This window comes from Kosakonia sp. 1610 (genome assembly GCF_050435845.1).
Taxonomy (GTDB): Bacteria; Pseudomonadota; Gammaproteobacteria; order Enterobacterales; family Enterobacteriaceae; genus Kosakonia; species Kosakonia cowanii.
This window is the reverse complement of record NZ_JBNDKZ010000009.1, coordinates 1-114,731: the sequence shown is the minus strand read 5'-3', so window position 1 is coordinate 114,731 and position 114,731 is coordinate 1. Positions and strand designations below refer to the sequence as shown.

Below are 114,731 nucleotides of genomic sequence, written 5' to 3'. Positions count from 1 at the left end.
AGTGGCCATTCGCCAGGATCGTGCCGGTTCACCGAAAAGCGTGGCCGCAGTCGGTCATGAAGCGAAGCAGATGCTTGGCCGTACGCCGGGCAATATCGCTGCAATCCGCCCGATGAAAGATGGCGTAATCGCGGACTTCTTCGTGACCGAAAAGATGCTGCAGCACTTTATCAAACAGGTACACAGCAACAGCTTTATGCGCCCAAGCCCGCGCGTACTGGTCTGTGTGCCGGTTGGCGCAACGCAGGTTGAGCGCCGCGCGATTCGTGAATCCGCGCAGGGCGCTGGCGCCCGTGAAGTCTTCCTGATTGAAGAGCCGATGGCCGCCGCGATTGGCGCGGGTCTGCCGGTTTCCGAAGCGACCGGTTCTATGGTCGTCGATATCGGTGGTGGTACCACCGAAGTCGCCGTTATCTCCTTAAACGGCGTGGTTTACTCCTCCTCTGTCCGCATCGGCGGCGACCGCTTCGACGAAGCGATCATTAATTATGTGCGCCGCAACTACGGCTCGCTGATTGGTGAAGCCACCGCAGAACGTATCAAACACGAAATCGGCTCTGCCTACCCGGGCGATGAAGTGCGCGAAATCGAAGTGCGCGGTCGTAACCTGGCAGAAGGTGTACCGCGCGGTTTCACCCTGAACTCCAACGAGATCCTTGAAGCCCTGCAGGAGCCGCTGACCGGCATCGTTAGCGCTGTCATGGTCGCGCTGGAGCAGTGCCCGCCGGAGCTGGCATCCGATATCTCCGAGCGCGGTATGGTTCTGACCGGCGGCGGCGCGCTGCTGCGCAACCTCGACCGTCTGCTGATGGAAGAGACGGGTATTCCTGTGGTAGTGGCAGAAGATCCCCTGACTTGCGTAGCGCGTGGCGGCGGCAAGGCGCTGGAAATGATCGATATGCACGGCGGCGACTTGTTCAGCGAAGAGTAATCCGCGTCAGATACGGGGCCTCGCGCTCCGTATCTGTCTGGCCTGAGAATACGCAAAGCCTATGAAGCCAATTTTTAGCCGTGGCCCGTCACTGCAGATTCGCCTGTTCCTGGCGGTTTTGGTGGCGCTTGGAGTCATCATTGCCGACAGCCGCCTCGGTACGTTCAGCCAGATCCGGACGTACATGGATACGGCCGTCAGCCCTTTCTATTTTATTTCCAATGGTCCCCGCGAATTATTAGACAGCGTGTCGCAAACGCTGGCCTCGCGCGATCAGCTCGAACTTGAAAACCGGGCGCTGCGCCAGGAGCTGCTGCTGAAAAACAGCGAGCTGCTGATGTTAGGGCAGTACAAGCAGGAGAACGCGCGTCTGCGCGAACTGCTCGGCTCGCCGCTGCGTCAGGATGAGCAGAAAATGGTCACCCAGGTGATCTCAACGGTTAACGATCCCTACAGCGATCAGGTGGTTATCGATAAAGGCAGCGTCAACGGCGTTTACGAAGGCCAGCCGGTGATCAGCGATAAAGGCGTTGTCGGCCAGGTTATCGCGGTTGCGAAAATGACCAGCCGCGTGCTGCTGATTTGCGATGCGACTCATGCGCTACCGATCCAGGTGCTGCGTAACGATATCCGCGTCATTGCCGCCGGTAACGGCTGTACTGACGATCTGCAACTGGAGCATCTGCCGGCGAATACCGACATTCGCGTGGGTGATGTGCTGGTGACTTCCGGTCTCGGCGGGCGTTTCCCGGAAGGCTACCCGGTTGCGGTGGTCTCCTCGGTGAAACTCGATACCCAGCGTGCGTATACGGTGATTCAGGCGCGTCCAACCGCCGGTCTGCAACGTTTACGTTACCTGCTGCTGCTCTGGGGCTCCGATCGCAACGGCGCTAACCCGCGCACGCCGGAAGATGTTCACCGCGTCGCGAACGAGCGTCTGCTGCAGATGATGCCGCAGGTGCTGCCTTCTCCGGACACCATGGGGCCGCCTGCACCGATGCCTGCGCCGGCGACCGGCTTAACCCAGCCGATGCCGCAACAATCGTCGGGAGGGCAGTAGTGGCAAGTTATCGTAGCCAGGGGCGCTGGGTCATCTGGCTCTCGTTTTTCATTGCGCTATTGCTTCAAATCATGCCCTGGCCGGATGACATCATCGTCTACCGGCCAAACTGGGTGCTGCTGATTCTGCTCTACTGGATCCTCGCCTTGCCGCACCGCGTAAATGTCGGTACGGGTTTCGCGATGGGTGCCATACTGGATCTCATTAGCGGATCCACCCTTGGCGTACGGGCGCTCTCCCTGAGCATCGTCGCCTATCTGGTCGCACTGAAATTTCAGTTATTCCGTAATCTGGCGCTCTGGCAACAGGCGCTGGTGGTAATGTTATTGTCGCTGGCAACAGAAGTGGTCGTCTTCTGGGCCGAATTTTTGGTGATCAACGTCTCGTTCAAACCAGAAATTTTCTGGAGCAGCCTGGTCAATGGCGTGCTCTGGCCGTGGATCTTCCTGCTTATGCGTAAGATCCGTCAGCAGTTTGCGGTGCAATAAAGGTTGATATGACAGCTATCTGGCTTGCTTCTGGTTCTCCCCGCCGTCAGGAATTACTGACGCAGCTTGGGGTGTCGTTTGAGCGTATTGTTCCGGGTATTGAGGAGCAGCGGCAGGCCGGCGAGAGCGCCAGGCAGTACGTGGCGCGGCTGGCGCGGGAAAAAGCGCAGGCGGGCGTGGCGATGGCATCGCGCGATCTGCCGGTGCTGGGCGCCGACACTATTGTCATATTAAATGGGGAAGTGCTTGAAAAACCGCAGGACTCCTCGCATGCTGCCACTATGCTGCGTCAACTCTCCGGGCAGACTCACCAGGTGATGACCGCCGTCGCTATTGCGGACCGTGAGCAGGTGCTGGAGTGTCTGGTGGAAACCGAAGTGACCTTCAGAGCGTTATCAGAAAAGGATATTGCCGACTATGTGGCGAGCGGGGAACCGCTGGATAAAGCCGGTGCGTATGGTATTCAGGGGCTGGGCGGTTGCTTTGTCAGGAAAATTAACGGGAGCTATCACGCTGTCGTTGGCTTGCCGCTGGTGGAAACCTTTGAATTGCTGAGCAATTTCAACGCAGTGCGTGAAGGAAGAGATAATCATGACGGCTGAATTACTGGTCAACGTTACACCATCGGAAACGCGTGTTGCCTATATTGACGGCGGCATTCTGCAGGAAATTCATATCGAGCGCGAAGCACGGCGCGGGATAGTAGGCAATATCTACAAAGGTCGGGTCAGCCGGGTGCTACCGGGTATGCAGGCGGCTTTTGTAGATATTGGTCTGGAAAAGGCGGCGTTTCTACACGCCTCCGACATTATGCCGCACACTGAATGCGTTGCCGGTGAAGAGCAGAAGAACTTTACCGTACGCGATATCTCCGAGCTGGTGCGCCAGGGTCAGGACCTGATGGTGCAGGTGGTGAAAGATCCCCTCGGCACCAAAGGCGCGCGTCTGACTACCGACATCACTTTACCCTCCCGTTACCTGGTCTTTATGCCGGGCGCCGCGCACGTTGGCGTCTCTCAGCGTATTGAGAGCGAAGCCGAGCGCGATCGCCTGAAGAAGGTGGTGGCGAGCTACTGCGATGAGCAGGGCGGGTTTATCATTCGCACCGCGGCGGAAGGGGTTTGCGAAGAGGATCTCGCCTCTGACGCGGCCTACCTGAAGCGCGTCTGGACGAAGGTAATGGAGCGCAAAAAGCGCCAGCAGACGCGTTATAAGCTCTACGGCGAGCTGGCGTTAGCCCAGCGCGTCCTGCGCGATTTCGCCGATGCCCATCTCGATCGCATCCGCGTTGACTCGCGCCTCACCTTTGAAGCGCTGCTGGAGTTTACCGCGGAGTACATCCCGGAGATGACCAGCAAGCTTGAGCACTACAGCGGCCGCCAGCCAATCTTCGATCTCTTTGATGTCGAGAACGAAATCCAGCGCGCGCTGGAGCGCAAAGTGGAGCTGAAATCGGGCGGCTACCTGATTATCGATCAAACCGAAGCGATGACCACCGTCGACATCAACACCGGCGCGTTTGTTGGCCATCGCAATCTCGACGACACCATCTTCAATACCAACATTGAAGCCACCCAGGCGATCGCCCGCCAGCTGCGGCTGCGCAATCTCGGCGGCATTATCATTATCGACTTTATCGATATGAATAATGAGGATCACCGCCGCCGCGTGCTGCACTCGCTGGAGCAGGCGCTGAGCAAAGATCGGGTGAAAACCAGCATCAACGGTTTCTCCCAGCTTGGCCTGGTGGAGATGACCCGCAAACGCACCCGCGAAAGCGTTGAACATGTGCTGTGCAATGAGTGTCCGACCTGTCACGGGCGCGGCACGGTAAAGACGGTCGAAACGGTGTGCTATGAAATCATGCGCGAAATCGTGCGCGTGCATCACGCCTACGACTCCGATCGCTTCCTGGTCTACGCCTCTCCGGCCGTGGCGGAAGCGCTGAAGAGCGAAGAGTCCCATGCGCTGGCGGAGGTGGAGATCTTCGTCGGTAAGCAGGTCAAAGTACAAATCGAGCCGCTCTATAATCAGGAGCAGTTTGACGTAGTCATGATGTAATTCGCGGCCATGCTGCGACACAAGCGGGTCTGATAGGTTTGACAAGGAGAGAGGCGTGAGGCGACTGCCGGGGATATTACTGCTTACAGGCGCGACGCTGATCGTTATCGCGGCGCTGCTGGTAAGCGGGCTGCGCCTTGTGTTACCGCACCTTAATGAGTGGCGTGAGCCAATTCTGGCGCGCATCTCTGCACAAACCGGGCTTCCGCTTAAGGCCAGCGAGTTTCAGGCGCGCTGGCAAACCTTCGGCCCGGAGCTGGAGGTTCGCGATATTCAGGCCACGCTGAAAGATGGCGGCAGCGTTGAGGTAAAGCGCGTTACCCTGGCGCTCGACGTCTGGCAGAGCCTGCTGCACCTGCGCTGGCAGTTTCGCGATCTCACCTTTTACCAACTCGCGGTTAACAGCAATACCCCACTTGAGAGCAGCGAAGAGGACAACACCCTCGGCAAAGATCGCATCAGCGATCTCTTTCTGCGCCAGTTCGATCACTTCGATCTGCGCGACAGCCGCGTCAGCTTTTTAACTCCCTCTGGTCAACGCGCCGAACTGGCGATCCCGCAGCTCACCTGGCTTAACGGCGACGATCGCCACCGTGCCGAAGGGCAGGTGAGCCTCACCAGCCTCACCGGGCAGCATGGCGTGATGCAGGTGCGTATGGATCTGCGTGATGACAATGGCCTGCTGAATAACGGCCGCGTCTGGCTACAAGCCGATGATATCGACGTCAAACCGTGGCTCAGCCAGTGGATGCAGGATAAGGTCGCGCTGACCTCCGCCCGCTTTAGCCTCGAAGGGTGGATGACGCTCAACAAGGGCGAAATTGAAAGCGGCGATGTGTGGCTGAAAAAAGGCGGTGCCAGCTGGCTGGGGAATAACACCACCCATCGCCTGACCGTCGACAACCTGACCACCCATATCAGCCGTCAGAAAGCGGGCTGGCAGTTTGACGTACCGGTCACGCGCATTGCGATTGATGATAAACCCTGGCCGCAGGGCGCGCTCAGCTTTGCCTGGGTCCCGGCGCAGGAAGCGAAAGAGGCGAGCGATGAGCTACGCGTTCGTGCCACCAACCTTGAACTGAATAGCCTCGACGGGCTGATGCCGATTGCGCAGAAGATCTCCCCGGCGATGTATGACATCTGGAACACCCTGCAACCGGCGGGCAAGCTTGCGCGGCTGGCGGTCGATATCCCGTTAAAAACGCCGGAAAAGAGCCGCTTCCAGGCGCGCTGGCAGGATCTCAGCTGGCATCAATGGAAGCTGCTGCCTGGTATGGAGCACTTCGCCGGCACGCTTGAGGGGAGCGTTGAAAACGGGCGCCTAACCGCCGATATCTCACAGGCGAAGATGCCGTATGAAACGGTGTTCCGTGCGCCGCTGGAGATTGAAAAAGGGCTGGCCACGCTCAACTGGCAGAAGAACGAGCAGGGCTTCCAGCTGGACGGGCGCAATATTGATGTGCAGGCCACCGGGCTGCACGCGCGCGGGGATTTTCGTTATCTGCAACCGGAAGGCAAAGCGCCGTGGCTCAGCATTCTGGCCGGAATTAACGTCTCCGACGCCGGGCAGGCGTGGCGTTACTTCCCGGAAAACCTGATGGGCAAAGCGCTGGTGGACTATCTCAGCGGCGCAATTAAAGGCGGACAGACGGAAAACGCCACGCTGGTCTTCGCCGGTGACCCGAGCCTCTTCCCCTATAAGCATAATGAAGGGCAGTTTGAAGTACTGGTGCCCCTGCGCAATGCCACCTTTGCCTTCCAGCCGGACTGGCCCGCGCTGCAAAACCTCGATATTAGCCTCGACTTCCTCAATGACGGTTTATGGATGAAGAGCGACAAAGTGATGCTCGGCGGCGTGACCGCCAGCAAGCTGGCCGCTGCGATCCCGGATTACATCAAAGAGAAGCTGATCATTGATGCCGATATCAACGGGCCGGGCAAAGAGGTCGGCCCCTATTTTAAACAGACGCCGCTGAATGACTCGCTCGGCAGCGCGTTAGATGAGCTGCAAATTGACGGTGATGTGAGCGCTCGCTTACATCTCGATATTCCGCTGGACGGCGAGATGACGCTGGCCAAAGGCGAAGTCGCGCTGAAGAACAATTCGCTGTTTATCAAGCCCATCAGCAGCACGCTGAAAAACCTCAATGGCAAATTCAGCTTTGTGAATGGCAACCTGAAGAGCGAGCCGCTGACCGCTACCTGGTTTAACCAACCGCTGAATGTCGATTTCACCACCACTGAGGGCGCTAAAGCCTACGAGGTGGCGGTGAATCTCAACGGCAACTGGCAACCATCGCGTACCGGTGTGCTGCCGGAGCAGCTTAACGATGCGCTGCGCGGAAACGTGACGTGGAAAGGGGATGTTGGCGTGACGCTCCCTTACCACGGCGAAGCGAGCTATAAAGTTAACCTGGCAGGCGATCTCGGCAATATCGCCAGCACTTTACCGCCGCCGCTTGAAAAGCGGGCAGGCCATGCGCTGCCGGTGAAGGTGAAAGTGGATGGTAACCTGCACAGCTTTGCGCTGACCGGTAACGCAGGCGCGGATAATCACTTCAACAGCCGCTGGCTGCTCGGCAGCAAGCTGGCCCTTGATCGCGGCATCTGGACCTCGGAGAGTAAAACCACACCGCCGCTGCCGGAGCAGAGCGGGCTGGAGCTTAATCTGCCACCGCTGGATGGCGCGCAGTGGCTGGCGCTGTTTAATCAGGGCGCGGCAAGCCATGTCAGCAGCAGCGCTTCACTGCCGTCGCGCATCACGCTGCGCACGCCCGCCCTGACGCTCGGCGGGCAGCAGTGGAATAATATGAGCATCGTCTCGCAGCCGCAGTTTGCTGGCACCACTATTGACGCGCAGGGCCGCGAGCTTAATGCGACGCTGAAGATCAATAAAAACGCGCCGTGGCAGGCCGATATTCGTTATCTCTACTACAACCCGGCGAGCGCCGCGAAGACGAAAGATATCACTTCGCCAACCACGCTTTTCAGCGAGCAGCAGCGCATTGATTTCAGCGGCTGGCCCGATCTGCAACTGCGCTGTAAAGAGTGCTGGCTGTGGGGGCAGAAATATGGCCGTATCGAGGGCGATTTCGCCATTAAAGGCGATACGCTGACGCTGGCAAATGGGCTGGTCGATAGCGGTGTCGCGCGCCTGACCGCCGACGGCGAGTGGGTCAACCGCGCGGGCGGCGAGCGCACGTCCATTAAGGGCATTTTGCGCGGCGATAAGCTCGATTCGGCGATGAGCTTCTTCGGGGTGCCGACGCCGGTGCGCGATGCGCCGTTCAACGTCAATTACGATCTGCACTGGCGCAGCGCGCCGTGGCAGCCGCAGGAAGCATCGCTCAACGGCATTCTGCGCACGCGCCTCGGCAAAGGCAAAATCGATGATATCAGCACCGGTCATGCCGGGCAGATCCTGCGCCTGTTCAGCGTCGATTCGCTGCTGCGCAAGCTGCGCTTTGATTTCAGCGACACCTTCAGTAACGAGGGCTTCTGGTTTGACTCCATTCGCAGCACGGCGTGGATCAAAGATGGCGTCCTGCACACCGATGACACGCTGGTCGACGGGCTGGAAGCGGATATCGCGATGAAAGGCTCGGTGGATCTGGTGCGTCGCCAGCTTGATGTTGAAGCGGTGGTGGCACCAGAAATTTCCGCGACCGTTGGCGTGGCGGCGGCGTTTGCCGTCAACCCGATTGTTGGCGCGGCGGTGTTCGCGGCCAGTAAAGTGCTGGGTCCGCTGTGGAATAAAGTCTCCATTTTGCGCTACCGCATTACCGGTCCGGTAGACCAGCCGCAGATCAACGAAGTGATGCGCCAGCCGCGCACCGACAAAAAGCAATGATTTGACGGCATCAGCGAATTGCCTCAAGCTCCTTGTATCGCACTTTTTTATTGCCCGATGTGGCGGCAACGACGAGAAAACATGATGAGTCTTAATCTGGTGAGTGAACAACTGCTGGCAGCGAATGGCCTGAATCATCAGGATGTGTTTGCCATTCTCGGTCAACTGACCGCGCGTCGTCTTGACTACGGCGACCTCTATTTCCAGTCGAGCTATCACGAATCCTGGGTTTTAGAAGACCGCATCATCAAAGATGGTTCGTACAATATTGACCAGGGCGTGGGCGTGCGCGCCATCAGCGGCGAGAAAACCGGTTTTGCTTACGCAGACCAGATCAGCCTGCTGGCGTTAGAGCAGAGCGCGCAGGCCGCGCGCACCATCGTCCGCGAAGAGGGCGACGGTAAAGTCAAAACTCTCGGCGCGGTCGAGCATCAGAGCCTCTATACCAGCATCGATCCGCTGCAAAGCATGAGCCGCGAAGAGAAGCTCGATATCCTGCGTCGCGTCGATAAAGCGGCACGCGCTGCCGATAAGCGAGTGCAGGAAGTGACCGCCAGCCTGACCGGCGTCTATGAACTGATTCTGGTGGCGGCGACGGACGGCACGCTGGCGGCCGATGTGCGCCCGCTGGTACGTCTCTCTGTCAGCGTACAGGTTGAAGATGACGGTAAACGCGAGCGCGGTGCCAGCGGTGGCGGCGGTCGTTTCGGTTACGAGTGGTTCCTGCAAGAGGTGGATGGTGAAGTTCGTGCCGACGCCTGGGCGCACGAGGCGGTGCGTATGGCGCTGGTCAATCTCTCTGCCGTCGCTGCGCCTGCGGGCACGCTGCCGGTGGTGCTGGGCGCAGGCTGGCCGGGCGTGCTGCTGCACGAAGCGGTCGGTCACGGCCTTGAAGGGGATTTCAACCGTCGCGGCACTTCCGTATTCAGCGGCCAGATGGGGCAGCTGGTTGCCTCCGAGCTTTGCACCGTGGTCGATGACGGCACCATCGCCGATCGCCGTGGTTCAGTTGCCATTGACGATGAAGGGACGCCGGGTCAGTACAATACGCTGATCGAAAACGGCGTGCTGAAAGGCTATATGCAGGACAAGATGAACGCGCGCCTGATGGGCGTGAAGCCGACCGGTAACGGCCGTCGAGAGTCTTATGCCCATCTGCCGATGCCGCGTATGACCAACACCTATATGCTGGCGGGCAAATCGACGCCGCAAGAGATTATCGAATCCGTGGAGTTCGGCATTTATGCGCCGAACTTCGGCGGCGGCCAGGTGGATATCACCTCCGGCAAGTTCGTCTTCTCCACCTCCGAGGCGTACCTGATCGAAAAAGGCAAAGTGACCAAAGCGGTGAAAGGCGCGACCCTGATTGGCTCCGGCATCGAAGCGATGCAGCAGATCTCCATGGTGGGTAACGATCTGAAGCTCGATAACGGCGTTGGCGTCTGCGGCAAAGAGGGGCAGAGCCTGCCGGTTGGCGTGGGTCAACCGACGCTGAAGGTCGACAATCTGACCGTCGGCGGCACGGCCTAATCCTTACCGTTCACCCTCTTTGCGCAAAGAGGGTGAATGCTTTCACACCCTGCGCCCCTGCATGCTCTGGTAGACCTTCGCCACCTCGATAAAGTAATCCGTCAAATAGTTAATGCAGACCTGCACTTTCAGCGGCAGCTTATCTTTCTGCGTGTAGAGCGCGTAAACCGGGCGCGGATCCGACTGGTAGCGCGGGAGCAGGATCTCAAGCTGGCCGCTGTTGATCTCCTCGATCACCCACATTAGCGGCACGTAGGCGATCCCCGCGCCGGCGGTTAGCCAGCGGGTTAAGGTCATCGGATCGTTGGTGACAAACCGCCCCTGCGGGATCAGGCGCGTAGCGATCCCTTCCGGGGCCACCAGTTCAAACTCGTTATCCGGGCGCACGCTGTACTCCAGCCACGAGTGGTTCACCATATCGGCCGGTTTTTCCGGCGTGCCGTAGTGGGCGAGATAGTTTTTGGCCGCGCAGACCACCATCGGCATGGTGCCGAGGCGGCGGGAGAAGAGGCTGGAATCCTGCAACGCGCCTACGCGGATCACCACGTCCAGCCCGTCGGCGATAAGATCCGGCGCGGGGATCCCCGTTACCAGATTCACCGACAGCCCCGGGTGCTCTTTCAGCATCTCGGCGGTCATTTTTGCCAGCACATTTTGCGCCATGGTTGAAGAGCTACCGATGCGCAGCGTGCCGATGGGCGTATTGTTAAAGGCGTAGAGCTGCTCGTGCACATCCTGCACCTCATGGAGCATTCTGCGACAGCCCTGATAGTAGATCTTTCCCGCTTCGGTCAGCCCAATGCTGCGCGTGCTGCGGTTCAGCAGCTTTACCTGCAGCTCATCCTCCAGCTTCGCCACGGTCTGGCTGATGGACGAAACGCTCATCTGCAACTGACGTGCAGCGGCGGTAAAGGAGCCCAGTTCCACCACTTTGGCGAACACCGACATGCGTTTTAAACGTTCCATTATTCACTCTGACTTAAAAGTGATTTAGATCACATAATATAGATAACAGCATAACAGTTACGCTAATATACTATCTATCCATAATATTCACGTCACTCTCGCCTGGCTCTCCTTGCCCTTTCCTGCGGTGGCGTACGAACGATTTATCACCTGCAAGCGTAAAAAAACCAAGGTCAACATGAGTCTGTTTCCCGTCATCGTGGTGTTCGGTTTGTCGTTCCCACCGATTTTTTTCGAGCTGATTTTGTCGCTGGCGATTTTCTGGCTGGTGCGTCGGATGCTGATCCCGACCGGGATCTACGATTTTGTCTGGCATCCTGCGCTGTTTAACACCGCGCTCTATTGCTGCCTGTTTTACCTGCTGTCGCGTTTATTTGTTTGAGGTAGAAGTGAAAACACTAACAAGAAATATCACCCGTACCGCGATCACCGTGGCGCTTGTTATCCTGGCGTTTATCGCCATTTTCCGCGCCTGGGTTTACTACACCGAATCTCCCTGGACGCGCGATGCGCGCTTCACCGCCGACGTGGTAGCCATCGCCCCGGATGTCACCGGGCTGGTCACCAGCGTCGATGTTCACGATAACCAGCTGGTCAAACAGGGCCAGGTGCTCTTCACCATCGACCAGCCGCGCTACCAAAAAGCGCTTGAGCAGGATGAAGCCGATGTCGCCTATTACCAGGCGCTGGTCAATGAGAAGCGACGCGAAGCCGGTCGCCGCAACCAGTTGGGTATTCAGGCGATGTCGCGCGAAGAGATTGATCAGGCGAATAACACCCTGCAAACCGAACTGCATCAGTTGGCGAAAGCGCAGGCGACGCGCGATCTGGCGAAGCTCGATCTGGAGCGCACTACGATTCGTGCGCCGGCCGATGGCTGGGTCACCAACCTTAACGTTTACGCCGGTGAGTTCATCACCCGCGGCTCTACCGCCGTGGCGCTGGTGAAACAGAACAGTTTCTATGTGCTGGCCTATATGGAAGAGACCAAGCTTGAGGGCGTACGCGCCGGTTATCGCGCTGAGATCACGCCGTTAGGCAGCAATCAGGTGCTGAAAGGCACCGTCGACAGCGTCGCCGCCGGGGTAACCAACTCCAGCAGCACTAATGACAGCAAAGGGATGGCGACCGTCGACTCCAACCTTGAATGGGTTCGCCTGGCGCAGCGCGTGCCGGTGCGCATCCGTCTGGATAAACAGCAGGGCAACCTGTGGCCGGCAGGCACCACCGCAACCGTCGTGGTCACCGGCAAAACCGATCGCGACGCCAGCCACGATTCGCTGTTTCGTAAAATCGCCCACCGTCTGCGTGAGCTGGGGTAATCGCTATGGGGCTGTTCTCTATCGCCAGCCAGCATCTGCGCTTTGCCTGCAAACTGGCCGGCGCGGTAGTGCTGGCGCTGTTTGTCGGCTTTCACTTCCAGCTTGAAACACCGCGCTGGGCGGTGCTGACCGCGGCGATTGTTGCCGCCGGTCCCGCTTTTGCGGCAGGCGGTGAGCCTTATTCCGGCGCGATCCGCTACCGGGGTATGTTGCGTATCGCCGGGACCTTTATCGGCTGTATTGCCGGGCTGACCATCATCATTATGCTGATCCGCACGCCGCTGCTGATGCTGCTGGTGAGTTGCATCTGGGCGGGCTTTTGTACCTGGGTCTCTTCGCTGATACGCGTTGAGAACTCCTACGCCTGGGGGCTGGCGGGCTATACGGCGCTGATCATTGTTATCACCATTGAGCCCAACCCGCTGCTGGCACCGCAATACGCCGTGGAGCGCTGTAGTGAGATCGTGGTGGGGATTCTGTGCGCGATTGTCGCCGATCTGCTCTTCTCGCCGCGCTCGGTGAAGCAGGTGATTGACCAGGAGCTCGATAGCCTGCTGGTGGCGCACTACCAGTTGATGCAACTCTGTATCAAGCATGGCGACAGCGAAGAGGTCGATGCCGCCTGGGCGGCGCTGGTTCGCCGCACCGCCGGGCTGGACGGTATGCGCAGCAACCTGAAGATCGAATCCTCGCGCTGGGGGCTGGCAAACCGCCGTCTGAAGGTAATCAACACCCTCTCGCTGACGCTGATTACCCAGGCGTGCGAGACCTACCTGATTCAGAACACGCGCCCGGATCTGATTACCGATACCTTTCGCGAGCTGTTCGACGAGCCGGTCGAAACGGTGCAGGACGTGCACCGGCAGTTAAAACGCATGCGCCGGGTGATTATCTGGACCGGCGAGCGCGACACGCCGGTGACGCTCTACAGCTGGGTCGGGGCGGCGACGCGCTACCTGCTGCTTAAGCGCGGCGTGATTGGCAATACCAAAATCAGCGCCATCGAAGAGGAGGTGCTGCGGGGCGAAGCGGTGGTGAAAGCGGAGTCCGCCGAGCGCCACCACGCAATGATTAACTTCTGGCGCACCACGCTCTCCTGCGCCCTCGGCACGCTCTTCTGGCTGTGGACCGGCTGGACCTCCGGCAGCGGGGCGATGGTGATGATTGCCGTTGTCACCTCGCTGGCGATGCGGCTACCCAATCCAATTATGGTGGCGAAAGATTTCGTCTACGGCATGCTGTGGGCGCTACCGATTGGCGCGCTCTACTTCCTGGTTATTCTGCCCGCCACCCAGCAAAGCATGCTGCTGCTCTGTATCAGCCTTGCGGTGCTGGCCTTCTTTATTGGCATCGAAGTGCAGAAACGGCGGCTGGGATCGATGGCGACGCTGGCAGGCACCATCAATATTCTGGTGCTGGATAACCCGATGACCTTCAAATTCAGCTTTTTCCTCGATAGTGCATTGGGGCAATTAGTGGGCGTGGTGCTGGCGATAACGGTGATCCTGCTGGTGCGCGATAACTCGCAGGCGCGCACCGGACGCGTGCTGCTTAACCAGTTTGTCTCGGCAGCGGTCTCGGCGATGACCACCAACACCGCCCGGCGTAAAGAGAACCACCTTCCGGCGCTCTATCAACAGCTCTTCCTGCTGCTGAATAAGTTTCCCGGCGACGTAGCGAAGTTTCGCCTCGCGTTAACGCTGATCATTGCCCACCAGCGGCTGCGCGATGCGCCGGTGCCGATCAATGACGATCTCTCGGCCTTCCACCGGCAGTTGCGCCGCACAGCCGCAGAGGTGATCGCCGCCGGATCCGATACCAAACGGCGTCGCTACTTTACCCAGTTGCTTGAAGAGCTGGCGGTCTATCAGCAGAAACTGCGCGAGTGGAATGCCTCGCCGCAGGTGACGGAGCCGGTCGAGCGGTTAACCGGCATGCTACATAAGTATCAACACGCGCTAACCAGCAATTAATGACAAAGCCGACGCCCTAAGCGTCGGTTTTTTTATGACTATACTTCACAGGAGAATCAACACACCGCAGATCAGGAGAACTCATGAGCACGCAGGCATTGCAGGAGAGTGCGCTTTTTCAGACCGGTTATCTGGTCGATGGCGTCTGGAAAACCCTGGAGACCACCTTTGAGGTTCTGAACCCGGCCAGCGGCGAGGTGATCGCGCGCGTGGCGAAAGCGGGGAAAAAAGAGACCGAAGAGGCGATTGCCGCCGCGGCGCGCGCCTTTCCCGCCTGGCGGGCAAAAACCGCCAAAGAGCGCTCAACCATTCTCTATCGCTGGTATGAGTTGATTATTGAGAACAAAAGCTGGCTGGGGCGTTTGATGACCAGCGAGCAGGGTAAGCCGTTGAAGGAGGCGGAGGGCGAAGTCGAGTACGCCGCCAGCTTTATTCAGTGGTTTGCCGAGCAGGCCAAACGCGCCAACGGCGAGATCATTCCGCCGGTGAAGCCAGGATCGCGCATTCTGGCGACCCGTGAACCTATCGGCGTGGTGGCGGCAATTACGCCGTGGAACTTCCCGATGGCGATGCTGACCCGCAAGCTTGGCCCGGCCTTAGCCGCAGGCTGCACCGGGGTGATCAAGCCCGCCAACAATACGCCGCTGAGCGCCTTTGCGCTGTTAACGCTGGCGAAAAAAGCGGGTGTCCCGGATGGCGTGCTGAACGCGGTCGCTGGCACAACCTCTGAGATCAGCGATGCCATTATGGCAAGCCCGGAGGTGCGCAAAATCTCCTTCACTGGCTCAACGGCAGTGGGCAAAACGCTGGTGCGCAATGCAGCCGAGACGATGAAAAAGGTCTCAATGGAGTTGGGCGGCAATGCGCCCTATATCGTCTTTGACGATGCGGATATTGATGCCGCAGTGCAGGGCGCGGTGGCGAACAAGTTCCGCAACGCAGGCCAGGTGTGCGTTAGCGTCAACCGCTTCTATATCCAGGAGGGTGTCTATGACGCGTTTACCCGCAAGCTGAGCGAGGCGGTTAACGCGCTGAAAGTGGGTAATGGCATGGATGAAGGTGTGGTCGTTGGCCCGCTGATTGAGTCATCCGCTGTCGATAAGGTGCGTGAGCATGTTGAAGATGCAGTAGCGAAAGGCGCGAAAGTGCTGACCGGCGGCGAACCGCACGCGCTGGGCGGTAACTTCTGGCAGCCGACGGTGCTCGGTGACTGTAGCGATGGCATGAAACTAGCGCAGGAAGAGACCTTCGGCCCGCTTGCCGCTTGCTTCCGCTTTACCAGCGAAGAGGAGGTGATCAAACGCGCCAATGCCACGCCGTTTGGGCTGGCAGCCTACTTCTATACGCAAAACCTGCAACGGGTATTCCGCGTTTCGCAGGCGCTGGAGAGCGGCATGATTGGCGTGAACGAGTGCGCGGTATCGACCGAAGTCGCGCCCTTTGGCGGCGTGAAGGAGTCGGGTTTAGGCCGCGAAGGCTCCGTGCTGGGATTAGACGAGTTTATGGAAGTGAAAACGCTACATTTAGGCGGCTTATAAACAGTGGAACGGCAGATGATGGAGAGCATGAAAACCTACACCTTCGATTTCAAAGAGATCGCCGATCAGCGCGCCTTCTACCGCGATTTTTGTCGCCAGTTCGCCCTTGAGGAGGAGAAGGTGCACGATCTCGATTCGCTGTGGGATACGGTAGTGGGGGAAACGCTACCGCTGCCGCTGGAGATTGCGTTTATCCATCTGCCGGAGAAGAAGCGCCGCCGTTTCGGGGCGCTAATCCTGCTGTTTGATGAAGCGGAAGAGGAGCTGGAGGGCGCGCTGCATTTTAATGTGCGCTAGCCGTGCTCTATTTTCAGAATATATAAATATCACGCTGTGCTAGAGTTAATTCGCGGCGGGCAAAACGCCTGTCGCGATAAATATAATAAGTAGGGGCTTATTACTATATTTTCAATGTAGAGCAATATTTTCTTCTATTACTAAACCAAAGGATGGTTAGTATGAAAAAGATATATTCGCTTGAAGTCACGCTATCACTCTGTTTATCTCTTTTTTTCCCTTCCTGCGCACTGCATGCGAAAGCGCGCATTGTTCAACGCTCCGTGGCGAATGCCGATATTCCTTATCAGACCTATCGTGATTTCGCGACCAATAAGGGGGCTTTTTATCCGGGAGCGCGGGATGTGCCCATTTATAATAAATATGGCCAGGCAGTTGGCCTGTTAAATCAGGCACCGATGCCCGATTTCAGCAGCGTAAATAATAGATCGGGTATCGCGACACTTATTCACCCGCAATATGCAACGACGGTGCATCATAATCCCACGTCATATCTCAGCACCCTGGAATTTGGTCATTACCCTTATGAACTTGCGGACAGAGAGAGTATCCGGCTAAAGGACTTTAGCGTTATTCGCTTAAATAAAGTGGTCACGGAGGTGGTGCCCGCCGCGATAGCCCCCTTAAACATGCCGCTCAAAACCCTGCATGACGAGGCGCGTTTTCGTCTCTTTTACCGCATGGGATCCGGCAGACAAAAAGTGAGCGATGCCTCGGGTAAGCGGAGCGATATTCAGGGGGCGTATCGTTTTCTCACTGGTGGGACCATCGGGCAGCCGCGGATTAACCGTTATCAACTGTTAGTAATCAACTCCGGCGATGTTTTTGACCCTAAAAACGGTCCGCTGGCGAGCCACGGCGCACTGGGCGATAGCGGCTCCCCGCTCTACGCCTGGGATAGCCTGAACAACCAGTGGATCGTGGTTGGCTCATTAAGCATGCTCTATCTGGGGCCTATTGAGCAGACCGCGTACACCTTTGTTGACCCACAATTTATTCAGCAGACAAGGGATAAATATGCCAGTGCGGCGATAGAAAACCGGCAACGCAATGCGCTGTTTATCTGGCGATACGATGCGGCAACCGGGGCGGGCACGTTAACGCAGGGGAGAAGCACTTATGCCATGCAGGGTAAGGGCCCAGAGGGTACCAGTAGCGGTAACGATCTGGTTTTTCGCGGCGCGAATGCTGTTTTGATGTTGCAGGATAGCGTCGATCAGGGCGCGGGAAGCTTAACCTTTTATGGCAACGCCAGCGTCTCGCCGATGGAGGCGCAGACGTGGATCGGCGGCGGCGTCAATGTCGCTGCCGGCGCAACGGTAAAATGGCTGGTGAACGGCACCGAAGGCGATAATTTGCATAAGGTGGGAAAAGGTACGCTGAGCGTTAACGCGCTGGGCATCAATCCTGGCGGATTGAATATCGGTGACGGAACCGTGGTACTCGCCCAGCGCCCCGATGCACAGGGCAGGGTGAAGGCATGCAGCCTGCTGCGCATCGTCAGCGGCAGGCCGTTAGTGGTACTTCGCGATGGTCAGCAGGTCGATCCCGATTCGATTACATGGGGCTTTCGCGGCGGCAGGCTGGACGTTAACGGCAATGCGCTCACCTTCCACCAGCTCAATGCCGAAGATTACGGAGCCGCGCTGATTAATCGTGCAGGAAAGCGGGCCGATATCCATCTACGTTATCAGCGCGCGATCGACTCCATCCCAGTCTACGAGTGGTCTTACTCGCGAACCGGGCAGGTCGGCGAGCTGTATGGGTACCGTAATTCCAATACCGGCACTAATGATTACTTCATTCTTAAAACGCCTGAGTATGACTGGTTCCCGGACAATCAGCACAGCAATGAACATTGGGAGTTTGTTGGTCACGATCATCAGCAGGCGATCCGCACCCGTTATGAGCGCCTTAAAGATGAGGACTACATGTATCACGGGCAGTTGCGGGGAAACCTTAACTTCACTAACCGTGTCGCACCCGGAACGCGGGGCGCGTTGATTCTCGATGGCGCGGTCGACATAGCCGGCGATTTTACACAGCAGTATGGCCGGCTGGTGTTTCAGGGCCATCCTGTTATCCACGCCTATAACACGCCGGAAATTGTTGAAAAACTGCGTTCGCTGCGGGATTTTTCACTGCGCAGCGAACCGGTCTCTTTTACGCAGCCGGACTGGGAGCGCCGCATCTTTCACGTCAATCGCTTAGTGCTCGATTATGCCTCGTTCGATCTGGCAAGAAATGCGTCACTGACCGGGAACATTGAGGCCAGAGGGTCGACTATCACGCTGGGTAGCGCTACGCCTTATATCGATATTAATGATGGCAATGGCATGGTGAACGTGCCGCGCCAGGGCAGTTCAACGGGGGCGCTTGATGAGGAACTTAGCCGCTTCTGGGGGCACATTAACCTCTCCGCGCACTCGACGCTCGCCATTCGGGAGAAATTTACCGGCACGGTTTACGGACAGGATAGCCAGGTCACGGTTTCGTCGCGGGATGCGACCCTGGACGGATTCAGCCAGTTCAGCCAAACCCCGCTCACCCTTCTGGAGAATGCGCGGCTGACCGCAACGGGCGGCTGGAGCAGTGACGCTACGGTGAGCGTTGGCCCTTCCGCCTCGCTACTGCTGGCGGCCAATCCTGTCGCGTCGGGGCGCGTGACGCCAACACTCTATGCGCTCAAGAGCAGTGCGACGTATGAACTTAATGATGAAAGCACGCTTAACGTCGCCCCCTTTGCCTCGCTATGGGGACATATTCACGCCGTGGGTGAAGCGTTCATCCGCTTTGGTGAGAGTGATGTGCCGCGTCTTGTTGAGGGCGTGACACCCGGGCAGAAGGGGAGCGTGGCCAGGCTCTTTGGTTTTCAGAGCAGCTGGATTGGTTCACTCTCTGCGCCGCGCGCACGTTTAAGCCTCAATGCGACGCGGTGGCAGCTACGCCGCGATTCCGGGGTCGGCAGGCTCTCGGTTTCGCGCTCGCTGGTGGGGCTTTCCGCTGGAAGGCATCGCTTTAACACCTTAGGAATTGGTGAGTTAGAGGCCAGCGATACGGGGTTTGCCCTGCGTACGGATCTGCAAAGCAGCGATAAAATCGTGATTAGCCAGCGTGCGGCTGGGGGAAACAACGTTCTGTTTCTGGATGTGCTTAAGCTCTCCCGACGCCTCCAGGGGCTGCATCTTCCGTTGATTACGGCCCCGCGCGGCACGCCTGCTTCGCTCTTTACGGCGGCAAAGGCGGTGAGGGGATTTAGCAAACTTGAGCCGATTATCAAACGGCAAGAGGATGCGCTAAACACACAGTGGGTTCTGACCGGTTTCCGGCAGACGCCCGATCCCGCCGCCGTTGCCAAAGCCAGACGCTTTTTTGCCATGAGTTATAAGCGGTTCATTACGGAAGTGAATAGCCTGAATAAACGCGCCATGCAGTTGCGGGAAAAAGGCGGGCGTGCGGGAGCGTGGGCATTCACGCAACGCCATAACGGCACCGGCAAAGGGGGCGTAAGCCATCACGACGCCATGACCTGGTCGGGTATCGACAGAAAAAGCGCCTTGCCCGGCGCCGATCTCTATTCTGGCATCTATATGAGTTACGCCACCCAGCAGTTAAGTGGCGAGAGCATGCAGGGGAGCAGCCGCGATTTCGGCGCAGGCTACTACGCCACGTTGCTGAGCAAGTCTGGTCTCTATCTCGATGCGGGTGTGAAATATGTCCACTCGTTCAATCACGACTGGCTGGCATTCAGCGGTCTTAACGCACGGGATTACCGCACCAACAGCTGGTTAGGCGGCGTTGAAGCGGGCTATCACTATCCGCTGACCCGGCATGCCTACATCGAGCCGCAGGCGCAGGTTGTGCTGGGCAAGCTCTCTGGCGCCACGTTTCACTGGCACGATCGTGGTCTCCCTCTCTCCCTGCATCGGCAGAGCGCGATCCCGTGGGTGGGGCGTACAGGGATCGTGGCGGGGGCGCACTTCTGCGATGATGATCGGGCGATTACGCTACGGGCAGGGTGGCATTATGAGACGGAACTGCGGGCGGATGGCGATATCATCCTTCATGACGATGCAGGCAATATGCGGGTTAAGGCCGAACGTGATGGGCGCATGCACTACCATGCCAGCATTGATGGGCAGGTGAGCGATAACCTCCACATGGAGCTTGATGTTGCGCACTCAAGGTTTGGCAACATGGATGCGGAGCAGGCTATCAACGCGCAGGTTCACTACTATTTCTGATAAAAAAAAGCCCCTGCCAGGGGAGGCAGGGGCAAGTCGTCGGACAGACGACGAGGGTTTATTTGTACAGTTCAGCCGTCACGTGGGTATGAGAACCGGTGCGAGCTTCAATAATGCGATAGCTGCTTGCGCCAGCCTGGTCGGCTTTCGCAGAGAGTTCCTGGCGGATATCCATCGGTACACCGGCAATCTGTGAAACAGAGACGGTGCCTACGGATTGCAGGTTGCTGGCCTGATCGCTGTTAACCAGCGTAGCGGCACTTGCGCCGAATGAGATCAGGGAAGCAAGGCCAAGGGATGCGATAATCAGATTGCATTTCATACTGTGTTCTCCTTAAGAGAGACTCAACGGCGAGAAGGGTTAAACGTCTTTTCTTATGCCTGGTGCCGTTGAGCGATTAATTCATAGGGTTTGGGGTAAAACTTATTTGTAGAGTTCTGCCGTCGCATGCCAGCGGTCACCGCTGTGCGCTTCAATGATGCGGTAGGAGGATGCACCCTGCTCTTCCGCTTTTTTGCTCAGCTGCGCGTTCATGTCCATCGGTGAAGAGGCGATGGCGCCGACGGAGACGGTACCCAGAGACTGGCGATCTTGCGCCTGGTCTGCATTGATCATGTCAGCGGCAAAGGCGCCGAATGAGAGTGCTGAGAGGATACCCATAGTTGCGATAGATGATTTGATATTCATAATGCTTACCTCGTCGTATTCTTTTCTTTGAATTTTTCCAGGGGCTCGTTTTGTGACCCCCATCACGAAATCAAGTATACACTAATCACGCGAATAATTAATACCAAGCTAATTATAACTACGCCGAATACATATAACGTACGGCGGTTTTTATAACCTGGCGGCATAAAAATTTTGCTTAAGGCGAAGAATTAGTTAACGAGGATTAATAAAATCAGCGAGATAGATTGCTTTGATTTTTTGTGCGGTGCTATCGGCTGCGGCAGGGTAATGAAAAGAAAAATCGCACTATTTGTTAAATGATATGGGGTGGAAAGTCGCCTGAAAGGGAAGAAATGCCGAACATTCCCCCTCAGCGGGAACCGAGGGGAATGCGCGATTAAAGCTCTTGTTCGAAGAGGACGAGGATCGCTTCGTAGAGATCTTTAACGGTAAAGCCGCGGGCTGGCGTAGTGAAGATGGTGTCGTCACCGGCGATGGTGCCGAGGATCCCTTCCGCTTTACCCAGCGAGTCGAGCAGGCGCGCGATCAGCTGTGCGGCACCCGGACTGGTGTGGATAACCACTACCGCGTCGTTGTAGTCGATGTCCAGCACCAGGTTCTTCAGCGGGCTGGAGGTCGTCGGCACGCCCATCTCAATCGGCAGGCAGTAAACCATTTCCATCTTCGCGTTACGCGTGCGCACCGCGCCGAACTTGGTCAACATGCGTGAGACTTTAGACTGGTTGATATTGTCGAAGCCCTCTTCTTGTAAGGCCTGGACAATTTCACCCTGGGAACTGAATTTCTCTTCTTTTAAAAGCGCTTTAAACGCTTTCACTAATTCTTCTTGTTTAGCCGAGCTTCGCATAAGTCACCCGTAATATGGCTGTGAAATCGACATTATTATGCATATTAATGAATTTTTATGCAAACATTCTGCAGATAAATATGCTGAAAAGTTATGGGGAAGGGCGCGGAGTTTAGCAAATTCTTTCGTTAAGGACATCAGCATGTGGCTTACGTCGCAAATAAGAGTAAAAAGTAAATTAAATGTTATAAATATGATGTTATTTTGGTGAATTCTACAGCTATATTATAAACTCGTTAAGTTAGTTGCTTAGCTTGCCGATCTGACGGTCATATTTAACCCTTTTATAAAATCGCTACAGTGGGCTGTGCCGCGTTATTTTGGCGCACTTATTGTCATAATTAGCAGGGTGAATTAAGGTCGCCGCAGCGGAGTAACAATATATTTAGCTAACCATAATAAGGAGTTTAGGATGAAAGTCGCAGTCCTCGGCGCGGCCGGCGGTATCGGCCAGGCGCTTGCCCTACTACTGAAAACACAACTGCCTTCAGGTTCAGAACTCTCCCTCTACGACATCGCACCTGTCACTCCCGGTGTCGCTGTAGATCTCAGCCATATCCCGACCGATGTAAACATCAAAGGCTTCTCCGGTGAAGATGCGACGCCAGCGCTGGAAGGTGCCGACGTGGTGCTGATCTCCGCAGGGGTTGCGCGTAAGCCGGGTATGGATCGCTCTGACCTGTTTAACGTGAATGCCGGTATCGTGAAGAACCTGGTGGCGCAGGTGGCAAAAACCGCGCCGAAAGCCTGTATCGGTATCATTACCAACCCGGTCAACACCACCGTCGCGATTGCGGCTGAAGTGCTGAAAAAAGCGGGTGTCTATGACAAGAACAAACTGTTTGGCGTGACCACGCTGGACATCATTCGCTCTAATACTTTTGTTGCTGAGCTGAAAGGTAAGAAACCTGCCGAGATCGAAGTGCCGGTGATTGGCGGGCACTCTGGCGTGACGATCCTGCCGCTGCTGTCGCAGATCCCGGGCGTGACCTTCAGCGAGCAGGAAGTTGCCGACCTGACCAAACGTATTCAGAACGCCGGCACCGAAGTGGTGGAAGCGAAGGCGGGTGGCGGTTCAGCAACCCTCTCCATGGGCCAGGCAGCTGCGCGCTTTGGTCTGTCGCTGGTTCGCGCCCTGCAGGGCGAGAGCGGCATCGTTGAGTGCGCCTATGTTGAAGGCGATGGCGAACATGCGCGTTTCTTCTCGCAGCCGCTGCTGCTGGGTAAAAACGGCGTAGAAGAGCGCAAGGCGATTGGCCAGCTCAGCGCGTTTGAGCAGCAGTCGCTGGAAGGCATGCTGGATACGCTGAAAAAAGATATCGAACTCGGTGTCGATTTCGTCAACCGCTAAGCGCGGCTGAAATGAGAAACCGGAGCCTGTGCTCCGGTTTTTTTATGGCCGTCAGTTGGTGGCCGGGTACTCCTGAATCGTAACGTGTAGCGTCAGCTTTTTGTCGTCGCGCATCACTTCAACCGGGATCTCTGAACCGGGGCGGATCTCTGCTACCTGGTCCATGGTTTCCAGCGCGGAGACCGCTGGCTTGCCGTTCACCGAGGTGATCACGTCATTGACCTGAATACCTGCCCGCGCCGCCGGGCCGTCTGGCGACACTTCATTAACCACAATTCCCTGAATCGGATCGATGCCGGTGCCCTGAGCGTGCAGCGGGGCAATCTCGCGTCCGCCGATACCGATATAACCGCGGATCACCCGCCCGTCACGGATAAGCTTGTCCATAATCTTGGTGGCCAGCTGGAAAGGAATGGCGAAACCAATCCCCTCCGGCGTCTCGCCGTCATTGCTCTTATCAAACGACAGGGTATTGATGCCCATTAACTCGCCCAGCGAGTTGACCAGCGCGCCGCCGGAGTTGCCGTGGTTGATGGATGCATCGGTCTGCAGGAAGTTTTGCCGCCCGCTGGGGTTGAGGCCGATACGCCCGGTGGCGCTGATAATCCCCTGGGTAATGGTCTGCCCGAGGTTATAGGGGTTGCCGATTGCCAGCACTACATCGCCAATATGCGGCGTGCGCTTGGCATTGATGGGGATGACCGGCAGCCCGGAGTTGGCGTTCACTTTCAGCACTGCCAGGTCCGTCAGGCTATCTGAGCCGACCAATAAAGCTTCAAAGACGCGTCCATCCTGCAGGGCGACGATAATCTGATCCGCATCGTTGATCACATGCTTGTTGGTGATGATATAGCCGCGCTGATCCATGATGACGCCGGAGCCGAGGGTGCGGATTTCGAGGCGATCGTGCGTGGAGCTGTTCAGGCTACGGTTATAGACGTTGACCACTGCGGGCGCGGCGCGGCGCACGGCCGGGTTATAGGACGCAGGTGTCTCATCGGCGCTGTCTAACTGATGCGTCGCGAGCGGGTTATTCTGACGTAGCGACGGCATGGCGGCGATGATCAGGCCACCGACGACAACACCGATTGCAATCGAACGTAAAAGCTTCACATACATGATGGGATAGTCGTTAAAAGAAGGACCGCAGCAGCATACCATGAGTTATCCGGACATCACACGCAGCGGTGATGCCCGGACGAGGAAAGGGTTAACGCAGCAGCAGATAGATGCTGTCGTTACCCCGCACAATGTGCAGCGCCATTATCGACGGCTTGGTCTCCAGCACTTTGCGCATCTCGGCGATGGACTGCACGCGCGTACGGTTAACGCCGATGATCACATCATCTTTATGCAGACCGGCCTGTGCCGCCGAGCTGCCTTTTTCAACCTCACCGACCCGAATGCCTTTGGTGCCATCCTTCAGCTGCCCGTCGCTCAACTCTGCGCCCTGCAATGCCGGGGAGATCAGCTCTGCGCTGGCGGAAGCGGAGGTGCTCTTATCCAGCGTCACTTCAACGTCGAGCGGTTTACCGTCTCGCAGCAGCCCAAGCTTCACTTTCGCGCCCGGTTCAGTGGTGGCGATGCGCGAGCGCAGTTCCGCGAAGCTGTTCAGGGCTTTACCGTTAAGGCTGACAATCACATCCCCGGATTTAATTCCCGCTTTCGCCGAGCCGGAGTTGGGCAGCACTTCGCTGACAAACGCCCCACGCTGCACATTCAGATTAAAGGCTTTGGCGATATCCGCGCTCATCTCCGTACCTTTAATGCCGAGCAGGCCGCGCTTAATCTCTCCAAACTGAATCAGCTGGTGAGAGAGGGTTTGCGCCATATTGCTGGGGATAGCAAAGCCGATGCCGACGCTGCCGCCGCCGGGAGCGAGGATGGCGGTGTTAATGCCGATCAGCTCGCCGTTAAGATTGAGCAGCGCGCCGCCGGAGTTACCGCGGTTAATCGAGGCATCGGTCTGGATAAAGTTCTCCAGCCCTTCGAGGTTAAGGCCGCTGCGACCGAGCGCCGAGACAATCCCGGACGTTGCGGTCTGCCCGAGGCCAAACGGGTTACCCACCGCGACGACAAAGTCACCGACGCGCAGCTTATCGGAGTCTGCAATGGCGATTTGCGTCAGGTTGCTGGGGTTTTGCAGCTGTAGCAGTGCGATGTCGCTCTGGTCATCGCCGCCGATCAGTTTGGCGTCGAATTCACGGCCATCATTAAGCTGCACGCTGATTTTTTGCGCCTGGTTGATGACGTGATTATTGGTCAGGACGTAGCCCTTTGCGGCATCAATAATCACTCCGGAGCCCAGCCCTTCAAACGGCTGCGGCTGTTGCGGCTGGTCAGGCGCTTCTTCACCGAAGAATTTTTTTAGCTCTTCCGGGACCTTATGGCCCTGGACTGCCGTGCCTTCAACCTGCACGCTGACCACGGCGGGAAGCACTTTTTCAAGAACCGGCGCAAGACTGGGTAACGCCCCCTGGCCAGGCACCTGTGACGGCATCGCCGCCGTTGCCAACGGTGCCGAGAGAGATAAGCCGACACTTAACGCGATTGCACTCAACAGCTGGGTTTGTTTCTTCATCGATGCTGGCTCTCAGTAACCTGAAGTGGAAGGAAAGATGCCCAAAACAGAGTGATGTTATTGAAATTTCAACCGGGTAACAATGCGAAGAATGACTAAATGATAGCTGGAATGGGGAAGTTGCGACGGGCGCGGGGGACGCGCCCGTATAAATAAGGAGAGTGAGAGGCCTTATTTGCGATTGGCGCGACTGCGCAGCAGACCCGATGCGCCTTCAGAGTAGTCACGCGGGATCTGTACCGGGGCCTGATCGTTGTTCGCTTCAGACTCTGACAGACGGTTGCGGAACGGATTCTCCTCCGCGGACATTTCCGGCAGCAGGCTGGAGGAGCTCTTCGCCATATGTTGATAGAGCTGACGATAGTCGTCCGCCATGTTGTCCAGAAGTTCAGCGCTGCGGGCAAAGTGGCTCACCAGCTCTTCGCGGTACTCTTCCAGATCTGCTTTGTTTTTTTCCAGTTCATACTGCAAGGCCTGCTGTTGACGCAATTTCCGGTTTCCGAAACGCATGCCCACGGCACCAATAATAATGCCGACAACTAACCCAATTAGCGCGTATTCCCAGGTCATGACTTCTCCCATTGTTGTTCGATTCCGTAGGGGGTGGGCTGCAAGCTTCTTGCCTGCGCCGGAGAGTGCCACTATAACCGCTAAAGGTGCAGAAGTGGAATCCTGACGCTGCATCGCGTAGTGTAGAGCGGCCTTTTTTTCGTCAACCCTGTGGGGGCGGATCGATTTTCAAGGAACAACAATAACACCATGCAAAGCCTTTCCCCGACATCGCGATATCTTACTGCCCTGAAAGAGGGTAGCCATCAGCCGGACGATGTGCAAAAAGAAGCTGTCACCCGGCTGGATACGATTTATCAACAGTTGATTGCCGAACAGGAGCCCGTCGCACAGCAAAGCGGAGGCCTGATGGCGAAATTCAGCAAGCTGCTGGGCAAACGCGACAGCGCATCGCGCGAACCGGTGCGCGGCCTCTATATGTGGGGCGGCGTCGGGCGAGGCAAAACCTGGCTGATGGATCTCTTCTATCACAGCCTGCCGGGCGAGCGTAAACAGCGTCTGCACTTTCACCGCTTTATGCTGCGTGTGCATGAAGAGTTAACCTCGCTGCAAGGGCAGAGCGATCCGCTGGAGATTGTCGCCGACCGTTTTAAGGCGCAAACCGACGTCCTCTGTTTTGACGAATTTTTCGTTTCCGATATCACCGATGCGATGCTGCTTGGCGGGCTGATGAAGGCGCTCTTCGCGCGCGGCATTACGCTGGTGGCGACCTCGAATATTCCGCCGGACGAGCTCTATCGCAACGGCTTACAGCGCGCCCGCTTTCTGCCCGCCATTGAGGCGATCAAGCAGTTTTGCGATGTAATGAATGTCGACGCCGGCATCGATTACCGCTTACGCACGCTGACGCAGGCGCATTTATGGCTGTCGCCGCTTAATGAACAGACAACCCAGCAGATGGATAAGCTGTGGCTGGCGCTGGCGGGCGCACCGCGCAGCCACGCGCCGGAGCTGGAGATTAACCACCGGCCGCTGGCGACGCTTGGCGTGGAGAATCAAACCTTAGCCGTCTCTTTCGCTACATTATGTGTTGATGCGCGCAGTCAGCATGATTACATCGCGCTGTCGCGCCTTTTCCACACCGTGATGCTGTTTGACGTACCGGTGATGACGACGCTGATGGAGAACGAGGCGCGCCGCTTTATTGCGCTGGTGGATGAATTTTATGAGCGCCACGTAAAGCTGGCGGTGAGCGCCGCCGCGCCGCTGCATGAGATTTACCAGGGCGAGCGGGTGAAGTTTGAGTTTCAGCGCTGTTTATCGCGCCTGCAGGAGATGCAGAGCGAGGAGTACCTGAAACGCGAGCATATGCCGTAATCCTTTTTTCATTGCCATCTGGCGCAGAAATCCAACAGCAAAAGACGAAAAGGGGTCGATCTTTGACCCCGACTTCTCTATAATCCTGCGACCCCACGTTACGGGAAAGTTTTTTTTCCCCAAAACTTTCTATGCGCCGGCATAGGCTATTCGAAGGGGTAGGTTTGCCGGACTTTGTCGTGTGAACCTCAACTGACAAACGTTTGGGTGTTCACCAACGTGAAACTAATTATTTGGGTAAGCTTTTAATGAAAACTTTTACAGCTAAACCAGAAACCGTAAAACGCGACTGGTATGTTGTTGACGCGACCGGTAAAACTCTGGGTCGTCTGGCTACCGAACTGGCTCGTCGCCTGCGCGGTAAGCACAAAGCGGAATACACTCCGCACGTTGATACTGGTGATTACATCATCGTTCTGAACGCTGAGAAAGTTGCTGTAACCGGCAACAAGCGTGAAGACAAAGTGTATTACCACCACACTGGCCACATCGGTGGTATCAAACAAGCGACCTTTGAAGAGATGATTGCCCGCCGTCCTGAGCGTGTGATTGAAATCGCGGTTAAAGGCATGCTGCCAAAAGGCCCGCTGGGTCGTGCTATGTACCGTAAACTGAAAGTTTACGCTGGCAACGAGCACAACCACGCGGCACAGCAACCGCAAGTTCTTGACATCTAATCGGGATTATAGGCAATGGCTGAAAATCAATACTACGGCACTGGTCGCCGCAAAAGCTCCGCCGCTCGCGTGTTTATCAAACCGGGCAACGGTAAAATCGTAATCAACCAGCGTTCGCTGGAACAGTACTTTGGTCGTGAAACTGCCCGCATGGTAGTTCGTCAGCCGCTGGAACTGGTCGACATGGTTGAGAAATTGGACCTGTACATCACCGTTAAAGGTGGTGGTATCTCCGGTCAGGCTGGTGCGATCCGTCACGGTATCACCCGCGCTCTGATGGAGTACGACGAGTCCCTGCGCGCTGAACTGCGTAAAGCTGGCTTCGTTACTCGTGACGCTCGTCAGGTTGAACGTAAGAAAGTCGGTCTGCGTAAAGCACGTCGTCGTCCGCAGTTCTCCAAACGTTAATTGTCCTCTGCTTCGGCAGAACGATTGGCGAAAAACCCGGTGCAAGCCGGGTTTTTTTATGGATAAAAATTGTGTTATCCACAGCAATCAATCGCTTATCTCCTCTTTTTCAGCATTTCCGGAATCCCCTCACCACAAAGCGCGCAAAATCTGGTAAACTATCATCCAATTTTCTGCCCAAATGGCTGGGATTGTTCGTTTTTTGTTTGTTTTTTGAACAAGAGAGACAGTGCGCGCGGGTAGCTAACTAACATCTGACCGGTCGATTAAGTCCGGTAGCAGTATTTCTGAATATACCTGGAGGTTTTCATGGCTGTCGCTGCCAACAAACGTTCGGTAATGACGCTGTTTTCTGGTCCTGTGGACATCTATAGTCATCAGGTCCGCATCGTGCTGGCCGAGAAGGGTGTCAGCTTTGAAATTGAGCACGTGGAAAAGGATAATCCTCCTCAGGATCTGATTGACCTCAACCCGAGTCAAAGCGTACCGACACTTGTAGATCGTGAACTCACCCTGTGGGAATCACGCATCATTATGGAATATCTGGACGAGCGTTTTCCGCACCCGCCATTAATGCCGGTTTATCCGGTGGCGCGCGGTGAAAGCCGTCTCTACATGCACCGCATCGAGAAAGACTGGTACTCGCTGATGAACGTCATCGAGAACAACAGCGGTGCGCAGGCCGATGCCGCCCGTAAACAGCTGCGTGAAGAGCTGCTGGCGATTGGCCCGCTGTTTACCCAGAAGCCTTACTTCCTGAATGACGAATTCAGCCTGGTTGACTGCTACCTTGCGCCGCTGCTGTGGCGTCTGCCGGTACTGGGCATCGAGCTGAGCGGCACAGGCGCGAAAGAGCTGAAAGGGTACATGACGCGCGTCTTCGAACGTGATTCTTTCCTTGCCTCTCTGACAGAAGCCGAGCGCGAAATGCGCCTTGGTCGGGGTTAATCATGGATTTGTCGCAACTGTCTCCACGCCGCCCGTATTTGCTGCGGGCCTTTTACGAATGGCTGCTGGATAACCAGCTGACGCCGCATCTGGTTGTTGATGTGACGTTGCCGGGCGTACGCGTGCCGATGGAGTATGCGCGTGACGGCCAGATCGTGTTAAACATCGCACCGCGTGCGGTGGGCAACCTGGAACTGGGCAACGACGAAGTGCGCTTCAACGCGCGTTTCGGCGGTGTGCCGCGCCAGGTGGAAGTGCCGATGGCTGCCGTACTGGCCGTTTATGCCCGTGAAAACGGTGCCGGCACAATGTTTGAGCCAGAAACCGCCTACGACGAAGAGCTCGTCAGTCTCAACGATGATGGTGAGATGCCCGAGCAGGAGAACGAGACGGTGATGTCGGTTATTGACGGTGATAAACCCGATCATGCAGTGGATCAGGATAACGATCCGGACGACGATCCGCCGCCGCGCGGTGGGCGTCCATCACTGCGTGTGGTGAAATAACCTGAGAAAAGCAGAACCCCGGTTCTGCTTTTTTATTGCCCGCAGAATATGAAAAAGGAGGCCGCAGCCTCCTTTTTTTATCGTCGTCGCAAGATCACACTTCGAGATAGTTGAGGATGCCGTCTGCGGCTTTACGCCCTTCGGCAATCGCTGTCACGACCAGGTCGGAACCGCGAACGATATCGCCACCGGCGAAGATTTTCGGGTTGCTGGTCTGGAACGCGTTATCGCTCCCTTCCGGGGCAATCACGCGGCCCTGCGAATCGAGCTCAACGCTGTGCTTCGCCAGCCACTCCATACTGTGCGGGCGGAAACCAAATGCCATTACCACCGCATCAGCCGGAACAACGTGCTCGGAGCCTGCAACGATCTCGGCGCGGCGACGGCCTTTCTCATCCGGTGCGCCCATTTCGGTGCGCGCCATCTTCACGCCGCTCACTTTACCGTTGGCATTCACTTCAATCCCCAGCGGCTGCACGTTGAACTGGAACTCAACGCCCTCTTCACGCGCGTTTTTCACTTCGCGACGTGAGCCAGGCATGTTCTCTTCGTCACGACGATAGGCGCAGATTACGTGAGTGGCCCCCTGGCGCACCGAGGTACGTACGCAGTCCATCGCGGTATCGCCCCCGCCCAGCACCACAACGCGTTTGCCTTCCATCGTGATATAGGGTTCTGACGGCGTTTCGCCATAGCCCATGATCTGCTTGGTATTGGCAATCAGGAACGGCAGCGCATCAAACACGCCCTGCGCATCTTCATTTTCGAGACCACCACGCATCGACTGATAGGTACCGACGCCGAGGAACACGGCATCGTACGCTTTCAGCAGATCGTCAATCTGCACATCGCGACCCACTTCGGTGTTGAGCTGGAACTCAATGCCCATGCCGGTGAAGATCTCACGGCGACGCGTCATCACCTCTTTTTCCAGCTTGAAGGCCGGAATGCCGAAGGTCAGCAGGCCGCCAATCTCCGGATGACGGTCATAGACCACCGCTTTCACGCCGTTGCGAGTCAGCACATCCGCGCACGCCAGACCAGCCGGACCCGCGCCGATAATCGCCACGCGTTTGTCGGTCTGCTTCACGCCGGTCAAATCGGGACGCCAGCCCATCTCGAAGGCTTTATCGTTGATATAGCGCTCGATATTGCCGATAGTCACCGCGCCAAACTCATCGTTCAGCGTACAGGAACCTTCACACAGGCGATCCTGCGGGCAGACGCGCCCGCACACTTCCGGCAGCGTGTTGGTCTGGTGCGACAGCTCGGCCGCCTCAAAAATACGCCCCTCATTTGCCAGCTTCAGCCAGTTCGGGATGTAGTTATGAACCGGGCACTTCCACTCGCAGTAGGGGTTGCCGCAGGCGAGACAGCGGTCAGCCTGCGCTTTCGCTTGCCCTTCCGAGAAGGGCTCGTAGATCTCGACAAAGGCAATCTTACGCAGCTTCAGCGGTTTCTTTGCCGGATCGACGCGCTGTAAGTCGATAAATTGGTAAACGTTCTGACTCATCTCAATTCCTTACTGCGCCTGCACGCGCAACTCTGCCGCGCTACGACTACGGTGACCCAACAGCGCTTTCACATCGCTGGACTTCGGCTTAACCAGGGCAAATTTGGCGGCAAAGGTCGGCCAGTTGGCCAGCATCTCTTCACCGCGCTGCGAGCCGGTGTGCTGCACATGCTCGGTAATCAACCCGCGCAGATGCTCTTCGTGGATCGCCAGATCGTCGACGCTCAGCACTTCCACCAGCTCCGGGTTCACGCGCTTGCGGAACTCGCCATCTTCATCCAGCACGTAGGCGAAGCCGCCGGTCATGCCCGCGCCAAAGTTAACGCCGGTTTTGCCGAGTACGCAGACGATACCGCCTGTCATATATTCACAGCCGTTGTCGCCAATGCCTTCAACCACGGTGATCGCACCGGAGTTACGCACGGCGAAACGCTCGCCCGCGCGGCCTGCGGCGTACAGACGACCGCCGGTTGCGCCATACAGGCAGGTGTTACCGATAATGCTCGCTTCGTGGCTACGGAACGCCGAACCGACCGGCGGACGTACCGCCAGCAGCCCGCCCGCCATGCCTTTACCGACATAGTCGTTGGCATCGCCGGTGAGGTAAAGCTCAACGCCGCCCGCGTTCCAGACGCCGAAGCTCTGGCCTGCGGTACCGCTGAAGTAAGCCTTAATCGGATCCGATGCCAGGCCCTGATCGCCATGCGTCTGGGCGATATAGCCAGAGAGCAGCGCGCCAACCGAGCGGTCAGTGTTGCGGATATCAAACCAGAAGGTTTTGCTCTGGCGCTCATCAACAAACGGTTTCGCCTGCTGCAACAGCTGGGCATTCAGCACACCATTGTCGAACGGCGGGTTGCTCTCGGTGCAGTAGAGCGCTTTACCGGCATGCGGTTCAGCGGTCTCCAGCAGTTTGGAGAGATCCAGCTTCTGCTGACGCGCGGTAAAGCCATCAAGCTCTTTCAGCAGGTCGGTGCGGCCAATCAGATCCACCAGGCGTTTCACGCCCAGCTGCGCCATTAGCTCGCGGGTTTCACGGGCGATAAATTCAAAGTAGTTGGTCACTTTGAACGGCAGCCCGTGGTAGTGATTCTTACGCAGCTTCTCATCCTGGGTTGCCACACCGGTTGCGCAGTTGTTGAGGTGACAAATACGCAGGTATTTACAGCCCAGCGCCACCATCGGGCCGGTACCGAAACCGAAGCTCTCTGCACCGAGAATCGCTGCTTTGATAATGTCCTGACCGGTTTTCAGACCGCCATCGACCTGCAAGCGAATCTTATGACGCAGACCGTTCGCCACCAGCGCCTGCTGGGTTTCCACCAGGCCAAGCTCCCACGGGCAGCCCGCGTATTTTACGGAGGAGAGCGGGCTTGCGCCGGTACCGCCGTCGTAACCGGCAATGGTGATCAGATCGGCATAGGCTTTCGCCACGCCGGTCGCGATGGTGCCAACACCCGGTTCGGAAACCAGTTTGACGGAGATCAGCGCCTTCGGGTTGACCTGTTTCAGGTCGAAAATCAGCTGCGCCAGATCCTCGATCGAGTAGATATCGTGGTGCGGCGGCGGCGAAATCAGCGTCACGCCCGGTACGGAGTAACGCAATTTGGCAATGTACGGGGTCACTTTATCGCCCGGCAACTGACCGCCTTCGCCCGGCTTCGCGCCCTGCGCCACTTTGATCTGGATAACATCAGCGTTCACCAGGTAGGCTGGCGTGACGCCGAAGCGACCGGAAGCGACCTGCTTGATACGCGACACTTTGTTGGTGCCGTAGCGCGCCGGATCTTCGCCGCCTTCGCCGGAGTTGGAGAAGCCGCCGAGGCTGTTCATCGCTTCCGCCAGCGCTTCGTGTGCTTCCGGGCTGAGCGCGCCGATAGACATCGCCGCCGTATCGAAGCGTTTAAACAGCTCTGTCGCCGGTTCAACGTCGTTAAGACTTACCGCTTCACTGCCCGGCGTAATGGCCAGCAGATCGCGCAGCGTTGCCGCCGGACGCTCGTTAACCAGCTTCGCGTACTGCTGATAATCGCTGTAGTCGCCGCTCTCAACCGCTTTTTGCAGTGTGCGCACCACGTCCGGGTTATAGGCGTGGTATTCACCGCCGTGAACGTACTTCAGCAAGCCGCCTTGCTCCAGCGGTTTGCGCGCCAGCCAGGCACGTTTGGAGAGGTTCAACAGATCCTGCTGGAAGTCCGGGAAGCTGGCACCGCCGATACGGCTGACCACACCCTGGAAGCAGAGCTCGGTAACATCATCATGCAGGCCGACCGCTTCAAACAGTTTTGAGCAGCGGTAAGAGGCGATAGTCGAGATGCCCATTTTGGACATGATCTTGTACAGCCCTTTGTTGATGCCGTTGCGGTAGTTCAGCATCACCGTGCGGTAATTCTTCTCAATCGCTTTGCTGTCGATAAGCTTCGCCAGCGTCTCATACGCCAGATAGGGGTAGATCGCCGTCGCGCCGAAGCCCAGCAGCACCGCAAAGTGGTGCGGATCGCGGGCGCTGGCGGTTTCAACAATGATGTTGGCGTCGCAGCGCAGGTTCTTATCCACCAGGCGCGCCTGAATCGCACCAACTGCCATTGGCGCCGGAACCGGCAGGCGGTTTTTGGCAATATTGCGATCGGAGAGCACTAGCAGCACGGTACCCTCGCGCACCATCGCTTCCGCTTTGTCGCACAGCGCTTTAATGGTCTCTTCCAGCGTCGTTGCCGTGGCGTCGAAGGTGATATCGAGCGTATCCGCGCGATAGTGCTCCTCGGTCATGGTAGTGAGCTGTTTGAAATCGGAGTAGAGCAGAATCGGCGATTTGAAGCTCAGACGGTGCGCCTGGCCTTCCGCTTCGCAGAAGACGTTCATTTCACGGCCGATGCTGGTCGCCAGCGACATCACATGCGCTTCGCGCAGCGGATCGATAGGCGGGTTGGTGACCTGCGCAAACTGCTGGCGGAAGTAGTCATAAATGATGCGCGGCTGGCTGGAGAGCACGGCGAACGGCGTATCATCGCCCATCGAGCCGACCGCTTCCTGGCCGTTCTCGCCCAGCACGCGGATCACCGAGTCCAGCTCTTCAAAGCTGTAGTTAAACTGTTTCTGGTAGCTGGTGAGCAGATCGTCATCCATCTCGCGGATGCCGACTTCATCGTCGGAGAGATCTTCAAACGGCACCAGGCGGCGGACGTTTTTCTCCATCCACTCTTTATACGGGTGGCGGCTTTTCAGATCGTCATCGGTCTCGGCGGAGTGCAGAATGCGCCCACCGCGGGTATCGATAACCATCAGTTCGCCTGGCCCGACGCGGCCTTTCTCAACCACTTCATCCGGCTGGTAATCCCAGATGCCCACTTCAGAAGCGCAGGTGATGAGCTTATCTTTGGTGATGACGTAGCGCGCCGGACGCAGACCGTTACGGTCGAGATTACAGGCGGCAAAACGCCCATCGGACATCACGATGCCCGCCGGGCCGTCCCACGGCTCCATATGCATGGAGTTAAAGTCGAAGAAGCTGCGCAGATCCGGATCCATCTCCGGGTTGTTCTGCCAGGCTGGCGGCACCAGTAAGCGCATGGCGCGCACGATATCCATCCCGCCTGCTAACAGCAGTTCCAGCATGTTATCCATCGAGCTGGAGTCAGAGCCGGTTTCGTTGACGAACGGCGCAGCATCATGCAGATCGGGGATCAGCGGCGTCTGGAATTTATAGGTACGCGCGCGCGCCCACTGGCGGTTACCGGTAATGGTGTTGATTTCACCGTTGTGCGCCAGGTAGCGGAAAGGCTGCGCCAGCGGCCAGCGTGGCACGGTATTGGTGGAGAAGCGCTGGTGGAACAGGCAGATGGCCGATTCCAGACGCAGGTCCGCCAGGTCCAGGTAGAAGCGCGGCAGATCCGCCGGCATACAGAGACCTTTATAGATGTTGACGAGGTTAGAGAGGCTACAAACGTAGAACTCTTTATCCTCCTGTAAACGCTTTTCAATGCGGCGGCGGGCAATAAAGAGACGGCGCTCCATATCACGCGGACGCCAGCCGGCCGGGGCGTTAACGAAAACTTGCTCGATACGAGGCAGTGAGGAGAGGGCGATTTCACCGAGTACGCCTTCGTTGGTCGGCACATCGCGCCAGCCAACGAGCGAGAGAGTCTCACGCTGAAGTTCTTCTTCTACAACACGACGCGATGCGGCCGCTTTTTCCGGATCCTGATTGAGGAACAGCATGCCGACAGCGTAGTTTTTGGCTAAGCGCCAGCCGCGCTCTTCGGCGACGATGCGGAAGAAACGGTCAGGTTTTTGCAACAGCAGGCCGCAACCGTCACCGGTTTTACCATCGGCAAGGATCGCGCCGCGGTGCTGCATGCGGGCCAGTGCGTGAATAGCGGTACGCACTACCTTGTGGCTAGGTTCGCCTTCTATGTGGGCGATCAGGCCGAAACCACAGTTATCTCTCTCAAGAGATTTATCGTACAACATATCAGTGAACCTCCCCAGGCTCTGCGAGAGCCCTCCCGATCGTTACGCACAGGCGCAGAAAGAGCATGGCGACGGGGCAATGGCCTCGTATGTCGCCCTCTTCATTTCCTTTTCGCATCGATTCACAAGTGTTGAGGACTTGCTTAAGAGGGAATCTCAATTACTGCATAAATATGATGAGCAGACTGCTCATCCAGAAAGCTTCCAGCGGATTTCCAACTTATCGGGAATCCGCACACAGGTCAAATGCCGAGCTTATTTATCCAAAAATGTGCTAACAGACACTCATCCAATTGATTTAAAAGGATGTTTAATCAGTTTTACATTCAGTTATGACAGCATAATGCGCTGGGAGAGTGTGATCTGACTCACTGTAGTAAAGCGCTGTTTCCGCTCTTCTGTTCTGACCTGACTTTTATTAGCAGATTATTATCCTGCTTCTGTGACCCGTGCCGCATAATCTCACTGTTTTTCAGGTAGAGACCTATTTCTGCAAATTTACCTTTCAGCATAAGGAAAAGTAATCACCCTGAGGGTGAATGAAATAGCGGTTATGTTGACTGATTATGCAATGGATAAAGCCTTCCCGGGCGATTGATCCAGGTCATCGCCGATGAAAGCTAATAGTGGCAGGCTACGCCCTTTGATTTGGGCGGCCTTTCAGATTATGCAGTTACAGAAATTAGTCAATATGTTTGGTGGGGATCTTGCCCGGCGCTATGGCGAAAAAGTTCATAAGCTGACGCTGCACGGTGGCTTTAGCTGTCCAAACCGCGATGGCACGTTAGGCCGCGGCGGCTGTACTTTCTGCAACGTCGCCTCTTTTGCCGATGAGGCGCAGCAGTACCGCTCAATTGCGGTGCAGCTTGCCGAACAGGCGCAGCGCGTTAACCGCGCCCGGCGCTATCTCGCCTATTTTCAGGCCTATACCAGCACCTGGGCGGAAGTGCAGGTGCTGCGCGAGATGTACCAGCAGGCGCTGAGCCAGGCCAATATGGTTGGGTTGTGCGTCGGAACGCGTCCCGACTGCGTGCCGGATGCGGTGCTGGATCTGCTGTGCGAATACCGCCAGCAGGGCTTTGAAGTATGGCTGGAGCTGGGGCTACAAACCGCGCACGATAAAACCCTGCACCGCATCAATCGCGGCCACGATTTCGCCTGCTATCAAAACACCACGCGGCTCGCCCGCGCGCGCGGCCTGAAGGTCTGTACCCATCTGATTGCTGGCCTGCCGGGCGAGCGGCTGCCGGATTGCATGGCGACGCTTGAGCGCGTGGTCGAAACCGGCGTCGACGGCATCAAGCTGCACCCACTGCATATTGTGAAAGGCAGCATTATGGCAAAGGCCTGGGAAGCGGGGCGTCTGAACGCCATCGGGCTTGAAGAGTACACCGTCATTGCTGGCGAGATGATCCGCCACACGCCGCCAGAGGTAATCTACCACCGCGTTTCTGCCAGCGCCCGCCGTCCCACTCTGCTGGCACCGCTGTGGTGCGAAAATCGCTGGACCGGCATGGTCGAACTCAACACCTACCTTAATGCACACGGCGGCCAGGGTTCGGCGCTCGGTCGCTGCTGGACGCCGCCCGCCTGAACCTGGGTCAACCACACATTATTGCCGCATTTTTCGCACAAGCTTCAACGCCTTGCTCAGAATTGAGTATTATTGAGCGGACTTGTTTAAGGAAAACGCTATGAAGCAAATCCGTTTACTGGCGCAATATTACGTCGACCTGATGATGAAGCTGGGTCTGGTGCGCTTTTCCATGCTGTTGGCGCTGGCGCTGGTGGTGCTGGCCATCGTGGTGCAAATGGCGGTCACGATGGTGTTGCAGGGGCAGGTTGAGCGTATTGACGTGATCCGCTCTATCTTCTTTGGTCTGTTGATCACCCCCTGGGCGGTCTACTTCTTATCGGTAGTGGTTGAGCAACTTGAGGAGTCACGCCAGCGCTTATCGCGGCTGGTGGAGAAGCTGGAAGAGATGCGCGAGCGCGATCTTAAGCTCAACGTGAAGCTTAAAGACAACATCATGCAGCTTAACCAGGAGATCAGCGATCGCGAAAAAGCCGAGGCGGAACGACAGGCAACCTTTGAGCGGCTGAAGATTGAGATGCAGGAGCGTGAGCAGACGCAGATCCAGCTCGAACAGCAATCCTCTTTCCTGCGCTCTTTCCTTGATGCTTCCCCCGATCTGGTCTTCTATCGCAATGAAGATAAAGAGTTTTCTGGCTGCAACCGCGCTATGGAGCTGCTCACCGGCAAAAGCGAAAAGCAGCTGATTCACCTCAAGCCGCAGGATGTCTACTCGCCGGAAGCGGCGCAAAAAGTGATTGAGACCGACGAGAAAGTGTTTCGTCACAACGTCTCGCTCACCTATGAGCAGTGGCTGGATTATCCCGACGGGCGCAAAGCCTGCTTCGAAATCCGCAAAGTTCCCTATTATGACCGCGTTGGTAAACGCCACGGGCTGATGGGCTTCGGGCGCGATATTACCGAGCGTAAGCGCTATCAGGATGCGCTGGAGCGCGCCAGCCGCGACAAGACTACCTTTATCTCTACCATCAGCCACGAACTGCGCACGCCGCTTAATGGCATTGTCGGTTTAAGCCGCATTTTGCTGGATACCGATCTTGCGCCGGAACAGGAGAAGTACCTCAAAACCATCCATGTCTCTGCGGTGACGCTGGGCAATATCTTCAACGATATTATCGACATGGATAAGATGGAGCGGCGCAAAGTACAACTCGATAACCAGCCGCTCGACTTCACCAGTTTCCTGGCGGATCTGGAGAACCTCTCCGGGCTGCAGGCGCATCAAAAAGGGCTGCGTTTCGAACTCGAGCCGACGCTGCCGCTGCCGCACCAGGTGATCACCGACGGCACCCGTTTGCGGCAGATCCTCTGGAACCTTATCAGCAACGCCGTGAAATTTACCCGCGAAGGGCAGGTGACGGTGCGCGTGCGCTATGACGAAGGTGAGATCCTGCATTTTGAAGTCCAGGACTCAGGGATCGGTATTCCGCGCGATGAGCAGGACAAAATCTTCGCCATGTATTATCAGGTGAAAGATAGCCACGGCGGCAAACCGGCCACCGGCACCGGCATCGGGCTTGCGGTTTCACGCCGCCTGGCGAAAAGCATGGGCGGCGATATTACCGTCAGCAGCCAGCCTGGCAACGGCTCGCTCTTTACATTGACCGTTCATGCTCCTGCGGTGGCGGAAGAGGTTGACGACGCCTTCGAAGAGGATGAGATGCCCTTACCAGCGCTGCATGTGCTGCTGGTAGAAGATATTGAACTCAACGTGATTGTCGCGCGCTCGGTGCTGGAGAAACTCGGCAACAGCGTCGATGTGGCGATGACCGGCGGTGCCGCGCTGGAGATGTTCGCCCCGGGCGAATATGACCTGGTACTGCTTGATATTCAGTTGCCGGATATGACCGGGCTGGATATCTCGCGCGCGCTGACCAGCCGCTATTCGCGCGACGAATTGCCGCCGCTGGTGGCGCTGACCGCTAACGTGCTGAAAGATAAGCAGGAATATCTGGATGCCGGCATGGATGATGTCTTAAGCAAACCGCTGGCGGTGCCAGCATTAACGGCGATGATCAAAAAGTTTTGGGACGCCGGAGATGAGGAGGAGGAACAGGTGGCAACGATAGACAACGACAAAGCGCAAACTCTGCTGGATACCGCCATGCTTGAGCAGTACCTCGAACTGGTTGGGCCGAAGCTGATTACCGATGGGCTGGCGGTGTTTGAGAAGATGATGCCAGGCTACCTGAGCGTGCTGGAGTCGAACCTCACCGCGCGCGACCAGAAAGGGATTGTTGAAGAGGGGCACAAAATTAAGGGTGCTGCTGGATCCGTCGGCCTGCGCCATCTGCAGCAGTTGGGCCAGCAGATCCAGTCCCCGGATCTTCCCGCCTGGTGGGATAATGTCGGCGAATGGGTGGAAGAGATGAAGCAGGAGTGGCGCAATGATGTCGCGGTGCTCAAAGCCTGGGTGGCAGACGCTGCAAAAAAATGACCCCGGATTAACCGGGGTGCGCGAATACTGCGCCAACACCAGGGAAACCGTGGCTGCGCCGTAATTTTTGGTTTTAATTGCAAGGGCGCAGTCTATTAAAATTCGACCACACGCACATAAGATAGCAAATCTTAAATGATTTGTTACAGCAATCAGTGAAATGTGTGAAGCAAGGCTTCCTTATCAAAATTTTTAGTTATTGACCGCAATTCGCAGAAAGGATGTTTGGCATGAAAAGAGTCGGCGTTGTTCTTAGTGGGTCTGGTGTGTATGACGGTTCCGAGATCCACGAAGCGGTAATTACCCTGCTGGCGCTTGCCCGCAACGGCGCAGAGGCCGTCTGTTTTGCGCCCGATAAAGCACAAAGTGATGTTATCAATCACCTCACCGGCGAAAGCATGGCGGAAAGTCGTAACGTGCTGGTGGAAGCCGCCCGCATTACCCGCGGCAAGATCGCGCCACTGGCGCAGGCATCAGTAAACGATCTGGATGCGCTGATTGTCCCCGGCGGCTTTGGCGCGGCGAAAAACCTCAGCAGCTTTGCCAGCCTCGGCGGCGACTGCGAAGTGGACAGCGATCTGAAAAGCCTCGCGCTGGCGATGCACGAGGCTGGAAAACCGCTCGGTTTTATGTGCATTGCGCCGGCGACGCTACCGAAGATTTTCGACTTCCCGCTGCGTCTCACCATCGGAACCGATGTCGATACTGCCGAAGTTTTGGAAGAGATGGGCGCGGAGCACGTGCCGTGTCCGGTGGACGATATTGTTGTCGATGAAGAGAACAAAGTGGTGACCACGCCGGCGTATATGCTGGCGGAAGATATTGCCCAGGCGGCAACAGGAATTGAGAAGCTGGTGACGCGCGTGCTGGTATTGTGCGAATGAAGCGAGGCGGAGGCGGTACGCTGAAGGCCGCGCTGAAACGTCTTCTTCTGCGTGTTCTGTTAGTGCTGGTGGCCTTCTGGGGCGGCGGTATTCTGCTGTTCAGCTTCTTACCCGTGCCGTTTTCCGCAGTGATGGTCGAGCGGCAGCTGAGCGCGTGGCTGACGGGGGATTTTAGCTATGTCGCCCACTCGGACTGGGTCAGCATGGATGAGATCTCACCGTGGATGGCGCTGGCGGTAGTTGCCGCTGAAGATCAGCGCTTTCCCGATCACTGGGGATTAGATGTGGAGGCGATCGAAAAAGCGCTCTCACATAATGAAAAGCATGAGAACCGCATTCGCGGCGCCTCGACTTTGTCGCAACAGACGGTGAAAAACCTCTTTTTGTGGGACGGTAAAAGCTGGCTGCGAAAAGGGCTGGAGGCGGGGCTGACGGTAACAACGGAAGCGGTATGGACGAAACGGCGTATCCTGACGGTCTACCTGAATATTGCGGAGTTTGGTGACGGCATTTTTGGTGTGGAAGAGGCATCGCAGCGCTATTTTCATAAACCTGCGAGCCGGCTGTCAATGTCGGAAGCCGCGCTGCTGGCGGCGGTGCTGCCGAACCCGATTCGTTATAAAGCGGCAGCGCCTTCAGGTTATGTGCGTAACCGTCAGGCGTGGATCATGCGCCAGATGCAACAGCTGGGTGGCGAAGGCTTTTTGCAGAGTAACAACCTGCACTGATTACTCTTCGTCGAACCCGGCGATAAACAGCGCCACCACCGCGGCCAGCGCTTCCTCTTCCTGAGGGCCGCTGGCTTCGACTTCAATCTGTCGGCCTTTGGCGGAATCCAGCATCAGCAGAGCGATCACGCTGCTGGCTTCCGCTTCGGTTCCCTCTTCGTTACGCAGCAGCACTTCCGCGTCAAAGCCCTGTACCAGTTCAAACAGTTTCATCGCCGGGCGCGCGTGCATGCCCAGCTTATTGGTGATCTCAACGGTTTGTTTTACGGTCATGTTTTGCGTTTTTCCAGCGTACGGTGACGGGACTGCACGTTTTTGCCGCGCGAGCGGAAGTAGTCCGCCAGTTGTTCGGCGATATAGACAGAGCGGTGTTTACCCCCGGTACAGCCGATGGCAACCGTCAGGTAGCTACGGTTGTTGGTCTCCAGCATCGGCAACCACAGCTCAAGGTAACTGCGCGTCTGGTAGATGAAGTTATGCACTTCGGTGTGCCTGTCGAGGAATGCAGCGACGGGCTTATCGAGGCCGGTCATCGGACGCAGTTTCGGATCCCAGTGCGGGTTCGGCAGGAAGCGCACGTCAAAGACGTAATCAGCATCGATAGGAATGCCGTGCTTGAAGCCGAAGGATTCGAAGACCATGGTCAGTTCGCGCTCGCGTTTGCCTAAAAGGCGTGTGCGCAGCATCTCTGCCAGCTCATGCACCGACATCTCTGAGGTATCAACAATCAGATCGGCACGCGAACGCAGCGGCTCAAGCAGATTGCTCTCTTCATCGATAGCGCTCTCCAGCGACAGATTTTTGCTTGAGAGCGGGTGCAGGCGGCGCGTGTCGCTGTAGCGGCGGATCAGGGTGTTGCGATCCGCATCTAAAAAGAGCAGCTGCGGCGAAAACGCCTCTGGCAGATTGCTCATCGCCTGCTCAAAGATCTCCGGCGACTCCGGCATGTTGCGCACATCGATACTGACGGCGGCAGAGATCTGGCGATCGGCGAGGGTTTGCGCCAGCTCCGGCAACAGCACAACCGGCAGGTTATCAACACAGTAGAAACCCATATCTTCCAGTGCGCGTAGCGCCACGGATTTCCCTGAACCCGAACGACCACTGACGATCATCAGGACCATGGGTCATTTCTCCTCAGAACGACTGACAAGTAGAGTCTTACCCGGTTACGCATCGCCGCGCTCGCCTTCTGTCTGCGTGATGATCTCATAGAGCTCTTCATCACTCTGCGCGCCGCGCAGGCGCCGACAAATGGTTTTATCTGCCAGCCGCTTGGCGACCAGCGAAAGGGTGTGCAGATGCGTTTTGGTTTGATCTGCCGGCACCAGCAGGGCAAAGAGCAGATCGACGGGTTGATTATCGATAGCGTCGAAGGCAATCGGCGTTTCGAGTTGCACAAACACGCCGACGGCGCGCAGTGTATCTTCCTCGAGCTTGCCGTGGGGAATGGCGATACCGTTACCAATGCCGGTACTGCCCATTTTTTCACGCGTAAGAACCGCTTCGAAGACCACCTGCGGCGGCAGACCTAACTGTTTCGCCGCCAGCTCGCTGATAATTTCCAGCGCGCGTTTTTTACTCTGGCAGTGAACGCCGCTACGGGTACATTCCTGGTTAAGCACTGTGCTCAGTTGAAGAGCCGAATCGTTATTCATCATAATTTCACCTAAGCGACGCCGGAGCCAGCACCCAACCGGGTTGCGGTCGGGTGCAACGCGCCAGACGGACGCCCGGACAATTAGTGTTGTTTCAGTTTATCTTTATGCTTCGTGAGCTGCCGCGCCAGTTTATCAATTAAACCGTCAATAGCAGCATACATATCTTGTCCTTCCGCACTGGCATGCAGCTCGCCTCCATTCACATGCAGCGTGGCATCTGAAATGTGCGTCACCTTTTCCACTTTCAACACAACATAAACCTGATTAATCCTGTCGAAATAGTGCTCCAGCTTGGCAAATTTGCTGTTAACAAACTCGCGCAGGGCATCGGTAATCTCAACGTTTTGTCCGGTGATGTTTAGCTGCATAGTGTCTTCCTTATCGGTTGGGTCACACCAGCTGTTTACGCTGGTTAGACGGCGGAATGGATAAAGATTCTCGATACTTCGCAACGGTTCGCCGCGCGACCATGATTCCCTGATTGGAAAGCAGCGTCGTCAGCTTACTGTCGCTCAGCGGTTTTGCAGGGTTTTCCGCGGCGATCAACTTCTTCACCAGTGCGCGAATGGCCGTGGAGGAGGCTTCGCCGCCGCCTTCGGTATTCACATGGCTGGAGAAGAAATACTTCAGTTCAAAAATGCCGCGAGGACTGTGCAGGTACTTCTGGGTGGTAACACGAGAGATAGTGGACTCGTGCATCTCGACGGCCTGGGCGATATCCGCCAGCACCATCGGTTTCATAAATTCTTCGCCCTGCTCAAAGAACGCCTGCTGCTGCTCGACGATGCAGCGGCTGACGCGCAGCAGCGTGTCATTGCGGCTCTCCAGGCTTTTGATCAACCACTTCGCTTCCTGCAGATTACTGCGAATGAACTGCGTATCGGCGTCGTTACGCCCGCCGCTGCCCATCGCCGCATACTGCTGGTTGATCTTAAGACGCGGAATGCTGTCGGCGTTAAGCTCAACCGTCCAGCGCCCGTTGTGTTTGCGCACCAGCACATCGGGGATCACATACTCCGGCTCGCTGGTCTGGATCGACTGCCCGGGACGCGGATCGAGGGACTGGATCAGATTGACCGCCTCTTTCAGCACATCCTCTTTCAGGCGCGTCACGCGCATCAGCGAGCGGAAGTCATGATTGGCCAGCAGATCGAGATGATCGCAGATAATCAGCCGGGCCTCTTCGCACCACGGTGTCGCTTTGGCGAACTGGGAGAGCTGAACCAGCAGGCAGTCACGCAGATCGCGCGCGGCAACGCCAACGGGATCGAAACGCTGAACGCGCTTTAGCACCGCTTCGACTTCATCCATGCCGATCTCGTCGTTCCCCATGCTTTCGAGGATCTCCTCAAGCGTCACGGTGAGATAACCAGTTTCGTCCACGGCATCAACGATCGAGGTCGCAATGGCGCGATCCGTATCGGAGAAGGGGGTCAGCTCAACCTGCCACATCAGGTAATCCTGTAGCGACTGGGTGGTTTCACCCTGGTAGATCGGCAGTTCATCATCAATGTAATCGTTACTGCTGCCGGACGGGGTGCCTGCGGTATAGATCTCATCCCAACTGGCATCCAGCGGCAGTTCGTCAGGCATCTCTTTCTGTTCGAGTGCATCCGCGGTGTCCAGGCCATCTTTTTCCTGAACCTGTTCGCTATCCACTTCTTCGTGAAGATCGGTTTGTTCCAGCAGTGGGTTGCTCTCCAGCGCCTGCTGAAGTTCCTGCTGAAGTTCCAACGTGGACAACTGCAAAAGGCGAATGGCCTGTTGCAGTTGCGGCGTCATGGCTAGCTGTTGGCTAAGCCGTAGTTGCAAACCTTGCTTCATATTCAGAGCAGCACTCTCCGACAAAAAATGTCAATAAACCTTACCCTATCAGAGTCTGAAGTCTTCCCCAAGATATACGCGCTTAACATGTTCGTCTTCAAGGATTTGCTGCGGCGTGCCGTGGGCGATGAGATGCCCCTGGCTGACAATATAGGCGCGCTCACAAACGGCCAGCGTTTCGCGCACGTTATGGTCGGTAATCAGCACCCCAAGCCCGCTGTCACGCAGATGCTCGATAATGCGTTTGATGTCGATAACCGAGATTGGGTCAACGCCCGCAAAGGGTTCATCGAGCAGGATAAATTTCGGGTTTGCCGCCAGCGCGCGGGCAATCTCGACGCGGCGACGTTCACCGCCGGAGAGCGCCTGGCCCATGCTGTCGCGCAGGTGATCGATATGGAACTCTTCCATCAGCTCGTTGGCGCGATCTTCACGCTGTTCCGTGGTGAGATCGTCACGAATCTGCAGCACCGCCATCAGGTTGTCATAGACGCTGAGGCGACGGAAGATCGACGCTTCCTGCGGTAAATAGCCGATGCCGCGACGCGCGCGCGCATGCAGCGGCAGCAGGCTGATATCTTCATCATCAATAATGATGTTGCCGGCATCGCGCGCAACAATCCCGACCACCATATAGAAGGTGGTGGTTTTCCCTGCGCCGTTAGGGCCAAGCAAACCGACGATTTCACCGGAGTTAACGGTCAGACTGACGTCTTCGACCACGCGACGGCCTTTATAAGCCTTAGCGAGATTCTTTGCAGTTAATGTTGCCATAACGGATTAGTTACTCTTCTTTTGCGCCGGGGCCGGGGCGGATTTATTGCTCTTGTCCTGTAACTGCGACGGTACCAGCACAGTAGTCACGCGCTTACCTTTGTCGCTGAACGCCTGCATCTTCTGCTCTTTCACCAGGTAGGTGATTTTGTCACCAGCAATATTGCTGTCCAACTGCTCGAGATAGGCGTTGCCGGTCAGGATGACGAAATCTTTTTCCAGTTCGTAGTGCATCTGCGAGGCGTGGCCTTTAACCGGCTTACCGTTGTCCTGCATCTGGTAGAAAGTGGCCGGATTGCCGTAACCGTCGATGATCTCTCTGCCTTGCTGACCGCCCGGGCGGGTGACCACGACCTTATCGGCGTTGATCTTAATCGTCCCCTGCGTCACCACGACATTGCCGGTGAAGGTGACAACATTCCCCTGCATATCCAGCGACTGCTGATCGGAGTCGATGTGGATCGGCTGGTCGGTATCCCCGGTCACAGCGAGCGCCGGAAGCGCGGCAGCGAAGAGCGTACTCGCCAGGAGAAGATTAAGGCTGCGTTTGTTTGTTTTGAATTTCATAGGAGCTTCTAACCTTTTCAATCAGCTCGGCGTTTTTGCTGCGTAAATTGCCGCGCATTTTCAGGCCGGTGGAATTAAATGTTGTTCCGTATAACGTAACCTGATCGTCTGAGAAAACATCCTGGGTGACCAGGTTGATCCGGGCGTTATCCGTGGTGATTCTGCGTAATTGTGCGTCCGCAGTCAGCGCGTTAACTTCGACATGTCCATAGAGGTAAAGCATTTTGTCGTCGGTGAGCTTTGCTTTATCCGACTTGATAGACCAGGTCGGAACTTTATTCTCATCGAAGGTGGTTAACACCGGTTTGGCAAACCAGCTAACACTATCGGCAGAGTAGTACTCCACGTTCTGCGCGATCAGACGATAGTTCAGCGCGCCCTCCGGGCTGTAAACGACAGTATCCGTATGTTGGCTTTTATAAGTCGGATCTGAATTGTTCGCTGCGCTCTGTTCCGGCGCATCCTGAGTGGTGAAGTTGATACCAATCAGAACCAGTGCGACCAGCGCCAGCAGAATAATGACCCAACGTCTGGTTTTACTCATATTGATTGCCCTTTGGCTTCATCCAGCTTGCCCTGTGCCAGCAGCAGTAAGTCACACACTTCACGCACCGCGCCGCGACCGCCGTTAATCCGCGTCACGTAATCGGCGCGCGCGCTGAGCAGCGGGTGCGCATCGGCAACGGCGACGCTGAGGCCAATCTCCGCCATCACCGGCCAGTCGATCAAATCGTCGCCGATATAGGCAACCTGATCCGCCGTCAAATCGAGGCGGGCAAGCAGCTCCCGATAGGCGATCATTTTGTCTGATTGCCCCTGGTAGAGATGGGTGATGCCCAGCGTTTCGCAGCGATCTTCTACCACTTTAGCGTTACGCCCGGTAATGATCGCCATCTCGATACCGGAGGTGAGGGCGCTGCGAATGCCATAACCGTCGCGGACATTGAACGCTTTTAGCTCTTCACCATTATTGCCCATATAAATGAGCCCGTCGGACAGCACGCCATCCACATCGAGGATCAGCAGGCGAATCTTCGCGGCTTTCTCCATGACTTGCGTGCTTACCGGCCCATAGCAGGTAGCAAGCGACGCGCCAGCATTACTCATTCTTGTGTCCTTCTTTACACCACGCCCGCGCGCAGTAAGTCATGCATATGTAACACACCCAGTAACTGCTCACCATCGGCAACCAGTACGCAGGTAATGTGACGGGATTGCATCAGGTTAAGGGCATCGACCGCCAGCGTATTGGGCCGCACGCGCACGCCGCCTGGCGTCATCACATCGGCGATGCCGAGGCTGCGCACATCGGCGCCCATATCAAACACGCGACGCAGGTCACCATCGGTAAAGATACCTTCGATCTTCATCAGATCGTCGCAGATCACCGTCATACCTAAATTCTTACGCGTGATCTCCAGTAACGCATCACGCAGGCTGGCCTCTTTGCTGACGTGCGGGATCTCATCCCCGGTGTGCATGATGTCATTCACACGCAGCAGCAGTTTGCGGCCCAGCGCGCCGCCCGGATGGGAGAGGGCGAAATCTTCGGCGGTAAAGCCGCGTGCTTTCAGCAGCGCCACGGCCAGCGCGTCGCCCATTACCAGCGCTGCGGTGGTGCTGGAGGTCGGCGCCAGCCCCAGCGGGCAGGCCTCTTTCGGCACTTTTACGCATAAATGGATATCCGCCGCGCGCGCCATGCTGCTCTCAGGGCGGCTGGTCATGCAAATCAGCGCGACCTTGAGGCGCTTCAGCACCGGGATGAGCGCGAGGATCTCGTTGGACTCACCGGAGTTCGACAGCGCAATCACGACATCCTGCGGGCTGACCATACCTAAATCGCCATGCGCGGCTTCACCGGGGTGGACGAAAAAGGCGGGCGTGCCGGTGCTGGCAAAGGTCGCCGCCATTTTCCGGCCGATATGGCCCGATTTGCCCATGCCCATCACCACGACTTTGCCAGCACAATAAGCGATGCTTTCGCATGCGCGGGTGAAATCTTCATTAATGTACTGATCCAGCTGTGCGAGGCCTTCACGTTCAATCGCCAGAACTTCTTTGCCGGCTTGTTGAAAGTCAAAACCCGGCTGCAAATCTATTTGCGACATAGTGCGTATCCGATTATCCCGTCAAAAGCGGCGACAGCCAGTAGAGCATCGCCAGCCATATGATAAACCCACCGAACAACAGCCCCCCGACAGCACGACTGATCTGCTTGCGTCGCCAGCAGATCAGCGCGAAAAGGGCGCTGACCAGCACCATTACCCCGTAATCGCGCGTGAACGCCATCGGGTTAAAGCTGCCTGGCGCAATCAGTGCCGGCAAGCCAAGCACGATCGCGATATTAAAAATGTTGGAGCCGATAAGGTTGCCGATGGCGATATCGTCTTCCCCTTTGCGCGCGCCCGCGATGGCGGTGGCAAGCTCAGGAAGACCGGTACCGATGGCGATAACCGTCAGGCCGATAGTCAGTTCGCTGATGGCAAAGAAGTTCGCCACCACCGTGGCGTTATCCACCACCATGCGTGTCGCCATCGGCATGATAATCAGCGCGACGCCCAGCCAGAGGCAGGCAACCGACACACTTCCCTCTCGCGGCAGCTCGGCCAGCTGCTCGCGCGTCAGGCTATCATTACCCTGGCGTTCGGCCAGACGGGCGATTTTAACAATGAACACCAGCCATAGCACGGCTAATAACAGTAAAAAGATGCCGTCTATGGGCGTAAGCCGCCCATCATACAGCACGACGCCCGCCAGCAGGCTAGCTACTAAGGTTAACGGCAATTCACGGCGCAGAATATCGGAATGCACGGTAAAAGGGTGTAATAGCGCGGCGACGCCGAGGATCAGCAGGATATTGGTGATGTTCGATCCGATGGCGGTGCCGATAGCGAGATCGAGCTGGCCATGCAGTGAGGCGGCGACAGAGGTGATGATTTCCGGCAACGAGGTGCCAATACTGACCACCGTCATGCCAATAATTAATGGCGGAATACCAAGAGCGCGGCAAAGAATGGAGGCGGCAAACACCAGACGATCGGCACTGTAGACCACAAGAAGTAAACCAATTATCAATAGCGCCGTCGCTAAGAGCATCTAACGTCCTTTCTTCAGGTATAATTTCGCCGTTTCGCAGGCCGCTATACCGGGTTAAAACCGGAACTTCCGCGTAGCGTAATGATTCCTAATTTTGACTTTATGCGGCTCAAAAGTAAAACAAATGCCAGCTTTCGCTAACCTGGGCGGGTAATATTCTGTAAAAATGCTGGGTTCGTGATGATATCAAGCGTAATGCTTGCAGCCCACAGGGTGATAAGGAAGAGGAAATGAGCCAGACAGTGGCGAATTTGGTCGATGTTCGTGGCGTCAGCTTCTCCCGAGGCAACCGCCCGATCTTCGACAATATTTCACTGACCGTGCCGCGCGGGAAAATCACCGCCATTATGGGGCCGTCAGGGATCGGTAAAACCACCTTACTGCGCCTGATTGGCGGGCAGATCCCGCCCGATAGCGGCGAAATCTTATTTGATGGCGAAAACGTGCCGGCAATGTCGCGTTCGCGCCTCTTCACCGTGCGCAAAAGAATGAGCATGCTTTTTCAGTCCGGCGCGCTCTTCACCGATATGAATGTGTTCGATAACGTCGCCTATCCGCTGCGCGAACATACCACGTTGCCACCGGCGCTGTTGCACAGCACGGTAATGATGAAGCTCGAAGCGGTCGGGCTGCGCGGTGCGGCGAAATTGATGCCCTCCGAGCTCTCTGGCGGTATGGCGCGGCGTGCGGCGCTGGCGCGCGCGATTGCGCTGGAACCGGATCTGATCATGTTTGATGAGCCCTTCGTCGGCCAGGATCCCATAACCATGGGGGTGCTGGTGAAGCTTATCTCTGAGCTGAACAACGCGCTGGGCGTCACCTGTATCGTTGTTTCCCATGATGTGCCGGAGGTGTTGAGCATCGCGGATTACGCCTATATTGTGGCGGACCGGAAAATTGTCGCCCACGGCAGCGCGCAGGGGCTGCAGGATAATAGCGATCCTCGCGTCCGTCAGTTCCTTGATGGCATCGCCGACGGGCCGGTTCCGTTCCGCTATCCTGCTGGTGATTACCAGCGCGATCTTTTAGAAACAGGGAGTTAATACACTCATGCTGTTAAATGCACTGGCTGCGCTTGGCCATCGTGGGATCAAAACGATCGCGACGTTCGGGCGTGCCGGGTTAATGCTGTTCAACGCCCTGGTTGGCAAGCCGGAGTTTCGCAAACACGCGCCGCTGCTGATCCGCCAGCTCTATAACGTCGGTGTGCTGTCGATGGTCATTATCCTCGTCTCCGGCGTCTTTATCGGCATGGTGCTGGGGCTGCAGGGTTACCTGGTGCTGACGACTTACAGCGCGGAGACGAGCCTCGGCATGCTGGTGGCGCTCTCGCTGCTACGCGAGTTAGGCCCGGTTGTTGCCGCGCTGCTGTTTGCCGGACGCGCAGGCTCGGCGCTTACCGCAGAGATTGGCTTGATGCGCGCCACCGAGCAGCTCTCCAGCCTTGAGATGATGGCCGTCGATCCTTTACGTCGGGTCATTTCGCCGCGTTTCTGGGCGGGCGTCATCTCTCTGCCGCTGCTGACGGTTATGTTTGTCGCGGTTGGTATCTGGGGCGGCTCGCTGGTGGGCGTTAACTGGAAAGGGATCGACAGTGGTTTCTTCTGGACTGCGATGCAGAACGCCGTCGACCTGCGAATGGATCTGGTTAACTGTCTGATTAAAAGCGTGGTCTTTGCCATCACCGTGACCTGGATTGCGCTGTTTAACGGTTACGATGCGATCCCGACTTCGGCCGGGATCAGCCGCGCGACAACACGCACCGTTGTGCACTCCTCGCTGGCCGTTCTCGGTCTGGATTTTGTGCTCACCGCATTGATGTTTGGGAATTGAGTTCATGCAAACGAAAAAAAGTGAAATTTGGGTCGGCCTGTTTCTTCTGCTGGCATTACTGGCGGGGCTCTTTATCTGTCTGAAAGCGGCAGATGTCGCCTCGATGCGTACAGAACCGACGTACCGCGTTTATGCCACCTTTGACAATATCGGCGGCCTGAAAGCCAATTCGCCGGTGCGTATCGGCGGGGTGGTGATTGGGCGCGTATCGGATATCTCCCTCGACCCGAAAACGTATCTGCCGCGCGTAACGCTGGATATCGAAGAGCGTTACAACCAGATCCCGGATACCAGCTCGCTGGCAATCCGCACATCAGGCCTGCTGGGCGAACAATATCTGGCGTTAAACGTCGGGTTTGACGATCCCGAGATGGGAACATCTATGCTTAAGGAAGGCAGCACGATTCAGGACACCAAGTCCGCGATGGTGCTGGAAGATCTCATTGGTCAGTTCCTTTACAACAGTAAAGGTGGCGACAATAAGAATTCAGGCGATGCGGCGGCGCAAAATGAAGGGAATACTCAACCTGCGCCGTCTGCGGATCAGACGCATTAACGAGGAGAAGTGACGCAATGTTTAAACGTCTCATGATGGTTGCTCTGCTGGTCGTTGCACCGTTGAGCTCTGCTTTGGCTGTTGATCAAAGCAACCCGTACACCGCAATGCAGGGGGCGGCGAAACAGACTTTCGATCGCCTCAAAAATGAACAACCGAAAATCCGCGCGAACCCGGATTACCTGCGTGAGGTGGTCGATCAAGAGCTGCTGCCCTATGTCCAGGTGAAATATGCCGGCGCGCTGGTGCTGGGCCGTTATTACAAAGAAGCGACCCCTGCGCAGCGTGATGCCTACTTCAAGGCGTTCCGCGAATATCTGAAACAGGCATACGGTCAGGCGCTGGCGCTCTACCACGGCCAGACTTACCAGATCGCCCCGGAACAGCCGCTGGGCGATGCCACTATCGTGCCGATTCGCGTCACTATCGTCGATCCGAACGGTCGTCCGCCGGTACGCCTCGATTTCCAGTGGCGTAAAAACAGCCAGACCGGTAACTGGCAGGCTTATGACATGATCGCTGAAGGCGTAAGCATGATCACCACGAAGCAGAATGAGTGGAGCGATCTGCTGCGTACTAAAGGTATCGATGGCCTGACCGCTGAGCTGCAGTCTATCTCCCGCCAGAAAATTACCCTGGACGAGAAGAAGCAATGACCCAGCAGCTAAGCTGGTCGCGTGACGGCGAGCGCCTGGTGTTGCTGGGCGAGCTGGATCAGGACGTGTTAAATCCTTTATGGGATGCGCGTGCAGAGGCGATGAAAGGGGTAACCACCATCGATCTGCAGGGCGTAACACGGGTTGATACCGCAGGCGTCGCGCTGCTGGTTCATCTGGTTGAACTCGGTAAAAAGCAGGGCACGGATGTGACGCTGCTGGGCGTAAGTGAGAATGTGAGCACCCTCGCGGCGCTCTATAACTTGCCGCAAAGTGCCTTGCCACGCTAATTTTTTCAATACGTTACTATTTAAAGCCCCGTCCAGAGAGTGGATGGGGCTTTTTGCTTATTTAAGACCGTCGCACTTTCCTCTAAGATGTGTGACTGTTTTCACTTTTAGATGATATTTACGCCCATGGAAAATCATGAAATCCAGACCGTGCTGATGGAAGCACTCTCTCTCCAGGAAGCCCACGTCACTGGCGATGGCAGCCATTTTCAGGTTGTCGCTGTGGGTGAAGTTTTTGACGGCATGAGCCGGGTCAAGAAGCAGCAAACCATCTATGGCCCGCTGATGGAGTACATCGCGGATAACCGCATTCATGCCCTGTCGATCAAAGCGTATACGCCGCAAGAATGGGCGCGCGATCGCAAACTTAACGGCTTTTGAGCGCTGGCGGTATGATCCGCCGCGCGTGTGAATTCTTAACAGAGATCAGATAAATGGATAAGTTTCGTGTACAGGGGCCAACGCGTCTCCAGGGCGAAGTGACAATTTCAGGTGCCAAAAACGCCGCACTGCCGATTCTTTTCGCCGCGCTGCTGGCCGAAGAGCCGGTCGAAATCCGCAACGTGCCGAAACTGAAAGATATCGACACGACCATCAAGCTGCTGAGCCAGCTCGGTACCAAAATTGAGCGTAATGGCTCGGTGTGGATCGATGCCAGCAAGGTGAACGTCTTCTGTGCGCCGTACGACCTGGTGAAAACCATGCGCGCTTCGATTTGGGCGCTGGGACCGCTGGTTGCCCGTTTCGGCCAGGGGCAGGTTTCACTCCCGGGCGGTTGCGCGATTGGCGCGCGTCCGGTCGATCTGCATATCACCGGCCTTGAGCAGCTGGGTGCGGAGATTAAGCTGGAAGAGGGCTACGTTAAAGCCTCTGTCGACGGTCGCCTGAAGGGCGCGCACATTGTGATGGACAAAGTGAGCGTTGGCGCGACGGTGACGATTATGTCCGCTGCTACGCTGGCTGAAGGCACCACCATTATCGAAAATGCCGCGCGCGAGCCGGAAATTGTCGATACCGCCAACTTCCTCAATACGCTCGGTGCCAAAATTACCGGCATGGGCACTGACCGCATCACCATCGAGGGCGTTGAGCGCCTTGGCGGCGGCGTTTATCGCGTGCTGCCGGACCGCATCGAAACCGGGACCTTCCTGGTGGCAGCCGCTATCTCCGGTGGAAAAATTGTTTGCCGCAATGCCCAGCCGGATACGCTGGATGCCGTGCTGGCTAAACTGCGTGACGCGGGTGCGGATATTGAACTGGGCGAAGACTGGATTAGCCTCGATATGCACGGTAAACGTCCGAAAGCCGTTAACGTGCGTACCGCGCCGCATCCGGGCTTCCCGACAGATATGCAGGCGCAGTTCACGCTGCTGAACCTGGTGGCCGAAGGTACCGGTGTGATCACTGAAACCATCTTCGAGAACCGCTTCATGCACATCCCTGAGCTGATTCGTATGGGTGCTCATGCAGAGATTGAGAGCAACACCGCGATTTGCCACGGCGTAGAAACGCTCTCCGGCGCGCAGGTGATGGCGACCGATCTGCGTGCATCGGCGAGCCTCGTGCTGGCTGGCTGTATTGCGGAAGGGACGACCTATGTCGATCGCATCTACCACATCGATCGTGGTTATGAGCGTATCGAAGATAAACTCAGCGCGCTGGGCGCGAAGATTGAGCGTGTGAAGGGCGAATAACCTCTACATCATTAAAAAAGGGAGCGAAAGCTCCCTTTTTTTATCTGCGACATTTTACGCTTCACTGCGTTTTTTCCTGATGAACTTGGTTTTATCAAGAAATGCGTGCGTGATGGGATCGTGGTAACGCGAAGGCCATATAACCCAGGGATCGGTATCCAGCGCCCGGGCAATAATCAACTCTCCCTTCGGCCAGGGTCGGGTCAGTGCATTGGCGAGGGTGGAGGAACTCAAGCCATTTTTTCGAGATTCAGCCGCCAGCGACGTACCCTTTTTTCGCAGCCCGGCAATAATATCGGCTTGATGCCAGTCGGTATATTTCGTTTCCATAACATCTCCCTGATGAGAATCGGTTTCAACCATTGTTCGCCAACAACGCAGATCACTATACGCATATGGGAATATTTGTTCTAAAAAGTTCAGGGCGATTGTTATGTTTTCAGATTATGCCAAGGCTTGCGCAGCAAGGATTTGGCGCCTGAAAAAGGATGTTATAAGAGCTTATTGGAACTTTCCCGCGATAAATCGCGGGAAACAGAGAGATTAACGATCGCGCTGAACGGCGATGTGGGCAAGCGCAATGAGCGCATCGCGCCACTCAGAGTGCGGAAGAACCTGCAGCGCGGCGATGGCTTTATCCGCCTCTTCTTCAGCACGGCGACGCGTCCACTCCAGCGACCCGCACTGCGCCATTGCTTCCAGAACCGGTTCCAGAAGATGGCGTCCGCTTCCCTGTTCAATCGCTTCACGGATCATCTGCGCCTGCTCAGGGGTACCGTTATGCATCGCATGCAGCAGCGGCAGCGTCGGTTTGCCTTCGTTAAGGTCATCGCCGGTATTTTTACCCAGCGTTTCGCCATCGGCGCTGTAATCGAGCAGATCGTCAATCAGCTGGAATGCAGTGCCCAGGTAGCGGCCATAATCCTGCAGCCCCTTCTCCTGTGCCTCTGAACAGCCCGCCAGTAAACCAGAACACTGAGCGGCCGCTTCGAACAGGCGCGCGGTTTTGCTGTAAATCACGCGCATATAGTTCTCTTCGGTAATGTTCGGGTCGTTGACGTTCATCAATTGCAGCACTTCGCCTTCTGCAATCACGTTCACCGCTTCTGACATCACCTCCAGCACCTTCAGCGAGCCGAGGCTGGTCATCATCTGGAATGCACGGGTATAGATAAAATCCCCGACCAGTACGCTGGCGGCATTACCAAAGGCGGCGTTCGCCGTTGCCTTGCCGCGGCGCATATCTGATTCATCCACAACGTCGTCGTGGAGGAGGGTTGCTGTGTGGATAAATTCGATTAATGCAGCGATGGTGACATGCGCGTTGCCTTCATAGCCAACTGCGCGCGCCGCCAGTACAGCGATCATCGGACGTATGCGTTTGCCGCCGCCGCTTACGATGTAATAACCCAACTGGTTGATTAATTTCACATCCGAGTTGAGTTGTTGCAGAATCGTCGCGTTCACACCCGCCATATCTTGCGCGGTTAACTCATTGATTTTTTCTAAATTCATCGCAAAAGCCGGGCTTTCAGTCCTGTTTACCACATATCAAAAGTGGGATAACAAAGGGTTACGGGTTTGAATAGTATTGTCGATTGTACTGAAAAAACGCGCCAGATAAACGTTACCTTACACGTTGTGTTTTTTTTCTGCGAGGAGTGACGATCACACTTGTCAACGGCTCGCAATTTGCGTAATATTCGCGCCCTATTGTGAATATTTATAGCGCCCTCTGAATTTATCAGGATAGGTGCGCGGAAGCGGAGTTTTATATGTACGCGGTTTTCCAAAGTGGTGGTAAACAACACCGAGTAAGCGAAGGTCAGACCGTTCGCCTGGAAAAGCTGGACATCGCAACTGGCGAAGCTGTTGAATTCGCTGAAGTTCTGATGATCGCAAACGGTGAAGAAGTCAAAATCGGCGTTCCTTTCGTTGATGGCGGCGTAATCAAAGCTGAAGTTGTTGCTCATGGTCGTGGCGAGAAAGTTAAAATCGTTAAGTTTCGTCGTCGTAAACACTACCGTAAGCAGCAGGGCCATCGTCAGTGGTTCACTGATGTGAAAATTACTGGCATCAGCGCCTAAGACCTGAGGAGAGATTTAAATGGCACATAAAAAGGCTGGCGGCTCAACTCGTAACGGTCGCGATTCAGAAGCTAAACGTCTGGGCGTAAAACGCTTCGGCGGTGAAGCAGTTCTGGCAGGTAGCATCATCGTTCGTCAACGTGGTACTAAATTCCACGCTGGTTCCAACGTAGGTTGCGGCCGTGACCACACTCTGTTCGCTTTGACTGACGGTAAAGTTAAGTTCGAAGTTAAAGGCCCGAAAAACCGTAAATTCATCAGCATCGTTGCTGAATAAGTTTTTCGCGTCCCGGTAACGGAAGAAAGCCCCGCAACACGTTGCGGGGCTTTTTACATTAGAAGCCCGGCAAAATTCGGGCAGGGAAGAAGCATGAAACAGCAGGCGGGCATCGGTATTCTCCTGGCGCTGACAACAGCGATGTGCTGGGGAGCGTTGCCGATTGCAATGAAGCAGGTGCTGGAAGTGATGGAGCCGCCGACAGTGGTCTTCTATCGCTTTTTAATGGCGGGCATTGGTCTCGGTCTGATCCTGACCTGGAAACGAAAACTGCCGCCACTGCGTATTTTCCGCAAGCCTCGTTGGCTGCTGCTGCTGGCCATTGCCACCGGCGGGTTGTTTGGCAACTTCATATTGTTCAGCTCTTCTCTGCAGTATGTCAGCCCGACCGCGTCGCAGGTGATCGGCCAGCTCTCGCCCGTCGGTATGATGGTCGCCAGCGTCTTTATCCTCAAAGAGAAGATGCGTATCACGCAGGTGATTGGCGCGCTGATGCTGATAAGCGGTCTGGTGATGTTTTTTAACACCAGCCTGATTGAGATCTTCACCCGGCTGACGGATTACACCTGGGGCGTCATTTTCGGCGTCGGTGCGGCGACGGTGTGGGTTAGCTACGGCGTGGCGCAAAAAGTCCTTCTGCGTCGTCTGGCCTCCCAGCAGATCCTCTTTTTGCTGTACACTTTATGTACGCTTGCGCTGCTGCCACTGGCGAAACCCGCCGTGGTGTTCCAGCTGAGCGACTGGCAACTGGCCTGTCTGGTTTTTTGCGGGCTCAACACGCTGGTTGGCTACGGCGCGCTGGCGGAAGCGATGGCTCGCTGGCAGGCGGCGCAGGTAAGCGCGTTAATTACCTTAACGCCGCTGTTTACACTGTTTTTCTCAGATTTGTTATCAATGGCCTGGCCCGATGTTTTCGCCAGACCGATGTTAAACCTTGTCGGTTATCTCGGTGCGTTTGTCGTGGTTGCGGGCGCGATGTTTTCCGCTATTGGCCATCGTCTTTTGGGACGCAGGCGTAGTCGTGAAGTGGTCGTCACTGTGCCCCGCTCAGGCGAATGAGTTACGGAGAGTAAAATGAAGTTTGTAGATGAAGCTACGATTCTGGTCGTAGCGGGTGATGGCGGTAACGGCTGCGTAAGCTTCCGCCGCGAAAAGTATATCCCGAAAGGCGGCCCTGATGGCGGTGACGGTGGCGACGGTGGTGATGTCTGGCTGGAAGCGGACGAGAACCTGAATACCCTGATTGACTACCGTTTTGAAAAATCCTTCCGTGCAGAACGTGGGCAGAACGGCCAGAGCCGTGATTGCACCGGTAAACGCGGGAAAGATATTACGGTGAAAGTGCCGGTTGGTACGCGTGTGATCGACCAGGGCACCGGCGAAACCATGGGTGATATGACCAAACATGGTCAGCGCCTGATGGTCGCGAAAGGCGGCTGGCACGGTCTCGGCAACACCCGTTTCAAATCCTCGGTAAACCGTACTCCGCGTCAGAAAACGATGGGTACGCCGGGCGATAAGCGCGATCTGCAGCTGGAGCTGATGCTGCTGGCAGATGTCGGGATGCTGGGGATGCCGAACGCCGGTAAATCCACCTTTATCCGCGCGGTCTCCGCAGCGAAACCAAAAGTGGCGGATTATCCGTTTACCACGCTGGTCCCGAGCCTGGGCGTTGTTCGTATGGACAATGAGAAGAGCTTCGTGGTTGCCGATATTCCGGGGCTGATTGAGGGTGCGGCTGATGGCGCTGGCCTCGGTATCCGCTTCCTGAAACACCTTGAGCGCTGCCGCGTGCTGCTGCACCTCATCGACCTCGATCCGATCGACGGTTCCGATCCGGCAGAAAACGCCCGTATCATCGTTGGCGAGCTGGAAAAATACAGCGAGAAGCTGGCTGCCAAGCCACGCTGGCTGGTATTTAACAAGATCGACCTGATGGATAAAGAGGAAGCAGAAGCGAAAGCGAAAGCGATCGCCGAAGCGCTGGGCTGGGAAGATAAGTTCTACCTGATCTCTGCTGCCAGCCAGCAGGGCGTCAAAGACCTGTGCTGGGACGTGATGACCTTTATCATCGAAAACCCGATTGCGCAGGCGCAGGAAGAGCAGCAGCCGGAGAAAGTCGAGTTCATGTGGGATGATTATCATCGCCAGCAGCTCGAAGAGGCCGAAGCGACAGAAGAAGATGACGAAGAGTGGGATGACGACTGGGATGAAGACGACGAAGAGGGTGTCGAGTTCATCTACAAACGTTAATCTCTGCTTCCTCCCCGCTCCGGCGGGGAGAAGAGATACAAAATGCCGGGTCAGCATGATGCTTCCCGGCATTTTTTATTAGTTGTTCTGATAGATATCTTTGTAGAGCCGGCTTTCGAAACGCACCAGCGGAATACGACGATTACGCTGATCGGCAGGTTCAACCGCATACCCCGAGAGATACTGCACAAACGCCATTCTCTGACCGCTGGCGGTGGTGATAAAGCCTGCCAGGTTGTAGACGCCCTGTAGCGAGCCTGTTTTGGCTGATACCTTGCCGTCGACGCCCGCTTCATGCAGCCCTGCCCGGTATTGCAGCGAGCCATCATAGCCCGCCAGCGGCAGCATCGAGATGAAGTTAAGTTCGGTATCATGCTGGGCGATATATTGCAGCACCTGCATCATGGTCGCCGGTGCGAGCAGGTTGTGGCGCGAGAGGCCGGAACCATCCGCAATAATAGTGTTGCCCAGATCGACACCGGCCTGCTGGCGCAGGATCTGCCTGACCGCATCCGAACCCGCTCGCCAGGTGCCCGGCACGCCAAAGCGCGCATGACCAATCATGCGAAAGACGGTATCCGCAATCATGTTGTCGGACTTCTTCAGCATGATCTTCAGCAGATCGTGTAGCGGCGCGGATTGTTTACTGGCAATAACGGTGCCGGGCTGATTGACCTGCGTCTGGCGCAGCAGCGTGCCGGTATAGGTAATGCCCGCCTGCGTTAGCTCCTGCTTGAGAATAGCCCCTGCATAGCTGGCACCATCCTGTATGGCGAAGGCGAGCGGCAACGGATCGGCGCGTTGAGGCAAACAGCCTGTTAACGTGAACCGGTTGAGATCGCCCGGCACTACATCCAGTTCGCAATATTGTGCTTCCGACGACCCGCGCGCCAGCGTGCGTACCTGGCTGAACATATTCACCGGATAGTAAGAGGCGACCCGGATGTAGGCCAAATCACCCGCGTTTTGCGCGCTATACAGCGAAATCGAGAAACAGTTGCGATCGATGATGGCGGCGGCGGGCGGTGCGCTAAAGCACTGCGTCATATCGTTCCACGGCCAGCCCGGCGCTTTGTCATGACTGGCGAAAATCGAAGTATCGATCAGCACGTTGCCATCAATTTTTTGCACGCCTGATTTTTTAAGCGTTGCGACCATATTGCGAATATCCTGACGTTTTAGCGTCGGATCGCCACCAAATCGTGCAACTAAGTCGCCTTTTAGCGTACCGCCGTCGACAGAACCTTTGCTTTCCAGCGTGGTTGTAAAGCGAAAGTCCGGCCCCAGTTGTAGGAGTGCAGCCAGCGCGGTGATCACTTTCTGGGTGCTCGCCGGCAACGCCATCTGTTTGGCGTGATAATCAATTTCAGGAGCCTCTGCGCCGACCTTCTGTACCATCAACGCCAGGTTGGCACCATCCGGAAGCTGGTTGATGTACTCGTCGACATTCGCGGCCTGAACATTCAGGGCTATACTGGTGGACAATCCGATGATAAAGCTGGGAAATCGCATAATCTCGCGCTAACAAGCTGGAAACAGGCCGACATACTACGGCGCATCGACCCGGAAAGTAAACGATGACCCACGGTGAACTTCCGGTTAAAATACGTATCAAATTGAAAAATTGCGCTGACCTGGGGCTTTGTCTCCGGGTCAGTTTTCTTTTGCTCCTGCCCGGCTGTTTACGCCTGAATGCGGGGAGGTAACGCTGACGGGGTGGGGGACTACTCCTAACAGGAATGTTTAAGAGGTATAACAAATGCAAGCTATTCCGATGACCCTACGTGGTGCAGAAAAACTGCGCGAAGAGCTGGAGTTTTTAAAAACCGTTCGTCGCCCTGAAATCATCGCCGCTATTGCGGACGCCCGCGAACATGGCGATCTCAAAGAGAACGCTGAATACCACGCCGCGCGTGAGCAGCAGGGCTTTTGTGAAGGCCGCATTAAAGATATCGAAGCGAAACTGTCGAATGCGCAGGTTATCGATATCTCCAAAATGCCAAAAAATGGCCGCGTCATTTTCGGTTCCACGGTCACCGTGCTGAACCTGGATAACGACGAAGAGCAGACTTACCGCATCGTTGGCGATGACGAAGCCGACTTTAAGCAGAATCTTATCTCGGTGAACTCGCCTATCGCACGAGGCCTGGTGGGGAAAGAGCAGGATGATGTGGTTGTCATTCGCACCCCTGGCGGCGAAGTGGAATATGAAATCATCAAGGTGGAATATCTTTGATTGCAGCGTCAGCGTTAATTGTTGACGGATTGTAAAGATAAGAAAAAGGCCGCATTGCGGCCTTTTATGAACTCCAGGAGCGTGGCATTTTGCTCATCTGCTGGCGGAAACCCCTCGTTTTACACTGATTTTGTGTTCAACTCAGGATATCCTTTAGCGCGGCAGCGAAATTTTACGCTCTGCGGTCGGGCGATAAAGCACCAGCGTTTTACCGATGACCTGGACATTACAGGCACCGGTTTCGCGAACGATAGCTTCCACGATCAAGGTCTTAGTTTCTCTCTCTTCAGAGGCGATCTTCACCTTGATAAGTTCATGGTGCACAAGCGCTTGTTCAATCTCGGCCAGTACCCCTTCGGTCAAACCATTGTTGCCAAGCATAACTACCGGCTTGAGCGGATGTGCCAGACCTTTCAGGTGCTGTTTTTGTTTAGTACTCAGATTCATCGTATATTTTGCTTACGTTGGGATTGAAAACGGGTCATTCTACCGCCATCTCCTCTGTATCGCCAAATTGCGCGTCGAAATTTCTCGGTGACGCCGATGAAACCGGATGGAAAGTTAAATGACAGGTAAAAAGCGTTCTGCCAGTTCAAGCCGCTGGCTTCAGGAACACTTTAGCGATAAATATGTTCTTCAGGCGCAGAAAAAAGGGTTACGTTCCCGTGCCTGGTTTAAACTTGATGAAATACAGCAAAGTGACAAGATTTTTAAACCGGGGATGACCGTGGTTGACCTGGGTGCTGCACCCGGTGGATGGTCGCAATATGCGGTCACACAGATTGGTGGGAACGGGCGCATCATCGCGTGCGATCTTTTACCAATGGATCCAATCGTCGGCGTAGACTTCCTTCAGGGCGATTTTCGTGATGAATTAGTTCTGAAAGCGTTACTGGAACGTGTTGGTGACAGTAAAGTTCAGGTTGTCATGTCAGATATGGCGCCTAATATGAGCGGAACGCCAGCGGTTGATATTCCCCGCTCTATGTATCTGGTAGAGCTGGCGCTGGAGATGTGCCGCGATGTGTTAGCGCCAGGCGGTAATTTTTTAGTGAAAGTGTTCCAGGGCGAAGGTTTCGATGAGTACCTTACGGAAATTCGCTCCCTGTTTACGAAGGTTAAAGTGCGTAAACCGGACTCTTCGCGTGCTCGTTCGCGCGAAGTGTATATTGTAGCGACCGGGCGAAAATGATACCCCGTTGATTTCGGCCTTCGGTTTGAATGAAACGGGATATGTTGTATCCTGCCGCTGTTTTTAACACAGTTGTAATATGAGGTTAATCCCTTGAGTGACATGGCGAAAAACCTAATACTCTGGCTGGTCATTGCCGTCGTGCTGATGTCAGTATTCCAGAGCTTTGGGCCCAGCGAGTCAAATGGCCGTAAGGTGGATTACTCTACCTTCCTGCAAGAGGTCAACCAGGACCAGGTTCGCGAAGCGCGTATCAACGGACGTGAGATCAACGTTACCAAGAAAGATAGTAACCGTTACACGACTTACATCCCGGTCAACGATCCTAAACTGCTCGACAACCTGCTGACCAAAAACGTCAAGGTTGTGGGTGAACCACCTGAAGAGCCGAGCCTGCTCGGTAACATCTTCATCTCCTGGTTCCCGATGCTGTTGCTGATTGGGGTATGGATTTTCTTCATGCGCCAGATGCAGGGCGGCGGTGGCAAAGGCGCCATGTCGTTCGGTAAGAGCAAAGCGCGCATGCTGACTGAAGATCAGATCAAAACCACTTTTGCTGACGTCGCGGGCTGCGATGAAGCTAAAGAGGAAGTGGGCGAGCTGGTTGAATATCTGCGTGAGCCGAGCCGTTTCCAGAAACTGGGCGGTAAAATCCCGAAAGGCGTCCTGATGGTCGGCCCTCCGGGTACCGGTAAAACGCTGCTGGCGAAAGCAATCGCCGGCGAAGCGAAAGTGCCGTTCTTCACGATTTCCGGTTCTGACTTTGTTGAAATGTTTGTCGGCGTGGGCGCATCCCGCGTACGCGACATGTTTGAACAAGCCAAGAAAGCCGCACCGTGCATCATCTTTATCGATGAGATTGACGCCGTTGGCCGTCAGCGTGGCGCAGGTTTAGGCGGTGGTCACGATGAACGTGAGCAGACCCTGAACCAGATGCTGGTTGAGATGGATGGTTTCGAAGGCAATGAAGGCATTATCGTTATTGCTGCGACCAACCGTCCTGACGTACTGGACCCGGCGCTGCTGCGTCCAGGCCGTTTCGACCGTCAGGTTGTCGTTGGGCTGCCGGACGTTCGCGGTCGCGAGCAGATCCTGAAGGTCCATATGCGTCGTGTACCGCTGTCGCCGGATATTGACGCTGCGATCATCGCGCGTGGTACTCCGGGCTTCTCCGGTGCGGATCTGGCCAACCTGGTCAACGAAGCTGCGCTGTTTGCTGCGCGCGGTAACAAACGCGTTGTCTCGATGGTTGAGTTCGAAAAAGCGAAAGACAAAATCATGATGGGTGCGGAACGTCGCTCCATGGTGATGACGGAAGCGCAGAAAGAGTCTACCGCGTATCACGAAGCGGGCCATGCGATTATCGGTCGTCTGGTGCCGGAACACGATCCGGTACATAAAGTGACGATTATTCCGCGCGGTCGTGCGTTGGGCGTAACCTTCTTCCTGCCAGAAGGGGATGCGATTAGCGCCAGCCGTCAGAAGCTGGAGAGCCAGATCTCTACGCTCTACGGCGGTCGTCTCGCAGAAGAGATCATCTACGGTGTTGAGCATGTTTCTACCGGTGCGTCGAACGACATCAAAGTCGCGACCAACCTGGCACGTAACATGGTGACGCAGTGGGGCTTCTCGGACAAACTGGGCCCACTGCTCTACGCCGAAGAAGAGGGCGAAGTGTTCCTCGGACGTTCCGTCGCGAAAGCGAAACATATGTCTGATGAAACCGCGCGTATTATCGACCAGGAAGTGAAAGCGCTGATTGAACGTAACTACAATCGTGCGCGTCAGATCCTGAACGAGAACATGGATATTCTCCATGCGATGAAAGATGCTCTGATGAAATATGAGACCATCGACGCACCGCAGATTGATGACCTGATGTCTCGTCGTGATGTACGTCCGCCAGCGGGCTGGGAAGATCCAGGCGCAAATAACTCTGACAGTAACGGTACCCCACGTGCGCCGCGTCCGGTTGATGAACCGCGTACGCCGAACCCGGGCAATACCATGTCAGAGCAGTTTGGCGACAAATAAGCTTTCTGCAGTTGATGAACTGTCTGTAACGAAACCCTGGGGCCTGCTCCGGGGTTTTTCTTTTCTGTTCAACCGTAATACCTTCAGGGACTTCAGTCATGAAACTTCATGCCCAGGGCTCCACACTCGAGCTGTCTCATCCCCACGTGATGGGGATCCTCAACGTCACGCCGGACTCCTTTTCTGACGGCGGCAGCCACAACACGCTGATTGAGGCGGTCAAACACGCTAACCTGATGATTAACGCAGGGGCGACCATTGTGGATATCGGCGGTGAATCTACGCGGCCCGGTGCCGCTGAAGTGAGTGTTGAGGAGGAGCTGGCGCGCGTTATCCCGGTTGTAGAAGCGATAGCGCAGCGCTTTGAAGTGTGGATCTCGGTTGATACCTCGAAGCCTGAAGTGATCCGGGAAGCGGCACGGGCGGGCGCGCACATCATCAATGATATCCGTTCTTTGACGGAGCCCGGCGCGCTTGAAGCGGCGGCACAAACCGGATTGCCTGTCTGCCTGATGCATATGCAGGGTCAACCGAAGACGATGCAAGAAGCGCCAAAATATGAGGACGTCTTTGCCGACGTAAACCGCTTTTTTGTGGAGAATATTGCGCGCTGTGAACGTGCAGGGATCGCAAAAGAAAAATTGTTGCTCGACCCTGGGTTCGGTTTCGGTAAGAATCTCTCCCACAATTATGCGCTGCTTGCCCGATTAGGCGAGTTTCACCACTTCGGTTTGCCGTTGTTGGTAGGAATGTCGCGTAAGACGATGATCGGCCAGTTACTAAATGTCGGGCCCACAGAGCGGTTAAGCGGCAGTCTGGCATGTGCAGTGATTGCTGCGATGCAGGGTGCGCAGATTATTCGTGTCCATGACGTAAAAGAAACGGTAGAAGCTATGCGGGTGGTGGAAGCCACACTGTCAGCGAAGGAAAATAAACGCTATGAGTAATCGTAAATATTTTGGCACTGATGGCATTCGTGGCCGTGTTGGCGATGCACCTATCACTCCTGATTTCGTTCTGAAACTGGGCTGGGCGGCAGGCAAGGTGCTGGCGCGTCACGGCTCACGTAAAATTATTATCGGCAAGGATACCCGCATCTCGGGCTATATGCTGGAATCGGCACTGGAAGCCGGGCTGGCCGCAGCCGGTCTCTCTGCTTCCTTTACCGGTCCGATGCCGACCCCTGCTGTCGCTTACCTGACACGTACTTTCCGCGCGGAAGCGGGAATTGTGATTTCTGCTTCCCATAACCCGTTCTATGACAACGGCATTAAGTTCTTCTCCATCGACGGCACTAAGCTGCCGGACGCGGTTGAAGAGGCGATTGAAGCGGAGATGGAGAAAGAGCTGACCTGCGTTGACTCTGCCGAATTGGGTAAAGCGAGCCGTATCGTCGATGCCGCAGGCCGTTATATTGAGTTCTGCAAAGCAACCTTCCCGAATGAGCTAAGCCTCAACAGCCTGAAAATTGTGGTGGATTGTGCCAATGGCGCGACATACCACATCGCCCCGAATGTCTTCCGCGAACTGGGTGCTAAAGTTATTGCGATTGGCTGCGATCCGGATGGCGTCAACATCAATGAAAAATGTGGTGCGACGGATGTGAAAGCGCTGCAAGAGCGTGTTCTGGCAGAAAAAGCGGATCTGGGCATCGCTTTTGATGGCGACGGCGATCGCGTGATCATGGTTGACCACGAAGGTAATAAAGTCGATGGCGACCAGATTATGTATATCATTGCGCGTGAAGGCCTGCGTCAGGGGCAGTTGCGCGGCGGTGCCGTCGGCACGCTCATGAGCAACATGGGCCTCGAGCTGGCGCTTAAGCAACTGGGCATCCCGTTTGCGCGCGCAAAAGTGGGCGACCGCTACGTGCTGGAAAAAATGCAGGAGAAAGGGTGGCGCATCGGTGCAGAAAACTCAGGCCATGTGATCCTGCTGGATAAAACCACCACGGGTGACGGGATTGTTGCCGGGTTGCAGGTAGTGGCGGCAATGGTGCGTAACCATATGACGCTGCACGACCTTTGCAGCGGCATGAAGATGTTCCCGCAGGTTCTGGTGAATGTGCGCTTTACCGCCGGTAATGGCGATCCGCTGGAAGATGAGAACGTTAAAGCCGTGATGGCAGAGGTTGAAGCGACGCTGGGGAACCGTGGTCGCGTGCTGTTGCGTAAGTCCGGCACTGAGCCATTAATCCGCGTGATGGTCGAAGGCGAAGATGAAGTGCAAGTTACCGCGCTGGCAAACCGCATCGCCGATGCGGTTAAAGCGGTTTAACGATCCGGTAAGTGGCTAAAAAGGCAGCTTTTGCTGCCTCTTTCTTCGCCATAATGCACGCTTTTGCTGTTTTTTTCCGCACTTGATAAAAAGCGTCAAAATTGCCCTTGCGAAGGTCATTCGCTTTGGTTAGTATTCACACCCGCTTCAGTGGGAAAGCATGAAACATCCCGCGTTATTGGTTTGAAGCATTGGCTGCGGCAACCCCGCAAGGAACAGGTTGATTATGTACGAAGCTCTTTTAGTAGTTTTCCTTATTGTGGCTCTGGCTCTTGTAGCTCTGATTATGCTGCAGCAAGGTAAAGGCGCTGACATGGGAGCCTCCTTTGGCGCTGGCGCGTCCGGTACGCTGTTCGGTTCAAGTGGTTCTGGTAACTTCATGACTCGTGCAACTGCTGTGCTGGCAACACTGTTCTTTATTATTAGCCTGGTGCTGGGCAACATTAACAGCAATAAAACCAATAAGGGAAGCGAGTGGGAAAACCTGAGCGCACCGGCCAAGAGTGAACAGACTCAGCCAGCAGCGCCGGCGAAGCCGACCAGCGATATCCCGCAGTAAGTTGTGAAGAAGTAAGTCGTGCCGAGGTGGTGGAATTGGTAGACACGCTACCTTGAGGTGGTAGTGCCCAATAGGGCTTACGGGTTCAAGTCCCGTCCTCGGTACCAATATTCCGAAAGAAAGACATCGAAAGATGTCTTTTTTTTCGTCTGTCGTTTGTGTGCCTGAAAAGTTTGGCTACTCAACCGACAATAAAAAAGCGCCCGCAGGCGCTTTTTGTGTTTCAGTGGCGGCGATTATTTCTTATCGCTGTGCTCCAGGTTTTCAACCTGCGGCAGGCCATTCCCTGACGTGGTGGAGATCAGGCCAGTCTGTACATAGTTGAACAGCTTGGCGCGAGTATCGGTGATGTCGAGGTTACGCATCGTCAGCTGACCAATACGATCGTCCGGCGAGAATACCGAGTCGCCTTTCTCCATGGTCAGACGCTCTGCCTGGTAGGTCAGATTGTCGGAAACCGTATTCAGAATTGAGTAGTCATTCCCGCGACGCAGCTCAAGCGTCACTTCGCCAGTAATGGCACTTGCCACCCAACGTTGCAGCGCATCACGCAGCATCAGCGCCTGCGGATCAAACCAGCGACCCTGATAGAGCAGGCGTCCAAGCTGACGACCGTGAGCATGATACTGCTCAATGGTGTCTTCGTTATGAATGCCGGTCAGCAGACGTTCGTAGGCGATATGCAGCAGCGCCATCCCCGGGGCTTCATAGATGCCGCGGCTTTTCGCTTCAATGATACGGTTTTCAATCTGATCGCTCATGCCCAGACCGTGACGACCACCGATACGGTTGGCTTCCATCATCAGTTCGACATCGTCACTGAAGGTTTTGCCATTCAGCGCGACAGGGTGGCCCTGTTCAAAACGTACGGTAACTTCCTCAGCCGGGATCTTCACGCTCTCATCCCAGAATTTCACGCCCATAATCGGGTTAACGATTTTGACGCTGGAGTTGAGGAACTCGAGATCCTTCGCTTCGTGGGTGGCACCCAGCATATTGGAGTCCGTCGAGTAGGCTTTTTCGGCCGACATTTTGTAGTCGAAGCCCGACGCAGTCATGAATTCGGACATTTCCTGACGGCCGCCCAACTCGTCGATAAAGTCAGTATCGAGCCATGGCTTGTAGATCTTCAGCTCGGCATTGGTCAGCAGGCCATAACGATAGAAACGTTCGATATCGTTGCCTTTATAGGTGCTGCCGTCACCCCAGATGTTGACGCCATCCTCTTTCATAGCCGCAACCAGCATGGTGCCGGTTACCGCACGACCGAGTGGAGTGGTATTGAAATAGGTTAAACCGCCGGTGGTGTTATGGAACGCCCCGCACTGAATAGCCGCGATGCCCTCAGCGACCAGCTGTTTACGACAATCGATCAGGCGAGCATTTTCCGCACCGTACTCTTTCGCGCGACGCGGGATCGCCTCATAGTCATCCTCGTCAGGCTGGCCCAGGTTGGCAGTATATGCATAAGGAACTGCGCCTTTCTGACGCATCCACAGCAGCGCTGCGCTGGTGTCCAGACCGCCTGAAAAAGCGATACCAATACGTTGACCTGCGGGAAGATGCTTGAGAATCGTTGTCATAAAAAAATCCCTGCTTGATAGACTGATGGTGAGAGACTTAACAGCCACGCCACGCTATTTGTACCACTCATTCTTACATCTTTAGTGAATGGTTATGCAAAATAAATGAGTTTTCATTTAATCATCTTTTGGCGCGGACCGGAAGAGAGAAGCGCAATTTTCATTGTATAACTGAAAGAAAAAGCGGCATCTATGCATAAAAACTCTCTTAATAATATGCAACAACGGCGGAGCACGTGATGCTATAGATGAGCGGTTGACACAACGCGATGTTTTTCAATATACTGCAAGCCGGTTTTACGTCCCGTCTTCGGTACCAAATCCCAGCATTATTTGCAAGTTGACGCTCAATCGAGTAAAATTTGCCACGTTTCAGGCGCGGGGTGGAGCAGCCTGGTAGCTCGTCGGGCTCATAACCCGAAGGTCGTCGGTTCAAATCCGGCCCCCGCAACCACTTTCCCTTAGTGTTCTTTTTCAAATATACTGTGAAGACTTAACGCCTTCTTTAGCGGGATTTGAAAAGAGTTCTTCCGGAAGGTTATCCAGGCCGCAGTTGCGGCTATAGGGTTCAGTTATTTAAAGCCCCGATTTATCGGGGTTTTTTGTTATCTGAGTACGAAATAACTGGGCTATATGCCCTTTTTTTATGTCTTGGGGGTGGACTTGTCCACATTAGAGCAAAAATTAACAGAGATGATTACGGCGCCGGTTGAAGCACTGGGCTACGAACTGGTCGGTATCGAATTTGTGCGTGGTCGCACATCTACGCTGCGCATCTATATTGATAGTGAAGATGGCATCAATGTTGATGATTGCGCTGATGTCAGCCACCAGGTCAGTGCGGTACTGGATGTCGAAGATCCCATTACCGTTGCGTATAACCTGGAAGTTTCCTCACCAGGTCTTGAGCGACCTTTGTTTACGGCTGAGCACTACGCGCGCTTTAAGGGCGACGAAGTTTCGCTGGTGCTGCGGATGGCGGTGCAGAACCGTCGTAAGTGGCAGGGCATCATTAAAGATGTCGATGGCGAAATGATCACCGTTACGGTCGAAGGTAAAGATGAAGTGTTCGCCTTGAGCAATATTCAAAAAGCGAACCTGGTCCCCCACTTTTAACAGTCTGGATTGAGGTGAAAGGCCCCCAATGAACAAAGAAATTTTGGCTGTTGTTGAAGCTGTTTCTAACGAAAAGTCGCTTCCGCGTGAAAAAATCTTTGAAGCGCTGGAAAGTGCTCTGGCTACAGCAACCAAGAAAAAATATGAGCAAGAGATTGATGTGCGTGTAAGCATCGATCGTAAAAGCGGTGATTTCGACACATTCCGTCGCTGGCTAATTGTTGAAGAAGTGACGCAGCCGACGCGTGAAATCACTCTCGAAGCGGCACGTTACGAAGATGAGAGCCTGAACCTCGACGATTACGTTGAAGATCAGATTGAATCCGTGACGTTTGACCGTATCACCACCCAAACCGCGAAGCAGGTTATCGTACAGAAAGTACGTGAAGCAGAGCGCGCAATGGTTGTCGATCAGTTCCGCGAACACGAAGGTGAAATCATCACCGGCGTGGTGAAAAAAGTGAACCGCGACAACATCACGCTGGATCTGGGCAGCAACGCTGAAGCCGTGATCCTGCGCGAAGATATGCTGCCGCGTGAAAACTTCCGTCCGGGCGACCGCATTCGCGGCGTGCTGTACGCAGTGCGCCCAGAAGCGCGCGGTGCGCAGCTGTTCGTTACGCGTTCCAAGCCGGAAATGCTGATCGAACTGTTCCGCATTGAAGTACCAGAAATCGGCGAAGAAGTTATTGAGATTAAAGCCGCAGCCCGCGATCCGGGTTCTCGCGCCAAAATTGCGGTGAAAACCAACGACAAGCGTATTGACCCGGTTGGGGCATGCGTTGGTATGCGTGGTGCCCGCGTTCAGGCCGTTTCTACCGAACTCGGCGGCGAACGTATCGATATCGTACTGTGGGACGACAACCCGGCCCAGTTCGTTATCAACGCAATGGCACCGGCTGATGTTGCTTCTATCGTGGTGGATGAAGATAAGCACACCATGGATATCGCTGTCGAAGCGGGCAACCTGGCGCAGGCGATTGGCCGTAACGGTCAGAACGTGCGTCTCGCGTCTCAGCTGAGCGGCTGGGAACTCAACGTTATGACCGTTGAAGATCTGCAGTCCAAGCATCAGGCTGAGGCTCACGCAGCGATTGATACCTTCACCCGTTATCTGGACATTGACGAAGATTTCGCCACTGTTCTGGTCGAAGAGGGTTTTTCAACGCTGGAAGAACTGGCCTATGTGCCAATCAAAGAGCTGCTGGAAATCGATGGCCTGGATGAAGACACCGTCGAAGCGCTGCGTGATCGTGCGAAAAGCGCACTGACTACTCTGGCGCTGGCGCAGGAAGAAAGCCTGGGGAATAAAGAACCGGCTGAAGACCTGCTGAACCTGGACGGTCTGGATCGTGCACTGGCTTTCAAACTGGCTGCTCGTGGTGTTTGTACGCTGGAAGACCTCGCCGAGCAAGGTGTGGATGACCTGAGCGATATCGAAGGGTTAACTGCCGACAAAGCCGGTGAGCTCATCATGGCCGCGCGTAATATTTGCTGGTTTGGTGACGAAGCGTAATAAACTGTAGCAGGAAGGAACAGCATGACAGATGTAACCGTAAAAACGCTGGCCGCTGAGATTCAAACCTCTGTGGACCGCCTGGTACAGCAATTTGCTGATGCAGGGATCCGCAAGTCTGCTGATGATTCAGTGACGGCGCAGGAAAAACAGACGCTGTTAGCGCATCTGAACCGTGAACACGGTTCTGCGCCTGATAAGCTGACGTTGCAGCGCAAAACGCGCAGCACATTAAATATTCAGGGCACCGGTGGGAAAAGTAAATCGGTGCAGATCGAAGTCCGTAAAAAGCGCACCTTTGTAAAACGCGATCCACAAGAGGCTGAACGTCTCGCTGCGGAAGAAGAGGCGATGCGTGAAGCGGAGGAGAAGGCCCGTCGTGAAGCAGAGGAAGCCGCTGAGCGAGAAGCCGAGGAAAAAGCCAAGCGTGAAGCCGAAGTGCGTCTGAAACGTGAAGCTGAAGAAAAAGCTAAACGTGAAAATGCCGAAAGCACGAAACGCGAAGCTGCGGAAAATAGCAAAGTGAGCAACCATCAAACTGACGAAGTGACCAGGGCAGCCCAGACGGAAAAAGCCCGTCGTGAATCCGAAGCGCAGGAACTTAAGCGTAAAGCGGAAGAAGAGGCTCGTCGTAAACTGGAAGAAAATGCACGTCGCGTAGCGGAAGAAGCCCGTCGAATGGCAGAACAGAACGAAGCAACCTGGACGGCAACGCCAGGCGAAGAAGAAGAGACGACCGGCGATTATCACGTCACCACCTCCCAGCATGCACGTCAGGCTGAAGATGATAACGATCGTGAAGTCGAAGGTGGCCGCGGCCGTACCCGTACCGCTAAAGCCCCGCGTCCGAAGAAAGGCAACAAGCACTCTGAAAGCAAAGCTGACCGTGAAGAAGCGCGTGCCGCGGTTCGCGGTGGTAAAGGCGGCCGTCAGCGTAAAGGTTCTGCACTGCAGCAGGGCTTCAATAAACCGGCCCAGGCCGTTAACCGTGACGTTGTGATCGGTGAAACCCTGACCGTCGGCGAGCTGGCTAACAAAATGGCAGTTAAAGGCTCTCAGGTCATCAAAGCGATGATGAAACTGGGCGCGATGGCAACCATCAACCAGGTCATCGACCAGGAAACCGCACAGCTGGTTGCGGAAGAGATGGGCCACAAAGTTATCCTGCGTCGTGAAAACGAGCTGGAAGAAGCGGTAATGAGCGACCGTGACACAGGTGCTGCGGTTGAACCGCGCGCGCCGGTTGTGACCATTATGGGTCACGTTGACCACGGTAAAACCTCGCTGCTGGACTACATTCGTTCAACGAAAGTGGCATCCGCTGAAGCGGGCGGCATTACCCAGCACATCGGTGCTTACCACGTCGAAACCGACAACGGCATGATCACCTTCCTGGATACCCCAGGCCACGCCGCGTTTACCGCAATGCGTGCCCGTGGTGCTCAGGCAACGGATATCGTTGTTCTGGTTGTCGCAGCAGACGATGGCGTGATGCCGCAGACTATCGAAGCTATTCAGCACGCGAAAGCGGCGAAAGTGCCGGTAGTTGTTGCAGTGAACAAAATCGATAAGCCGGAAGCCGATCCGGATCGCGTTAAAAACGAACTCTCTCAGTACGGGATCATTCCGGAAGAGTGGGGCGGCGAAAGCCAGTTCGTACACGTCTCCGCGAAAGCCGGTACCGGTATCGACGACCTGCTGGATGCAATCCTGCTGCAGGCCGAAGTTCTGGAACTGCACGCCGTACGTAACGGCATGGCGAGCGGTGTTGTTATCGAATCCTTCCTTGATAAAGGTCGTGGTCCGGTAGCTTCCGTGCTGGTACGTGAAGGTACGCTGCATAAAGGCGACATCGTGCTGTGCGGCTTCGAATATGGCCGTGTCCGTGCGATGCGTGACGAGCTGGGTCGTGAAGTGACCGAAGCGGGTCCGTCCATTCCGGTGGAAATCCTCGGTCTCTCCGGCGTTCCGGCGGCGGGTGATGAAGCCACCGTGGTACGTGACGAGAAGAAAGCGCGTGAAGTTGCGCTCTATCGTCAGGGCAAATTCCGCGAAGTTAAACTGGCTCGCCAGCAGAAATCTAAGCTGGAGAACATGTTTGCCAACATGACCGAAGGCGAAGTGCACGAAGTGAACATCGTGCTGAAAGCTGACGTTCAGGGCTCCGTGGAAGCGATCTCCGACTCGCTGCTGAAACTCTCTACTGAAGAAGTGAAAGTGAAGATTGTTGGCTCTGGCGTAGGTGGTATCACCGAAACCGACGCCACGCTTGCAGCTGCGTCCAACGCTATCCTGGTTGGCTTCAACGTTCGTGCCGATGCCTCTGCGCGTCGCGTGATCGAAGCGGAAGGTCTGGATCTGCGTTACTACTCCGTCATCTATAACCTGATCGACGAAGTGAAAGCGGCGATGAGCGGTATGCTCTCACCTGAGCTGAAACAGCAGATCATCGGTCTGGCTGAAGTGCGCGATGTGTTCAAATCGCCGAAATTCGGCGCGGTTGCTGGCTGTATGGTTACCGAAGGCGTCGTCAAACGTCACAACCCGATCCGCGTCCTGCGCGACAACGTGGTTATCTATGAAGGCGAGCTGGAATCCCTGCGCCGCTTCAAAGATGACGTTAACGAAGTCCGTAACGGCATGGAGTGTGGTATCGGCGTTAAGAACTACAATGACGTACGTACCGGCGATATGATCGAAGTCTTCGAAATTATCGAAATCAAGCGCTCTATCGAATAATCGACGCATTAGCGCAACGTAGGCCGGGAGCGAAGCGCCACCCGGCAAGAGATATCTAAAGGGGCTACGGCCCCTTTTTAGTCTGGAGAAGTAATATGGCGAAAGAATTTGGTCGCCCGCAGCGCGTCGCTCAGGAGTTGCAAAAAGAGATTGCCACTATCCTGCAGCGTGAAATCAAAGATCCGCGCCTGGGCATGATGACCACCGTATCCGGTGTCGAAGTCTCCCGCGATCTGGCGTATGCCAAAGTGTTCGTGACCTTCCTGAATGACAAAGATGAAGAGTCGATCAAAGCGGGCATTAAAGCCCTGCATGACGCTTCCGGCTTTATCCGGTCCCTGCTGGGGAAAGCGATGCGTCTGCGTATCGTGCCGGAACTGACATTCTTCTACGACAACTCGCTGGTTGAAGGGATGCGCATGTCCAACCTGGTCACCAGCGTGGTGAAGCACGATGATGAGCGTCGTGTGAACCCGGACGACAGCAAGGAGGACTGATGAGTCGTCCTCGTCGTCGCGGTCGCGACGTGCATGGCGTACTGCTGCTGGATAAGCAGCAGGGCGCATCAAGCAATGATGTTCTGCAGAAAGTAAAGCGCCTCTATAACGCCAACCGTGCGGGTCATACCGGCGCGCTGGATCCGCTGGCAACCGGCATGCTGCCGATCTGCCTCGGTGAGGCGACAAAATTTTCTCAGTATCTGCTTGATTCGGATAAGCGCTACCGGGTAATTGCCCGCCTTGGTCAACGCACTGATACATCGGATGCCGATGGTCAGGTCGTTGAAGAGCGCCCGGTGACCTTTACCGCCACAGAGCTGGCGAGCGCGCTGGAGAGCTTTCGCGGTAACACGCAGCAAATCCCTTCGATGTACTCGGCTCTGAAGTATCAGGGTAAGAAGCTTTACGAGTATGCGCGTCAGGGTATTGAAGTGCCGCGTGAAGCGCGCCCGATTACCGTGTATGAACTACTGTTTATCCGCCATGAAGGGGATGAGCTGGAGCTGGAAATCCACTGCTCAAAAGGGACTTACATTCGCACCATCATTGATGATCTGGGCGAAAAGCTGGGCTGTGGCGCGCATGTTATCTATTTGCGTCGTCTGGCGGTCAGCCGCTACCCGATTGAGCGCATGGTTACGCTTGAGCAGTTGCAGGAGTTAGTCCAGCAGGCCGAGCAGCAGGATGTTCCTGCGGCAGAACTGCTCGATCCGCTGTTGATGCCGATGGATAGCCCGGCGTCCGATTTCCCTGTTGTAAACATCCCCACCGTGGTTGCTGCCTATTTTAAAAACGGCCAACCGGTGCGCGCTTCCACTACGCCGGCCGAAGGGCTGGTACGCGTGACGGAAGGCGAAGAGGGCAAGTTTATCGGCATGGGCGAAATTGATGAGCAGGGGCGAGTTGCGCCGCGTCGTCTGGTTGTTGAGTATCCTGCTGACTGACGGGCTTACCTTGCGGGAATGCCCGACTACGAGTAGAATATTGCCGCTTAACGCCGGGCTATGTATTTAACATACCCGGCGTTAAACCTGGGGGAGCTGAATTAGAGATCGGCACCCTGTCATTCTTATATCACTGGAGTTGAAAATGTCTCTAAGCGTTGAAGCTAAAGCAAAAATCGTTTCCGAGTTTGGTCGTGGTTCTAACGACAGCGGTTCTACCGAAGTTCAGGTTGCACTGCTGACTGCTCAGATTAACCACCTGCAGGGTCACTTTGCAGAGCACAAAAAAGATCACCACAGCCGTCGTGGTCTGCTGCGTATGGTTTCTCAGCGTCGTAAACTGCTCGACTATCTGAAACGTAAAGACGTTGCACGCTACACCGCGCTGATCGAGCGTCTGGGTCTGCGTCGCTAAGTCTGGCGAGTTTCAAGAAGGGGCCTTTACGGCCCCTTTTTTCAACCAGGCGGCAGCAATTGGCACTAAACTGATGTATTGTTGCCAGGTATGATCTTCATTGCAGAGGTTCGCGCGGCTAATGAGAGGCTTTATCCGTAATGGGCGGGTTAAGGTTGTCATTAGTCGCGAGGATGCAAGAAGGTCCGGTTTAATTATCAGCACGCCCTGGGTGTGCTGATGTTCATTAAGAAAGGATAGAATTTTGCTGAATCCGATCATTCGTAAATTCCAATATGGTCAACACACCGTCACGCTGGAAACCGGCATGATGGCCCGTCAGGCAACCGCTGCCGTGATGGTAAGCATGGACGACACCGCGGTATTCGTTACCGTTGTTGGCCAGAAAAAAGCAAAACCAGGTCAGGACTTCTTCCCGCTGACCGTTAACTACCAGGAGCGTACTTACGCTGCCGGTAAAATCCCGGGTGGCTTCTTCCGTCGTGAAGGCCGTCCAAGCGAAGGCGAAACCCTGATCGCGCGTCTGATTGACCGCCCGGTTCGCCCGCTGTTCCCGGAAGGTTTCGTCAACGAAGTCCAGGTTATCGCTACCGTGGTTTCCGTTAACCCGCAGGTTAACCCTGATATCGTGGCGATGATTGGTGCTTCTGCTGCACTTTCTCTCTCTGGTATTCCGTTCAACGGCCCGATCGGCTCTGCGCGCGTTGGTTACATCAACGACCAGTATGTTCTGAACCCGACTCAGGAAGAGCTGAAATCCAGCAAACTGGATCTGGTTGTTGCCGGTACCGAAGCAGCTGTGCTGATGGTTGAATCCGAAGCAGAACTGCTGAGCGAAGATCAGATGCTGGGCGCGGTGGTTTATGGCCACGAGCAGCAGCAGATTGTTATTCAGAACATCAACGATCTGGTGAAAGAAGCGGGTAAACCGCGCTGGGACTGGCAGCCGGAAGTGGTCGACGAAGCGCTGAACGCGCGCGTTGCAGCGCTGGCAGAATCTCGTCTGAGCGATGCTTACCGCATCACCGACAAACAGGAGCGTTACGCTCAGGTTGACGTGATCAAATCTGAAACCATCGCGACGCTGGTTGCAGAAGATGAGTCCCTGGACGCTAACGAGCTGGGCGAAATCCTGCACGCTATCGAGAAAAACGTTGTTCGTAGCCGCGTACTGGCAGGCGAACCGCGTATCGATGGCCGCGAAAAAGATATGATCCGTGGTCTGGACGTACGTACCGGCGTTCTGCCGCGTACTCACGGCTCAGCACTCTTTACCCGTGGCGAAACGCAGGCGCTGGTAACAGCAACCCTGGGTACCGCACGTGACGCGCAGAACATCGACGAATTGATGGGCGAGCGCACTGACAGCTTCCTGTTCCACTACAACTTCCCTCCGTACTCCGTAGGTGAGACCGGTATGGTCGGTTCGCCGAAGCGTCGTGAAATTGGTCACGGTCGTCTGGCGAAACGCGGCGTGCTGGCTGTTATGCCGGAAGCTGATAAATTCCCGTACACCGTGCGTGTGGTTTCTGAAATCACCGAATCCAACGGTTCTTCTTCCATGGCTTCCGTGTGCGGCGCATCGCTGGCACTGATGGATGCAGGCGTACCGGTGAAAGCCGCTGTTGCCGGTATCGCAATGGGCCTGGTGAAAGAGGGCGATAACTTTGTCGTTCTGTCTGACATCCTCGGCGATGAAGATCACCTGGGCGACATGGACTTTAAAGTGGCCGGTTCCCGCGACGGTATCTCTGCGCTGCAGATGGATATCAAAATCGAAGGCATCACCAAAGAGATCATGCAGGTTGCCCTGAACCAGGCGAAAGGTGCACGTCTGCATATCCTCGGCGTGATGGAGCAGGCGATTAACGCGCCGCGTGGTGATATCTCTGAGTTCGCACCGCGTATCCACACCATCAAGATCAACCCGGACAAGATCAAAGACGTTATCGGTAAAGGCGGCTCCGTTATCCGTGCCCTGACCGAAGAGACCGGCACGACCATCGAAATCGAAGATGACGGTACCGTGAAAATCGCGGCAACCGACGGCGACAAAGCGAAATTCGCGATTCGTCGTATCGAAGAGATCACCGCTGAGATCGAAGTGGGCCGTATCTACAACGGTAAAGTCACCCGTATCGTCGACTTTGGTGCGTTTGTTGCCATCGGTGGCGGTAAAGAGGGCCTGGTGCACATTTCTCAGATCGCCGATAAGCGCGTAGAGAAAGTGACCGACTACCTGCAGATGGGTCAGGAAGTACCGGTGAAAGTTCTGGAAGTTGACCGCCAGGGCCGTATTCGTCTAAGCATTAAAGAAGCAACTGAACAAACTCAGCCTGTTGAAGCGCCAGAAGCGCCGCAAGCAGAACTGGGCGAGTAAGGTTTGCCTTTGCCCTCCGCGCAGGCGGAGGGCTTATTCTCAGGCAGGACGCCATGTTTGCAGCCGGGGGACAGGACGTTCATCCAATTGTTGTCTTCGGGAGTAGGAAATGAAGCCTTTTTTGCGCTGGTGTTTCGTTGCGACAGCTCTAACGCTGGCAGGATGCAGCAACTCTGCCTGGCGTAAGAGCGAAGTCCTCGCGGTGCCATTGCAACCGACTTTGCAGCAAGAAGTGATTCTGGCACGCATGGAACAAATTCTTGCCAGTCGGGCTTTATCCGATGATGAACGCGCACAGCTTTTATATGAGCGCGGAGTATTGTATGATAGTCTCGGTTTGAGGGCGTTGGCGCGGAATGATTTTTCACAAGCGCTGGCCATCCGACCCGATATGCCTGAAGTATTCAATTACTTAGGCATTTATTTAACGCAGGCAGGCAATTTTGATGCTGCCTATGAAGCGTTTGATTCTGTACTTGAGCTTGATCCAACTTACAACTACGCGCACTTAAACCGCGGCATCGCTCTGCACTATGGCGGTCGTGATAAGTTAGCGCAAGATGATCTGCTGGCGTTTTATCAAGACGATCCTAATGATCCTTTCCGTAGCCTGTGGCTTTACATCGTTGAGCGGAAGCTCGATGAGCACAAGGCGAAAGAAGCACTGAAACAGCGCTTCGAAAAATCGGACAAGGAGCAATGGGGATGGAATATTGTCGAGTTCTACCTCGGTGACATTAGCGAATCTGAGCTAATGGATCGCCTGAAGGCGGACGCAACGGATAACACCTCGCTCGCTGAGCATCTCAGTGAAACCAACTTCTATTTAGGTAAGTACTACCTAAGTCTGGGGGATAAGGACAGCGCTACGGCACTGTTCAAATTAGCGGTTGCTAACAACGTCCACAACTTCGTTGAGCACCGTTATGCATTGTTGGAATTATCGCTCTTGGGCCAGGAGCAAGACGACCTGGCAGAATCGGACCAGCAATAGCTGACGACATAAACATCAGCCCGTAATCTTTTTTGATTGCCATCACCTTAACTGGTGAGGGCGTTGTTGTTCGTCAATACACCTACTTTGAGCCGGTTCACACTTTTCAATGAAAATTGCCAAATATTTTCACGATGAGTTATGTAGACTGGCCGCCAATGACATAGAGGCACTTGTACTACATGGCTGAATTCGAAACCACTTTTGCAGATCTGGGCCTGAAGGCTCCTATCCTTGAAGCCCTTAACGATCTCGGTTACGAAAAACCATCTCCGATCCAGGCTGAGTGCATTCCGCACCTGCTGAACGGTCGTGACGTGCTGGGCATGGCCCAGACTGGTAGCGGGAAAACCGCAGCGTTTTCTCTTCCGCTGCTCCATAACATCGATCCGGACCTGCGTGCGCCGCAGATCCTCGTGCTTGCTCCGACCCGCGAACTGGCGGTTCAGGTAGCTGAAGCGATGACCGATTTCTCTAAACACATGCATGGCGTGAACGTGGTTGCTCTTTACGGCGGCCAGCGTTATGACGTGCAATTACGCGCCCTGCGTCAGGGCCCGCAGATCGTTGTCGGTACGCCGGGACGCCTGCTGGATCACCTGAAACGCGGCACCCTGGACCTCTCCAAACTGAGCGGTCTGGTGCTGGATGAAGCCGACGAAATGCTGCGCATGGGCTTTATCGAAGACGTAGAAACTATCATGGCGCAGATCCCGGAAGGTCATCAGACCGCTCTGTTCTCCGCCACCATGCCGGAAGCGATCCGTCGCATTACCCGCCGCTTTATGAAAGAGCCGCAGGAAGTGCGCATTCAGTCCAGCGTGACAACTCGCCCGGACATCAGCCAGAGCTACTGGTCTGTCTACGGCATGCGTAAAAACGAAGCGCTGGTTCGCTTCCTTGAAGCAGAAGATTTTGATGCCGCGATCATCTTCGTGCGCACCAAAAACGCGACCCTGGAAGTGGCTGAAGCGCTGGAGCGCAACGGTTACAACAGCGCCGCGCTGAACGGTGACATGAACCAGGCCCTGCGTGAGCAGACTCTGGAGCGTCTGAAAGATGGTCGTCTGGACATCCTGATTGCAACCGACGTTGCGGCCCGTGGCCTGGACGTTGAGCGCATCAGCCTGGTTGTTAACTATGACATCCCGATGGACTCTGAGTCTTACGTTCACCGTATCGGCCGTACCGGTCGTGCGGGTCGTGCTGGCCGCGCCCTGCTGTTCGTTGAGAACCGCGAGCGTCGTCTGCTGCGCAACATCGAACGTACGATGAAGCTGACCATTCCGGAAGTAGAGCTGCCGAACGCAGAACTGCTGGGCACTCGCCGTCTGGAAAAATTCGCCGCGAAAGTACAGCAGCAGCTGGAAAGCAGCGATCTGGACCAGTACCGCGCGCTGCTGGCGAAAATCCAGCCCTCTTCTGAAGAAGAGATGGATATCGAAACGCTGGCTGCCGCACTGCTGAAAATGGCACAGGGCGAACGTCCGCTGATCCTGCCGCCGGATGCACCGATGCGTCCTAAGCGTGAGTTCCGCGAGCGTGATGAGCGTTTCGAACGCCGTGGCGATCGTAACGACCGCAATGATCGTGGTCCGCGTACCGAACGTGCCGGTGAAGACCGTCCGCGTCGTGAGCGTCGCGATGTTGGTGATATGGAACTGTACCGTATTGAAGTGGGCCGTGATGACGGTGTTGAAGTTCGTCATATCGTTGGCGCAATCGCCAACGAAGGCGACATCAGCAGCCGCTACATCGGCAACATCAAGCTGTTCGGTTCTCACTCAACCATCGAGCTGCCGAAAGGCATGCCGGGCGAGGTCCTGCAGCACTTTACCCGCACGCGTATTCTCAACAAACCGATGAATATGCAGCTGCTGGGCGATGCACAGCCGCGTGAGCGCAGCGAACGCCGTCCTGGCGGCGGTGAGCGTCGTAGCTTCGGCGGCGGCGAGCGTCGTGAAGGTGGTCGCGGTCCGCGTCGTGATGGTGCAGCACCGGCTGGTGCAGGCCGTTTCAGCGGTGAGCGTCGTGAAAATCGCGGCCCGCGCCGCGAAGAAGGTACGACCCGTCGTCGTGACGCGTAAACCTTACGCTTCAAACGTAAAGTAATAGATACAGCCCCGATCGAAAAGATTGGGGCTTTTTTTATCCGTAATGTACTCCTGTACTGGTACAATGCATCGGCTTTACTTTCGGCATAGCGCCATTACAGGAGAACGTTTCAGATGTCGACACTGACAACCACCCAGGCTTCCCCTTCGCTGTTCGGCGGAGTGGTGATTATCGGCGGCACAATTATTGGCGCAGGCATGTTTTCCCTGCCGGTAGTAATGTCCGGCGCGTGGTTCTTCTGGTCGCTTCTGGCACTGGTGTTTACCTGGTTCTGCATGCTGCACTCGGGCCTGATGATTCTGGAAGCCAACCTCAACTACCGCAGCGGCGCGAGCTTCGACACCATTACCAAAGATCTGCTGGGCAAAGGGTGGAACCTGATTAACGGCCTCTCTATCGCCTTTGTGCTCTATATCCTGACCTACGCCTACATTTCGGCGAGCGGCTCGATCCTGCACCACACCTTTGCGGAAATGTCGCTGGATGTGCCGCCGCGCCTGGCAGGGCTGGGGTTTGCGCTGCTGGTAGCGTTTATCGTCTGGCTCTCAACCCACGCAGTCAGCCGCATGACGGCGATTGTACTGGGCGCGAAAGTGATCACCTTCTTCCTCACCTTCGGCAGCCTGCTCGGGCATGTGCAGCCGGCAACGCTGTTTAACGTGGCGCAGAGCAACGCCTCTTACACGCCCTACCTGCTGATGACGTTGCCGTTCTGTCTCGCCTCTTTCGGCTACCACGGCAACGTGCCGAGCCTGATGAAATATTACGGCAAGGATCCGCGCGTGATTACCCGCTGCCTGGTCTACGGCACGCTGCTGGCGCTTGGGCTGTATGTGATTTGGTTACTGGTGACGATGGGGAATATTGCCCGTCCGGCGTTTATCGACATCGCGGCAAAAGGCGGCAATATTGATGTGCTGGTGCAGGCATTGAGCGGGGTGCTGAACAGCCGCAGCCTCGATCTGCTGCTGGTGATCTTCTCTAACTTTGCCGTTGCCAGCTCTTTCCTCGGCGTGACGCTGGGGCTGTTTGATTACCTGGCGGATCTCTTTAAGTTTGACGACGCGCCGCTGGGGCGTTTTAAGACCGCGCTGCTGACATTCCTGCCGCCGATTATTGGGGGGCTGCTGTGGCCGAACGGCTTTTTATACGCCATTGGTTATGCGGGTTTAGCCGCCACTATCTGGGCAGCGATTGTGCCAGCGCTGCTGGCGAATGCGTCACGTAAACGCTTCGGCAGCCCGGCGTTTCGCGTCTGGGGCGGTAAACCGATGATTGTTCTGATCCTGCTTTTCGGCGCAGGCAACGCGGTAGTTCATCTGTTATCAAGCTTTGATCTGCTGCCGGTCTACCACTAATCAAACCCGGCCTGCACAATTATGTAGGCCGGATAAGCGCAGCGCCATCCGGCATAAAGACCGCACCATCCCCGTAGGCCGGATAAGCGTCAGCGCCATCCGGCATAAACACCGCACAATCCCCGTAGGCCGGATAAGCGTCAGCGCCATCCGGCACAAAGGCCGGGCAACGTTCTAACCGAACAACGCCTCTTTCACCTGCATCGCCAGCTCAAACGAGTGCAGCCGCGCCTGGTGATCGAAAATCTGCCCGTTAACCATAATCTCATCCGCCTCGGTTTCCCGCAGGATCGACTCAAGACCGTGGCGCACTTTCGCTTTATCACCCACCAGCGACATGCTCAGGGCCTGCTGCACGCCATACTTTTCAGACGGCGACCAGAAGTTATCCATATTCTCAATCGGCGGCGGCAGCTGGCTCGTCTCACCGCGGCGCAGCTTCACAAACGCCTGCTGCATCGAGGTAAAGAGATACTCCGCATCGCGGTTGCTGTCGGCGGCGACAATATTGATACACACCATTGCATAGGGTTTTTCCAGCCGCGCCGAGGGCTTGAACTGGGTGCGATAGAGATGCAGCGCCTGGAACAACATATCCGGCGCAAAGTGTGAGGCGAAGGCAAACGGCAGACCCAATTGGGCGGCGAGCTGCGCACTGTAAAGGCTGGAGCCTAACAGCCACACCGGGATCTTCTCGCCGTAGCCCGGCACCGGGCGCACATGCGGGTTCGGATCGTTGGCGTCAAACCAGTCGACCAGCTCCTTCACATCGCGCGGGAAATTATCAACATCGCCGCTCATATGGCGGCGCAGCGCCATCATGGTGCGCTGATCGCTGCCCGGCGCACGACCAAGCCCGAGATCGATACGTCCCGGGTAGAGCGTATTCAGCGTACCGAACTGCTCGGCAATCACCAGCGGAGCGTGGTTCGGCAGCATCACGCCGCCAGAGCCGAGACGCAGGGTTTGCGTATTCGCTGCCAGGTAACCGATCAATACCGACGTCGCCGCGCTGGCGATCCCGGTCATATTGTGGTGCTCCGCCAGCCAGAAGCGATCGTAACCGCGCTTCTCTGCCAGCTTCGCCAGATCGAGGGAATGGGTAAACGCGTCACGCGCGCTTGAGTTTTGTGGAATCGGCGCTAAATCCAGCACCGAAAACGCAACGGTTTTCTCAGACATAAACACTCACTTTGCTACAGCATCGTCATCAGATTGAAGGTCTTCTTCCAGCCTGGCGCAAGGAGCCGCGTCAGGCCAGAAAAGCTGCAACTTTCATACTGCATGAACGGGCGACGATTGCTGTTAACAAAGTGAGCCTTTTACGCCTCGAGCATCAGTCCCGGCAGCCTGCGCCAGTAGCCATTGCAGTCGCTGTTCGACGCCAGCGGCAGCGGCGCGCTGCCGGTTTCATTCGCTTTAAACGCCTCCAGCATGGTAAAGGTTTCACTTCCCATCGGCGAGAGCCGTACCACATCGACAAGCCCCTGCATCGAGGTCAGCTCATTACCGAGGTTGTAGACATAACCGCTCATGGTCTGAATGCCGTTGAGCACGAAAACCTGCTGATCCTCCTGCGAACGCATGCTGCGCCCGGTCGGGTATTTAATGCAGCAGGTTTCGCACTCATCCTTTGGCCGATTCTCCGAGCGCGCGGTAAAGCAGCGGGCAGAGTAGGCGAGAGGCAGATGGCCGTAGCTCAACACTTCGACTTCGAACTGCTGGCGAATACCGAGTGTTTCGCACTGATCGAGCAGGTTTACCAGCCAGTCGCGGGAGAGCTCCACCGGCATGCACCAGCGCACCATTCCCTGTTTCAGCAGCAAGCGCAAGGTAACGGCGTTATAGCAGTTGAGGGCATGCCCGGCGACAAACGGCAGCTTGCGCTCGGCGCACAGATTCACGACCCCGAGATCGCTCGCCTCCAGCAGAAACTCGCCGTTATCAACATAGCGCTTCAGTTCGTTGAGCTCCGATGAGGCCTGCACCAGCGCGAGCGTTGAAATCACCACCTGTTTGCCGCTGTCGGCCAGCGCTTTCGCCATCGCCAGCCAGTCACCCACTTTGGTGGCGCGGCGTTTGCTGCACACCGCTTCGCCGAGATAGACCACATCAGCGCGGCTGTTTGCCGCCTGCTGATAAAACTCCTCAAGCGTCTCTTTTGACCAGTAGTAAAGCACTGGCCCTAATGAATATTTCATGGTTTACCTACTGCCATTTACGGTGATACGCGCCGAGAGTGGTCTGGGTGCCTTCTGACATGGCACCGAGTGTCTCCATCCACGCCGGCTGTGGCACAAAATCCTGCGGTGAAGCGATGCAGCGATCGATCGCCTGTCGCCACACTTTTGCCACCTGGCTGACATACGCCGGGCTGCGCTGGCGTCCTTCAATCTTCACCGAAGCGATATTCGCTGCCAGCAGATCCGGCAGCAGCTCAAGCGTATTGAGGCTGGTCGGCTCCTCCAGCGCGTGGTAGCGCTCGCCATCCACCCGATAGCGCCCTTTGCACAGCGTCGGGTAACCGGCATTTTCCCCCTCCTGATAGCGATCGATCAGCACATCGTTGAGGCGTGATTCCAGCCCCTGCGGCGTCTGCTGCCAGCGCACAAAGCGCGCCGGAGAGCAGGCACCGACGGTATTCGGCGACTCGCCGGTCAGGTAAGAGGAGAGGTAACAGCGCCCCTCGGCCATGATGCAGAGGCTGCCGAAGGCAAACACTTCCAGCGGCACCGGCGTCACACGAGCAAGCTGTTTGACCTGATGAATGGAGAGTACGCGCGGCAGCACCACGCGGGCGACATCAAAGTGACGGTGATAGAAGCGGATTGCCTCTTCGTTGGTCGCCGAGGCCTGCACGGAGACGTGACGCTCGATGTGCGGATAGCGCGCGGCAGCATACTCCAGCATGGCGAGGTCGGCCAGAATCAGCGCATCGGCACCAATCTGCGCCGCCATATCCACCGCGCGCTCCCAGCGCTGATAGCCATCCGGGTGCGCAAAGGTGTTGATAGCAATATGCAGCTTGCGGCGGTGCTGGTGGACGAAACTGACCGCTTCCTGCAGCTTCTTCTCGGTAAAGTTGAGTCCGGCAAAATGGCGGGCGTTCGTGTCATCTTTCAGGCCGATATACACCGCATCGGCACCGTTTTCGATGGCCGCTTTCAGTGCCGGTAGGTTCCCGGCAGGGCAGAGCAACTCCATAGTCTTTCCTGCAATCAGGGGCGCAGTGGCCCGGGCGTACCCCGAAGGGTCACTGAATTGTTAATGAACTGGGATTCTAGTTAACCTGTCAGCGACAATTTTTGATTTGAGGCAGTTAAATGCGTATTGATGACGGCAATAATCGTTGCCCATTTATTCCGTAATTGTTGATGTGCGCCGCTATGCACACGGCTGTTTGTGGCAAAATAGCCCGCATTATCACTTCAGGGAGTCATCGTCGTGTTGGAAAAATTGCGCTCACAGCTTGTTCATCTTGGCCCGTCACTGCTTGCGTTTCCGGTGAAGCTGACGCCGTTTGTGCTTAAACGTCAGGTACTTGAGCAGGTGCTGCGCTGGCAATTCCAACAGGCGCTGGCGGAGGGTGAGCTTGAGCTTCTCGAAGGGCGCTGGTTAAGTATTCAGGTACGTGATATTGGCCTGACGTGGTATACCTCTGTTGAGGATGGGCAGATGATCGTACGTGAGTCTGCCGACGCGGATGTCAGCTTTAGCGCCGATGCCAGCGATTTACTGATGATTGCCGCGCGAAAACAGGATCCGGATACGCTTTTCTTCCAGCGTCGCCTGCTTATTGAAGGGGACACGGAACTGGGGCTGTATGTTAAAAACCTGATGGACGCCATTGAGCTGGAGCAGATGCCAAAACCCCTGCGGGTGATGCTGCTACAGCTGGCGGATTTTGTTGAGGCTGGCCTGAAAGCGCCGCCTGCAACGACACAACCTTCTGTAGGTGAGCCATGCTGATTAGAGTTGAAATTCCCATTGATGCACCCGGTATCGATGCCCTGCTGCGCCGCAGTTTTAGCGGCGAGGCTGAAGCCTCTCTGGTGCACGATCTGCGCGAAGACGGGCTGATCACGCTGGGATGCGTTGCCACGGACGATGAAGGGCAGGTGGTCGGCTATGTGGCATTTAGCCCGGTCGCTGTCGCAGGAGAGGAGTTACAGTGGGTCGCGCTCGCGCCGCTGGCGGTAGACGAGGCTTACCGTGGTCAGGGCATCGCCCGCCAGCTCGTCTATGAAGGGCTGGATTCCCTCAATGAATTTGGCTACGCCGCTGCGGTAACGCTGGGTGATGCGGATTTCTACCAGCGTTTAGGCTTTGAGCGCGCCTCGCAGTACGATTTACGCTGCGCCTGGTCGCAAAGCGACGCCGCATTCCTCGTCCATCGCCTGGCTGACGACGCCTTCAATGGCGTCAGTGGTCTGGTGGAGTACAGCGATCACTTCAATCGCTTTTAACCGCTGACGTCAGCAGCGTTTCCCGCAGCGCCTCGAAGATGCCCTCTCCGGCAACGAGGCGCTCTTTCTGGTGCTTGGTCAACTGCTTAATGCGGTACTCAAGGCGTAGCGCCAGCGAACGCTCACCAACCTGCGCCGAAAAGACCAGTTCCAGCGCGCCCTTACCGCGCAACGCTTTTGCTCCCTTTCCCGTTTGATGCTGCGTAAAACGCCGCGCGACATCGGTGGTAATACCGGTGTAGAGCAGGTTGTCGCGCGTGCGGATGAGATAGAGAAACCAGGGCGTCATGGCAATCTTCGCTGTGTTAAGGTGGGCGAAAAATAGCATGAGAAGGAGAAAAAATGGAGTCCCTTGCGGCGATTAACCGCTGGCTGGCAAAGCAGCATGTCGTGACCTGGTGTGTGGCGAAGGAGGGCGAACTCTGGTGCGCCAACGCCTTTTATATCTACGATCCGCAGGCTGTCGCCTTCTATGTGCTGAGCGAAGATAAAACGCGCCATTCACAGATGACAGGATCACACGCCCCGGTGGCGGGTACGGTTAATGGGCAGCCGAAAAGCGTTGCCTTGATTCGCGGCGTACAGTTTTCCGGTGAGATAAAACGGCTGGAAGAGGCGGAAAGCGCGGTGCTGCGCGAACGCTACAACCGACGCTTCCCGATAGCCCGCGCGCTGTCAGCCCCGATGTGGGAGATTCGCCTTCACGAAATCAAATTCACCGACAACACGCTGGGGTTTGGCAAAAAGTTTCACTGGTTACGCGACTCAGGCACCGAGTAGACGCAGCGCTTCGCGGTTAAATGCCGGTAAGTCATCAGGTGTACGGCTGGTGACCAGCTGATCTTTATCGATTACCACTTCCTGGTCGAAGAACTCCGCACCCGCGTTTTTCACATCAATCACAATCGGTTTCACCGCCGTCAGCTTGCGGCCGCGAATAACATCAGCGCTGATCAGCAACTGCGGGCCGTGGCAGATGGCGAATACCGGTTTACCGGAGTCAACAAACTCGCGGGTAAAGGTGACAAAGCGATCGTCGCCGCGCAGGGAGTCAGGGGAGTGTCCGCCTGGTAACAGCAGGGCGTCAAATTCGTCCGGGCTCACCTCATCAATGGCTTTATCGATCTTAACTTTTGCCTCGCCCTGTTTGCCGGTGACGGTTTTTCCGGCCTCTTTCTCAATCGTCACAACCTCATGTCCGGCCTTGCGATACGCTTCTGCCGGAGAGGTGAATTCTGAATCTTCAAACTCGTCGGTGATCAAGACCGCTATTTTCTTGCTCATACTTCCTCCGTTGTTTTGGCTTCAGAAAGGGAGTTTTCCATACTGTAACTCACCAGTAACCGTAAGCCTGGTTCACGAGGCTGACATTGCAAGGCAGATTCGTCTGTAAAGGAGAAGGGATGGAGCGAGTATTAATCACCGGCGCGACCGGTTTAGTAGGCGGGCATCTGTTGCGGTTGCTGATGGCGGAACCAGGCGTCAGCGCCATCTATGCGCCAACGCGTCGCCCGCTGCAAAGTGCCGAAGACGTCATTAATCCGCATGATCCGCAGCTCAGCGATGCGCTGGCGCAGGTCACCGAACCGGTTGATACGGTCTTCTGCTGCCTCGGCACCACGCGGCGCGAAGCGGGCAGTAAAGAGGCGTTTGTGCTGGCCGATTACACGCTGGTGGTGGACACGGCGTTAACTGGTCAGCGGCTGGGTGCCAGGCAACTGCTGGTGGTGAGCTCGATGGGCGCTAATGCGCATTCGCCCTTTTTCTATAACCGGGTGAAAGGGGAGATGGAAGCGGCGCTTATTGCTCAACAGTGGCCATCGTTGACGCTGGCGCGTCCGTCGATGTTGCTCGGGGAGCGCGAGAAAAAGCGCGCTAACGAATCGCTGCTGGCACCGCTTTTTCGTCTGCTGCCGGGTAACTGGAAGTCGATTGCCGCGCAGGATGTCGCCCGCGCGCTGCTGGCCGCTGCGCATTCTGGCGACAATCGCGGCGTTGAGATTATCGAATCGGCCCAGCTGCGGGCGATGGCAGCGCAGAGCCCGTTTGCAAAATAGCAATTCAGGCGTACTATGCCGGGGCTAAAAACTACACTATCCCCGGGGCATGTTATGGCTGGTCAGTCTTCACCTCAGGCGGCGACACCGATCCAATGGTGGAAACCCGCGCTGTTCTTTCTTGTTGTTATTGTTGGTCTCTGGTTCGTGAAATGGCAGCCTTATTACGGCAAAGCCTTCACCGCCGCCGAGACGCACAGCATTGGTAAATCGATTCTCTCCCAGGCTGATGCCAGCCCGTTTAAGGCGGCGCTGGATTACGCCATGGTCTATTTCCTCGCCGTCTGGAAAGCCGCCGTGCTTGGCATACTGCTCGGTTCGCTGATTCAGGTGCTGATCCCGCGTGACTGGCTGCTGCGCACGCTCGGACAGCAGCGCTTTCGCGGCACGCTGCTCGGCACACTCTTCTCTTTACCGGGCATGATGTGCTCCTGCTGCGCGGCACCCGTTGCGGCCGGTATGCGTCGCCAGCGGGTTTCGATGGGTGGTGCGCTCGCCTTCTGGATGGGTAACCCGCTGCTTAACCCGGCCACGCTGGTGTTTATGGGCTTTGTCCTCGGCTGGCACTTCGCCGCCATTCGCCTGGTGGCAGGGCTGGTGACGGTGCTTGGCGTTGCCATGATCGTGCAGACCGTGGTTAAAGAGAGCCCGCAGCAGGCGGAAGCCGTGGATATCACGCTGCCGGAGCCGCAGGGCAGCTTTATGTCGCGCTGGGGCCGGGCGCTGTGGCAGCTCTTCTGGAGCACTATCCCGGTCTATATTCTCGCCGTGCTGGTACTTGGCGCAGCGCGCGTCTGGCTCTTCCCCCATGCCGATGGCGCGGTGGATAACACGGTATTGTGGGTAGTGGCAATGGCGATTGCCGGCTGTCTGTTTGTCATTCCAACGGCGGCTGAGATCCCGATTGTGCAGACCATGATGCTGGCGGGAATGGGCATGGCGCCTGCGCTGGCGCTGTTGATTACGCTGCCGGCGGTAAGCCTGCCATCGCTGGTGATGCTGCGCAAATCCTTCCCGGCAAAAGCCCTGTGGCTGACCGCCGCGCTGGTGGCGGTGTGCGGAATGTTGACCGGCTTTGTCGCGCTGGTTTAACGCGTGAAGTGAAAGAAAAAAGCCCGGTTGATACCGGGCTTTTTCATTATTTGAGCAGGGTAAAGGCGGTGGTGACGTGCTTGACGCCGCTGACCCGGCTGGCGATATCCGCCGCGGCCTGGCCTTCACGTGCGGTCACCAGACCCATCAGGAACACTTCGCCGTTCTCGGTGGTGACTTTCACGTTAGAGGATTTCACCTGGTCGCTGCCGAGCAGCTGCGAGCGCACTTTGGTGGTGATCCAGGTATCGGAAGAAGCCGTTCCCAGACCAATCGGCTGGCCCGGACGGATCTCGTTAAAGACTTCCGTTGCGCCTTCCACGCCGATGGCAATCTGTTTCGCCCGTGAAGAGAGTTCGGTATTCGGCGCCTGGCCGGTCAACAGCACTTTCCCCTGATAGGCGGTGACGTTAACACGCGCCTCTTTCTTCAGCTGCTGATCTTTCGACAGTGCGCTGTTGACGCGCAGCTCCAGGGTGCCGTCATCCACCTGGGTGCCAACGGTGCGGGGATCCGTCGCGGCTTTGGTGCCAACGGCGGCAGACCCGACCACCACTGCGCCAACGCAACCCTGTAGCAGCAGTGCGGAAATAAGGACTGCGAGGGGCGTAAATGCCTTCATGTGTACTCCTTAATCATCCTGGTGAGGAAAAAGCGTGTTATCAATCAAATCGCACAAGCAATTCACCGTCAGCATGTGCATCTCCTGGATGCGCGCGCTGCGGTGAGAAGGAATACGAATTTCCACATCCTGCGGGCCCAGCAGGCCAGCCAGCTCGCCGCCGTCATAACCGGTCAGCGCGATGATCGACATATCGCGCGTCACGGCCGCTTCCACGGCTTTTACGATATCGCGGCTGTTGCCCCGGGTGGAGATCGCCAGCAAAATGTCGCCGTTATGGCCCAGGGCGCGCACCTGCTTGGCATAAATCTCGTCATGCAGACGGTCATTCGCTATCGCGGTTAAGACCACATTATCGGTATTAAGTGCAATGGCAGGTAAACTGGGGCGCTCTGTTTCAAAACGGTTGATCATGCTGGCAGCAAAATGCTGTGCGTTGGCGGCGGAGGTGCCGTTGCCACAACAGAGGATTTTGTTGCCGTTGAGCAGGGAGTGCACCATTGTCATGGCTGCGCGGGAAATCGCATCGGGCAGCGCTTCCGCAGCTGCAATTTGAGTTTGAATGCTTTCCGTAAAGCAGACTTTAATTCGTTCGAGCACGGTAATCCCTATGATTGAGCAATTATGCGTGGCCGCCAAAGGCGTTCTGTAGCCACTCAACGTCATTTCCGGTGAAGGCTACCACATCAAACCGGCAATCCACAGTATCAAAACTCCCATTGTGCCGGGCAAGCCACAAATGGGCGGTATGCAGCAGTTTGCGCTGCTTGGCGAGGGTTACGCTGCTTGCCGCGCCGCCAAAACGCGCCGAGGCGCGGTAGCGTACCTCGACGAAGACGGTGGTGCTACCGTGGCGCATAATCAGGTCGATTTCGCCGCCGCGCTCGCGCACGTTGGCGGCGATAAAACGCAATCCCTTGCTCTGCAGAAAACGGCGCGCCTCCATCTCCCAGGCGTCGCCGCTCTGTTTGCGGGTTAGTTTGCCGGGACGATCTGCCCCTGCTGGTATTTGAGCCATGACAACTTCCTGTTGATCACGCAATCCTGGGTGGCGGTGAGATCGCCGGTGTTGCCGTTCAGCTCAAAGCCCGGCACCTGACGCATTTGCGAGAAGTTATTCGCCAGCGACCAGGCATCCGCGCCCATCGCGTAGAGACGCGCCAGCGAGTAGTCGTTATTCACACTGCGCAATGCTTGCTGCATTAGGGAAGGATTCGCACCTGCGAGCATCGGGATCTCATTGTATTGCAGCCCTTCCATCTCAAGGCGGAAGTCCGGCCCTGCGCCGCCCTGCGCGCTGCGCGAGCTGGCGTAGAGCATCACACCGCTCTGGCTACCGGTGCGCAGGGTGATCATCGGTTTGATCAGCGCAATTTCATCCTGCGTCGCCAGAATATAAACCGCATCAACTTTGCCGCCGCCGCTAATCTGCGCGTCGCTCGGCGGTGCCGGAATATTGAGGCCGCCAATGGTCACGCCCTGCTGCTGCGGCAGGCTGGCGGAGACCGGGCTGCCGGTCATTGAGATGCCGGAGCGGCCATTCAGCCCCATACGCAGCTCGGCGGTGGAACCAAACTTCTGCGCCAGCACAACGCCGCCGCCGATTTTCTGCCACTCGTCAGCAAACGCGGTGCTGACGCGATCGCCCAGTGCGCTGCGCGGGATCAGCAGCAGCGGTGCCTGACGCCCCTGATCGTGAATATGGCGCGCCGCGTCTCGGGCTTCATCTTCCGGCGACAGGGCGAAGTAGCAGATGTTCGGGCGGTTCTCAACCTGCTCCGGCTGGTTAAGCGCCAGCACATTGAGCGTGGTATGGCTGCGCATCAGCTCTTCAACGTGGTTTTTCAACAGCGGGCCAACGACGATGCTTGCGCCATCCTGCTGCACCTGGTTGAGGATCTGATCCATCGGCTGCGCGCTGGTGTCGTAGATTTTCAGCTCCGCGCCGGCGTTAGATTGTGCGGTAACAGCGACGGGCTGAGAGGTTGTGGTTTGTGGTGGCGTCGCCGCAGGTGTTTGCTGCGCGCTTTCAGCAGGCTGCTGGTTATTGGCGGCTGGCTGCTGTGCATTTTCCGCAGGCTGCGTTTCATCGGCAGGGGCGCTTTGCGCCGCGCTATCCGGTGCCTGTACCGGCTGGGCATTCGGTGCAGCAACGTTCGGCTGTGCCTCGCCACTGGTCAGGTCGGCAACATTCGCCTGCGAAGGGCTGACCACGTCAGAGGTGGCGGCCTGCGCCACCTGCTGCGGAACCGCCGGGCCGGAGACCGGGGAAGCGCCGTTTTTCGCCGCTTCAAAACCCTGCTGAATAGCGCGACCAAACACCGCCGCCTGGCCGTTTAACGGCAGCAGCAGGGCGATTTTACTGGTCGATGCCGGTTTGAAATTTTGCAGATTGGAGAGCTGAGTCGGCAGCATTTTCGCCGCCGGGTTCTGCGGGTAGCGGGTCTGCCAGTCGCTGATGCCAGCTTTGAGCATTTTGGCATCGTTGCGGTTGTCGAACCACATACGCTGCAGATCGAGCCAGCCCTGTAGGGTCACTTCATCGGCGTTGATCACCAGCGTTCTCGCCTGATCCTGGGTCATGGAGGAGAGCGCCTGCCAGGTGGCATCAATATTTTTCTGCTGCTCTTCCGGCGTCGTCAGCAGCGGCTGGCGGGCGATAAGGGCGCGCAGCAGCGTCAGGGAGGGTTTACCCTGCGCGGCGGCAATGGCGATCTGCCAGTAACGCGCCTGCTGGTTCTTCTCAAGCTCAGCGGGATCGATCTTATCAAGCAGCGCCTGCGCACCGGCTACATCACGCTGCGCCAGCTTCATTTCGGCGGCGAGCAGCGCGTACTCTTTACGCTGCGTATCGTTCAGATCCTGTGGCAGCTGACCAAACAGCTCGTTGGCGTGCTGGGTTTTGCCCTCTTTGAGCAGTGCACGAATGGCGAGTAATTGCCAGTTGGTCTTGCTATCATCTGTGCTTTGCTGCATCTGATGCAGGTAGTAGGCAGAATCAGCCTGCGCTGAGCCCTCCATATGCGAGGTGCTCTGGTCTGTTGACTGTGTGCCGCAGCCCGCGAACAGCAGGGCGGCCAGCACCACAGGCAGGCAGCGCGTGGCTTTCGAACGAAGAAATTTTGACGGTAGCATACTGTATCCAGTGATATTTTTTACGCAGTGCTCAATATTAAATCGGCAATACGGATGAAACAATGAAACAACACGAATCGGCGGAGAATTCTCAAGGTCAGCTTTACATTGTACCTACTCCCATCGGGAATTTGGCTGATATTACCCAACGCGCGTTAACCGTGTTGCAAGACGTTGATTTAATTGCCGCTGAGGATACCCGCCACACCGGTTTACTGCTGCAACATTTCGCCATCAACGCGCGGATGTTTGCCCTTCACGACCATAACGAGCAGCAAAAAGCGCAAATGCTGGTGGCGAAGCTGAAAGAAGGGCAGAACATTGCCCTCGTCTCGGATGCGGGCACGCCGCTGATTAACGATCCCGGCTATCACCTGGTGCGTACCTGCCGCGAAGCCGGCATTCGCGTTGTGCCGCTCCCCGGCCCCTGCGCGGCGATTGCCGCCCTCAGTGCGGCAGGGTTGCCCTCCGATCGCTTCTGTTACGAAGGCTTTCTCCCGGCGAAATCAAAAGGCCGCCGCGACGCGCTTAAAGCGATTGAGGCCGAGCCGCGCACGCTGATCTTCTACGAATCGACCCATCGCCTGCTGGAGAGCCTGGAGGATATGGTTGCGGTTTGGGGGCCGTCCCGTTACGTGGTGCTGGCGCGCGAGCTGACCAAAACCTGGGAGAGCATTCAGGGCGCGCCGGTCGGCGAGCTGCTGGCATGGGTGAAAGAGGATGAGAACCGCCGTAAAGGCGAGATGGTGCTGATTGTCGAAGGCCATAAAGCGCAGGAGGATGCGCTACCCGCCGATGCGCTGCGCACGCTGGCGCTGCTGCAAGCCGAACTGCCGCTGAAAAAAGCCGCCGCGTTGGCCGCAGAGATCCACGGCGTGAAGAAAAACGCCCTCTATAAATACGCGCTGGATAACCAGGGGTAACACCGATGAGCCGCTATGTGCCTCCCTTTACCATCACCGCCGCGATCCTCAATCAGGTCGTTGAGATAGCGGAGTTGATAGAGGGGCTTAATCCGTCATTTACCTTGTCGGATAACCTGTCGGAAGAGATGTCGTAACAAATCTCCTCCTTTAGCGAGGCGGAGCGCTACCTGCAATCGTTACAGCAAAAGGGAAAGTTGCTACGTGTCGGTGCGAAGAAAGGGGGCCGCTGGCAGGTAACGTGACAGCAGCCCTCTAATAACGCCAGCAGGGTATTAAACCACCCGGAGATCCTTACCCAGTTTTCTCAGTGCCGCTTTCTCTTTCTCACCAATCCCCTCGTCGGTGATCACGCAGTCGATCTTCTCCATCGGCAGTACCTGATTAAAGCCGCGGCGGTTAAATTTGCTGGCATCCACCACTGCCACAACTTTATGCGCCGCCGCTGCCATGACGCTGCTGATGGAGTAGCCTTCATTAAAGGTGGTGATGCCATGGGTCGGATCGATGCCATCTGCACCGACAAACATGATATCGGCGCTGATACCCTGTAGCGATCGCTCTGCAATCGTGCCGTGCATCGAGTGGGTTTTATGCCGCAAGGTGCCGCCACACACTACCAGTGTGATGTCCTTGTTTTCCGACAGGGCAAACGCAGCGGGGAGATTGTTGGTAATAACGGTGATATTGCTTTTTTTCGCCAGCGCTTCGGCAATCAGCATGGTGGTGCTGCCGCTGTCGAGGATAATCGTCATCCCCTCATCGATCATGGCCGCTGCTGCCTGAGCGATACGCTTCTTCGGATCGCTCGCCAGTTTGTAGCGATCTTCCAGCACCACTTCCTGATTTTCGCTGTCGAGCATATAGCTGCCCGGTTTCGCTGCGCCGCCGTGAAAGCGCGTCACCAGGCCTTTCTCTTCCAGCAGTCGGAGATCGGCGCGGATAGTCACTTCTGAAATCCCAAAGCTATTCGAGAGGTCAATGACCAGCACACTTCCCTGCGCATTCACCAGATCGACGATCTTGTTCCTTCGTTCAAATGAGTTCATCTTGATTTGCCTGCGAATTAACTCCCCGTAGTGTAATCGAAGGTTTGTGAAACGTGAACGTTAACTTTCGAAAGGAAATGTGAGCCAGCGCAGGTTGCTGGCTCTGTCGCTTAATCAAGGCGCAGCAATATTTTTCCCTGCATCGGTTTGCCATTCAGCGCCTGTACCGCGCGCGCGTAGCTTTCGGGGCCACCGCGATGAGCAATCAGCGGCTCAAGGGCGAGACGTTTTTCCGCAAGCAGACGCGCCGCAGTATGCCACTCCTCTCCGGGCCAGGGGCCGGAGTAGTTCATCCAGCTGCCGATAAGCGTCAGCTCTTTGCGCAAAATCAGCCCAAATATCGTGGCGGTAAGCGTAAGGTCGTGATGGAGCGTCCCCACCAGCGCCACCTGTGCACGCGGCCCGGCAATTTCGATAGCCAGCGAGACCGTTTGTGGCGTACCCGCGGTTTCCAGCACAAGCTGATCGAAGCTCTCTGCTTCCAGCCCGGCGAGGATGTCAGCCGCGCTCTGCTCGCGGCTGTTAAAGGTACGGGTGGCGCCAAGCGCGGTGGCCAGCGCTAATTTTTCAGGGTTGATATCAATGGCGGTGACGCTTCTTGCCCCTAAGGCTCGTGCGCACTGCATTGCCAACAGCCCGATAGTGCCAGCCCCGACGATCACCACGTTTTTATCTTTACAGCCGCCAGCGAGTTGAAACGCGTGCAGGCCAACGGTTATCGGTTCAATAAACGCCCCATCTTCAATGGGCAGATCCGCAGGTAAGCGAACCAGGTTGGGCCGCTTAACGACAATGTATTCGGCATTGCCGCCGTCACAGCGCGAGCCGATAAACTGGTAGCGTTTGCACAGCGAGTAGTACTCCCGGTGGCAGGCAGGACAGTCAAAGCAGGGCAGCAACGGCACGCAGGCTACGGCGTCGCCAGTGTGCAGATCGGTGACCGCCGGGCCGCAGGCTTCGACATAACCGCTGAACTCATGCCCAAGGGTAATGGGGTAGAAATGCGCGCCGTTAGCGAAGATGCGCGGAATATCTGAGCCGCACAGGCCGGAGCTGACTACTCTCACCTTCACCTCATCCTCATGCTGCAACTGGGGTTCGGGGCGATCTTCAACGCAGATGTTGCCCTCAGCATGAATAACCACTGATTTCATAACACTCTCCAGGATGTAACGGGGGAGCGAACGCTCCCCAACGATCACGATGCGGGCTGGCTTTCCGGCGTGGCTGCCGCTTTCTCTGCCGCTTTAAAGTGGCGCGCTCTGCGCCAGGTAAGCAGGACACCGGTCAGGTAAATCGCGGCGATAACCACGAAACCGACCAGATTTTGCCAGGTAAAGAGTTGAATGAGCAGCCAGGTGACCGGGGAACCGCCCTGGTCCATCGAGGCCACCATCCCGCCCGCTTTTAGCGCGCCCGCGTTGGCGGCCAGTTGCGTATGCAGGCCGATGGTTTGCGTAGCGATCCACAGGGTCATGCTCATAATAATCACCCCGGAGATCAACGTGCGGAACAGGTTGCCCTGATGCACCGCCACCGCCATCGCCACAAAGAAACCAATGGTTGCCAGGTCACCGAATGGCAGCACCTGGTTACCCGGCACCAGCACCGCAATCAGAATGCTCAGGGGGATAAAGATCAGGCTCGCGGAGACCACCGAGGTATGGCCCAGCAGCAGCGCCGGATCGAGGCCGATCAAAAACTCCTGGGTGCCGAACTTTGCCTGCAGACGTTTACGCGCCTGCTTCGCGATTGGCGTCAGGCCATCCATAATCGGTTTGATTACCCGCGGCATCAGCAGCATGACGGCCGCGGTTTTCACCGCCAGTTGCAGTACGCCTTTCAGGTCATAACCGGCCAGCAGCCCAATCACAATCCCCATCACAAAACCGACGGTGACCGGTTCACCGAACGGCCCAAAGCGCTTCTGAATATCGTCGGCGCTGAAATGGATACGCCTGAGCCCTGGGATTTTCTCAATGAGGGTGTCCACCAGTACGGCAACCGGCCCCAGCCAGGCAGAGGTGCCATGAGGAATGGCGATGCCTTCGAGGCCAAAGAAGTCACGCGTATCTTTGGCAAACCAGTCGCCCAGTTTATAGACGAACGCCGCGTGCGCCGCCACGCCGAGGATGCCAATCCAGTAAGAGCCGGTAGCGAGATGCAGCATTGCGCCGGTAAAGGTCATGTGCCAGATATTCCAGATATCCACGTTGACCACGCGCGTCATGCGCGTTACTAGCATGATGATATTCACGGCGATAGCGACAGGGATGGCAACCAGCGCAATTTGCGATGCCCATGTCATCGGTGACGATCCCGGCCAGCCAACATCAATGACCTGGAGATTGATCTGGAAATGCTCCGCCATGGCTTTCGCCGCCGGGCCGATGGAGTCGAGCATCAGACCGATCACCAGGCCAATGCCGACAAAGCCGATGCCAATATGCAGACCGGATTTAAAGCAGTCGCCGAGTTTCATCCCCAGCAGCTTCGAGAAAATAATGATCACCACCGGCAGCATAACGGTAGGACCTAAGTCGAGGATATAACGCATTATTTCGCTAAACATAGCGTTACCCCACGAGAATGGTCAGGATTTTTTGCTGTAGCGCCTCAATGCCTACTCCCGAAACGAAGGGCATACCGTGCACAACAGGAATATCGCCGAAGGCGCGATCCACTTTTGCGGTGGTGCAGATGAGAGCCGCGCCGTCCATATAGGTTTCGATCTCATTTACCCGACACTGCACAAGATCGAGTTCGATGTGGTGCGTATCGCACAGCTCTTTGATCTCTTCTGCCGCCATCGTGGAGGTGGCGACCGCACCGCCGCAGGCGACAATCACTTTACGTTTCATAGGGTACTCCTTTTTATTATCAGTATGTTATTAAGCCTGTCCGCACGTTTCAGGCTCCAGGATCGTCTCCCGAAAACATCTCGCCAGATCGTCATCCGCGGCGTTTAGCAGTGCGTCCAGCGTGTTCGGGTTTTGTAGCTCACTAAACAGTTTTCTCAGTAGCGTCAGCTGCGCCGCCGGGTTTTCCACAATCAGAGCAATAATCAGCGATGCGGCAATGTCGCCATCATCATCAGCCTGTTGAAAATAAACCGGTGTGCGCGGACGAATCAGATAGAGCGCCGGGGAGAGGGCGTGGCTCGCCTCGCAGTGGGGGATGGCGAGCCCATGACGCTCCAGCGCGATGCCGGTTGGGTAGTTTTCCTCGCGCGCCAGCAGCGCGGCGGGGTAGCTTGCATGGACGACGCCTTTTGCCAGCATCTCCTCGCCAATGTGTGCCAGCAGTTGCTGGCGCGAGGCAAAATCCACTCCGGTTCGGACAAACAGTTGGCTCATACACACTCCGCTTAACAGGCAGTTTCAGGGGCGCATCCATAGCGATAGGCACGCAATACGTCCTGTATTTTGTCAATAATCAGGCTGCGTGGCGTTGTGACTATCTCGTTTAGCGACGCGCGTTCCAGTTGTAGAGGCATAAACTGGCTAATCAGCCCCAGCGGCAGCCTGACGGTGTCGAGATTCGCGAGCAATTTTTCCACCGCCTGGCGGATGCGCGGGTGGGGCCAGTAGTAGCGGATGCGATCAGAGAGGCTGAAGTGGATATCGACCATCGCCTGGCTCCAGGTGGGGTGGTAATACTTCTTCCAGTAGTCCGGCTCGTTGAGCATCACTTCGTCAATCACCTCCAGCACCCGGCTACGACTCTCCGGAGCAATCAGCTCGTTTTCCATCTGCGCGAGGGCGAAAATCGCTTCGCGCAGGGCAAAGGTCAGCGCCGGGCCAACTTTCAGGATGGCGAAATGATCGCGTACCAGCGCGCGATAGGCGTGGCGGGACTGGTAATCCGTCGAGTGGGCCTCATAGACCATCGGCGTCTGACGGACCCAGCCGGAAAGCGCTTCGGCGGCCTGAGGCTGATAATGAATCACCTGCGTATGATCGAACTCCACGCCGGGCTGAACCACGATGGCGATAACCCGCTTCATCGCTGCTTCCAGCCCCAGCGCCTTGAAGGCGACACGGTGAGTTTCCAGCGTGCGCGCGGCATCTTCCACATGGGTAACGTGCACCGCGCTGATGCTGCTGGCCTCGCCGCCCGGCACCGGTACTTCCGTGCCGATGACATAGGTCAGCGCCTTTTTCTGCGCCTCGCTTGCCGTCTGCTCCGCAGCCAGACACAGGCGCGCAGCGCGCTCTGCCACCACCTGCGGATCCAGCGGAACGGGATCGTCCGCGCAGGACATGGAGGCATCGAGGTGGATCTTGCTAAAACCAGCGGCAACGTAAGCTTCGATCAGCGCGATCGCTTTCTCCATCGCCGCGTCGGCATGTTCGTTCTGCCAGCAGTTGGGCCCGAGATGATCGCCGCCGAGGATCAGCCGCTCCAGCGGGAAGCCGATCTCGCGGGCGATGGCATAGACAAAGTCGCGGAAATCGGCCGGCTGCATGCCGGTATAGCCGCCAAACTGGTTAACCTGGTTGGATGTCGCTTCGATCAGCACGCTGTTATCGGTATGCAAATCGAAGCGCAGCGCGGCTTCAATCACCAACGGATGGGCCGAGCAGACGGAACAGATGCCAAGGTGCTCTCCCGCTTTATGGCGGGCAATAATCTCTTTCACGTGATTCTCCGGTTAAATGGGTGGGCTTACAGCTTCCCTTCACAGCCGCAATCGTGGATGACTTTGCGTACCACCTTTTTCATGGCGGCTTTGGCCGGAACCATGTAGTGGCGCGGATCGCTGGCATTCGGGTGCGAGAGCAGGTACGCCTTAAGCGCGTCGGAAAAGGCGATTTTGAGTTCGGTGGCGACGTTGACCTTGCAGACGCCGAGGCCGATAGCGCGGCGAATATCGGCCGCAGGCAGGCCGGAAGCGCCGTGTAACACCAGCGGAACCTCGACGGCCTGGCGAATCTCTGCCAGCCTGTCGAAATCGAGCTTTGGCTCCTCACTGTAGAGGCCGTGTGCGGTACCGATCGCCACCGCAAGCGAGTCGATACCCGTCTTTTCGATAAAATCCTGCGCCTGCTGCGGATTGGTAAAACGCGTGTCTTTGGCGTCGACGATCAGATCATCCTCCTGACCGCCAAGACGCCCCAACTCCGCCTCAACGCTGACGTCATAGCGATGGCAGAAGTCGGTAACGGTTTTTACCACTGCCACATTTTCCGCGTAGGGGAGATGCGAACCGTCGATCATCACCGAGCGCACCCCGGCGTGTACTTTGCGCTCAATATCGGCAAGCGCTTCATGGTGATCGAGGTGGATCGCCAGCGGTTGGTTGTAGGTTTTTGCCAGATCGGCGGCAATGGCAACAATATTGCCGATCCCGGCGTAGCTAAAGGTCCCTGGTGTACCCGCTACAATCAGCGGTGAGCGCAACTCGGCGGCAGTCTCAACGACAACCTGAAGCGTTTCGAGGTTATGGATATTAAAAGCAGGCACCGCGTAGCCTTCGCGCTGCGCCTTAGTGAGCATGGTTTTGGTGGAAATGATAAACATCCTGCCTCCGAACCCTTTCGTTTATTTTCTTCGAAAGAAGATATAGTCTTTCGGAATGCTTTTTTGTGATTTGAATCGTAAAAGCGAAACTTTCGAAAGGGAGGGAAAGAGAATGAAAGGACGAGGGGCAAAAAAAAGCATGACCGGAGCCATGCTAAGGGTGAGGTTTATACATCTTCTTGCGGGGATCAGGTCACCGGCGCCGGGTTAAACACTGCCAGCTGGTTGTGCAATCCCCATTGATCGGAAAAGGTTTTTTTACGCCCGCTGGCGACATCGAGAATAAAGTGGAACAGCTTCCAGCCCACCTCTTCAATGCTCTCTTCGCCGGTGGCAATAGTGCCCGCATTAATATCCATTAAGTCATACCAGCGGTTTGCCAGCTCGGTACGGGTCGCCATTTTGATCACCGGTACCGCCATCAGCCCATAGGGCGTGCCGCGACCGGTGGTAAAGACCTGCACGGTAATGCCGGAGGCGACCTGCTGGGTGCCGCAGACGAAATCGCTGGCCGGTGTGGCGGCGTAGATCAGGCCGCGTTTGGTCGGGCGCTGGCCTGGGGAGAGCACCTCGGAAATGGCGCTCTTGCCTGATTTGGCAATCGAGCCCAGCGCTTTTTCCACCACGTTAGCCAGCCCGCCTTTTTTGTTGCCGGGCGATGGGTTAGCGCTGCGGTCGGTTTTGCCAAGATCGAGATAGTTATCGTACCAGGCCATCTCTTCCAGTAGGCGTTTGCCCACCTCTTCGTTAATCGCGCGCGGGGTGAGCAGGTGGATAGCGTCACGCACTTCCGTTACTTCCGAGAACATCACCGTGCCGCCGCAACGGATCAGCAGATCGGAAGCAAAGCCCACCGCCGGGTTAGCGGTCACGCCGGAGAAGGCGTCGCTGCCGCCGCACTGCATGCCAACCACCAGTTCCGAAGCCGGGCAGGTTTCGCGTTTACGCTGGTTGAGTTTGATCAGATGCCGCTCGGCGACCTGCAGAATGTCATCCACCATTGAGCGGAAGCCCACATGATGTTCATCCTGCAAACGCACAATGCTGGCGCCGTCAGCCGGGATCGCCTGCACATCATCCGTTCCCTGTAGCAGCCGCTCCGGCTGTAATTTTTCACAGCCGAGGCCAATCACCATCACTTCGCCGCCGAAGTTCGGGTTAAGGGAGATGTTGTGGATAGTGCGAATTGGGATCACCGCCGCCGGGGCGTTAATCGCCACGCCGCAGCCGTAAAGGTGATTAAGGCCGACCACGCCGTCAACATTCGGGTATTTTGGCAGCAGATCGCGCTCAATCAGCTTCACCACATAATCCACCACCCCGGCCACGCAGTGCACGCTGGTGGTTAAGCCGAGCAGATTTTTCGTGCCGACGCTGCCATCCGCGTTGCGGTAGCCTTCGAAGGTATACCCCTCCAGTGGCGGCAAGGGTTCGGGCACTTTGGTTGCCAGCGGCAGGGTGTTGAGCGGAGGGGCCGTCGGCAGCTCAACGAGGGATTCCTCGATCCAGCTGCCGCGCGGGATCGGGCGCACGGCATAGCCGATCACTTCGCCATAGCGCACGATCTCGCCGTGATGAGGAATATCGACCAGCGCAACTTTATGCCCCTGCGGAATATGCTCAGTCAACTCCAGACCATCCGGGAAGCGGGTACCGGCTTTTAAGCCGTTGTCGTTAACGATAATCGCGACATTATCGGTGTCGTGAACCTTAATATAAAACGCGCCAGGCATTTGCTCTCTTATTTGAATGTCGGACATTATTAATTTATCTCCCGCTCACTGTACGCTGCATCACTCACAATAGAGAAACCAGATCTTTACTCTGTAATTAATATCAGCAAGAAAAGTCTTGTTTACTGGAAATAAGAATGTCAGGAGTTCAATTATTAAAATGTGACGCATATCACTTATTAACGCCGGGCCGCACGCTGCGCGGCGGCATAATGCAAGAAGTGTGCATCAGCGCCCAGCTTTATGGGCATATGCTCAAAATAATCTTTTTAAATAGTTAAAAAATTGAGCAAGGTTACAATGTGTGCTCTCCCGGCGCTGCTTATACTGAGGGCTAATTAAATCTCTGTATCTGTTATCTGAATTAACTCTACGTCGTTAAATACCATCAGATAAACCACCCAAATAAATATATTTAAAAGTTAGCGGTGTCCGAGGAAATTAAAATGGCTATTGAACAAACCGTCGAAGCAAAACGGGCGATTCCTACCCGTTATTTAATTTTGCTGATTATATTTATTGTCACCGCAGTCAACTACGCTGACCGTGCCACGCTCTCTATTGCCGGAACCGATGTCGCCAAAGAGCTACAACTCGATTCCGTTTCGATGGGTTACATCTTCTCCGCCTTTGGCTGGGCCTACCTGCTGATGCAGATCCCCGGCGGTTGGCTGCTCGACCGCTTCGGCTCCAAACGCGTCTACACCTACAGCCTCTTTTTCTGGTCGCTCTTCACTTTCCTGCAGGGTTTTGTTGATGTGTTCCCGCTCGCCTGGGCCGGGGTGTCGATGTTTATCATGCGCTTTATGCTCGGTTTTTCTGAAGCGCCCTCCTTCCCGGCAAATGCGCGCATCGTTGCGGCATGGTTTCCGGCGAAGGAGCGCGGCACCGCCTCGGCACTCTTTAACTCAGCACAGTACTTCTCGCTGGCGCTCTTCTCGCCGCTGCTCGGTTGGCTGACCTACGCCTGGGGCTGGGAGCACGTCTTTACCGTCATGGGCGCGATCGGTTTTGTGTTGACCTTTGCGTGGGTGAAGTTTGTGCATAACCCAACCGACCATCCGCGTATGACCCGCGAAGAGCTGGAGTACATTGCGGCGAACGGCGCGGTGGTTGATATGGACCACAAAAAAGCGGGCGACGACAAGAAAGCCGGGCCGAAGCTCGATTACATCAAGCAGTTGCTGAGCAACCGCATGATGCTGGGCATCTTCTTTGGGCAGTACTTCCTCAACACCATCACCTGGTTCTTCCTCACCTGGTTTCCCATCTACCTGGTGCAGGAGAAGGGGATGTCGATCCTCAAAGTGGGCTTTGTGGCCTCCATTCCGGCGCTGTGTGGCTTTGTCGGCGGCGTGCTGGGCGGGCTCTTCTCCGATTACCTGATTAAACGTGGCTCATCCCTGACCGTGGCGCGTAAAGTGCCTATCGTGATGGGGATGCTGCTGGCCTCCAGCATTATCCTCTGTAACTACACCGACAACACCGCGCTGGTGGTCGCGCTGATGGCGCTGGCCTTCTTCGGCAAAGGTTTTGGTGCGCTCGGCTGGCCGGTGATTTCCGACGTCGCGCCGAAAGAGATTGTCGGCCTGTGCGGCGGCGTGTTTAACGTCTTTGGTAATGTGGCCTCTATCGCGACGCCGCTGGTTATCGGCTACATGGTAAAAGAGTTGCACTCCTTCAACGGTGCGCTGGTATTCGTCGGCTGTTCAGCCCTGATGATGATGGTCTGTTACCTGTTTGTCGTCGGCGACATCAAACGTATGGAACTGAAGAAATAAGCACCAACACATTTAAGGTACAAAAGATGACTAACGATATCTTCCCTAACAAATTCAAGGCCGCGCTGGCCGCGCAGCAGGTTCAGATTGGCTGCTGGTCTGCGCTGGGTAGCCATATCAGCACGGAAGTGCTGGGGCTGGCGGGTTTCGACTGGCTGCTGCTTGATGGCGAACACGCGCCCAATGACGTGCTCACTTTTGTACCGCAGCTGATGGCGCTCAAAGGCAGCGTCAGCGCGCCGGTTGTACGCGTGCCGACCAACGATGCGGTGATCATTAAGCGCCTGCTTGATATCGGTTTCTATAACTTCCTGATTCCCTTCGTCGAGAGTGAAGAGGATGCGCTGCTGGCCGTGGCGGCGACCCGCTATCCGCCGGAAGGCATTCGCGGCGTCTCCGTATCGCACCGCGCCAATATGTTCGGCACCGTGCCGGACTACTTCCGCCAGTCCAACGCCAATATCTCCATTCTGGTGCAGATAGAGAGCCAGGCGGGCGTCGATAACCTTGACGCGATCCTCTCGACCGACGGCGTGGACGGCGTGTTTGTCGGGCCAAGTGACCTGGCGGCGACGCTCGGTTACCTCGGCAACGCTGCGCACCCGGAAGTGCAACGCACCATTCAACATATTTTCGCCCGCGCGAAGGCACACAACAAACCGAGCGGCATCCTGGCGCCGGTTGAGGCGGACGCGCGTCGTTACCTGGAGTGGGGCGCGACCGTGGTTGCCGTCGGCAGCGATCTGGGCGTATTCCGTGCGGCGACGCAGCGACTCGCCGACGCCTTTAAAAAATAACCTCACCACCTGAAAGAGAGAGACGCAATTATGACGATGAAAGTCGGTTTCATTGGCCTCGGCATCATGGGTAAACCCATGAGTAAAAACCTCATCAAAGCCGGTTACTCACTGGTGGTCGTCGACCGCAACAGTGACGCGGTGGGCGAGCTGGTCGCCGCCGGAGCAGAAACCGCGAGCAATGCCAAAGCCATTGCCGAGCAGTGTGATGTCATCATCACCATGCTGCCGAACTCGCCGCATGTCAAAGAGGTGGCGCTGGGTGAAGGCGGCATTATTGAAGGGGCGAGAGCGGGCACGGTGCTGATCGACATGAGCTCCATTGCGCCGTTGGCAAGCCGTGAAATCAGCGAAGCACTGAAAGCGAAAGGTGTGGAGATGCTGGATGCGCCGGTCAGCGGCGGCGAACCGAAAGCGATCGACGGCACGCTCTCTGTGATGGTTGGTGGCGATAAAGCCGTGTTTGATAAGCACTACGACCTGATGAAAGCGATGGCGGGATCGGTGGTGCATACCGGTGATATCGGCGCGGGCAACGTCACCAAGCTGGCAAACCAGGTGATTGTGGCGCTTAACATTGCCGCGATGTCGGAAGCCTTAACCCTGGCGACGAAAGCGGGCGTTAACCCGGATCTGGTCTTCCAGGCGATCCGCGGTGGCCTTGCGGGCAGTACGGTGCTGGAGGCAAAAGCGCCGATGGTGATGGATCGCAACTTTAAACCGGGTTTCCGGATCGATCTGCATATCAAAGATCTGGCAAATGCGCTGGATACCTCGCACGGCGTCGGCGCGCAGCTGCCGCTGACCGCGGCGGTGATGGAAATGATGCAGGCGCTGCGCGCCGATGGCATGGGCACCTCCGATCACAGCGCGCTGGCGTGCTACTACGAGAAACTGGCGAAAGTCGAAGTCACTCGTTAATCAGAAAGGGCGCAGGCGCGCCCTTGCTTCTCTTGATATCCACTTCTGCAGGCTTCCTTTCGCGTGCAGGGTGACGTGCGCGGCTTGACCAGGCTCACCACTATGAAAATCGTAATCGCCCCAGACTCTTATAAAGAAAGCCTCTCTGCGACGCAGGTCGCGCAGGCAATAGAAAAAGGATTTCGGGAGATCTTTCCCGATGCGCACTATGTCTCTGTTCCTGTCGCGGATGGCGGTGAAGGTACCGTAGAGGCGATGATCGCCGCCACGCAGGGCACGATGCATACCGCCCGCGTGACCGGCCCGTTGGGCGAGCCGGTTGAGGCCTGCTGGGGAAGCTCGGGCGATGGCGCAACCGCTTTTATTGAGATGGCGGCGGCAAGCGGGCTGGCTCTGGTCGCGCCTCAATTACGTAATCCGTTAATTACCACGTCGCGCGGCACCGGGGAGCTTATTTTGCAGGCGCTGGATAAGGGGGCGAGCAACATTATCATCGGCATTGGCGGCAGCGCGACCAATGACGGCGGGGCCGGTATGGTGCAGGCGCTGGGCGCGCGTCTTATGGATGCTAACGGCAAAGAGATTGGTCATGGCGGCGGAAGCCTGATCGGCCTCAATCATATTGATCTCTCTGGCCTCGATCCGCGCTTGCAGGAGTGTACGATCCGCGTGGCCTGCGATGTGACCAACCCGCTCACCGGCGAGAGCGGCGCATCGCGTATATTCGGCCCGCAAAAAGGGGCGACGGAAGCGATGATCGTCGAGCTGGATCGCAGCCTCGATCACTTCGCCGAGGTGATCAAAAAAGATCTGCATATCGATGTGAAGTGCGTGCCGGGATCGGGCGCGGCGGGCGGTATGGGGGCAGCGTTGATGGCGTTTCTCGGTGCGGAGTTGCGCAGTGGCATTGAGATTGTTACCCAGGCGCTTAATCTTGAGGAGCATATCCACGACTGCACGCTGGTAGTGACGGGCGAAGGGCGCATCGATAGCCAGAGCATTCACGGCAAAGTGCCGGTGGGTGTGGCGCAGGTAGCGAAAAAATACCATAAGCCGGTGATTGGTATCGCCGGCAGTTTGACCAGCGATGTCGGCGTGGTGCATCAGTACGGTATCGACGCGGTGTTCAGTGTGTTGACCACGATTGGCACGCTGGAGGAGGCGTTTCGCGGCGCGTTTGACAACATTTACCGTGCCTCGCGAAATATCGCGGCGACGCTGGCGGTGGGAATGTCGACGGAAGGGTGACACGCGGGCGCAAACCCTCTATACTGCGCGCCGAAGCTGACCAGACAGTCGCCGCTTCGTCGTCGTCCTCTTCGGGGGAGACGGGCGGAGGGGAGGAAAGTCCGGGCTCCATAGGGCAGGGTGCCAGGTAACGCCTGGGAGGCGCAAGCCTACGACCAGTGCAACAGAGAGCAAACCGCCGATGGCCCGCGCAAGCGGGATCAGGTAAGGGTGAAAGGGTGCGGTAAGAGCGCACCGCGCGTCTGGCAACAGTTCGCGGCACGGTAAACTCCACCCGGAGCAAGGCCAAATAGGGGTTCACAAGGTACGGCCCGTACTGAACCCGGGTAGGCTGCTTGAGCCAGTGAGCGATTGCTGGCCTAGATGAATGACTGTCCACGACAGAACCCGGCTTATCGGTCAGCTTCAACTTCTTCTAAAACAATACGTTGGTGTGTCTCAGGCCTTAACAGGTGAAAATGTGACACAGACTGTGATACAAACGAGGCACACCAACGGCTGTTCCATCCCAAATATTCTTAAGCGTGGCAACCGCTATTGCCTCCATTTCAGACTACCTTTAGGTGGATTCTTTCGCGTGTCTCTGGGCTGCGATTCAGCTAGCAGAGCAAGGTTTATATCTTCCCGTCTCTCTGTGTTCATTTCTCTTGTAAAATCGTCCAAGATGGAGCCAGCCCTCCTATTGGACATAGTGCATAAAATGAAGAAATTAGAACAAAAAGACATTGATGATTATTTGCTCAGTATTCAGGCAGCCTTTTATTCCGCAGCAAAAAAGATTCCAGAAACTGTGCGTAGGGGTCTGCGTAGCTCGACTTCATCGATTAGTCAAAAAAGTAACATCACACTCTTAGGGGACGTGCTTGGTGATACTTTCACAACTGATGGTCCACCTTTGTCGGAAGACATTGTTATCGAACATCTTAGCAGGCAGTATGACATTACAGGCATGGTGGATGAGATTGATTGTATAGCAGCAGAATATGACCTCATGTGGAAACATTGCCTTGATGCACATGTAGCCTTTCTCGACTCCCGACATTCCGAATATCGACAGATCCTCAGTTCTTTGCGACCTGAAAGCGGCTATGTAATTGGTCAAGCTGGTAAGTCAGAAGAATCACAAGCCTCTGCGTTGTCACTATCCGAGGCATGGAAGGGATTTGTAAAATTTAAATCGGATTGGACTCCAAAGATACGCCAGGAAAATGAAAAGTATTACGAAGTCATTGAGGCTGTTCTGGGGGCTGATACTATCGTCAATAGTATTACCCGCCGTGATATCAAAAATTTACTCGAGATGGCTGAGGGACTTCCTCAACAGAACAAAAAACCGTACAACAGGATGACTACTCAAGAATGTCTAGATGCGGATGATATCCCTGAAAATGATCTGGTATCCTCAAGAACAGTGAACGGTTATTTAAAGCTATGCCAAGGATTGTTTGCCTACCTTGTCAAAGAAGAAGACGTTCTTGAGTCATCACCAACTAGTAATGTCAAATATGAAGCTAAAAGCCGCAGCTATGGTAACTATAGCCTTACTGAGATGCGAAAGTTGGTGGCGTATTTTACGACGCTTGAGGACTGGAAAAAATGGGTGTTTTTGCTGCTCGCTTATACCGGCGCTCGCCGCTCCGAAATCGCAGCATTGAAAGTTTCGGATATCCGTCTGGATGACGATAGCCAGCGGTACTACATTATGATTCAAGACAGTAAGACTGATGCCGGAATACGACAAATTCCTCTTTCGCTTTGCTTGGTAGATATGGGTTTCTTAAGTTACCTCAAAAACAAAAATCCAGATGCAAGACTTTTCCCTGAAGTTACTAATAAGACTCAGCTCACACGCATTTTTCACGGAATGCGAGAAACGCTGAATATACATTACCTCGATGACTTTAAGCGTCGCCGCATCATTCACAGTTTACGGCATACTTTCATCACTGAAGCTGCGAAAACTAACAATCTGCCACTTGTGCAACGGACGGTCGGACACGAGCTAACTCGCATTGGTCAGACTCAAGTATATATACATGAATTTAACGTTTCTGCTTTGCTTCCGGTTATCGACTGCATTGACTGGCTTAAGTGATAATGATTCTCAATTTGGCGGTTTTATGATAAAATACCCTCTGTAATAAATCATCTTGCAGAGGAAAAATCTTGTATCTCAAATTCAATCTGCCAGCGTTTGCTCCTCCGTCATTGAATGAGCGTAAACGCGTGGCAAGCACTCTGAAGTCAGCAGGATTAACACTTACCACTTCACGTATCAATGTCCTCTACCACCTAACCCGAACCGTTATCCCAAGCACAGCGCTAGAACTTTCAAAGCTTTTAAACGTCCCACTTTCAACTACACACCGCAATTTGTCTATGCTGTCTAAGGCTGGTTTAGCTGATTACATCATCGACCGCTCAGGCGTATCTCGCTGGTTCTTGGTCTCCCCTAACCACGCTAATTTTTGCCCATGCTGTAATCAGGAATACACAAGCGCCAGCTAGGCCCTTGCGAAACATAAAATCCAATGGTAATCTAATAAAAGTTTCTGGTTCAATACAGAAACGTTTCTGAGTAAAAAATTCTGTGATGCCTGTATTCCAACGCCAGAAATGGTGTGGTCTGCTGGGCTTTTTGCGTTTCTGTTTGCTACTGGTTTTTATTAATACCTGTATAAGGATTTACACCTATCTGACACTCTAGAAGGAGGCGTATGCAGCAGTCTGTTTTATCTTTACCCCAATCCATCAATTTAATGACATCTCACCGTGACAACGGTCATTACACTCTGATCCATTCTACAACGTATATCCATAATGGTTTGGCTTACAAGCTTAACCATGATCCGTTAAGTAAACATAGTAGCCCAATACGAAAAGAAATTATCGACAGGTTCATCGATCAGCTACATGCTATGCTGTCACACTACGACGAACTTTTCGCTTTTCGTTTTGACTTATCTGTACCAGAAGGGATGTCCGTTGCTGATAGCAACAAATTGGTTAGTAAGTTATTTACCAAGCTACGTGGTGAGTTTACAGCAAAGGCATGGAATGGTCAGCGAATAACAAACTGTGGATATGGTTGGGGTGGGGAAACTGAAACGGCTAAACAGCTTCATTATCATTGCTGGATTGCTCTACCATACTTTCAAGTTAGAACGGCAGGTTTTGCGGATACAGGTATAGTGGGCCGGATCAATCGTATCTGGTCTGAGCTAACCAATGGAGCTTCTCGTGTCCATGTACCTGACGGTAGATACAGAATCAAAAGAGGTGATCACGGTTCGCTGGTGGACACGGTCGAAAGAATCTCATATATTGCCAAAAACCGTGGGAAGTATTCTACTGGCAAAGGGCAGCAAACATTTTCAGCTTCAAGGGTAAAATTTAAGACGGTTAATACGCTGCATTAAAACCCTTCACAGGAAGCTCTGTAATCAACTTTGAGTCGCCAGCTGCACCATCGCATTACCTACATGCCAAAAAGCTCTCAGGGAGCGATACAGGCTGTTAGACAGGGTTCTTTATTCTACCTCTCAACTTAATATTTAAATAACTGAGCGTTATTCTCATTTGTGTACAATGAATGACCACAGGGCTACTGCTTTCATCGGCGTAGCCCTTTTTGCATTTCTCAGTTATAAACCGAATTAAACATGAGTTCATGTACCATTCTTAAGAAAACTAAGTGGCTATGATTACAAGGTTGTAATGTCAATACCCAAGATTGACCTAACATTATCATCGTATTTAAGACAACTTGAACGGGCCAGCAATCGCTGAACATTCCTATCATAAAACCCTCCATCTGGAGATGATATCATCATATTTTTAAGGACTAATGACTCGTTACCTGTATTTAGCTGTTTGATTAAGTCATTGATGTGAGTGGTGATGAGCTGTATATGTGCTGGTGTACGATTATTTCTCAAAACTGCTTGGTCGACTTCTTTAAGCAGGTTTCTTGTCTTGGAGAATGGTCCTTGGGACTTCGTGAACGTCTCCTCAAACTGAAGATCAAGAGGCACAATATTAAAAGCATTAAGTGCTTTACCCCATGGGAAAGAAGATATACCTTGATTACGGTGTTGTGCGGAATATAATTGTTTCCATCTAGAAATACTATCAGTCACAATAACTGAACCTGTTACTTGGGCTGTAAATAAAGCCATTTCATAATTAGGTCCATTCCGCGACATTATTAATTGCCCACCACTCCCTACTGATGTTTTTTGTAACAGCGTTAGCGGTGATGACTCTGCATTTAGTTCTGATATAGTAATTATATCACTCGCTGACACTTCATCTAAACCAAACTCACTTACAAGGAAATCAACTCTCCTAGCCCTAGGCATAAATGCTGTTGAATTTAGTAAGTCCTCAGTAGCTAACTTGAAATGTCGTTGTAAATCTTGCTTGTGTATAGGCTCATTTCTTTGGCTTCTATCCCTGGCCATGCCTAACATTGCTTGCATGAGTTCAATATCAAATTCGACTGGTTCAGGAATAACATTTATCAAGCCAAGTCCAATAAATGGTTCCATGTGAAGGAAAAACAAGAAATCCTTAAGGGACTGATATTTATATTGCGATGGAGATTTGATGGGGCTAAATTCTGGATTGGTAACATTGGGGTTACATATGGGAGTTTCAATCAAAAACTCATCAAATAATGAAGCTATTGGTAAGGCATTTTCAGTTATGGTTCGGATATCTACAGGCCCAGAATATAAGCCTCGTAATTTCCCATCCGATTTTGGTAGCAGAGCATATATATCTGTATCAGCAGGCCATAAGACTGAATAGAATTCATATATCTTTATAATATCATCTTCGGAAAGATTTCTTCTGACGTCTAACCACGTCTTACCTTTGTTTAGACCCAAAACATCTTTAATGCAAGCGCAAAATGCGAGATTCCTTTCTCTAATACTTAATACATCCCATGATGTACGCAAATTTTCAGCAAGATTAAGGCAGCAGTATTTGTATTTTCTACCACTGCCACATCCACAAATAGAGTTACGACCTATTCGCTCTTTGCTTGTGTTTTTCTGGAGAAATTCGTGTGCGCTAGATGTTCTACCAAATGCATCTTGATAGTGTACTGAGCCATCCTCAAACTTAACATACATTTCTCCTCCAAAACCCATTACCCCATTCAATGATGGTAAAAGCACATGGCGTAATTCAGCCCAATCATTCTTAATATCTTTTTCAGGATGAAGCCAATCTTCCCGACCTGCGGCAATGGATTTGTTAGATCTGCTTTTTATGATGTAGTTTATTTTTTTTACTTCATCATCAGTAAGTTTTCGACTATTAATGAAATTAATAGTATTAACCATACTATTTCTTTGTCGAGTGGCATTAGTTCGTTGCTGAATTGGGTTTATATTTTTTGGATCTTGTGCATACTCAAGATTTGTCAGAATCAAACAGCGATTTTTGTCTAAAGGAAATATTGTTTGTGAGCCTTTAAGCGTAATGTCTGGATCATTAGGATAAATACAAAGTTCAGAATCGGGAGGGCAAGCATAGTTGTAAACAGTTACTGGATGGTCTGAAAGGATGAATTTGGTTTCAGATTCTGATGCTGAAACTAACTCCCGTACTCCCTCGGCCCATAATGTACAATGCATTGTTCTAAGTGATTGCATTTCCATCATAAGTTGGCTTTGATTTAACTCAGAGTATTTGCTTTTAATCCAATCCAAACCTTTAGGTGTTCGTAATTTCTGAGAGTCGATGTACGTAAACAAATCACGAAAACTATTATGCCACTGAGCTTGATCATCTCCGAGAAAAGCTCGAATAGATGTTGAACCATTGTTATCTATAGGGCCAAATAATTGTCGTTCTATGTCATCATTTATTTCAGAGCCCAAAAAAGTTGAGTATAAATCAACCTCATAAAATCGCTGGGTTGGAGTCTGCCATTTTTTTGACTCGACTAACTTTGTCTCTCCTCCGGGTGACCTGCCCCCAGTATTAGATACAACCGTCAGTTAGTAATGTCGGTTTGTTTATCTTCACATTTTTCATTTCGCCACCGTGCTGCAAACTCTGA

At 55.5% G+C, this 114,731-nt stretch carries 107 protein-coding genes, 2 tRNA genes and 1 other RNA gene (1 of these 110 running past the window's edge); 67 read left to right on the top strand and 43 right to left on the bottom strand.

What is annotated here, in order from left to right; all coding sequences use genetic code 11:
- The 7 genes from mreB to tldD all read left to right on the top strand — a co-directional run.
- Positions 1 to 931: the 3' portion of a rod shape-determining protein MreB gene (gene mreB / locus ABIC80_RS20255; protein WP_006818047.1), read on the top strand. The gene continues 113 nt to the left of window position 1, outside the view; the window shows 931 of its 1,044 coding nt (coding positions 114-1,044); its start codon lies off the left edge, out of view; the stop codon is at positions 929 to 931.
- A 61-nt stretch (positions 932 to 992) separates the two neighbouring features.
- Entirely contained in the window at positions 993 to 1,991 is a 999-nt protein-coding gene (gene mreC / locus ABIC80_RS20250; protein WP_023480946.1) for a rod shape-determining protein MreC, read from the top strand.
- Positions 1,991 to 2,479 (top strand): rod shape-determining protein MreD, encoded by a 489-nt coding sequence (gene mreD / locus ABIC80_RS20245; RefSeq protein WP_023480801.1) that lies wholly within the window; start codon positions 1,991 to 1,993, stop codon positions 2,477 to 2,479. Before mreC ends, mreD begins: the two co-directional genes overlap by 1 nt.
- A gap of 8 nt (positions 2,480 to 2,487) precedes the next feature.
- On the top strand, positions 2,488 to 3,081 hold the full coding sequence (locus tag ABIC80_RS20240) for a Maf family protein (RefSeq protein ID WP_367164946.1): 594 nt from the start codon (positions 2,488 to 2,490) through the stop codon (positions 3,079 to 3,081).
- Positions 3,071 to 4,540 (top strand): ribonuclease G, encoded by a 1,470-nt coding sequence (rng, locus tag ABIC80_RS20235; RefSeq protein ID WP_076769264.1) that lies wholly within the window; start codon positions 3,071 to 3,073, stop codon positions 4,538 to 4,540. Before ABIC80_RS20240 ends, rng begins: the two co-directional genes overlap by 11 nt.
- A 55-nt stretch (positions 4,541 to 4,595) precedes the next feature.
- Entirely contained in the window at positions 4,596 to 8,390 is a 3,795-nt protein-coding gene (gene yhdP, locus ABIC80_RS20230; protein ID WP_429178404.1) for an AsmA2 domain-containing protein YhdP, read from the top strand.
- 84 nt (positions 8,391 to 8,474) lie between these two features.
- Positions 8,475 to 9,920: a metalloprotease TldD gene (tldD, locus tag ABIC80_RS20225; protein ID WP_429178414.1), complete on the top strand. Its 1,446-nt coding sequence runs from the start codon at positions 8,475 to 8,477 to the stop codon at positions 9,918 to 9,920.
- A gap of 42 nt (positions 9,921 to 9,962) precedes the next feature.
- Here the strand turns inward: tldD and aaeR are convergent, their stop codons facing one another.
- Positions 9,963 to 10,886, bottom strand: a complete 924-nt coding sequence (aaeR, locus tag ABIC80_RS20220; protein ID WP_242388298.1) for an HTH-type transcriptional activator AaeR — start codon at positions 10,884 to 10,886, stop codon at positions 9,963 to 9,965.
- 178 nt (positions 10,887 to 11,064) lie between these two features.
- Here aaeR and aaeX point away from each other — a divergent pair, with 178 nt between their 5' ends.
- The 6 genes from aaeX (at position 11,065) to ABIC80_RS20190 (ending at position 20,260) form a co-directional block, all read left to right on the top strand.
- Entirely contained in the window at positions 11,065 to 11,268 is a 204-nt protein-coding gene (aaeX, locus tag ABIC80_RS20215; RefSeq protein ID WP_023480966.1) for a p-hydroxybenzoic acid efflux pump operon protein AaeX, read from the top strand.
- Between the two features lie 7 nt (positions 11,269 to 11,275).
- A complete protein-coding gene (aaeA, locus tag ABIC80_RS20210) occupies positions 11,276 to 12,208 on the top strand; it encodes a p-hydroxybenzoic acid efflux pump subunit AaeA (RefSeq protein WP_076770292.1) in 933 nt (310 codons plus the stop codon).
- A 5-nt stretch (positions 12,209 to 12,213) separates the two neighbouring features.
- Positions 12,214 to 14,181: a p-hydroxybenzoic acid efflux pump subunit AaeB gene (gene aaeB, locus ABIC80_RS20205; RefSeq protein ID WP_429178403.1), complete on the top strand. Its 1,968-nt coding sequence runs from the start codon at positions 12,214 to 12,216 to the stop codon at positions 14,179 to 14,181.
- 83 nt (positions 14,182 to 14,264) lie between these two features.
- Positions 14,265 to 15,719 carry an NAD-dependent succinate-semialdehyde dehydrogenase gene (locus ABIC80_RS20200; RefSeq protein ID WP_263753870.1) on the top strand — a complete coding sequence of 485 codons (1,455 nt, stop codon included), beginning with the start codon at positions 14,265 to 14,267 and terminating at the stop codon, positions 15,717 to 15,719.
- A gap of 27 nt (positions 15,720 to 15,746) precedes the next feature.
- On the top strand, positions 15,747 to 16,016 hold the full coding sequence (locus tag ABIC80_RS20195) for a barstar family protein (protein WP_429178413.1): 270 nt from the start codon (positions 15,747 to 15,749) through the stop codon (positions 16,014 to 16,016).
- A gap of 161 nt (positions 16,017 to 16,177) precedes the next feature.
- Positions 16,178 to 20,260: a S6 family peptidase gene (locus ABIC80_RS20190; RefSeq protein ID WP_429178402.1), complete on the top strand. Its 4,083-nt coding sequence runs from the start codon at positions 16,178 to 16,180 to the stop codon at positions 20,258 to 20,260.
- 58 nt (positions 20,261 to 20,318) lie between these two features.
- Here ABIC80_RS20190 and yhcN (ABIC80_RS20185) read toward each other — a convergent pair whose 3' ends face one another.
- From yhcN (ABIC80_RS20185) to argR, 3 genes are all read right to left on the bottom strand, one after another.
- Entirely contained in the window at positions 20,319 to 20,582 is a 264-nt protein-coding gene (gene yhcN / locus ABIC80_RS20185) for a peroxide/acid stress response protein YhcN (protein ID WP_429178401.1), read from the bottom strand.
- A 102-nt stretch (positions 20,583 to 20,684) separates the two neighbouring features.
- Positions 20,685 to 20,948: a peroxide/acid stress response protein YhcN gene (gene yhcN / locus ABIC80_RS20180; protein ID WP_023480826.1), complete on the bottom strand. Its 264-nt coding sequence runs from the start codon at positions 20,946 to 20,948 to the stop codon at positions 20,685 to 20,687.
- A 379-nt stretch (positions 20,949 to 21,327) separates the two neighbouring features.
- A complete protein-coding gene (gene argR, locus ABIC80_RS20175) occupies positions 21,328 to 21,798 on the bottom strand; it encodes a transcriptional regulator ArgR (RefSeq protein ID WP_023480960.1) in 471 nt (156 codons plus the stop codon).
- Positions 21,799 to 22,210: 412 nt separating this feature from the next.
- Here argR and mdh point away from each other — a divergent pair, with 412 nt between their 5' ends.
- The gene (mdh, locus tag ABIC80_RS20170; RefSeq protein WP_042715833.1) at positions 22,211 to 23,149 is read left to right on the top strand and encodes a malate dehydrogenase; all 939 of its coding nucleotides are present in this window, start codon (positions 22,211 to 22,213) and stop codon (positions 23,147 to 23,149) included.
- Positions 23,150 to 23,200: 51 nt separating this feature from the next.
- On the opposite strand, the gene degS is transcribed toward mdh, so the two are convergent.
- The 3 genes from degS to zapG all read right to left on the bottom strand — a co-directional run bounded on the left by degS (position 23,201) and on the right by zapG (position 26,300).
- Positions 23,201 to 24,268, bottom strand: coding sequence for an outer membrane-stress sensor serine endopeptidase DegS (degS, locus tag ABIC80_RS20165; RefSeq protein WP_023480784.1), 1,068 nt, complete (start codon positions 24,266 to 24,268; stop codon positions 23,201 to 23,203).
- A gap of 91 nt (positions 24,269 to 24,359) precedes the next feature.
- Entirely contained in the window at positions 24,360 to 25,730 is a 1,371-nt protein-coding gene (gene degQ / locus ABIC80_RS20160) for a serine endoprotease DegQ (protein WP_429178400.1), read from the bottom strand.
- 171 nt (positions 25,731 to 25,901) lie between these two features.
- The gene (gene zapG / locus ABIC80_RS20155) at positions 25,902 to 26,300 is read right to left on the bottom strand and encodes a Z-ring associated protein ZapG (protein ID WP_429178399.1); all 399 of its coding nucleotides are present in this window, start codon (positions 26,298 to 26,300) and stop codon (positions 25,902 to 25,904) included.
- Between the two features lie 189 nt (positions 26,301 to 26,489).
- On the opposite strand from zapG, the gene zapE reads away from it, so the two are divergent.
- The 5 genes from zapE (at position 26,490) to sspB (ending at position 30,156) form a co-directional block, all read left to right on the top strand.
- Complete coding sequence (gene zapE / locus ABIC80_RS20150; protein ID WP_429178398.1) at positions 26,490 to 27,617, top strand: cell division protein ZapE; 1,128 nt, start codon at positions 26,490 to 26,492, stop codon at positions 27,615 to 27,617.
- Between the two features lie 248 nt (positions 27,618 to 27,865).
- Positions 27,866 to 28,294 (top strand): 50S ribosomal protein L13, encoded by a 429-nt coding sequence (rplM, locus tag ABIC80_RS20145; protein WP_023480976.1) that lies wholly within the window; start codon positions 27,866 to 27,868, stop codon positions 28,292 to 28,294.
- A 15-nt stretch (positions 28,295 to 28,309) separates the two neighbouring features.
- On the top strand, positions 28,310 to 28,702 hold the full coding sequence (gene rpsI / locus ABIC80_RS20140; protein ID WP_023480836.1) for a 30S ribosomal protein S9: 393 nt from the start codon (positions 28,310 to 28,312) through the stop codon (positions 28,700 to 28,702).
- Positions 28,703 to 29,011: 309 nt separating this feature from the next.
- Positions 29,012 to 29,650 (top strand): stringent starvation protein SspA, encoded by a 639-nt coding sequence (gene sspA / locus ABIC80_RS20135; RefSeq protein ID WP_023480809.1) that lies wholly within the window; start codon positions 29,012 to 29,014, stop codon positions 29,648 to 29,650.
- Positions 29,651 to 29,652: 2 nt separating this feature from the next.
- Entirely contained in the window at positions 29,653 to 30,156 is a 504-nt protein-coding gene (gene sspB, locus ABIC80_RS20130) for a ClpXP protease specificity-enhancing factor (protein ID WP_023481029.1), read from the top strand.
- A 94-nt stretch (positions 30,157 to 30,250) separates the two neighbouring features.
- On the opposite strand, the gene ABIC80_RS20125 is transcribed toward sspB, so the two are convergent.
- Together ABIC80_RS20125 and gltB are read right to left on the bottom strand one after the other, a co-directional pair.
- Positions 30,251 to 31,669: a glutamate synthase small subunit gene (locus ABIC80_RS20125; protein ID WP_429178397.1), complete on the bottom strand. Its 1,419-nt coding sequence runs from the start codon at positions 31,667 to 31,669 to the stop codon at positions 30,251 to 30,253.
- 9 nt (positions 31,670 to 31,678) lie between these two features.
- The gene (gene gltB / locus ABIC80_RS20120) at positions 31,679 to 36,139 is read right to left on the bottom strand and encodes a glutamate synthase large subunit (protein WP_305207396.1); all 4,461 of its coding nucleotides are present in this window, start codon (positions 36,137 to 36,139) and stop codon (positions 31,679 to 31,681) included.
- Positions 36,140 to 36,806: 667 nt separating this feature from the next.
- On the opposite strand from gltB, the gene ABIC80_RS20115 reads away from it, so the two are divergent.
- The 4 genes from ABIC80_RS20115 (at position 36,807) to mtgA (ending at position 41,782) form a co-directional block, all read left to right on the top strand.
- Positions 36,807 to 37,733 carry a TIGR01212 family radical SAM protein gene (locus tag ABIC80_RS20115; RefSeq protein WP_429178412.1) on the top strand — a complete coding sequence of 309 codons (927 nt, stop codon included), beginning with the start codon at positions 36,807 to 36,809 and terminating at the stop codon, positions 37,731 to 37,733.
- A gap of 100 nt (positions 37,734 to 37,833) precedes the next feature.
- Positions 37,834 to 40,170 carry an aerobic respiration two-component sensor histidine kinase ArcB gene (gene arcB / locus ABIC80_RS20110; protein WP_270221585.1) on the top strand — a complete coding sequence of 779 codons (2,337 nt, stop codon included), beginning with the start codon at positions 37,834 to 37,836 and terminating at the stop codon, positions 40,168 to 40,170.
- Between the two features lie 230 nt (positions 40,171 to 40,400).
- Positions 40,401 to 41,054 (top strand): isoprenoid biosynthesis glyoxalase ElbB, encoded by a 654-nt coding sequence (elbB, locus tag ABIC80_RS20105; RefSeq protein ID WP_094422264.1) that lies wholly within the window; start codon positions 40,401 to 40,403, stop codon positions 41,052 to 41,054.
- The gene (mtgA, locus tag ABIC80_RS20100) at positions 41,051 to 41,782 is read left to right on the top strand and encodes a monofunctional biosynthetic peptidoglycan transglycosylase (RefSeq protein ID WP_429178396.1); all 732 of its coding nucleotides are present in this window, start codon (positions 41,051 to 41,053) and stop codon (positions 41,780 to 41,782) included. The genes elbB and mtgA overlap by 4 nt, the downstream gene beginning before the upstream one ends.
- On the opposite strand, the gene npr is transcribed toward mtgA, so the two are convergent.
- The 11 genes from npr to ABIC80_RS20045 all read right to left on the bottom strand — a co-directional run bounded on the left by npr (position 41,783) and on the right by ABIC80_RS20045 (position 49,704).
- Positions 41,783 to 42,055, bottom strand: coding sequence for a PTS phosphocarrier protein NPr (gene npr / locus ABIC80_RS20095; RefSeq protein ID WP_023481048.1), 273 nt, complete (start codon positions 42,053 to 42,055; stop codon positions 41,783 to 41,785). It abuts the gene before it with no gap.
- A complete protein-coding gene (rapZ, locus tag ABIC80_RS20090; RefSeq protein ID WP_023480906.1) occupies positions 42,052 to 42,906 on the bottom strand; it encodes an RNase adapter RapZ in 855 nt (284 codons plus the stop codon). Before rapZ ends, npr begins: the two co-directional genes overlap by 4 nt.
- A 45-nt stretch (positions 42,907 to 42,951) precedes the next feature.
- On the bottom strand, positions 42,952 to 43,443 hold the full coding sequence (gene ptsN, locus ABIC80_RS20085) for a PTS IIA-like nitrogen regulatory protein PtsN (protein WP_023480947.1): 492 nt from the start codon (positions 43,441 to 43,443) through the stop codon (positions 42,952 to 42,954).
- Between the two features lie 80 nt (positions 43,444 to 43,523).
- Positions 43,524 to 43,811 carry a ribosome hibernation promoting factor gene (gene hpf, locus ABIC80_RS20080; protein WP_023480744.1) on the bottom strand — a complete coding sequence of 96 codons (288 nt, stop codon included), beginning with the start codon at positions 43,809 to 43,811 and terminating at the stop codon, positions 43,524 to 43,526.
- A gap of 22 nt (positions 43,812 to 43,833) precedes the next feature.
- Positions 43,834 to 45,267 carry an RNA polymerase factor sigma-54 gene (gene rpoN, locus ABIC80_RS20075; protein WP_034813638.1) on the bottom strand — a complete coding sequence of 478 codons (1,434 nt, stop codon included), beginning with the start codon at positions 45,265 to 45,267 and terminating at the stop codon, positions 43,834 to 43,836.
- A gap of 48 nt (positions 45,268 to 45,315) precedes the next feature.
- Positions 45,316 to 46,041 carry an LPS export ABC transporter ATP-binding protein gene (gene lptB / locus ABIC80_RS20070; RefSeq protein ID WP_076769257.1) on the bottom strand — a complete coding sequence of 242 codons (726 nt, stop codon included), beginning with the start codon at positions 46,039 to 46,041 and terminating at the stop codon, positions 45,316 to 45,318.
- Between the two features lie 6 nt (positions 46,042 to 46,047).
- Positions 46,048 to 46,608 carry a lipopolysaccharide ABC transporter substrate-binding protein LptA gene (lptA, locus tag ABIC80_RS20065; protein ID WP_042713870.1) on the bottom strand — a complete coding sequence of 187 codons (561 nt, stop codon included), beginning with the start codon at positions 46,606 to 46,608 and terminating at the stop codon, positions 46,048 to 46,050.
- A complete protein-coding gene (gene lptC, locus ABIC80_RS20060; protein WP_042713872.1) occupies positions 46,577 to 47,152 on the bottom strand; it encodes an LPS export ABC transporter periplasmic protein LptC in 576 nt (191 codons plus the stop codon). The genes lptA and lptC overlap by 32 nt, the downstream gene beginning before the upstream one ends.
- Positions 47,149 to 47,715, bottom strand: a complete 567-nt coding sequence (kdsC, locus tag ABIC80_RS20055; RefSeq protein ID WP_429178395.1) for a 3-deoxy-manno-octulosonate-8-phosphatase KdsC — start codon at positions 47,713 to 47,715, stop codon at positions 47,149 to 47,151. The genes lptC and kdsC overlap by 4 nt, the downstream gene beginning before the upstream one ends.
- A 14-nt stretch (positions 47,716 to 47,729) precedes the next feature.
- Positions 47,730 to 48,716, bottom strand: a complete 987-nt coding sequence (gene kdsD, locus ABIC80_RS20050) for an arabinose-5-phosphate isomerase KdsD (protein ID WP_023481006.1) — start codon at positions 48,714 to 48,716, stop codon at positions 47,730 to 47,732.
- A 13-nt stretch (positions 48,717 to 48,729) separates the two neighbouring features.
- Positions 48,730 to 49,704: a calcium/sodium antiporter gene (locus ABIC80_RS20045; protein ID WP_042713876.1), complete on the bottom strand. Its 975-nt coding sequence runs from the start codon at positions 49,702 to 49,704 to the stop codon at positions 48,730 to 48,732.
- Between the two features lie 230 nt (positions 49,705 to 49,934).
- On the opposite strand from ABIC80_RS20045, the gene mlaF reads away from it, so the two are divergent.
- From mlaF to murA, 7 genes are all read left to right on the top strand, one after another.
- Complete coding sequence (mlaF, locus tag ABIC80_RS20040; protein ID WP_042713878.1) at positions 49,935 to 50,747, top strand: phospholipid ABC transporter ATP-binding protein MlaF; 813 nt, start codon at positions 49,935 to 49,937, stop codon at positions 50,745 to 50,747.
- A gap of 7 nt (positions 50,748 to 50,754) precedes the next feature.
- Positions 50,755 to 51,537, top strand: coding sequence for a lipid asymmetry maintenance ABC transporter permease subunit MlaE (gene mlaE / locus ABIC80_RS20035; protein ID WP_023480856.1), 783 nt, complete (start codon positions 50,755 to 50,757; stop codon positions 51,535 to 51,537).
- Between the two features lie 4 nt (positions 51,538 to 51,541).
- Positions 51,542 to 52,093, top strand: a complete 552-nt coding sequence (gene mlaD / locus ABIC80_RS20030; RefSeq protein ID WP_023480973.1) for an outer membrane lipid asymmetry maintenance protein MlaD — start codon at positions 51,542 to 51,544, stop codon at positions 52,091 to 52,093.
- A 17-nt stretch (positions 52,094 to 52,110) separates the two neighbouring features.
- Positions 52,111 to 52,749, top strand: coding sequence for a phospholipid-binding protein MlaC (gene mlaC / locus ABIC80_RS20025; protein ID WP_023481036.1), 639 nt, complete (start codon positions 52,111 to 52,113; stop codon positions 52,747 to 52,749).
- Positions 52,746 to 53,039 (top strand): lipid asymmetry maintenance protein MlaB, encoded by a 294-nt coding sequence (gene mlaB, locus ABIC80_RS20020; protein ID WP_042713885.1) that lies wholly within the window; start codon positions 52,746 to 52,748, stop codon positions 53,037 to 53,039. The genes mlaC and mlaB overlap by 4 nt, the downstream gene beginning before the upstream one ends.
- 126 nt (positions 53,040 to 53,165) lie before the next feature.
- Positions 53,166 to 53,420 carry a BolA family iron metabolism protein IbaG gene (gene ibaG / locus ABIC80_RS20015; protein ID WP_023480818.1) on the top strand — a complete coding sequence of 85 codons (255 nt, stop codon included), beginning with the start codon at positions 53,166 to 53,168 and terminating at the stop codon, positions 53,418 to 53,420.
- A 53-nt stretch (positions 53,421 to 53,473) separates the two neighbouring features.
- On the top strand, positions 53,474 to 54,733 hold the full coding sequence (murA, locus tag ABIC80_RS20010) for a UDP-N-acetylglucosamine 1-carboxyvinyltransferase (protein WP_054802972.1): 1,260 nt from the start codon (positions 53,474 to 53,476) through the stop codon (positions 54,731 to 54,733).
- A 54-nt stretch (positions 54,734 to 54,787) separates the two neighbouring features.
- Here the strand turns inward: murA and sfsB are convergent, their stop codons facing one another.
- Positions 54,788 to 55,063 (bottom strand): DNA-binding transcriptional regulator SfsB, encoded by a 276-nt coding sequence (gene sfsB, locus ABIC80_RS20005; RefSeq protein ID WP_023481038.1) that lies wholly within the window; start codon positions 55,061 to 55,063, stop codon positions 54,788 to 54,790.
- A gap of 213 nt (positions 55,064 to 55,276) precedes the next feature.
- A complete protein-coding gene (gene ispB / locus ABIC80_RS20000) occupies positions 55,277 to 56,248 on the bottom strand; it encodes an octaprenyl diphosphate synthase (protein ID WP_023481026.1) in 972 nt (323 codons plus the stop codon).
- A gap of 260 nt (positions 56,249 to 56,508) precedes the next feature.
- Here ispB and rplU point away from each other — a divergent pair, with 260 nt between their 5' ends.
- The 4 genes from rplU (at position 56,509) to cgtA (ending at position 59,350) form a co-directional block, all read left to right on the top strand.
- Positions 56,509 to 56,820: a 50S ribosomal protein L21 gene (gene rplU / locus ABIC80_RS19995; protein WP_015960603.1), complete on the top strand. Its 312-nt coding sequence runs from the start codon at positions 56,509 to 56,511 to the stop codon at positions 56,818 to 56,820.
- Between the two features lie 19 nt (positions 56,821 to 56,839).
- Positions 56,840 to 57,097, top strand: coding sequence for a 50S ribosomal protein L27 (rpmA, locus tag ABIC80_RS19990; protein WP_017457338.1), 258 nt, complete (start codon positions 56,840 to 56,842; stop codon positions 57,095 to 57,097).
- A gap of 93 nt (positions 57,098 to 57,190) precedes the next feature.
- Positions 57,191 to 58,156, top strand: coding sequence for a DMT family transporter (locus ABIC80_RS19985; RefSeq protein WP_023480720.1), 966 nt, complete (start codon positions 57,191 to 57,193; stop codon positions 58,154 to 58,156).
- Positions 58,157 to 58,171: 15 nt separating this feature from the next.
- On the top strand, positions 58,172 to 59,350 hold the full coding sequence (gene cgtA, locus ABIC80_RS19980) for an Obg family GTPase CgtA (RefSeq protein WP_042716908.1): 1,179 nt from the start codon (positions 58,172 to 58,174) through the stop codon (positions 59,348 to 59,350).
- Positions 59,351 to 59,428: 78 nt separating this feature from the next.
- On the opposite strand, the gene dacB is transcribed toward cgtA, so the two are convergent.
- Positions 59,429 to 60,862, bottom strand: a complete 1,434-nt coding sequence (dacB, locus tag ABIC80_RS19975; protein WP_094422251.1) for a serine-type D-Ala-D-Ala carboxypeptidase — start codon at positions 60,860 to 60,862, stop codon at positions 59,429 to 59,431.
- 247 nt (positions 60,863 to 61,109) lie between these two features.
- Here dacB and greA point away from each other — a divergent pair, with 247 nt between their 5' ends.
- A complete protein-coding gene (gene greA, locus ABIC80_RS19970) occupies positions 61,110 to 61,586 on the top strand; it encodes a transcription elongation factor GreA (RefSeq protein ID WP_023480955.1) in 477 nt (158 codons plus the stop codon).
- Positions 61,587 to 61,739: 153 nt separating this feature from the next.
- On the opposite strand, the gene yhbY is transcribed toward greA, so the two are convergent.
- Entirely contained in the window at positions 61,740 to 62,033 is a 294-nt protein-coding gene (gene yhbY, locus ABIC80_RS19965) for a ribosome assembly RNA-binding protein YhbY (protein WP_042712846.1), read from the bottom strand.
- 118 nt (positions 62,034 to 62,151) lie between these two features.
- On the opposite strand from yhbY, the gene rlmE reads away from it, so the two are divergent.
- From rlmE to ABIC80_RS19935, 6 genes are all read left to right on the top strand, one after another.
- Positions 62,152 to 62,778 (top strand): 23S rRNA (uridine(2552)-2'-O)-methyltransferase RlmE, encoded by a 627-nt coding sequence (gene rlmE / locus ABIC80_RS19960; protein WP_094422249.1) that lies wholly within the window; start codon positions 62,152 to 62,154, stop codon positions 62,776 to 62,778.
- 102 nt (positions 62,779 to 62,880) lie between these two features.
- Positions 62,881 to 64,812, top strand: a complete 1,932-nt coding sequence (gene ftsH / locus ABIC80_RS19955) for an ATP-dependent zinc metalloprotease FtsH (RefSeq protein WP_054802973.1) — start codon at positions 62,881 to 62,883, stop codon at positions 64,810 to 64,812.
- Between the two features lie 98 nt (positions 64,813 to 64,910).
- Positions 64,911 to 65,759 carry a dihydropteroate synthase gene (gene folP / locus ABIC80_RS19950; protein WP_128482035.1) on the top strand — a complete coding sequence of 283 codons (849 nt, stop codon included), beginning with the start codon at positions 64,911 to 64,913 and terminating at the stop codon, positions 65,757 to 65,759.
- Positions 65,752 to 67,089: a phosphoglucosamine mutase gene (gene glmM, locus ABIC80_RS19945; protein WP_429178394.1), complete on the top strand. Its 1,338-nt coding sequence runs from the start codon at positions 65,752 to 65,754 to the stop codon at positions 67,087 to 67,089. The genes folP and glmM overlap by 8 nt, the downstream gene beginning before the upstream one ends.
- Before the next feature lie 226 nt (positions 67,090 to 67,315).
- Entirely contained in the window at positions 67,316 to 67,648 is a 333-nt protein-coding gene (gene secG / locus ABIC80_RS19940; RefSeq protein WP_054802976.1) for a preprotein translocase subunit SecG, read from the top strand.
- 20 nt (positions 67,649 to 67,668) lie between these two features.
- A tRNA-Leu gene (locus ABIC80_RS19935) sits at positions 67,669 to 67,755 on the top strand.
- 129 nt (positions 67,756 to 67,884) lie between these two features.
- Here the strand turns inward: ABIC80_RS19935 and argG are convergent.
- Positions 67,885 to 69,231, bottom strand: a complete 1,347-nt coding sequence (gene argG, locus ABIC80_RS19930; protein ID WP_200134829.1) for an argininosuccinate synthase — start codon at positions 69,229 to 69,231, stop codon at positions 67,885 to 67,887.
- Positions 69,232 to 69,608: 377 nt separating this feature from the next.
- On the opposite strand from argG, the gene ABIC80_RS19925 reads away from it, so the two are divergent.
- The 12 genes from ABIC80_RS19925 (at position 69,609) to mtr (ending at position 83,308) form a co-directional block, all read left to right on the top strand.
- Positions 69,609 to 69,685: transfer RNA gene (locus tag ABIC80_RS19925), tRNA-Met, on the top strand.
- A 209-nt stretch (positions 69,686 to 69,894) separates the two neighbouring features.
- A complete protein-coding gene (gene rimP / locus ABIC80_RS19920; RefSeq protein ID WP_017457352.1) occupies positions 69,895 to 70,347 on the top strand; it encodes a ribosome maturation factor RimP in 453 nt (150 codons plus the stop codon).
- 28 nt (positions 70,348 to 70,375) lie between these two features.
- Positions 70,376 to 71,863: a transcription termination factor NusA gene (gene nusA / locus ABIC80_RS19915; RefSeq protein ID WP_023480893.1), complete on the top strand. Its 1,488-nt coding sequence runs from the start codon at positions 70,376 to 70,378 to the stop codon at positions 71,861 to 71,863.
- Between the two features lie 24 nt (positions 71,864 to 71,887).
- Positions 71,888 to 74,602, top strand: a complete 2,715-nt coding sequence (gene infB / locus ABIC80_RS19910; RefSeq protein ID WP_023480825.1) for a translation initiation factor IF-2 — start codon at positions 71,888 to 71,890, stop codon at positions 74,600 to 74,602.
- Between the two features lie 95 nt (positions 74,603 to 74,697).
- The gene (rbfA, locus tag ABIC80_RS19905) at positions 74,698 to 75,099 is read left to right on the top strand and encodes a 30S ribosome-binding factor RbfA (RefSeq protein WP_023480926.1); all 402 of its coding nucleotides are present in this window, start codon (positions 74,698 to 74,700) and stop codon (positions 75,097 to 75,099) included.
- Positions 75,099 to 76,046: a tRNA pseudouridine(55) synthase TruB gene (gene truB / locus ABIC80_RS19900; RefSeq protein ID WP_139567381.1), complete on the top strand. Its 948-nt coding sequence runs from the start codon at positions 75,099 to 75,101 to the stop codon at positions 76,044 to 76,046. Before rbfA ends, truB begins: the two co-directional genes overlap by 1 nt.
- A gap of 145 nt (positions 76,047 to 76,191) precedes the next feature.
- Positions 76,192 to 76,461 carry a 30S ribosomal protein S15 gene (gene rpsO, locus ABIC80_RS19895; protein ID WP_017457357.1) on the top strand — a complete coding sequence of 90 codons (270 nt, stop codon included), beginning with the start codon at positions 76,192 to 76,194 and terminating at the stop codon, positions 76,459 to 76,461.
- 244 nt (positions 76,462 to 76,705) lie between these two features.
- Positions 76,706 to 78,841, top strand: coding sequence for a polyribonucleotide nucleotidyltransferase (pnp, locus tag ABIC80_RS19890; protein WP_429178392.1), 2,136 nt, complete (start codon positions 76,706 to 76,708; stop codon positions 78,839 to 78,841).
- Between the two features lie 109 nt (positions 78,842 to 78,950).
- Positions 78,951 to 79,835, top strand: a complete 885-nt coding sequence (nlpI, locus tag ABIC80_RS19885) for a lipoprotein NlpI (RefSeq protein WP_023481039.1) — start codon at positions 78,951 to 78,953, stop codon at positions 79,833 to 79,835.
- Between the two features lie 109 nt (positions 79,836 to 79,944).
- Positions 79,945 to 80,025: a protein YrbN gene (yrbN, locus tag ABIC80_RS19880; RefSeq protein WP_124971232.1), complete on the top strand. Its 81-nt coding sequence runs from the start codon at positions 79,945 to 79,947 to the stop codon at positions 80,023 to 80,025.
- Positions 80,018 to 81,922: a DEAD/DEAH family ATP-dependent RNA helicase gene (locus ABIC80_RS19875; protein ID WP_094422235.1), complete on the top strand. Its 1,905-nt coding sequence runs from the start codon at positions 80,018 to 80,020 to the stop codon at positions 81,920 to 81,922. Before yrbN ends, ABIC80_RS19875 begins: the two co-directional genes overlap by 8 nt.
- Before the next feature lie 141 nt (positions 81,923 to 82,063).
- Positions 82,064 to 83,308, top strand: a complete 1,245-nt coding sequence (mtr, locus tag ABIC80_RS19870) for a tryptophan permease (protein WP_288876429.1) — start codon at positions 82,064 to 82,066, stop codon at positions 83,306 to 83,308.
- Positions 83,309 to 83,482: 174 nt separating this feature from the next.
- On the opposite strand, the gene ABIC80_RS19865 is transcribed toward mtr, so the two are convergent.
- The 3 genes from ABIC80_RS19865 to ubiU form a co-directional block, all read right to left on the bottom strand.
- A complete protein-coding gene (locus tag ABIC80_RS19865) occupies positions 83,483 to 84,490 on the bottom strand; it encodes a luciferase-like monooxygenase (protein ID WP_200134831.1) in 1,008 nt (335 codons plus the stop codon).
- A gap of 140 nt (positions 84,491 to 84,630) precedes the next feature.
- The gene (locus tag ABIC80_RS19860) at positions 84,631 to 85,509 is read right to left on the bottom strand and encodes a U32 family peptidase (RefSeq protein WP_042715420.1); all 879 of its coding nucleotides are present in this window, start codon (positions 85,507 to 85,509) and stop codon (positions 84,631 to 84,633) included.
- Positions 85,510 to 85,516: 7 nt separating this feature from the next.
- Complete coding sequence (gene ubiU, locus ABIC80_RS19855) at positions 85,517 to 86,512, bottom strand: ubiquinone anaerobic biosynthesis protein UbiU (RefSeq protein WP_094422227.1); 996 nt, start codon at positions 86,510 to 86,512, stop codon at positions 85,517 to 85,519.
- 240 nt (positions 86,513 to 86,752) lie between these two features.
- On the opposite strand from ubiU, the gene ubiT reads away from it, so the two are divergent.
- Together ubiT and ABIC80_RS19845 are read left to right on the top strand one after the other, a co-directional pair.
- Positions 86,753 to 87,277, top strand: a complete 525-nt coding sequence (ubiT, locus tag ABIC80_RS19850) for a ubiquinone anaerobic biosynthesis accessory factor UbiT (protein WP_429178391.1) — start codon at positions 86,753 to 86,755, stop codon at positions 87,275 to 87,277.
- Positions 87,271 to 87,774 carry a GNAT family N-acetyltransferase gene (locus ABIC80_RS19845; RefSeq protein WP_200134833.1) on the top strand — a complete coding sequence of 168 codons (504 nt, stop codon included), beginning with the start codon at positions 87,271 to 87,273 and terminating at the stop codon, positions 87,772 to 87,774. Before ubiT ends, ABIC80_RS19845 begins: the two co-directional genes overlap by 7 nt.
- Here ABIC80_RS19845 and ABIC80_RS19840 read toward each other — a convergent pair.
- Positions 87,761 to 88,102, bottom strand: coding sequence for a GIY-YIG nuclease family protein (locus tag ABIC80_RS19840; protein ID WP_076769244.1), 342 nt, complete (start codon positions 88,100 to 88,102; stop codon positions 87,761 to 87,763). The two genes, ABIC80_RS19845 and ABIC80_RS19840, sit on opposite strands and share 14 nt — an antisense overlap.
- 14 nt (positions 88,103 to 88,116) lie before the next feature.
- Between ABIC80_RS19840 and ABIC80_RS19835 the strand changes: the two genes are divergently transcribed.
- A complete protein-coding gene (locus ABIC80_RS19835; RefSeq protein ID WP_429178390.1) occupies positions 88,117 to 88,554 on the top strand; it encodes a YhbP family protein in 438 nt (145 codons plus the stop codon).
- On the opposite strand, the gene ABIC80_RS19830 is transcribed toward ABIC80_RS19835, so the two are convergent.
- A complete protein-coding gene (locus tag ABIC80_RS19830) occupies positions 88,540 to 89,058 on the bottom strand; it encodes a type 1 glutamine amidotransferase domain-containing protein (RefSeq protein ID WP_042715430.1) in 519 nt (172 codons plus the stop codon). The two genes, ABIC80_RS19835 and ABIC80_RS19830, sit on opposite strands and share 15 nt — an antisense overlap.
- A gap of 119 nt (positions 89,059 to 89,177) precedes the next feature.
- Between ABIC80_RS19830 and ABIC80_RS19825 the strand changes: the two genes are divergently transcribed.
- Together ABIC80_RS19825 and ABIC80_RS19820 are read left to right on the top strand one after the other, a co-directional pair.
- Complete coding sequence (locus tag ABIC80_RS19825; protein WP_270221572.1) at positions 89,178 to 89,831, top strand: NAD(P)H-binding protein; 654 nt, start codon at positions 89,178 to 89,180, stop codon at positions 89,829 to 89,831.
- Positions 89,832 to 89,885: 54 nt separating this feature from the next.
- Entirely contained in the window at positions 89,886 to 90,923 is a 1,038-nt protein-coding gene (locus ABIC80_RS19820) for a permease (protein ID WP_429178389.1), read from the top strand.
- Positions 90,924 to 90,969: 46 nt separating this feature from the next.
- Here the strand turns inward: ABIC80_RS19820 and dolP are convergent, their stop codons facing one another.
- The 4 genes from dolP to ABIC80_RS19800 are packed head-to-tail and all read right to left on the bottom strand — an operon-like array spanning position 90,970 to position 94,680.
- Positions 90,970 to 91,545 (bottom strand): division/outer membrane stress-associated lipid-binding lipoprotein, encoded by a 576-nt coding sequence (gene dolP, locus ABIC80_RS19815; RefSeq protein WP_023480922.1) that lies wholly within the window; start codon positions 91,543 to 91,545, stop codon positions 90,970 to 90,972.
- Between the two features lie 9 nt (positions 91,546 to 91,554).
- Positions 91,555 to 92,145, bottom strand: coding sequence for a DnaA initiator-associating protein DiaA (gene diaA / locus ABIC80_RS19810; protein ID WP_023481027.1), 591 nt, complete (start codon positions 92,143 to 92,145; stop codon positions 91,555 to 91,557).
- 22 nt (positions 92,146 to 92,167) lie between these two features.
- Entirely contained in the window at positions 92,168 to 92,563 is a 396-nt protein-coding gene (locus ABIC80_RS19805; protein ID WP_023480805.1) for a YraN family protein, read from the bottom strand.
- Positions 92,521 to 94,680, bottom strand: a complete 2,160-nt coding sequence (locus ABIC80_RS19800) for a penicillin-binding protein activator (RefSeq protein WP_200134838.1) — start codon at positions 94,678 to 94,680, stop codon at positions 92,521 to 92,523. The genes ABIC80_RS19805 and ABIC80_RS19800 overlap by 43 nt, the downstream gene beginning before the upstream one ends.
- A gap of 62 nt (positions 94,681 to 94,742) precedes the next feature.
- Here ABIC80_RS19800 and rsmI point away from each other — a divergent pair, with 62 nt between their 5' ends.
- Both rsmI and ABIC80_RS19790 read left to right on the top strand, forming a co-directional pair.
- Positions 94,743 to 95,603: a 16S rRNA (cytidine(1402)-2'-O)-methyltransferase gene (rsmI, locus tag ABIC80_RS19795; protein WP_023480862.1), complete on the top strand. Its 861-nt coding sequence runs from the start codon at positions 94,743 to 94,745 to the stop codon at positions 95,601 to 95,603.
- Positions 95,604 to 95,608: 5 nt separating this feature from the next.
- The gene (locus tag ABIC80_RS19790; RefSeq protein ID WP_313276954.1) at positions 95,609 to 95,740 is read left to right on the top strand and encodes a hypothetical protein; all 132 of its coding nucleotides are present in this window, start codon (positions 95,609 to 95,611) and stop codon (positions 95,738 to 95,740) included.
- A gap of 138 nt (positions 95,741 to 95,878) precedes the next feature.
- On the opposite strand, the gene ABIC80_RS19785 is transcribed toward ABIC80_RS19790, so the two are convergent.
- From ABIC80_RS19785 to garD, 8 genes are all read right to left on the bottom strand, one after another.
- Positions 95,879 to 96,652, bottom strand: coding sequence for a DeoR/GlpR family DNA-binding transcription regulator (locus ABIC80_RS19785; protein WP_128482050.1), 774 nt, complete (start codon positions 96,650 to 96,652; stop codon positions 95,879 to 95,881).
- A gap of 110 nt (positions 96,653 to 96,762) precedes the next feature.
- Positions 96,763 to 97,806: a galactitol-1-phosphate 5-dehydrogenase gene (gene gatD / locus ABIC80_RS19780; RefSeq protein WP_429178388.1), complete on the bottom strand. Its 1,044-nt coding sequence runs from the start codon at positions 97,804 to 97,806 to the stop codon at positions 96,763 to 96,765.
- 44 nt (positions 97,807 to 97,850) lie between these two features.
- The gene (locus ABIC80_RS19775; RefSeq protein ID WP_094422205.1) at positions 97,851 to 99,224 is read right to left on the bottom strand and encodes a galactitol-specific PTS transporter subunit IIC; all 1,374 of its coding nucleotides are present in this window, start codon (positions 99,222 to 99,224) and stop codon (positions 97,851 to 97,853) included.
- A 4-nt stretch (positions 99,225 to 99,228) separates the two neighbouring features.
- Positions 99,229 to 99,513, bottom strand: a complete 285-nt coding sequence (gene gatB / locus ABIC80_RS19770; protein WP_429178387.1) for a PTS galactitol transporter subunit IIB — start codon at positions 99,511 to 99,513, stop codon at positions 99,229 to 99,231.
- 30 nt (positions 99,514 to 99,543) lie between these two features.
- On the bottom strand, positions 99,544 to 100,008 hold the full coding sequence (gene gatA / locus ABIC80_RS19765) for a PTS galactitol transporter subunit IIA (protein ID WP_429178386.1): 465 nt from the start codon (positions 100,006 to 100,008) through the stop codon (positions 99,544 to 99,546).
- A gap of 11 nt (positions 100,009 to 100,019) precedes the next feature.
- Positions 100,020 to 101,294 carry a tagatose-bisphosphate aldolase subunit GatZ gene (gene gatZ, locus ABIC80_RS19760; protein WP_429178385.1) on the bottom strand — a complete coding sequence of 425 codons (1,275 nt, stop codon included), beginning with the start codon at positions 101,292 to 101,294 and terminating at the stop codon, positions 100,020 to 100,022.
- 26 nt (positions 101,295 to 101,320) lie between these two features.
- Positions 101,321 to 102,175: a tagatose bisphosphate family class II aldolase gene (locus ABIC80_RS19755; RefSeq protein WP_429178384.1), complete on the bottom strand. Its 855-nt coding sequence runs from the start codon at positions 102,173 to 102,175 to the stop codon at positions 101,321 to 101,323.
- A 188-nt stretch (positions 102,176 to 102,363) separates the two neighbouring features.
- Positions 102,364 to 103,935 (bottom strand): galactarate dehydratase, encoded by a 1,572-nt coding sequence (gene garD / locus ABIC80_RS19750; protein WP_429178382.1) that lies wholly within the window; start codon positions 103,933 to 103,935, stop codon positions 102,364 to 102,366.
- A 419-nt stretch (positions 103,936 to 104,354) separates the two neighbouring features.
- Between garD and ABIC80_RS19745 the strand changes: the two genes are divergently transcribed.
- From ABIC80_RS19745 to ABIC80_RS19715, 7 genes are all read left to right on the top strand, one after another.
- Entirely contained in the window at positions 104,355 to 105,689 is a 1,335-nt protein-coding gene (locus tag ABIC80_RS19745) for an MFS transporter (RefSeq protein ID WP_200134844.1), read from the top strand.
- Between the two features lie 26 nt (positions 105,690 to 105,715).
- The gene (gene garL, locus ABIC80_RS19740) at positions 105,716 to 106,486 is read left to right on the top strand and encodes a 2-dehydro-3-deoxyglucarate aldolase (RefSeq protein ID WP_023480795.1); all 771 of its coding nucleotides are present in this window, start codon (positions 105,716 to 105,718) and stop codon (positions 106,484 to 106,486) included.
- Positions 106,487 to 106,516: 30 nt separating this feature from the next.
- Entirely contained in the window at positions 106,517 to 107,407 is an 891-nt protein-coding gene (garR, locus tag ABIC80_RS19735; protein ID WP_023480910.1) for a 2-hydroxy-3-oxopropionate reductase, read from the top strand.
- 102 nt (positions 107,408 to 107,509) lie between these two features.
- Positions 107,510 to 108,655: a glycerate 2-kinase gene (garK, locus tag ABIC80_RS19730; protein WP_312277574.1), complete on the top strand. Its 1,146-nt coding sequence runs from the start codon at positions 107,510 to 107,512 to the stop codon at positions 108,653 to 108,655.
- Between the two features lie 32 nt (positions 108,656 to 108,687).
- An RNA gene (gene rnpB, locus ABIC80_RS19725) (RNase P RNA component class A) lies at positions 108,688 to 109,066 on the top strand.
- A 289-nt stretch (positions 109,067 to 109,355) separates the two neighbouring features.
- Positions 109,356 to 110,750, top strand: coding sequence for a tyrosine-type recombinase/integrase (locus ABIC80_RS19720; RefSeq protein ID WP_429178380.1), 1,395 nt, complete (start codon positions 109,356 to 109,358; stop codon positions 110,748 to 110,750).
- 622 nt (positions 110,751 to 111,372) lie between these two features.
- Positions 111,373 to 112,074, top strand: coding sequence for a YagK/YfjJ domain-containing protein (locus ABIC80_RS19715; RefSeq protein ID WP_429178378.1), 702 nt, complete (start codon positions 111,373 to 111,375; stop codon positions 112,072 to 112,074).
- Between the two features lie 285 nt (positions 112,075 to 112,359).
- Here the strand turns inward: ABIC80_RS19715 and ABIC80_RS19710 are convergent, their stop codons facing one another.
- Positions 112,360 to 114,669 (bottom strand): DUF4238 domain-containing protein, encoded by a 2,310-nt coding sequence (locus ABIC80_RS19710; RefSeq protein WP_429178411.1) that lies wholly within the window; start codon positions 114,667 to 114,669, stop codon positions 112,360 to 112,362.
- Between the last annotated feature and the right edge of the window lie 62 nt (positions 114,670 to 114,731).

Coding starts and splice junctions, on each gene's coding strand:
- mreC (WP_023480946.1), top strand. CDS start 993: ATGAAGCCAATTTTTAGCCGTGGCCCGTCACTGCAGATTCGCCTGTTC.
- ABIC80_RS20240 (WP_367164946.1), top strand. CDS start 2,488: ATGACAGCTATCTGGCTTGCTTCTGGTTCTCCCCGCCGTCAGGAATTA.
- rng (WP_076769264.1), top strand. CDS start 3,071: ATGACGGCTGAATTACTGGTCAACGTTACACCATCGGAAACGCGTGTT.
- tldD (WP_429178414.1), top strand. CDS start 8,475: ATGAGTCTTAATCTGGTGAGTGAACAACTGCTGGCAGCGAATGGCCTG.
- aaeR (WP_242388298.1), bottom strand. CDS start 10,886: ATGGAACGTTTAAAACGCATGTCGGTGTTCGCCAAAGTGGTGGAACTG.
- aaeX (WP_023480966.1), top strand. CDS start 11,065: ATGAGTCTGTTTCCCGTCATCGTGGTGTTCGGTTTGTCGTTCCCACCG.
- aaeB (WP_429178403.1), top strand. CDS start 12,214: ATGGGGCTGTTCTCTATCGCCAGCCAGCATCTGCGCTTTGCCTGCAAA.
- ABIC80_RS20200 (WP_263753870.1), top strand. CDS start 14,265: ATGAGCACGCAGGCATTGCAGGAGAGTGCGCTTTTTCAGACCGGTTAT.
- ABIC80_RS20195 (WP_429178413.1), top strand. CDS start 15,747: ATGAAAACCTACACCTTCGATTTCAAAGAGATCGCCGATCAGCGCGCC.
- ABIC80_RS20190 (WP_429178402.1), top strand. CDS start 16,178: ATGAAAAAGATATATTCGCTTGAAGTCACGCTATCACTCTGTTTATCT.
- yhcN (WP_429178401.1), bottom strand. CDS start 20,582: ATGAAATGCAATCTGATTATCGCATCCCTTGGCCTTGCTTCCCTGATC.
- yhcN (WP_023480826.1), bottom strand. CDS start 20,948: ATGAATATCAAATCATCTATCGCAACTATGGGTATCCTCTCAGCACTC.
- argR (WP_023480960.1), bottom strand. CDS start 21,798: ATGCGAAGCTCGGCTAAACAAGAAGAATTAGTGAAAGCGTTTAAAGCG.
- mdh (WP_042715833.1), top strand. CDS start 22,211: ATGAAAGTCGCAGTCCTCGGCGCGGCCGGCGGTATCGGCCAGGCGCTT.
- degS (WP_023480784.1), bottom strand. CDS start 24,268: ATGTATGTGAAGCTTTTACGTTCGATTGCAATCGGTGTTGTCGTCGGT.
- degQ (WP_429178400.1), bottom strand. CDS start 25,730: ATGAAGAAACAAACCCAGCTGTTGAGTGCAATCGCGTTAAGTGTCGGC.
- zapG (WP_429178399.1), bottom strand. CDS start 26,300: ATGACCTGGGAATACGCGCTAATTGGGTTAGTTGTCGGCATTATTATT.
- zapE (WP_429178398.1), top strand. CDS start 26,490: ATGCAAAGCCTTTCCCCGACATCGCGATATCTTACTGCCCTGAAAGAG.
- rplM (WP_023480976.1), top strand. CDS start 27,866: ATGAAAACTTTTACAGCTAAACCAGAAACCGTAAAACGCGACTGGTAT.
- rpsI (WP_023480836.1), top strand. CDS start 28,310: ATGGCTGAAAATCAATACTACGGCACTGGTCGCCGCAAAAGCTCCGCC.
- sspA (WP_023480809.1), top strand. CDS start 29,012: ATGGCTGTCGCTGCCAACAAACGTTCGGTAATGACGCTGTTTTCTGGT.
- sspB (WP_023481029.1), top strand. CDS start 29,653: ATGGATTTGTCGCAACTGTCTCCACGCCGCCCGTATTTGCTGCGGGCC.
- ABIC80_RS20125 (WP_429178397.1), bottom strand. CDS start 31,669: ATGAGTCAGAACGTTTACCAATTTATCGACTTACAGCGCGTCGATCCG.
- gltB (WP_305207396.1), bottom strand. CDS start 36,139: ATGTTGTACGATAAATCTCTTGAGAGAGATAACTGTGGTTTCGGCCTG.
- ABIC80_RS20115 (WP_429178412.1), top strand. CDS start 36,807: ATGCAGTTACAGAAATTAGTCAATATGTTTGGTGGGGATCTTGCCCGG.
- arcB (WP_270221585.1), top strand. CDS start 37,834: ATGAAGCAAATCCGTTTACTGGCGCAATATTACGTCGACCTGATGATG.
- elbB (WP_094422264.1), top strand. CDS start 40,401: ATGAAAAGAGTCGGCGTTGTTCTTAGTGGGTCTGGTGTGTATGACGGT.
- mtgA (WP_429178396.1), top strand. CDS start 41,051: ATGAAGCGAGGCGGAGGCGGTACGCTGAAGGCCGCGCTGAAACGTCTT.
- npr (WP_023481048.1), bottom strand. CDS start 42,055: ATGACCGTAAAACAAACCGTTGAGATCACCAATAAGCTGGGCATGCAC.
- rapZ (WP_023480906.1), bottom strand. CDS start 42,906: ATGGTCCTGATGATCGTCAGTGGTCGTTCGGGTTCAGGGAAATCCGTG.
- ptsN (WP_023480947.1), bottom strand. CDS start 43,443: ATGATGAATAACGATTCGGCTCTTCAACTGAGCACAGTGCTTAACCAG.
- hpf (WP_023480744.1), bottom strand. CDS start 43,811: ATGCAGCTAAACATCACCGGACAAAACGTTGAGATTACCGATGCCCTG.
- rpoN (WP_034813638.1), bottom strand. CDS start 45,267: ATGAAGCAAGGTTTGCAACTACGGCTTAGCCAACAGCTAGCCATGACG.
- lptB (WP_076769257.1), bottom strand. CDS start 46,041: ATGGCAACATTAACTGCAAAGAATCTCGCTAAGGCTTATAAAGGCCGT.
- lptA (WP_042713870.1), bottom strand. CDS start 46,608: ATGAAATTCAAAACAAACAAACGCAGCCTTAATCTTCTCCTGGCGAGT.
- lptC (WP_042713872.1), bottom strand. CDS start 47,152: ATGAGTAAAACCAGACGTTGGGTCATTATTCTGCTGGCGCTGGTCGCA.
- kdsC (WP_429178395.1), bottom strand. CDS start 47,715: ATGAGTAATGCTGGCGCGTCGCTTGCTACCTGCTATGGGCCGGTAAGC.
- kdsD (WP_023481006.1), bottom strand. CDS start 48,716: ATGTCGCAAATAGATTTGCAGCCGGGTTTTGACTTTCAACAAGCCGGC.
- ABIC80_RS20045 (WP_042713876.1), bottom strand. CDS start 49,704: ATGCTCTTAGCGACGGCGCTATTGATAATTGGTTTACTTCTTGTGGTC.
- mlaF (WP_042713878.1), top strand. CDS start 49,935: ATGAGCCAGACAGTGGCGAATTTGGTCGATGTTCGTGGCGTCAGCTTC.
- mlaE (WP_023480856.1), top strand. CDS start 50,755: ATGCTGTTAAATGCACTGGCTGCGCTTGGCCATCGTGGGATCAAAACG.
- mlaD (WP_023480973.1), top strand. CDS start 51,542: ATGCAAACGAAAAAAAGTGAAATTTGGGTCGGCCTGTTTCTTCTGCTG.
- mlaC (WP_023481036.1), top strand. CDS start 52,111: ATGTTTAAACGTCTCATGATGGTTGCTCTGCTGGTCGTTGCACCGTTG.
- mlaB (WP_042713885.1), top strand. CDS start 52,746: ATGACCCAGCAGCTAAGCTGGTCGCGTGACGGCGAGCGCCTGGTGTTG.
- ibaG (WP_023480818.1), top strand. CDS start 53,166: ATGGAAAATCATGAAATCCAGACCGTGCTGATGGAAGCACTCTCTCTC.
- murA (WP_054802972.1), top strand. CDS start 53,474: ATGGATAAGTTTCGTGTACAGGGGCCAACGCGTCTCCAGGGCGAAGTG.
- sfsB (WP_023481038.1), bottom strand. CDS start 55,063: ATGGAAACGAAATATACCGACTGGCATCAAGCCGATATTATTGCCGGG.
- ispB (WP_023481026.1), bottom strand. CDS start 56,248: ATGAATTTAGAAAAAATCAATGAGTTAACCGCGCAAGATATGGCGGGT.
- rplU (WP_015960603.1), top strand. CDS start 56,509: ATGTACGCGGTTTTCCAAAGTGGTGGTAAACAACACCGAGTAAGCGAA.
- rpmA (WP_017457338.1), top strand. CDS start 56,840: ATGGCACATAAAAAGGCTGGCGGCTCAACTCGTAACGGTCGCGATTCA.
- ABIC80_RS19985 (WP_023480720.1), top strand. CDS start 57,191: ATGAAACAGCAGGCGGGCATCGGTATTCTCCTGGCGCTGACAACAGCG.
- cgtA (WP_042716908.1), top strand. CDS start 58,172: ATGAAGTTTGTAGATGAAGCTACGATTCTGGTCGTAGCGGGTGATGGC.
- dacB (WP_094422251.1), bottom strand. CDS start 60,862: ATGCGATTTCCCAGCTTTATCATCGGATTGTCCACCAGTATAGCCCTG.
- greA (WP_023480955.1), top strand. CDS start 61,110: ATGCAAGCTATTCCGATGACCCTACGTGGTGCAGAAAAACTGCGCGAA.
- yhbY (WP_042712846.1), bottom strand. CDS start 62,033: ATGAATCTGAGTACTAAACAAAAACAGCACCTGAAAGGTCTGGCACAT.
- rlmE (WP_094422249.1), top strand. CDS start 62,152: ATGACAGGTAAAAAGCGTTCTGCCAGTTCAAGCCGCTGGCTTCAGGAA.
- ftsH (WP_054802973.1), top strand. CDS start 62,881: ATGGCGAAAAACCTAATACTCTGGCTGGTCATTGCCGTCGTGCTGATG.
- folP (WP_128482035.1), top strand. CDS start 64,911: ATGAAACTTCATGCCCAGGGCTCCACACTCGAGCTGTCTCATCCCCAC.
- glmM (WP_429178394.1), top strand. CDS start 65,752: ATGAGTAATCGTAAATATTTTGGCACTGATGGCATTCGTGGCCGTGTT.
- secG (WP_054802976.1), top strand. CDS start 67,316: ATGTACGAAGCTCTTTTAGTAGTTTTCCTTATTGTGGCTCTGGCTCTT.
- argG (WP_200134829.1), bottom strand. CDS start 69,231: ATGACAACGATTCTCAAGCATCTTCCCGCAGGTCAACGTATTGGTATC.
- nusA (WP_023480893.1), top strand. CDS start 70,376: ATGAACAAAGAAATTTTGGCTGTTGTTGAAGCTGTTTCTAACGAAAAG.
- infB (WP_023480825.1), top strand. CDS start 71,888: ATGACAGATGTAACCGTAAAAACGCTGGCCGCTGAGATTCAAACCTCT.
- rbfA (WP_023480926.1), top strand. CDS start 74,698: ATGGCGAAAGAATTTGGTCGCCCGCAGCGCGTCGCTCAGGAGTTGCAA.
- truB (WP_139567381.1), top strand. CDS start 75,099: ATGAGTCGTCCTCGTCGTCGCGGTCGCGACGTGCATGGCGTACTGCTG.
- rpsO (WP_017457357.1), top strand. CDS start 76,192: ATGTCTCTAAGCGTTGAAGCTAAAGCAAAAATCGTTTCCGAGTTTGGT.
- nlpI (WP_023481039.1), top strand. CDS start 78,951: ATGAAGCCTTTTTTGCGCTGGTGTTTCGTTGCGACAGCTCTAACGCTG.
- yrbN (WP_124971232.1), top strand. CDS start 79,945: ATGAAAATTGCCAAATATTTTCACGATGAGTTATGTAGACTGGCCGCC.
- ABIC80_RS19875 (WP_094422235.1), top strand. CDS start 80,018: ATGGCTGAATTCGAAACCACTTTTGCAGATCTGGGCCTGAAGGCTCCT.
- mtr (WP_288876429.1), top strand. CDS start 82,064: ATGTCGACACTGACAACCACCCAGGCTTCCCCTTCGCTGTTCGGCGGA.
- ABIC80_RS19865 (WP_200134831.1), bottom strand. CDS start 84,490: ATGTCTGAGAAAACCGTTGCGTTTTCGGTGCTGGATTTAGCGCCGATT.
- ABIC80_RS19860 (WP_042715420.1), bottom strand. CDS start 85,509: ATGAAATATTCATTAGGGCCAGTGCTTTACTACTGGTCAAAAGAGACG.
- ubiU (WP_094422227.1), bottom strand. CDS start 86,512: ATGGAGTTGCTCTGCCCTGCCGGGAACCTACCGGCACTGAAAGCGGCC.
- ABIC80_RS19845 (WP_200134833.1), top strand. CDS start 87,271: ATGCTGATTAGAGTTGAAATTCCCATTGATGCACCCGGTATCGATGCC.
- ABIC80_RS19840 (WP_076769244.1), bottom strand. CDS start 88,102: ATGCTATTTTTCGCCCACCTTAACACAGCGAAGATTGCCATGACGCCC.
- ABIC80_RS19835 (WP_429178390.1), top strand. CDS start 88,117: ATGGAGTCCCTTGCGGCGATTAACCGCTGGCTGGCAAAGCAGCATGTC.
- ABIC80_RS19830 (WP_042715430.1), bottom strand. CDS start 89,058: ATGAGCAAGAAAATAGCGGTCTTGATCACCGACGAGTTTGAAGATTCA.
- ABIC80_RS19825 (WP_270221572.1), top strand. CDS start 89,178: ATGGAGCGAGTATTAATCACCGGCGCGACCGGTTTAGTAGGCGGGCAT.
- ABIC80_RS19820 (WP_429178389.1), top strand. CDS start 89,886: ATGGCTGGTCAGTCTTCACCTCAGGCGGCGACACCGATCCAATGGTGG.
- dolP (WP_023480922.1), bottom strand. CDS start 91,545: ATGAAGGCATTTACGCCCCTCGCAGTCCTTATTTCCGCACTGCTGCTA.
- ABIC80_RS19805 (WP_023480805.1), bottom strand. CDS start 92,563: ATGGCTCAAATACCAGCAGGGGCAGATCGTCCCGGCAAACTAACCCGC.
- ABIC80_RS19800 (WP_200134838.1), bottom strand. CDS start 94,680: ATGCTACCGTCAAAATTTCTTCGTTCGAAAGCCACGCGCTGCCTGCCT.
- rsmI (WP_023480862.1), top strand. CDS start 94,743: ATGAAACAACACGAATCGGCGGAGAATTCTCAAGGTCAGCTTTACATT.
- ABIC80_RS19790 (WP_313276954.1), top strand. CDS start 95,609: ATGAGCCGCTATGTGCCTCCCTTTACCATCACCGCCGCGATCCTCAAT.
- ABIC80_RS19785 (WP_128482050.1), bottom strand. CDS start 96,652: ATGAACTCATTTGAACGAAGGAACAAGATCGTCGATCTGGTGAATGCG.
- gatD (WP_429178388.1), bottom strand. CDS start 97,806: ATGAAATCAGTGGTTATTCATGCTGAGGGCAACATCTGCGTTGAAGAT.
- ABIC80_RS19775 (WP_094422205.1), bottom strand. CDS start 99,224: ATGTTTAGCGAAATAATGCGTTATATCCTCGACTTAGGTCCTACCGTT.
- gatB (WP_429178387.1), bottom strand. CDS start 99,513: ATGAAACGTAAAGTGATTGTCGCCTGCGGCGGTGCGGTCGCCACCTCC.
- gatA (WP_429178386.1), bottom strand. CDS start 100,008: ATGAGCCAACTGTTTGTCCGAACCGGAGTGGATTTTGCCTCGCGCCAG.
- ABIC80_RS19755 (WP_429178384.1), bottom strand. CDS start 102,175: ATGTTTATCATTTCCACCAAAACCATGCTCACTAAGGCGCAGCGCGAA.
- garD (WP_429178382.1), bottom strand. CDS start 103,935: ATGTCCGACATTCAAATAAGAGAGCAAATGCCTGGCGCGTTTTATATT.
- ABIC80_RS19745 (WP_200134844.1), top strand. CDS start 104,355: ATGGCTATTGAACAAACCGTCGAAGCAAAACGGGCGATTCCTACCCGT.
- garL (WP_023480795.1), top strand. CDS start 105,716: ATGACTAACGATATCTTCCCTAACAAATTCAAGGCCGCGCTGGCCGCG.
- garR (WP_023480910.1), top strand. CDS start 106,517: ATGACGATGAAAGTCGGTTTCATTGGCCTCGGCATCATGGGTAAACCC.
- garK (WP_312277574.1), top strand. CDS start 107,510: ATGAAAATCGTAATCGCCCCAGACTCTTATAAAGAAAGCCTCTCTGCG.
- ABIC80_RS19720 (WP_429178380.1), top strand. CDS start 109,356: ATGAAGAAATTAGAACAAAAAGACATTGATGATTATTTGCTCAGTATT.
- ABIC80_RS19715 (WP_429178378.1), top strand. CDS start 111,373: ATGCAGCAGTCTGTTTTATCTTTACCCCAATCCATCAATTTAATGACA.